Origin of the sequence: Roseomonas haemaphysalidis, assembly GCF_017355405.1 — a bacterium.
Classification (GTDB): domain Bacteria; phylum Pseudomonadota; class Alphaproteobacteria; order Acetobacterales; family Acetobacteraceae; genus Pseudoroseomonas; species Pseudoroseomonas haemaphysalidis.
Genome location: NZ_CP061179.1, coordinates 340,032 through 421,392, shown reverse-complemented (window position 1 = coordinate 421,392; position 81,361 = coordinate 340,032). Strand labels below are relative to the sequence as shown.

Sequence of the window (81,361 nt, the reverse complement as noted above, 5' to 3'; positions counted from 1 at the left end):
CATGCAACATACTCGCAGATGCGGATGAGGAGGCCTTTGGCGGTAGGTATCGCATTTCTGCCGTCCTTCCCGCAACCGTGCTGGCGGAGGACCGCTGGTTGACGGCCGTCAACCAGCCCCCATGGGCACTTCCTGCCGCGTCCCTGAGCCCGTGGATGCTGCGGTCCAGGTTCAACTCGCCCCGCGAAGCCCGGCGCAGCATGCCGCGTAGATATCCGCCCGGGCCCGCGGTATGAAAATGGCTGTCTGGCTTGGTCGAGATCACCGCGATGGCGATGGCCGCCGGCCGGCGGCCAAGCAGCCCACATGCCTCGCCATAAAGCGAGGAAGAAATGCCCAGTTGCCGTGCCACAATTGTTGCAGCTTGGCCAATTTCGGGCCATGCCGGCCGCCCTGGCGGCATGCAGGCGCGAAGCCGTGGAGCCAAATGCATCAGCTCTCCTGGCGAGATCCTGGCTTCGCCTTCAGCCATCGCCTCGTTTCCCGAAGGAGAAGGGGGTTCAGACGGCGCCTCCTCCCGAGCCGCTACAAGTTCCTTTCTCATTTCAGAACGTTCGTTCGTAGGTAAATTGGACCTGACAGGTGAGTCGGGCGAGCCTGACATATCCGCGTCATTCACAGCCTGTTCCAATGCTGTCCGGGCGTCTGCCGCCATCGCCTGCAGCGTGTCGGTCAAGGCCTGCAGCTTCGGCTGGTCATCCATGCGGCGTAGCGTTGCGCATATCTGACGGGCCTCGGTGCCATAAGTTTCCAGCGTTTCGACCACCAGGCCACGGCTGGCGGCAAGGGCCTGGAGCTGCGCGATGAATTGGCGGGCCGCCGAGGCACGGCGGCGCAGTTCATGGCAGTGCCGCCGGTGCTCCGCGCCCGCGTCTGCGACCTGAACGAAGTCAGCATGGCGCGCCGCCATGGGGCGCAAGCTGATTCCCCAGGCCCAAACGATCCTGCCATCCCGCCGCATGCCGCGACGCCTGCGGTCGCTGCTGTCGCGCATGACGACGAGCCCCGCCTCGATCGCCGAGGAAAGCAGGCGGCTGACATGCCGCTCACTGCAAGCCAGGGTATGCGCCAGCTCTTCGTTGCTCGGCCAAACGACGGGGTCGCACTCGGCCGCCCAGTCTTGCGGTTGGGTCCAGCGGAACAGCGCTTCCATCAGGGGCAGCAGCCGGGTCTGGCCGAGATAGGGAGCGGCGCGGCGCATGGCGGCGAGCAGCTGGTTGGGATGCCGGATACCGTCCGGCAGCGCCGGCGCTTGGTCCGCGAGTCGCGCCGCAGCCAGATGGCCAGTGGTCAGCTTGCGCAGCCCACACCCCGTCCGCCGCGGAAAACCTTGAGTTTCCACGTTGCCCATTCCTTTGGCGAAGATGGACCGGAGTGGGCAAGCACCAGCATCAGCGGCGAAATGGCTTTCGCGCTTGACCTAGCCCGCGATCGGATCCTAGGAATGAGTGTTCAGGGCATTCCAAAGGCCAATCGCGGCCATTCCGGTATGTTCAGCAAGCCCCGCTTTGCAGAGCGGGGTTTTGCGTATTCAGGCTTCCGGATCCGTGCGCGCCTCCTCTCGGTGATCAGGGGACTGATCCGTCGCCGGATGTACCAGGCGGCGGGGCAGGGGGGGGCTGGACCGGGCGGTGAAGGTCACGATCGTGCCCTCGTAGCCTGGGCGCCCGCGCCGCAGCACTTCGGCGGCGGGGCGATGCAGCCCGATGTCAAACTCGATCAAGCGGCGGTTCTGCTCCAGTTCCGTCAGGAACTGGCCGAAGTGCCGCATCAGCCCGCGCGTGCCGACACGCGCATGCAGGTCCTCGATCCCGATGGACCAGCCCGCCTCGTCCACGTCCTCGGATTTGGCGATCTCGTAAAGGCGGCGTTCCAGCGGGGCGAGGTCGAAATACTCGTCCGCGAAGGTCAGCAGCCGGGTATCGTTCAGGATGCCGCGGTACAGCCAGGAGCACAGCGTGACCGACACGCTGACCAGCTCCTTCTCCTTGCGGGCATTGCGGCGGTAGCGGGTGTTCACCGCGTCGATCCAGGAGAAGACGCCGTCCGTACCTTCGCCGGCCATCTCGATGTTGGTACGGACCTGGGTGCCCTGCAGGCGCTGCAGCATCTGCAGCAGCCGGTCATAGGCCTTGCCCGCGGTATCCCGCCCGGCGACGCGGAAGAAGTCGTGCGCCGTGAACGTGAATTCGCGATCGGGCTTGGGATCGTCGGGGCGCAGCTCGCCGCGTCGGAGCTTCTCCGCCATCAGCGAGGCGATGTAGAGGATGAGGTCCTTGTCATAGATGGTGGCGATACCGGACGGGCCTGGCGCCACCTCGATCCGCACCTGGCCATCGTCGTAACGCAGCACCTCGCGCGTCGCAGCGGTCTTGCCCAGATGAAAGAATGGGTAGGCCATGACGCTGCGCTGGCCCCGCACGCGGCCATGCAGCGGACTGTCAAACAGGTCCGGGGTCGCGTCCCGGCCACGGCGCGCGCGCGCAGGAGGAGCGACCTTGCCACGTGGCTGCGGTGGTGGGGTGGGGCCATCCTGGAGCGGCGTGTCGCCGTCCGGCTGGGGGTGAGAGGGGCGTCGCATGGCGCGCAAGGATGTGTCTGACCTGTTTCAACGCCCAGCATGCACACCCTGGCCCAGGCTGCGAGGGACTTGGTTCGGGGTTTCGCCTCCGAAAGTGGCCTGGAGTTGCGGATTTAGTGCTCCGCAGCGACCTGAACCGCATTTGAGCGGAGGAGCGCACGTGGCCCCGTTCGGGGTATCGCCTCCGAAAGTCCCGTCGGAAAGCGAGTCGCTCCGACTCGCAGGCGGGGTACCCATCGCGCTTTAGCTCGGTAAGTGCGATTTCCCTGCCGCGGCCGGCCTGGCAGCGTTGCTGGCCTGGGATGGGCTCGCCCGACCATGGCACCGGCGTCATCGCCGCCACGGCGGCGCAGGACCAAGCCGCCTTCAGCAGCGGGGTTCGGGGTTTCGCCTCCGATAATCCAACGCGGCGTGGAAAGCGACGGAGCGAGGCAAACCATCTCAGTTGAAAGCAGGAATATATTCCTATGAATGGATTTTGGTGCCGATTGGCCTCAGTCGGCCTGCGCGCCGGAAGCCTTGACCACCGGCGCCCAGCGCTTGGCTTCCTCGCCCACGAACCGGGTATAGTCCGCAGGCCCCATGTCGCCCGGCTCGCTGCCCAGCTCCGCCAGCCGTGCCCGCAGGGCTGGCGCGGCGAGCACCTTGCTGATGGCGCTGGCCAGGCGATCGCGGATGCCCGGCTCCAGCCCCGCCGGGGCGGACAGGCCGTACCAGGGCAGGTTGATCAGGTCGATGCCGGCTTCGCGGAAGGTCGGTACCTCCGGCACCAGGGGCGAGCGCTCCGGCCCACTGACCGCCAGGGCGCGCACGGCGCCGCCGCGCAGATGCGGCAGGGCGGAGGGCAGGGTGTCCGACATCATGGGCACCGTGCCGGCGATCACGTCGGTCATGGCCGGCCCGCCGCCACGATAGGGCACGTGGTTCAGCTTGGCGCCGGTCAGTTCCGCGAAGCGTACCAGCAGCAGGTGGTTGGAGGAGCCGGTCCCGGATGACGCCATGTCCAGCCCGCCCGGGGCCTGCTGCGACAGTCGCACCACGTCTGCCAGGCTGTGGGCAGGGAAGGCCGGGTTGACGACCAGGATGGTGGGCGTGGTGACCAGCAGCGCGACGTGGGTGAAGTCGCGCACCGGGTCGTAAGGCAGGTTGCGGAACAGCGTGGCGGCGATGGCGTGGCTGGCGATGTTGGACAGCAGCAGCGTGTAGCCGTCCGGCCGTGACTGCGACACCATGAGGCTGCCGATGGTGGCCGTGGCGCCGCCGCGATTCTCGATCACCACGGGCTGGCCAAGTTCCTGCCCCAGTGCATTGCCGACCAGGCGGCCGATGACGTCGGTGGAGCCGCCGGGCGGGTAGGGTATCACGAAGCGGACCGGGCGGTCCGGCCAGGGGGCCTGGGCTCGCGCCACACGTGGCGCGGCGAGGCCCGCTAGCAGCAGCGCGGGCAGGGCCCGGCGGGGCGGGTGGAAGGGCATGGGCACGTCCTCCTGTTCCGGCTTTCTTGGCGCCGGTTGTGCGGGTGGGCGGGTGTTATCTGGGCGGCATGACCCAAGGTCGGCGCTCGCTGTCGGCTTGCGCGAAGCTGTCGATCGTGGCGGCGTGGCTCAGCGTCAGGTCAATGTCGCTCCATCCGTTCAGCAGCTTGGTGCGCCACACCGGGTCCACCGCGAAGCCGAAGGTCTGGCCGCCGGCTTCGAGCTGACAGGCTTCCAGGTTCACGGTCATGCTGTCGCCGCCCTGGTCCAGCCAGCTCAGCAGCGCCTCGGCTTCGTCCTCACCGATCCGCGCGGGCAGCAGGCCGTTGTTCACGGCGTTGGACGAGAAGATGTCGCCGAAGGAAGGTGCCAGCACGCAGCGGATGCCGTGGTCCACTAGGGCGTAGACCGCCGCCTCGCGCGAGGAGCCGCTGCCGAAGTTGCGCCGCGCCACCAGAATGCGGCTGCCCTGGCGTTCGGGGCGGTTGAGTGGGAAGTCGGCGCGCGGCGTATCGCCGTCGAAGCGCAGATCGCGCAAAAGAAAGTCGCCGTAGCCGGCCGAGCGCGGCCGTTTCATGAAGCGCGCCGGAATGAGCTGGTCGGTATCCACATTGGCCAGCGGCAGTGGGCAGGCGCGGGCGGACAGGATGCGCAGCGGTTCCATCACAGGCGCCCTTCCAGAAGCGGCCGTACGTCGGTCAGGTGGCCGCACACGGCGGCGGCGGCCGTCATGGCCGGCGACATCAGGTGGGTGCGCGAGCCCGGCCCCTGCCGCCCGCGGAAGTTGCGGTTGGTGGTGGACGCGCAGCGCTCGCCCGGCGGCACCAGGTCGCCGTTCATGCCGACGCACATGGAGCAGCCGGACTCCACCCATTCCAGCCCGGCGTCGCGGAAGATGCGGTCCAGTCCTTCCTGTTCCGCCTGATGCTTCACGAGCGTGGAGCCGGGCGACACCATGCCCGGCACCAGCGAACGGCGCCCGGCCAGCACGGCAGCGGCGGCGCGCAGATCCTCGATCCGGCTGTTGGTGCAGGAGCCGATGAACACGCGGTCGATGCGGATGTCGGAAATCTTCTGCCCCGCTTGCAGACCCATGTAGTCCAGCCCGTCCCGGATCTGCGCGGCATGGGATTCGTCGCGCGCCGCCGCCGGGTCGGGCAGGGTGGCGGTGACGGGCAAGGCGTCCTCAGGGCTGACGCCCCAGGTGACGACCGGCGCGATGGCGGCGGCGTCCAGCCGCACCTCACGGTCGAAGGCGGCGTCCGGGTCGCTGGCCAGGCTCAGCCAATGCGCGGCGGCGCGGTCGAACTCCGCGCCGGCGGGAGCGAAGGGGCGGCCGCGGAGGTAGCGCAGGGTGGTCTCGTCCGGTGCCACCATGCCGCAGCGCGCGCCGCTCTCGATGGCCAGGTTGCACAGCGTCAGCCGGCCTTCCATGGACAGCGCCCGCACGGCGCTGCCGGCGTATTCCACCGCGTGGCCCTGCGCGCCGTCCGCGCCGATGGCGGCGATGATGGACAGCGCGATATCCTTGGCGCCGATGCCCGGCGCCAGCGTGCCATCCATCACGATCTGCATGCGCTTCGGCCGGCGCTGCCACAGCGTCTGCGTCATCAGCACATGCGCCACCTCGGAGGCGCCGATGCCGAAGGCCAGCGCGCCGAAGGCGCCGTGGGTGGAGGTGTGGCTGTCGCCGCAGACGATGGTCAGCCCCGGCAGGGTCAGCCCCTGTTCCGGCCCCACCACGTGCACGATGCCCTGGCCCGGGCTGTCCAGCCCGAACAGCCGCAGCCCGTGCTTGGCGGCGTTGTCGGACAGCTGGTCCACCATCAGGCGGATGCCGGGGTCCGCGATGGGGCCGCCCCGGCCGTGCGTCGGCACGTAGTGGTCCGCCACGCCGATGTTCAGCGCCGGACGCGCCACCCTGGCATCCCGCGCGCGGAGCTGCGCGAAGGCATGATGCGAGCCCTCATGAAAGAAGTGGCGGTCGATCCAGAGCAGGCTTTGCCCGTCTTCCCGCGTCAGGATGACGTGCTCGTCCCACACCTTGTCGAACAGCGTGCGCGGCGCGGCGGTGCCCGGCATGCGCGTTTCCCCTTCACGTTGCTGAAGCCTTGTTGCGCTGACGATAGACCCGCAAAAAGCGTTGACGCAATCCTGCTGTCCCGTAGTCTAGACAGCAAGTGGTCTTAGAAACCAGACAGCCCAGTCGCCGTCACGAAGGGAACAGGAAGCGCGTGGACGCCGCCGTAGAGCCGTTCAAGGCCCGCCGCATCTATCTGCTGCTGCGCGACCGCATCGGCAGCGGTGCGCTGCCGGCGGGCGACCGCCTGCCGGGCGAGCCGGACCTCGCCGCCGCCTATGGCGTGTCGCGCGTCACGGTGCGCCGCGCCCTCGAGCAGCTGGTGGCCGAGCAACTGGTGGAGCGCCGCCCCGGTGTCGGCACCTTCGTGCGCGCGGGCCTGCCGGCGCTGGGCACCACGGTGCTCGACTTCTCGGATGTCTTCTCGCACCTCAAGGAAATGGGCCGGCGCACCGAAGTACGGCTCCTGTCCTTCGACTACCTGGTGCCAGCCGCCGCCGTGGCGGCGGCGCTGGGCCTCGCGCCGGGGGAGCGGGCGCAGCGCGCTGTGCGCGTGCGCATGCTGGGCGACGCGCCCTTTTCCTTTCTCACCACCCATGTGCCAGAGCGGCTGGGCCACACCTATTCGGAAGCCGAGCTCGCCAGCCAGCCGCTTTTGGCGCTTCTGGAACGCTCGGGCGCCGTGGTGGGCCGCGCGCGGCAAAGCATCGGCGCCACGCTGGCCGGGCCGGAGGTTGCGGGGCTGCTGCAGCTGGAGATCGGCGCGCCACTGCTGTCGCTGACCCGGCTGGTGGAAGACGAGGCGGGGCGCGCGGTGGAGCACCTGCACGCGCTGTATCGCCCGGACCGCTTTTCCTTCGAAATGCAGCTCCAGCGCACCGGCGCGCTCGGCGAACGCCGCTGGAGCCCGCTGCCGCCCCCCGGCACCGGGGACGCGGCCAACAACCAAAACGCCAAGCCCGCGCGGCCCCCCCGCAGCAAGAGGACCACGTCATGATGCTTCCGCTTTCCCGCCGCGCCGTGCTGGCCGGCACCGCCGGGCTGGCCACCACGCTCGCCATGCCGCGCATCCTGCGGGCGCAGCCCGCAGCGGTGAAGCTTGGCATCCTGCAGCCGCTGACCGGCGCCCTGGCGCAGGACGGTGAATTGGGGCGGATCGGCGCGGAAGCGGCGGCGGCGGCGATCAACAAGGCCGGTGGCATCAACGGCGCCAAGCTGGAGCTGGTGGTGGCCGACGCGCGCTCCAACCCCGAGGCTGCGGCGCAGGAGGTCGAGAAGCTGCAGGCCGGAGGCGTGGCTGCCATCGTCGGCGGCTTCGCCAGCCCGATCTGCCTGGCGGCCTCGCAGGCGGCTGCGCGCTACGACCTGCCCTACATCGTCGATGTGGGCGTGTCGGACGCGATCCTGCAGCGCGGCCTGACCAATACCTTCCGCTTCGCCCCCGGCTTCGGCATGGTGACCGCGACGGCGCTGGACAACCTGTCCAAGCTGAACGATGCCGCCGGCAAGCCCTGCAAGACGGTGGTGCTGGTGCATGAGGACGGGCTGTTCGGCTCCGGCCTCGCCAAGCTGATGCAGACCGAGCTTCCCAAGCGCGGCTTCGAGATCCTGGAAACCATCGCCCACCCGACGCCGGCGCGCGACATGTCCAACGTCGCGCTGCGTATCCGCTCGCTGCGCCCGGACCTAGTGATCCCCTCCAGCTATTATGGTGAGTTCGTCTTGCTGGCCCGCACCATGCGGCAGCAGCGCATCCGGCCCAAGGGCATCTACGCCGTGCTGAACGGTGCTGCTTCCAACTTTCGCTTCGTCAAGGAATTTCCGGACGCGGCGCTCAACGTCATGGACTGCAACCACTGGCACGATCCCAAGAACGCTGAGGCGCTGGCGCTCAAGAAGCAGGTGGAGGACAGCGGCAAGTTCTGGGCCTACAACATTCCGCTGAACTATTCCTGCGTGAAGCTGGCAGCGGACGCCATCGCGCGCGCCGGCGGTACGGACCGCGCCAAGGTGACGCAGGCGCTGGCTGCCAGCGAATTCGCTGGCCACATCATGCCTTATGGCCCCACCAAGTTCGCCCAGGGCCAGAACCAGGGCGCCCGCCCGGTCAACACCCAGGTGCAGGGCGAGGACATCAAGGTCATCTTCCCCGAGGAAGTGGCCGACGCCAAGCCGGTCTTCCCGGTGCAGGGCTGAACGGGACACTGAATGTATTCGCCTGAAATCATCGCCGAGGCCGTGGTGAACGGCCTGTTGACCGGCGGCACTTACGCGCTGATCGCGCTGGGGCTGACGCTGGTCTACGGCGTGCTGCATATCGTGAACTTCGCGCATGGCGCGCTGCTGACCTGTGCCATGTTCGCGGTGCTGGGCATGCACCTGTGGCTGGGGGTGGACCCGTACTGGTCCATCCTGCCGCTGGCCGCCGTCTTCTTCGCCTTTGGCTACGGGCTGCAGCGCTTCGTCATCGGCCCATCCAGCCATGGCGAGGACCGCAACACCCTGCTGGTGACGCTGGGGCTGTCCATCATCCTGGAGAACCTCTTGCTGGCGGCCTTCAAGTCGGACACCCGCACGCTGGGTGCCGACACGGCCTTCGATGTCATCGAGCTGGGGCCCATGCTGCTGTCCCGCCCGCGGCTGATCGGCTTCGCCGTCGCGTTGGTCACCGCCGGGCTGTTGTGGCTGCTGTTGTCGGCGACCGACACCGGCCGCGCCATCCGCGCCGTGGCCAAGGAGAAGCTGGGCGCGCAGCTGTCCGGCATCGACCCGCGGCACATCTTCGCGGTCACCTTCGGCATCGGCTGCTCCTGCCTGGCGGTGGCCGCCTGCCTCCTGCTGCCGACCTTCTACGTCAATCCGCGCGTCGGCAATGCCTTCGTGCTGGTCGCCTTCACCATCGTGGTGCTGGGCGGCATGGGCTCCATCACCGGTGCGCTGGTGGGCGGGCTGCTGGTGGGCGTGGTGGAAAGCCTGGGCGGGCTGCTGCTGGGCGAAAGCCTTGGCCAGCTCGGCATCTTCCTGATCTTCATCCTGATGCTGCTGGTGCGCCCCACCGGGTTGTTTGGAGCCCGGGCATGAGCGCGCGCGATATCGCGGCCCCCGTGCTGCTGGTGGCGGTGCTGGCGGTGCTGCCGTTCTTCGCCTCCGGCACCATGCTGAATTTCCTGGTCTCGGCGCTGATCGTCGCGCTGGGGGCGCAGGGCTGGAACCTGCTGGCCGGCTTCGGCGGCCAACTTTCCTTCGGCCACGCCGCCTTCTTCGGCATGGGCGCCTATGTCACAGCCCTTCTGCAGATCCGATTCGGCATCAACGCCTGGGCCGGCATGGCGGCGGGCATCGCGCTGGGCGCGGTGGTGGGCTGGGTCATCGGCTTTCTGTCGTTTCGCGCGCGGCTGCGCGGCTCCTACTTCGCGCTGGTGACGCTGGCCTTCGCCGAGGTGCTGCGCATCCTGGCCAATGCGGCGGACTTCACCGGCGGTGCGGCGGGGCTGCTGATCCGCCTGCAGCCCGGCTTCGGCAACCTGCAGTTCCCTGACCGCGGGGTGTTTCTGTGGCTGGTCCTGGGCTGCATCCTGTTCGTGCTGCTGCTGACCGCCTCCATCGAACGCAGCCGCTTCGGCGCGCAACTCGTCGCGGTGCGGGAAAATGAGGATGCGGCCCGCGCGCTGGGCGTGGACGTGCTGGCCACCAAGCTCAAGGCCATCTCGCTGTCGGCTGCCATCACGGCGGCGGCGGGCTGCCTTTACATGCAGAACTTTCTCTACCTGGACGCCAACATCGCCTATGGCACCTGGATCTCGGTGGAGGTGCTGATCGCCTCCATCATCGGTGGGTTGGGCACGGTGCTCGGCCCCGTGGTCGGCGCGCTGGCGCTGCACGGGTTGGGTGAGGCCACCAAGCTGGTGTCTGGTCAGATCACCGGCATCGACCTCGCCATTTTCGGTGCCGTGCTGATCCTGTCCGTGGCTTTCGCACCCAATGGGGTGATGGGCCTGCGCCGGCTGTTCAAGGGGCGCGCGGGATGAGCCTTCTTTCGGTCAACGGATTGTCCCGTCGCTTCGGCGGCCTTCTGGCGGTGGATGGCGCTTCCCTGCAGGTGCCCGCCGGCGCCATCACCGGCCTGATCGGGCCGAATGGCGCGGGCAAGACCACACTTTTCGCGCTGATCTCCGGCTTTCTGGAACCCAGCGCCGGCAGCGTCGAGTTTGACGGCCAGGACGTGACGCGGGAAGCGCCGCACCTGCGTGCCCGCCGGGGCATCGCCCGCACCTTTCAGATCGTGCAGCCTTTCGCGGGGCTGTCGGTGCGCGACAACATCGCGGTCGGCGCGTATCTGCGCCACCCCGGCCGTGCCGAGGCGCTTGTGCGGGCTGAGGCCGTGGCGCGCGAAGTGGGCCTCGGTTCCATGCTGGACGGCCCGGCCTCCGCCCTCACCGTCGCCGGGCGCAAGCGGCTGGAGCTGGCCCGCGCCCTGGCCACCGAACCGCGCCTCCTGCTGCTTGACGAGGTGTTGGCCGGTCTCAACCCCTCGGAAGTGCGCGACATCCTGCCGGTCATCCGCACCATCCGCGACCGCGGCGTGACCATCCTGATGATCGAGCACGTGATGCAGGCCGTGATGAACCTGTGCGACCATGTCCATGTGCTGGCGCAGGGCCGCATGATCGCGGAAGGCGCGCCACGCGCCGTCTGCGCCGACCCCGTGGTGATCGAGGCTTATCTCGGCCACGGTGCCGCCGATCGCATCAAGGCGGAGGCACCGCATGCTTGAGGTGTCCGGATTGCGGGCCGGCTATGGCCCGGTGGAAGTGTTGCGCGGGCTGGACATGGCTGTCAGCGGCGGTGAGATCGTTGCCGTGCTGGGGGCCAACGGCGTTGGCAAGACCACGTTGAACAAGGTGTTGTCCGGCGTTCTGCCGGCCACTGCGGGTGCTATCCGCTTCGATGGCTCCGCCATTACGGGCGCCAGCCCGGACGCCATCGTCTCGGCGGGACTGATCCACGTGCCGGAGGGGCGCAAGATCTTTCCAAATATGAGCGTGCGCGAGAATTTGGAGCTCGGCAGCTATCGGCGCGGCAAGCCCCGCCGCCGCGCCAATTTGGAGCGGGTGTTCGAGACCTTCCCCCGCTTGCGGGAGCGTATCCGTCAATTCGCCGGCACGCTGTCGGGCGGTGAGCAGCAGATGCTGGCGATCGGCCGTGGCATGATGGCCGAGCCGCGCCTGCTGATCCTGGACGAGCCCTCCCTTGGCCTGTCGCCGCTGCTGGTGGAGGAGATGTTCGCGCTGATCCGTCGCCTGAATGCCGATGGCCTGCCGATCCTGTTGGTGGAGCAGAACGTCGTGCAGTCGCTGGAGATCGCCTCCCGCGCCTTTATTCTGGAAAACGGCATCTTCGCCATGCACGGCGCCGCCGCCGACATGCGCGACGATCCCGAATTGCGCCGGGTGTATCTCGGCCTGTGAGGCTTGCATGAGCATCGTCACCCCCGGCGTCCAGCCTGCTTCCGTGCTGTTGCAACAGGGCACGCCACCCTGGTTGGAACAATGGTCGCGCTTCGCCGCCGATTTCCGCCCGGCACATCTGCCGGCGGAAGCCATGGACCGCGCCAAGCTGGTGCTGCTGGACAGCATCGGCGTCATCGCCTCGGGCATGCAGGAGCCGGAGTTGCGGGTGCTGCTGCCGCGCCTGGCCGCGACGCAGTCTGGCAGCCTGCCGGTGATCGGCGGGGGCGTATCGCTGGCACCCGGCGCCAATGCCTTTGCGCACGGCACCGCCGGCACGATGCTGGAGCTGGACGAAGGCAACCAGTATGCGCGCGGCCACCCCGGCATCCATGTCGTGCCGGCGGTGCTGGCGGCACGGCCCGATGCGACCGGCGCCGCCGTGCTGGGTGCCCTGGCGCTGGGCTACGAGATCGGCGCGCGCATCGGCATCAGCAGCAAGCTGCGGGTGACGATGCACCCGCATGGCACCTGGGGCACCGTTGGCGCCGCGCTGGCGGTGGCCGCGCTGCACGGAGGGGATGCGGACCGGATGCGCGAGGTGCTGAACATCGCTTCCTCCTTCGGCCTGTCCACCAGCCGGCGCACCATGCTGGAAGGTGCGACGGTGCGGAACAGCTATGCCGGCCTGTCCAACCAGCTTGGCCTCCTGGCCTGGGACCTGGCGCAGTCCGGGTTCATCGGTGAAACGGATGGTGTCGGCGCCGTCTATGGCGGCATCATCGCCGAGGACTTCCGGCCGGAAGACATGGTCGAGGATCTCGGCACGCGCTGGGAGATCGCCCGCAACTACTTCAAGCGCCACGCTGCCTGCCGCTACACCCACGGCGCGCTGGATGCTTTGGCGGCACTTCAGGCCGAGGCGCCGCTGGACGCCGCCGCGATCGAGCGGATCGAGGTGGATACCTATGTCTGGGCCGCGCAGCTGGACCTGCCGCAGCCGCGCAACATGCTGTCCGCCAAGTTCTCGCTGCCCTTCGCGCTGGCCACCAGCATCGTGCACGGCGCGGCGACCGTGCCCGCCTTCCGCGAGCCGGCGCTGCACCAGGCCGAAACGCTGGCGCTCGCCGCCCGCGTGGTGGTGCGGGAGGACCCGGCGCTGACGGCGCGCCTGCCCGGGCTCCGCCCCGCCCGCCTGCGCGTGCTGTTGCGCGATGGCACCGTCCGCGAGGCTGCCGTCGAAACCAACCGCGGCGATACCGAGGACCCCTTCGCGGCCTCGGACATCGTCGCGAAGTTCCATGAGCTGGCCGACCCCGTCTGGGGCCACGCCCATGCCGCCCGCGTGGCGGAGGCGGTGATGGCGCTGGGCACGGCCACCACCCTGGCACCGCTGCATGCGCTGCTGGCAGGAGAATCCCTATGAGCTTCCGGCAAAGGCTGGCAGGGCCGCGCCCCGTCGTGGCACCCGGCATCTACGACGCGCTGACCGCGAGCATCGCGGCCGGTGCGGGGTTCGAGGCGCTCTACGTCTCTGGTGCCGCCGTCGCCTATACCCGCCTCGGCCGCCCCGACATCGGGCTGGTGTCCATGGCCGAGATGGCCGAGACCGTGGCGTTGATCCGAGACCGTGTGGCATTGCCGCTGGTGGTGGATGCGGACAACGGCCACGGCAACGCGCTCAACACCCAGCGCACCGTGCGGATGTTCGAGCGGGCGGGCGCGACCGCGCTTCAATTGGAAGACCAGACGCTGCCCAAGCGCTGCGGCCACCTGCAAGGCAAGGCATTGATCCCGGCAGACGAGATGGCCGGCAAGGTCAAGGCTGCCGTCGATGCCCGCGCCAGCGAGGAGACGCTGATCATCGCCCGCACCGACGCAGTCGCGGTGGAGGGGCTGTCCGCCGCGCTGGACCGTGCGCATCTCTATGCCGAGGCGGGCGCCGACGTCTTGTTCGTGGAGGCCCCGCGCGACCGCGCGCAGATGGCCAAGGTGGTGGAAAGCCTCGGGGGCAAGCGTCCCTTGCTCGCCAACATGGTGGAGGGCGGCGACACGCCGATCTCATCCGCCGACGACCTCGGTGCCATGGGCTTCCGGCTGGTGATCTTTCCCGGCGGCATCGTGCGCGCCCTGGCCCGCGCGGCGCAGGATTACTATCGCTCGCTGGCCGCCAATGGCAGCAACGCGCCCTTCGCGGAGCGCATGTTCGACTTCACACAGCTCAACGCATTGATCGGCACGCCGGAGATGCTGGCTCTGGGCCAGAGCTACGATTCCTTCAAGGGCGCCGCTGAATGATCGATCCCGTCACGCTGGCCATCCTGAAGGGCCGGCTGGAGCAGATCGCGGACGAGATGGACGCGACGTTGTTCCGCTCCGCCTTCAATCCGATCATCGCCGAGGCCAAGGACGCCTGCCACGGCCTCTACCACGCGGAAACCGGCGAGACCCTGGTGCAGGGCACCAGCGGGCTGCCGATCTTCGTCGGCGCCATGGCTTTTGCCGTGAAGGCGGTGATCAGCAAGGTGGCGCGCGAGGGCGACCTGCGGGAGGGCGATACCTTCCTGTTCAACGACCCCTACGAGGGCGGCACGCATCTCAACGACATGCGGCTGGTGCGGCCGGTGTTCCGCCAGGGGCGGTTGTTTTGCTGGATGGCCTCGGCCGGGCACTGGCTGGATGTCGGCGGCAACGTGCCAGGCAGCTACAATCCCAAGGCCACCGAAAGCTTCCAGGAAGGCTTCCGCATCCCGCCCGTGCGGCTGATCCGCGACGGCGTGGTCAGCCAGGACATCCTGGACATCCTGGCCGCCAACTCCCGCGTGCCCACCTCCAACTGGGGCGACCTGAACGGCCAGCTCAACGCGCTGGACCTCGGCGAGAAGCGCGTGGCCGCGCTGATCGACGAGCATGGTGAGGCGCTGGTGGCCGAGGCCTTCACCGCCTTCTCGGCCCGCGCCGAGGCGCTGATGCGCGCCGCCATCGCCAGCCTGCCGGACGGCACCTATTCGTTCGAGGACGTGCTGGACAACGACGGCATCACTGACGACCCGCTGACCATCGCGCTGGACCTGACCATCGCGGGCGACGGCATGGTGCTGGACTTTTCCCGTTCCTCGCCGCCGGCACAGGGGCCGATCAACATCGCCCGCTCCACCACCATCGCCGGCTGCTACGTGGCGCTGAAGCACGTCTTCACGGAGGTGCCGGCCAATGCCGGGTGCCTCCGCCCCATCACCTTCGTGGTGCCGGACGGCATGCTGCTCAGCGCCACGGCGCCCAAGCCCGTGGCCGGCTATACCGAGACGGTGCTGCGGCTGATCGGCGTGATCTTCGGTGCACTCGCCAAGGCGGATCCGGCGCGCGCCACGGCGGCGCCCTTCGGCACCATCAATGCGTTGTCGCTGGCCGGCCACCGCGCCGATGGCTCACGCTGGGTGATGTTTTCGTTCTTTGGTGGCGGACTCGGTGGCAATCCGGAAACGGACGGTCTCAACCACGCCAACAACCCGATCTCGACCGCCACCATCCCGCCGGTGGAGATCCTGGAGGCCGCTTACCCGGTGATGTTCACGCAATGGGCGCTGCGCCCGGATTCCGGCGGCATGGGCCAGCATCGCGGCGGCCTCGGCGCCGTCTACGAGATCGAGGCGCTGACGGATGCCAGCGTGTCATTGCTGGGCGAGCGGGGCAAGGTTGCGCCCTTCGGCGTGCATGGCGGCGGCAGCGCCGCGCTGAACCGCTTCTCCTGGCAAAGCGACGAGGGCGAGCAGTCCCCGCCCATGGTCAGCAAGATCACCGACATCCGCCTGAAGGCCGGGCAGCGCGTGCGGCTGGAAACGCCGGGCGGCGGCGGCTGGGGCGAGCCCGCCGCGCGTGACACGGCGGCCGCCGAGCGCGACCGCCGCATGGGCTATGTCTCGAAGGGAGACGTGGCATGAGCGGTACGATCGTTGGGGTCGATGTCGGCGGTACCTTCACCGACCTGTTCTGCTTCGATGAGGCGCAAGGGCGCTTCCGTACCGCCAAGGTGCCGTCCAACCGCGGCGACGAGGCAGTGGGCTTCCTGGACGGGTTGCGGACCTTCGGCCCGGTGTCGCAGCTCGCCTCCGTCGTGCACGGCACGACCGTCGGCACCAACGCGCTGCTGGAGCGCAAGGGTGCCAGGGTCGGGCTGATCACCACGCGCGGCTTCCGCGACGTGTTGGAGATGCGCCGCCGCGACCGGCTCCGCACCTGGGGTTTGTGGGGCGACTTCGTGCCCGTGGTGGACCGCGACATGCGCCTGGAAGTGGGCGAGCGCGTGCTGGCCGACGGCACGATCCGCGAGCCGGTGGATGCGGAGGAGGTGCGCGCCGCCGCGCGACAGCTGATCGCACAGGGCGCCGAGGCGCTGGCCATCGTCTTCATCAACGCCTATGCCAACCCGGCCAACGAGCAGGCGGCCCTGGCGGCGGCGGCCGAGGTCTGGACCGGCGACACCATCGCCTGTTCCAGCCAGATCCTGCCTGAGATCCGCGAGTTCGAGCGCACCTCCACCACCGCGCTGAATGCCTACCTGCAACCGGTGGTGGGCTCCTACCTCGGCAAGCTGGACGCCGCGCTGCAAAGCGACGGCTTCACCGGCCGCTTCCACATCGTTCAGTCCAACGGCGGCGTGATGTCCACGGCCTCCGCGCGTCGGCTGCCGGTGCGCACCGCGCTGTCGGGCCCGGCGGCCGGCGTCATCGCGGCGGCGGCCATCGCCCGCGCGGCGGGCTTCCCGGACGTCATCACCGGTGATCTGGGCGGCACGTCCTTCGATGTTTCACTGGTGGTGGGCGGGGAAACCGCGCTGGCGGCGCAGACCACCATCGACTTCGGCCTGGTGATCCGCACGCCGATGATCGAGATCACTACCATCGGCGCCGGCGGCGGCTCCATCGCCCGCGTCGATGCCGGCGGGCTGCTGCAGGTGGGACCGGAAAGTGCCGGCTCCCGCCCCGGCCCCGTCTGCTACGCGCAGGGCAACACTCGTCCGACGCTGACGGATGCCAACGTGGTGCTCGGCCGCATCAACGCGGAGCGCCCCATCGGCGGCAAGCTGGCACGGCTAGATGTGGAGGCCGCCAAGGCCGCCATCCTGGAGCATGTGGGCAAGCCACTGGGGCTCGACGCCATGGCGGCGGCGGAGGCGATCCTGCGGGTCGCCAACGGCCACATGGCAGGTGCCATCCGGCTGGTGTCGATCGAGCGCGGGCACGACCCGTCGCGCTTCGCGGCTGTGCCCTTCGGCGGCGGCGGCGCGCTGCATGCCGGTGCGCTGATCCGCGACGTGGGCCTCAAGGCGGCGCTGGTGCCGCGCTATCCCGGCGTCACTTCCGCCCTTGGCTGCGTGATCGCGGATATCCGCCACGATCAGGTGCAGACGCTGAACCTGATGCTGGAAGGGCTGGACGCCGCCGCGCTGGACCGGCGCATGGTGGCCGAGGCTGCGGCGGTGCGCGCCGTGGTGGCCGAGGCCGGACTGCCGGTGGAGCGGATCGACATCCTCTTCGCGCTGGACATGCACTACGCCGGCCAGACGCACACCGTGTCCGTGCCGCTGCCCGTCGCAGTGTCGGGCGGTACCACGGGCGTGACGGAAGCGGTGGTGCGCGGGGCCTTCGAGGAGAGCTACCGCACCTCCTTCAGCCGGCTGCTGCCAGGTGTCGCCGCGCGCATCGTCAACCTGCGCACCGCCGCCGTCGGCCGCCGGCCGCATTTCGACCTGCGCGCCCTGGCGCCGGAAGCCGGCGCCTCTGTCCAAGGGGCGGCGCGGGGCACGCGTCCCGTCTGGTTCTCTGGCGCCTGGCATGAGGCCGCGATCTTCGCGCGGCTGGAGTTGCCGGTGGGCGCCGTGATTCCGGGTCCTGCCATCCTGGAGCAACCGGACGCCACAACAGTGGTGGACCCCGGGCTGTCCGCGCGGGTGGATGAGCTCGGCAACGTCATCGTGGAGGCCGCGGCATGAGCCAGGAGACCATCCCCCCGCAGGACACGGCGCTGCTGATCGTCGACCTGCAGAACGACTTCGTGCACCCGGACGGCGCCTATGCCCGTGGCGGGCAGGGGGCGCCGGCCATCGCTGCGCTGCCGGCGCGCCTCGCGCCGCTGGCCCGCGGGCTGCAGGCCAGCGGCGGCTGGGTGGTTTCCACACAGTTCACCCTGGTGCCGGGCAAGGGTGGCGAGCCCATCGTTTCGCCACACCTGCTTTCGCTGCGGCCTTTTCTGCGGAAGGGCGATTTCCAGCCCGGTGCCTGGGGGCACCAGTTGGTGGACGAGTTGCAGCCGGCCGACCTGTTGGTCGAGAAGGTCGCCTACTCGGCCTTCTACATGACCCGGCTGGAATGGGTGCTGCGCAAGAGCGGCATCCGCCGGCTGATCGTCGGCGGCATCGTGACCAATGGCGGCGTCGCCTCCACGGTCCGGGAAGCGCATGTCCGGGACATCGACGTGACCGTGCTGTCCGACGGCTGCGCCGCTTTTTCCGCCGAGGTGCACGACACGGCCATTGCCGCGCTTCGCCCGGTCTGCCGCGTGGCCACCATCGCCGAGGCGATGGCGGAGCTCGGCGCCGCATGAGCATCCTGCCCGCCGGCGGTGCGGCCTTTGAGTTCACCGTGCCCGTGCTGGTGGTCGGCGCCGGTGCCGCCGGGCTGACAGCCGCGCTGGCGGCGGGCGAGGCGGGCGCCGAGGTGCTGGTCCTGGAGCGCGACGCCGTGCCGCGCGGCTCCACCGCCCTGTCCGCCGGCCTGATCCCGGCCCCGGGCACCCGCTGGCAGCGGGCGGCAGGGGAAGAGGACAGCCCCGCCCTCTTCGCCGCCGACATCATGCGCAAGGCGGATGGCGAGCCGGACCCGGTGCTGGTCGGTGCCGCGACGGAAGGCATCGCCCCCACGCTGGAATGGCTGGCGGACAGTCACGGGCTGGATTTCTCCGTGATCACCGACTTCCGCTACCCCGGCCATTCGGCTTGCCGCATGCACGGCCTGCCCAGCCGGTCCGGCGAGGAACTGGTGGACCGGCTGCGCAACGCGGTGGAGCAGGCGGGGATCGACATCCTGTGCGATGCGCAGGTGACAGATTTGTTCGCCGATGACGGCGGTTGCATCCGCGGCGTGGCGCTGCGCCGGCCGGATGGCAGCATGGAGCAGGTGGGTTGCGACGCGCTGGTGCTGGCCTGCAATGGCTATGGCGGCAATCCGGATCTGGTGGCGCGGCACGTACCCTCGCTGGCCGGCGCGCTGTACTTCGGCCACCCCGGCAACCAAGGCGAGGCATTGCTCTGGGGCGAGGCGCTGGGCGCCGGCACGCGGCACCTGTCCGGCCATCAGGGACACGGCTCCGTCGCGCACCCGATCGGCATCCTGATCACCTGGGCCACCATTATGGAAGGCGGCATCCAGGTGAACGCGGAAGGCCGGCGCTTTTCCGACGAAAGCCACGGTTATTCCGAACAGGCCGCCAGCGTGCTGCGCCAGCCCGGCGCCATAGCGTGGTCGGTGTTCGACGAGCGCATCGCCAGCATTGCCCGGCAATTCGAGGACTTCCGCCAGGCCGAGGCCGCGGGCGCTATCATCTCGGCCCCCAGCATCGAAGCGCTGGCCGAGGCCACCGGTCTGCCCCCCGCCGCGCTGCGTGACACGCTGGAGCGGGTGGAGGGCTGTAAGGCGGGGCAGGGGAAGGACCGCTACGGCCGTGCTTTCGAGGGCGTGGCGCCATTGCAGCCGCCCTTTCGCGCCGTGCGTGTCACAGGTGCGCTGTTCCACACGCAGGGCGGCTTGACCACGGATGGGGAAGCCCGCGTGTTGCGCCCGGACGGCACGGCGCTGCCCAACCTCTTCGCGGCCGGGGGCGCAGCCTGCGGCGTGTCAGGTAGCCGGGCGGAGGGCTACCTGTCGGGCAACGGGCTGCTGACAGCGGTGGCCATGGGCCGCATCGCGGGCGCCATGGCTGGGGGTGGCCCCCGTCATCGCAATGAATGATGCTTCAGTGGCGAAAGGTGCCTGACCTTCCACCTGCTAGTGGCCACCTTGCCCGGCTTCGAAAATGAAAGATGGCCTGCACCAGCCAGACCAGCATCGCAGTGCTGGAGATGTACCATCCCGCCACCTCTGCCGGCACCGGCTCAAGTTTGAGAGCGACCTGGTGTTGACCTGCCGGAATATCGATTTGCACCAATCCTAGATCTGGGGACGGCCTGACGGGCAGCCTCTGCTCGCCTGTTTTCGCGACCCAGCCACTGAAAAAGAGCTGTGCGACGTCGATCGTGAAGGGCACGGGGGACATCGTTTGGAATACGATATCTCGTGCGGTCCAGGAAACGACGGCAGCGCTAGCCAGCTGCTCCAAAACCTCCAATCGAGCCCCGGAAAACGGGCGATCCGGCTCGTGGTCAAAAGGCAGCCTGCGAAGGCTGTGGACAGGCCGGAACGTCTCATAAGTTGTGCGTATAGCGCGGACAATGGGCCAAGGAGTGCGAGCGGCATCGAAATTGCCATATTGCAGTGCAGGTATGGCCTGGGAGGCGCCAAACAGGATGGAAAGTGCCACCCCCATCGGGATCGCGATCCTGGTCCAGCGGGCACCTATGGAGCCCATGAGCACGGCTATCGAGATGGCTGTACCCAGATCGGCTAGTGCGAGCATGCGCGACGGGAACTGGACATTCTGAAGGATGGGAAGCAGCCGCCAGACCGGTGCCATCCAGACCGACATCATGACCAGCATGCCGACGGTCAAAACGCTCCAGATCCGGCCAAACCGCGGTGACAATCGGTAGCGTAGGAATACGGCTAGCATGGCAAGATTGAGCGCAAGCTGCGCGAGCCAGATAAGGTCAAGGGCCAAACCGATCGCACGTGATCCCTGACCCAGGCCGCCGGTAAACGAATTGCCGAGGAATACGCCATTCGGCAAGATATCGACCGGTACGTTGACCTCCGAGCGGAGCGTGACAGCTGGTACCAGATATACCGCTGACAGAAGGATGCCGAGCAGGGCAGCCCAACTGATGCGCCACAGTGCGGCAACAGCGAGTCGGCAGGCCAGGAGATAAAAAGCCAGAATTCCGGACGTTAGCAGTGCTGTGATGATGTGCGTAGCAATAAGTAGAGCAAAGCTTATGGGCAGAAGCAGCATGCCCCACCATTTGCGGCGCGCGACGCCATCCGCAGCCAAGAACACTAGGGGAAGGCAAAGATAGGCCGTGAACTCGGCAAATGCCGCACGAGTCCAGAGATCCATCAGCAGATGATAAGGGAGTGCCCCATAAGTGAGTGCTCCAAGTGCTGCTGGCCATGGCGGCACGACCTGCCTCGCCCAAGCAAAAAAGGCGAGGCCCGACGCCACCATGACCAGTGTTCCCGCCAGCGCCAAGAGGACCAGCCCGTCATGGGACCAAGCGATCACGGCTGTCAGACTACTCAGCAGATAAGGAACGGGACCGTAATAAAAGAAGGTGGGTGCGCCTAGGCCATTGTTCAGTCCTGGCAGCCATCTTGGGAAGAGAACACCCTGACCGATCTCCTGGAGCACTTCCTCGGCATACAGCACATGGAACCGGACGTCCCAGGCGCCAGCAGGGAAGCCGAACACGAGAAGTGGCCAGACACAGATGAGTGTGCCGATCACGACCACCAACAGCGGCCAAAAATACTGAGATTTTTCGCCGCCGATAGCGAACGGTCGGTTGGAAAGCCTAAGCCTGCTCATGCGACAGTATCGGAATGAGGCTTCGAGGGAATGGTAGCAGTTTCTGTCGGCGTGGGATGACGCGGTGTATGCGGTACGAGCAAATCCAACGATCTCTCATTGACCGGCGGGGATAGGCCAGGGTTTTCTGTGGCATCATACCGGCTGGGGAGGAAGCGTTCGGCCAAGTACAAGGGCCGGGCCTTCACCTCATTGAATACACGGCCCAAGTATTCGCCGATAATCCCAAGCGTTACTAGTTGAATTCCGCCCAAGATCAGCACGACGACCATGACGCTTGGGTAGCCGGCTACCGGGTTACCCCACACCACGGTGCGGAAGATGATGATTGCTCCGTAGCAGGCGGCCAAAAAAGCGGTGATGAGGCCAAGGTAGGTCGCAACCTTGAGCGGTGCGACTGTGAAAGACGTCAAGCCCTCCAGGCTGAAGTTCCAGAGATGCCAGTAGTTCCACTTGGTGGTTCCAGCTGCACGTGGGGCCCGGTCGTACAGTACGCCAGTGGTTGGAAATCCAATCCAGGCGAACAAGCCCTTCATAAAGCGATGTCGCTCGCGCAACGCCAGGAGAGCTTCCAAGGCGCGTCTACTCATCAAACGAAAATCCCCAGTATCAGCTGGGATCTCCACCTTGTCACTGACGCGCCGCATGACACGATAGAAGGCCGCAGCAGTGGCTTTCTTCAGCCACGTCTCACCCTGTCGCATCCGGCGTCGGGCATATACGACATCGAATCCCCTCCGCCATTCGGCGATCAGCAATGGGATCACTTCCGGTGGATCCTGCAGGTCCACGTCGATGACAACGATGGCCTCTGTTCCACGTGCATGGTCAAGGCCAGCGGTGAGAGCAATTTCTTTTCCGAAGTTCCGGCTTAGGTTGACGAGCGCGACACGAGGATCTGTGGTGCAAAGCACCTCTAATGCCGCGAGTGTTCCGTCGGTCGACCCGTCGTTGACGTAGACGACCTCCCAGCTCAGGGAGGTTCGACCCATCACATCTGACAGTCGCCTGTGAAATGCGGGTAGTACCTCGATTTCATTGAAGGCTGGAACCACAATGGATACGGAGGGAGCGGAAAGGATTGGTGTAATATCTGTCATTTCCACTCGAAGATCTCTTGCCAGCTTCGCATCGCTGCGAAGCAAGCATTCCATGCAGCCTCCACCTTAGACCAATCGAAGTATGACAATTTGTAACATTATCGCTATCTTGTAAGATAAGCGAAACCGTTGCGGCCAGCATTCTTCGCCGATAAGCTCCCGCTTGTTGCCAGATGGTCCTTCAGAATGGTCGCACCTCTACAGCCAGCACTTCCTCATCGGCGCGTGCTTGGTAGGTCAAACGCGCCTGCCCGGCATTGACCGAGCGCAGCAGGCCGACGCCGGTGATGAGGTTCTCCTCCACCGTTCGCCGCATCAGCGCGCGTAGCTGCTCGGCGCGTTGCGTGTCGTCCAGCGTCGCCCGTGCGCGCTGAATCATCGCATCGGTTTCCGGCGTGCCGAGACCGGTGAAGTTCAGCGTGCCGAGGCCAGGTACCGTACCGACTGAGTGCAGCTGAGAGCCCAGCAGGTAGGAGGTCTCGCCCGTCAGGGAGCCGAAGGCGGTGACGAAAGCGCCGTAGTCGCGCTTGTTGCGGCGGGTCAGGAAGGTAGCCTGCGGCACCACCTCCACCGTGGTGCGGATGCCGATGCGCGTCCAGACGGCGGCCATCGCCTGGCAGATGCGTGGTGTGCGGTTGGGCGAGCAGAACAGGTTCAGCCCGAAGCCCTGTGGGAAGCCCGCCTCCGCCAACAGCGCGCGGGCGGCGGCAAGGTCCTGCGCCGGCACCGCGCGGTCCGGCAGCGCGCCGAAGATGAAGGGCGGCGCGGGCTGGTCCGTCGGGTCGGCATAGCCTTCCATCACCTGCCGCGCGATGCCCTCGCGGTTCAGCGCCAGCGACATGGCGCGGCGCACCCGCCCGTCGCGCATGGGGTTGCGGCCATCGGCTTCCACGCCCGGCGGATTGGCGCGCTCCACATCCATGTACAGGTTGACGGCGTAGACGGAAGGACCATCGAACAGCGCGAGCCGGCGGTCATCGCGGATGCGAGGCGCGTCCTGCAACGGCACGTTGTTGATGAAGTCCACATCGCCCGCGATCAGCGCCGCGACGCGCGCGCTATCCACCGGGATCGGCACCAGCGAGGCGCCCTCCCATGGCACGGCGCCGCCCCACCAGTCGTCGTTGCGGCGCATCACCAGGGGCGCGCTGGTGGACCAGCTTGATACCCGGAAAGGCCCGGTGCCGATGGCGGCGGTGCCGGCGTTAAATTCGGCATTACCCTTCTCAGCTACCGAGCGCGGCACGATGAAGACCTGCGTCAGGTTGGTGGGCAGGATCGGCAGCGGGCCGTTGGTGCGGATGCGCAGGGTCAGGTCGTCCACCACATCCACCCCCGCGACGCCCGCGAGGTAGATGGTGTAGGGGTTGGGATTGCCCGCCACGTTGGGCACGCGCTGGAAGGAGGCCGCGACATCGGCCGCCGTGAAGGGCGAGCCATCATGGAAGCGCACGCCGGGGCGCAGTCGGAACTCCCACGTCGTCTCGTCCACCGGCTGCCAGGATAGTGCGAGGCCGGGCTTCAACTGCATTTGCGCGTCGCGCGCCACCAGCGTCTCGTAGATGTTGCGCAGCGCGCCGGTGTTGGACAGGTTCAGCAGCCAGTGGGGGTCCAGCGTGCTCGGCGGCGACTGGATGCCGATGCGCAGCGTCTGCGCCATGGCGGGGCCGGCCAGCAGCAGGGACAGGCCAAGGGCCAGCCGGGGCAGCAGCGTCATCGCTTAATTTCCTCTGAGGGGCGGTCAGTAGAGCTGGCCGGGTTCCAGGATGTTGCGCATCGCCTGGGGCCGGCCGTCCAGCCAGCAGCGTAGGTTGTCGATGAAGATGGCGGTGATGCGCGCATTCTCGCGCGATACGGTGCTGGCTGAATGTGGGCTGATCAGCACGTTCGGCATGGACCACAGCGGGTCTTCCGGCGGCAGCGGCTCCGGCTCCGTCACGTCCAGCGCGGCGAAGCCAACCTGCCCGCGCTGCAAGGCTGCGCACAGCGCCGGTTGGTCCACCACCGCGCCGCGGCCGATATTCACGAAGGCCGCGCCAGGCCGCATGGCGGCGAAGGCCGCGGCATTGAACATCCCTTCCGTTTCGGGCGTCTGCGGCACCGTGACCACCACGGCATCCGCCTGCCGCAACTCATCCAGAAGGTCGGACACGGGGGCGACGCGGTCGAACAGCGCGGCGTGACCACGCTCGCGTTCCGGCCGGCGGGCCAGCGCCACCACCTCCATATCCATGGCCTTGCCGATGCGGGCGCAGCCGCGCGCCAGGTCACCGGCGCCGATCAGCAGCAGCCGGCGCCCGGCCAAGTCCTCGCCGCAATAGCGTGTCCAACGATGCGCAGCCTGCTCCCGCCGCAGGTGGTCCAGGCCACGCACGTGCTGCAGCAGCGCCATGAACACCCATTCCGCCAGCGGCCCGGCATGTACGCCGCGCGCGGTGGTCACGGTGATGCCATGCTCGGCCAGGCGCAGCTTGGCGGCGGTGGGGCCGACGCCGGTGCTGGTGGCCTGGATCCAGCGCAGGCGGGGCATGATGTCCAGCAAATCGGCGGGCGGGAAGTCCCACAGGATGTCGGCCCGCGCCAGCAGCGCCTGCCACGCCTGCTGCTGCGCGGCGTCACGTGTGAAGGGCGCACCCTTGTGGTCCGCGACGTAGCGCACGGGCGGCAGCAGCGACGGTTCAAACAGCACGTCCAGCCGGTCGGGCGCCAGGGCGCGCAGCCTGTCCACGTGCCCGGCCTCCAGCGGCGAGGCAATGACCACCGTTTGCCGCTGGCTCACGCCCCTTGCTCCACCGGACATCGTGGGACTACGGCGGCGAACTCGACCATGAACGGCTCCTGTGCTTGGCGGAGCCTGAGCGCCGCCATTGCATGGTCCGCTGATTCGCGCGGCGGGGGAAGGGGCCGGGCGGACGAATCTTGCGCTTGCGCACAGATCACCCGGCCCGGGTGTCAGCCCTCCAGCTTCACGCCTGCGGCGCGCGCCACCTCGCCCCATTTGCGGATCTCGCTGGCCACGAAGGCATTGGCGGCCTCGATGCTTTGCGGCGCGGCGGTGCCGCCCAGCTCCTGCATGCGCGCCACGATGCGCGGCTCCCGCAGCAGGGCGGTGACATCCGTGTTGACACGCTCCACCACCGCGCGCGGCGTGGCGGACGGCACGCACAGCCCGCCCCAGCCGATGGCCTCGTAACCTGACAGCGTTTCGCCGATCGCCGGCACCGCCGGGAGCTGCGGCGCCCGCGCGGCGGAGGTGACGCCGATCGGCTTGATGCGCCCGCCCTGGATATGCGGCAGCGCGCTGGCCACGCTGTCGAACATGATAGGGATGTTGCCCGCGATCAGGTCCGTCATCGCGGGGCCCGAGCCCTTGTAGGGAACGTGCGTAAGCGTCACACCCGCCTGGCTGCAGAACATTTCGGCCGACAGGTGCTGCGAGGTGCCCGGACCGCCGCTGCCGTAGTTGATGCCGCCCGGGTCTGCCTTGGCTGCAGCCAGCAGTTCGGCAACGCTGTTGGGCGCGAAGGACGGATGCGCCACGATCATCAGCGGCACGGTGAACACCGTGGTGACGTAGGTGAAATCCTTCACCGCGTCATAGGGCAGGCTGGGGATGATGCTGGGGTTGATGCCATTGGTGCCGCTGGTGGAAGCCACCAGCGTGTAGCCATCGGGCACCGAGCGCGCGCCAGCCTCCATGCCCACCACGCCCGCGCCGCCCGCCCGGTTGTCTACCACGATGCGTTGCGGCCAACGGCGCGACAGCTCGTCCGCCAGGTAGCGCAGGATGGTGTCCGTGGCCTGTCCGGGCGGAAACGGGATCAGCAGCCGCACGGGGCGGTTGGGCCAGGCTCCGCTGGCGCGGGCGGTGCGGGGCAGGGCGGCCGCACCGGCCAGGGCGAGGCCGGCGCCCAGCCAATCGCGGCGGGCCATGGAACGCGACATGGGCAGACTCCAGAAGTGCGGCCGCGCTCTTCCGCCGTTCCGGCGGCCCGATCAAGTCAGGCCGGCTGTCCTATCGCCCTCCATCTGCCACCTGTTAACCGGCCGGGAGCCGCATGCGGAATACCGCATAGGGCGGCTGCTGCCGGTCGATCCCGCCATTGAAGCTGCCCCGCCGGTTGACCTGCGCCGAATTGACGTAGAGCCAGCCATCGCGGATCTGGAAGGTATCCGGCCAGATCAGCCGTGGGTCGCTTCCCAGCTGTTCGAAGCGCCCGTCCGGATGCCGGACGCCGATGGCGTTGAATTCCTGCCACGTCAGGTAGACCCGCCCCGCCGCATCGGCGGTCAGCCCGCCAGTCAGGCCCTTTTCGCCCAGGTCCTCCACCGCCGCCGCGACGGCGGCGTCATCCGCCTGAGGGTCCAGCAGCGTGGCGGTGGGCACGGCATAAAGCCGGCGGCCCATCAGCGGGGCGTAGAACAGCGTTTCACCATCCGCCGACAGCGCGATGCCATTAGCGCCGCCCTGCACCTCGCTGCTGCCGCCATCCGGCCGCCGTTGCCGCACCGGCTGGCCTTCCACCAACTTCAGCACGCCCTTGACGGAGGCGGTACTGGAATGCCGCGCCAGCCGCCGCGTCACGCGCCCGCTGGCCAGGTCAACCGCGATCACCGCACCCTGGCCGTCCTGCCCCTGGTCGGTGATGAAGGCGCCCCGCGCATCCACCCGCAGGTCGTTGAGCGAGGAAGTGGGTTCCACGGCGGGGCCGAGCAAGATGGTGCGCATCACCCGCCCGCTGCCGAGGTCGAAGCACATCAGCTTGGGCGCCCCGGGCACCGGCGGGCCGGAAGAGGCCATCAGGCCGGCATCCAGCACCCACAGCCGGTCCTCGGCGTCGAACACGCCGTTCGGGATGTGGAAGAAGGTGTCCTGCGGGCGCTTCGGGTCGGGGCGGTTGGTGGCCTCGTCCGGCCAGGGGCGGACGCTGCCATCCTCGGCCACCTCACCCACCGAATACACCGTCTTGTCGTCAAACCGGGGCATGAACAGGAACATGCGCCCGTCGCGGGACAAGGCGAGGCCGGTGGGCGTGGTCGGCGCCGCGGCCATGCGGAACAGTTCCAGCGGCCCCCCCTGTGCCGGGGCCGCCTGGGCCCCCGCGGGGGCGGGGGGCAGGGCCGCGATGGCCGTGCCCCCGCCCGCCGCCGCCAGCAGCCCGCGCCGCGCGATGCCCTTGCGTGTCATGCCCATGATGCTCCCCTGGTCAGCAGCGTGATGCGATGGATATGCGTGCCGTTGCACAGAAACAGCCAGCGACCGTCCGCGCCGCCGAAGGCAAGGTTGGCGCAGGGGGCGGGCGTCGGGATAAGCCCGGCGGGCGTGCCGTCCGGGTTCCAGATCATGGCGCCCCCGTCGGTGGCTGCGAAGAGCCGCCCCTCCGCGTCCATCGCCAGCCCGTCCGGCACGCCAGCGGCGACGCGGGCGAACGGGCGCTCATTCGTCAGCCGTAGGCCGTCGCGCACATCGAAGACCCGGATCTCGCGCTTGCCTTCACGGCCCTGTGCGGCGCTGGTGTCGCTGACGTAGAGGCGGCTGCCGTCAGGCGAAAAGACAATGCCGTTGGGCTGCTCGAAGCTATCGGCCACCTTGTCCAGGCGGCCGCCCGGATCCAGGCGGAACACAAAGCGGCCCGGCTGCTCCGGCCGCGCCATGCGCCCTTCTTCCGGCTGCTCCAGCCCGAAGGTCGGGTCGGTGAACCAGATGGCTCCATCCGCCGCGACGGCGAGGTCGTTGGGCGAATTCAGCGGGCGGCCATCGAACCGGTCGGCGAGCACGGACAGGCTGCCGTCGGCTTCCTCAAGCACCAGGCGCCGGCCACGGTGCTCGCAGCTTACCAGGCGGCCTTGCCGGTCGAAGGCATTGCCGTTGGCATTGTTGGAAGGGCTGCGCCGGATGCGGGCGGGCTCGCCGGCGGCCAGCTGCATCAGCCGGTCGGCGCGCACGTCGCTGAACACTAGCCGCCCGTTGCGGCTGTCCCAGGCTGGCCCCTCGCACCAGCGGCCGTCGTCGTAGACCGGCAGCAGCACCGCACCGGGCGCGACGATGCCGGGCAACGGCGCCGCGCGCAGCGCCCTCGCGGCGCCGCCCACCAACAAGCTGGAGGCGACGCCGCGCAGCAGCAGCCGGCGCGCAAGGGAGTGCGGCACGGCGCGGCTCAGTAAGGCGTCATGCCGCCGGTCGCGCCGATCACCTCGCCCGTCATGTAGCTGGCTTCCTGCGAGGCCAGAAGCACGTAGGCGGCGGCGAGCTCGGCCGGCTGGCCAGGGCGGCCCAGCAGCGTTTCGCTGCCGAATTCCTCGATCTTCTCCTGCGGCTGGCCGCCGGAAGGCTGCAGCGGTGTCCAGAACGGGCCGGGCGCCACGGCATTCACGCGAATGCCCTTCTCGGCGACCTGCTTGGCCAGCGCCTTGGTGAAGTTCATGATCGCCGCCTTGGTGGGCGCGTAGTCCAGCAGCGTCGGCGAGGGCTGCATCGCCTGGATCGACGTGGTGTTGATGATCGCGGCGCCGGCCGGCATATGCGGCAACGCTGCCTTGGTGATCCAGAACATCGCATAGACATTGGTCTTGAAGGTGGCGTCGAACTGCTCGGTCGTCAGCTCGGCAATGTCCTTCACGGCCGTCTGCTTGCCGGCGTTGTTGACCAGAATGTCCAGCCCGCCAAGCTGTTGCACCGCGTCTGCCACCATCCGCTGGCAGAAGGCTTCATCCTTCATGTCGCCCGGCAGGAGCACGGCCTTTCGCCCCGCAGCCTCGATCAGGCGGGCGACCTCGCGCGCGTCCTGTTCCTCGGACGGCAGGAACACCAGTGCCACGTCGGCGCCTTCCCGCGCGAAGGCGATGGCGGCGGCGCGGCCGATGCCGGAATCGGCGCCGGTCACCAGAGCCTTGCGGCCGGGCAGGCGGCCAGCGCCGCGGTAGCTCTGCTCGCCGTGGTCGGGCGCGGGGTCCATGCGGTGCACGTCGCCGGGTGCGCCCTGCGGCTGGCGGGGGAAGGGCGGCTGGGGATACTGCTTGCGCGGGTCGCGCATGCGGTAGGGATCGGTGTTGCTGCTGCTGCCGCTCATGGCGAAGGCTCCTGGCTTCGGGCCCACGCCACCATGCCGCGCACCCGTGGAGCAGGAACGCGGCGATCGGCGAGTTTGTTGCTCGCAGGCGGAAGATGTCGCGATCGCGTAGCGAATGCGCCCCGCCTGATGCCGGCGGGGCGCGCAATAGGCTCAGCCGTTGGTGCCGCCTGGCTCGTGCATGGGGCAACGGTTGAAGCCGGCCCGGAAGTCGGCGGAATGCTGGTAGGTATCCTTGCGCGCGCGGTTGATGTTGCCGAGGGGCCTGTGCGCCGCGAGCCCTGTCCAGACCATGAAATGCATGCGCTCGTCCACCTCCTGCACGCGCGCGCTGTCCCAGCTGTCCTGGCGCGGCACGGTGATGGTGGCGACCGTCTGGAACGGGGCTTCCGCCTCGTCCCATTGCACGGTGGGGTCCTCGATCGGCTGTTTCTCCAGGTCGCGGCACAGCTGCACGCGGAATTCCCAGACGCCGTCGATGTCCCGCATCTCATCGCGCAGCGTTTCGCGAATGGCATCCGGGCGGTCCTTGGCGTCGATTTCCTGGTCCTTGCGCGCCAGCAGGGCGGGTGCGACGGGAGCGAGGCTGAACTTCGCGATGTAGTCGCCGTAGCGGAACGGCGTGACGCTGTAATAGGTCTCGCCCAGCGGGTCGACATTCGGCGCGCCGCCGAGCGAGGCTATCTTGGTGCTCTCGATGCCCACCGCCTGCAGCGCCGTGTTGACACCGCGCATCACGCTGGACACCACGGTCTTGGTGCCCTCCATGCGGTCCGTGGTGGAGGCCAGCATCTTCAGGTTGCCGAGGAACTTGTCGGCGGTCTTGGCCTGGAACACCGGTCCGTTGACCATGATGAAGTCCTGCGTGGTGCCCTTGGCACCCGGCAGCCGTTCGCCTTCCACGTCCAGCACCTTGAGCGCCACGCCGCGTGGCAGGGAAATGGCGTCCGGCAGGATGTCGCCGGCATTGGTCGAGATCCGCAGCAGGACCTTGTGCTCGCCCGGCTTGCTGAACAGCCCCTGCGCCAGTTCAGGCGGCAGGCCCTCGGCGATGCGCATCCGGCCTTCCAGAATGCCATGCGCCTTGGCGTGCACGGAGCGGACGGCGTGGCCGTAATCCTTGGCGGTGGTATTGAGGATCTTGTCGAAGGTCTGGTTCAGGCCCTCGATGGTTTCCCGCTCGTCGGGTCGCACGTCCTCGACATCGGCGGAAAAGCGCACTGGCTGGGCAGGGGTCATTGTCTTCTCCAGGTTGGCGGCCTTCACGCCACCACCGGAGGCCATGCTCGGCCCCGGCACCGCGCCGCTGGGCATTTAAATCCCGAACAGGCCTTCTCGTTTCCACCCTCCGGCGCGGCGCGATCACGAAGCGCCCGGCAGCCCCGCAGGCGGGCGCGCCGGTCACGCGCCGAGGCTGCGATGCCAGCGGGTCCAGGGTGCCAGCATGTCAGGCCGGATCTCGATCCCCAGTCCGGGACCGTCGGGCACGGCCACCGTGCCGTCGGCGCCCAGCGCCGGCCGCCCGGCGAGGTCGAGCAGCGGATTGGGTCCGGCATCGAATTCCAGCAGCGGAAAGGCCACCGCGCCGCCGCGCTGCGCGGGCAAGGTCGCGGTCAGGTGCAGGGCGGCGTGGAAATTCACCGTGCCGCCCCAGACATGCGGCACCACCGGGCGCTCGAACAGCTCGGCTAGCGCTGCCACGCGGCCGGTGCCGGTCAGCCCGCCGCAGATGGCGATGTCGGGCTGCAGCACGTCCATGCAGCCGGCTTCCAGAAAAGGCAGGAACTGGGAGGCGCTGCCATAGGTCTCGCCCCCCGCCAGCGCCGGCAGCAGCCGCGAGGACAACATGCGGTACCCGGCGAGGTCCTCCGGCACGGCTGGCTCCTCGATCCACAGCAGCTCCGCCTCGGCCATCCGCGCGGCGGCGGCCAGGGCGGCGCGCGGGGTATAGGACTGGTTGAAGTCCAGCATCAGCGTGCCGTCCGGGCCCATCAGCCGGCGGATGGCAATGGCGGTCGCGGCATCATCGGCGGGGCGGAAGCCTGACCGCAGCTTGATGGCGCGGAAGCCGGCACGCAGATAGCCTTCCGCGTCCCGCTCGAAGTCGCGGTAGGGATGGCCGTGCGGCTTAAAGAACGGCCCGCTGGCATAGGCCGGCACGCGGTCGCGCAAAGCGCCGCCGAGCAGGGTGGACAAGGGCACCCCGCGCAGCCGCGCCGCCAGGTCGTGCAGCGCCATGTCCAGCGCCGCCACGGCGGTGATGGCGGTGCCCTGCGTGTCGGCGCCGGCGGCGTCGCGCATGCTGTGCCACAGCCGCCCCGTGTGGGCCGGGTCCTGGCCCAGAACCAGCGGCGCCAGCTGTGTCTCGATCACGGCCGCCGCCGCCGCCGGCGTTGCCCAGGTTTCCCCCCAGCCGGACAGGCCGGAGGAATCCACCACCTCCACCATCAGCGTGTCGCGGCGGTCAAAGAAGACCAGCGCGTTGCCGATGGTTTCCGGCAACTGCGCCGACAGGTGGAACAGGCGGATTGCGGTCACGCTCACGGGCGGGCCTCCAGGGAATTCGGGCCGGCGGGGCGGCGCATCATCTCGCGCATGGTGCCGCCGAGGATCAGGATGGCGCAGGCGGTGGCTGCCATGACCGCCGCCAGCACGAGCTGTGCGCCAGCGAAGCCGCCAGTGGCATCGCGCATCCAGCCGATGATGCTGGGGCCGAAGAAGCCGCCGGTGCTGCCCACGGAATTGATCAGCGCGATGCCGGCCGCCGCCGCGGCGCCGGTGAGCAGGGTGGTCGGAAAGATCCAGATGTTGGGCGAGGCGCCGCCGATGCCCGCCGCCCCGATCGTCAGCCCGACCAGCGCCAGGGTCGGGCTGCTGCTCATGGCCGCCAGCACGAAGCCTGCCGCGCTCACCAGAAAGGGGCCGGCGGCGTGCCACACACGCTCGCCCGTCTTGTCCGCGTGACGGCCCACCACGATCATCGCCAGCGCCATGAAGGCCGAGGGAATGGCGGTCACGAAACCGGTCTGCACGGTGGAAAGGCCGAAGCTGCGCACGAACTGCGGCATCCAGATCGCGATGCCGGTGGTGCCCATCACCAGCCCGACGGCGATCATGCACATCAGCAGCACGCGCGGGTCGAACAGCGCGCGGCGGATGGTGAAGCGTTCCCGGGTTTCCCGGGTGGCCCGCTCGGCATCCAGCCGGCCAGCCAGCCAAGCGCGCTCGTCCGGTGCGAGAAAAGCCGCGGTGCGCGGGCTTTCCGGCAGCGCCAGCAGCACCACGATGCCCATCACCACCGCCGGCAGGGCTTCCAGCACGAACATCCACTGCCAGCCGGCCAGCCCGTGCAGCCCGTTCATGTGCTCGATGATCAGCCCCGACACCGGGGCACCGATCATGGAAGACAGCGGCACCGCGATGTTGAAGGTGGCGAACATGCGGGCGCGGTATTCGCGCGGAAACCACAGCGTCATGTAGAAGATCATGCCGGGAAAGAAGCCGGCCTCGGCGGCGCCCAGCAGCACGCGCACCGCGTAGAAGCTCAGCGGGCTCCACACAAAGGCGGTGGCCGCCGACAGGATGCCCCAGGTGATCAGGATGCGCGCGATCCAGATGCGCGCGCCGAAGCGCACCAGCAGCAGGTTGCTCGGCAGCTCGCACAGGATGTAGCCCAGAAAGAAGATGCCGGCGCCGAACCCGAAGACGGAGGCGGAGAAGCCGAGGTCCTGGTTCATGGTCAAGGCCGCGAAGCCGATGTTCACGCGGTCCAGGAATGCCGCGAAGTAGCAGATCATCAGGATCGGCAGGATGCGCCATGCCGCCTTGCTGATGATGTCGGGTCGGTTGTCCAAGGTGTTTCCTCCGGTCACGCGAACTGCGCCGCGCCTGGCCGATCTATTCGGGAATTGACTCCCGCAATCAAATGGGATGTTTCAATCTCGCATTATTGGAATTTCTGAAGATGCGCGTGACCCTGGCGCAGCTGGAAGCCTTCTACTGGACCGCGCAGCTCGGCTCCGCCCACCGTGCGGCGCAGCATTTGAATCTGGCGCAGCCGACGCTGTCGCTGCGCCTGCGGGACCTGCGCGCGGCCCTGGGCAGCGACGTGCTGGAGCGCCGCGCCCGCGGCCTGCGGCTGACGGCGGAAGGCCGCGCGCTTTTGCCGCGTGTGGCTTCCATCATGGCGGAGCTGCGCGGCATCGCGGGTGACGATCCGGCGCGGGACGTGGCGGGGCCGGTGCGCGTGGGGCTGGCGGAGGGCTTCGCGGTGTCCTGCCTGCCGCCGCTCCTGGCCGGGTTGCAGCAGGACCACCCGGCGCTGCGGCCGGAATGGGTGGTATCCACCAGCACCACGCTGGAACAGGCATTGCTGCGCGACACGCTGGACCTCGCGGTGCTGCTGAACCCGGTGGGCGACGAGCGGCTGCACCTTGGCCCGCTTGGGGCGCAGCCCACCTCCTGGGTGGTGCCGGCGGGCTGGGGACTGGCGGGGCCGGTCACGCCGCGCGACCTGTGGTCGCTGCCCGTCATCTCCAACCCGCCGCCTTCCGCCATGCACCGGCAGATCGCCCATTGGTTCGGCACCGCGGCGCTGGCGCCTGCCCGGCTCAGCATCTGCAGCAGCGTGGCGGTGATCGCGGAATTGGTGGCGGGCGGCATCGGCGCCGGGTTGCTGCCGGTGCCCATGGCGCGGCGCTACGTGGTGGAAGGTACCATGCGGCTGGTGGCGGCGGAGCCGGCGGTGGAAAACGGCCTGCTGTTCACCAGCTTCCGCGAGGGTGTGGACGACCCCAAGGTCCTGGCGGTGGCCCGCACCATCGGGCGGGTGATGCGGGACATCCACTACGTGCAGGCGTGAGGCCGGCGGTTCAGCCGCCGGACCAGTCCACCCTGCGGGTGACCAGCATCACCACCGACAGCGCCGCGAACAAGGCCACGGCGCCGGCCAGCAGGGCGAAGGCTTCCAGGCTGAGCACGATGTAGAGAAAGCCGAACAGCCCGCCCAGCACCGCCGCGAACAGCCCCGCCAGCCCGACGCGCCGCGTCACCGCCGCGGTATAGGCCGAGGCCTGGACGACCACGGCGGCCGTACTGATGGCATAGGCGGCGGCAAAGCCCAGCGGCTCGCCAAAGGCCAGCAGCAACAGCGGGAACAGCACCACGGACAGGCCCAGCAGCGCGTATTGCATCAAGTGGATGCGCACGCCCGCCAGGAGCTCGAACAGCACGTAGGTCAGAAAGGCGAGGGCCAGGAACATGGCGGCGTATTTCGAGGCCCGCGTGACCATGCGGTAGGTCGGCACCGCTTCCAGCAGGTCCACGCCCACCTGTGCCGCGGGCTGCACCAGCGCCTCGCACCAACCGGCGGGCAGGTGGCGCACCAGCGCCTGCCCGGTGCCTTCGCGCCATTGCGCCGCGAAGCCCCCGGCGGTGACGTCGGCCCGCACCGGCAGCCCGGCGCCGGTGAAGCTCGGCGTCGGCCAGGGCGCGCTGACCGCCAGCCCGGCGCGGCGCGCCAGCGGCAGCAGCCCGAAGCTGCCGGTGCCGCGCAGGGCCAGCGCGCCGTCCACCGCCAGCACCTGTCCCGGCTCGGGCGGGCCATCCAGCGACAGGTTCCAGCGGATCAGCTCTGTGCCGTAGCAGCCGGCGCCGGCGGCATCGGCGGCCACCAGTGGGCGGCCGTCCACCGCCAGGCGGGCACCGCCGGCGGCCGAGCGCAGGTCGCTGGCGCCGGTGGCCAGAAAAGCCTCCCGCCACAGCAGTTCCGTGCCCTCCGCGACGTTGATGGGCGGCACCGCCAGGCGGGCGGTCAGCCCCACCTCGGCCTCGAACACCATGGCCTCGAACAAGCCGCGGCGGCGGCGCTCGGGTGCCAGCGTCGCCTTGGCGTCCAGCTCCGTGGGCAGCACCGCCACGGCGCCACGCTCCCAGCGCAGCGGGTCGCCGGCATTGCGCGACGCCGGCACGCGGGTCGGCACCACCAGCACGGGGCCCAGCACGGCCTGCGCCTGTCCCCAGCTCTGCGCGATGCCCGCGCGCACCTCGTCCTGATAGGATTGCCGCTCGTCGATCACCACCTCGATCATCATATGCGGCACCAAAAGCACCAGCAGCAGCCCGGCCACCAGGCCGAGCTTGCCGGCACGGCCCAGGCGGATCGGCATGCGCGCCGGCGGGGGTGGGGGTGGCGGAACGGGATCGGTCATGCCTGAAGGCTCCTCGGGGGGTGTGGCCGCATCCTCGTCCTTCGCGGTGCCGCCCGGATGGCGCGGGCGGGGAAAGCCCTTGCCAAAGCCGTGCAAATCCGGTGCAGAAGGCGGCAGAAAGGACCCCCCATGCCGCGTATCCTGATCGTGGACGACGACCCGGCCATCCGCGACGTGGTGCGCTTCGCGCTGGACCGCGCCGGCTTCGGCACGGAGGAAGCCTCGGACGGCGCCGCCGGCCTCGCCATGGCCCGCGCCAGCCCCCCCGACCTGATGGTGCTGGACGTGATGCTGCCGGAAATGGACGGCACGGAGCTGTGCCGCGCCTTGCGCAGCTCCGGCGGGGCGGCCGCGCGGGTGCCGGTGCTGTTTCTGTCTGCCCGTGACGACGAGATCGACCGCGTGGTGGGGCTGGAGATCGGCGGCGACGACTACCTGACCAAGCCCTTCAGCCCGCGTGAGCTGGTGGCGCGCGTCAAGGCGGTGCTGCGCCGCGGGGCCGTGCCGGCGCCGCCTCCCCCGGCGCCCACGCCGGAGGTGCTGCGCCACGGCCGCCTGTCGCTGGACAACGGCACCGCGCGCGTGTGCTGGGACGGGCGGGAGGTGGTGCTGACGGCCACCGAGTTCGGCCTGTTGCGCACCCTGCTGCGCCGCCCCGGCCGCGTTCTGGACCGCGACGCGCTGATGGACGGCGCTTACGCGGTGGAGCGCATCGTGTCCGACCGCACCATCGACAGCCACATCCGCCGGCTGCGCGGCAAGTTCGCGCTGCTGGGCGCGGCGCCGGTGGAAACGCTGCCGGGCTTCGGCTACCGCCTCGGCCCATGCGACTGACCTGGCCGCTGGGGCGCCCCCGGCTGCGCACGCTGCTGTTGTTCAGCAATCTGGTGATCCTGGCCCTGCCGCTGTCCGGGCTGTGGGCGCTGCGGCTGTATGAAAGCGCCCTGGTGCGGCAAACCGAAAGCGAGCTGCGCGCGCAGGCGGCGGTGCTGGCGGGCGCCTGGCGCGCCACGCGCGGCCTGCGCGGTGACAGCTTGGCGGAAGGGCTGACGCCGCGCGCGCTGGAAACCGCGCGCCGCCGTGGCCTGGATCTGGCGCACGACCCCGTGCTACCGCTGGCGCCCGACCCGCGCCCCGCGCCGCCGCCCGACCCCGTGGCGGCCGAGGCCGGCGCGCGCCTGCTGCCGGTGCTGCGCGACACCCAGGCCGTGACGCTCGCCGCCCTGCGGCTGCTGGATGCCGCCGGCACCGTGGTCGCCTCAACAGGCAACGACACCGGCCTGTCGCTGGCGGGGCTGGAGGAGGTGGAGGCGGCGCGCGCGGGCCAGCCCATGGCGGTGCTGCGGCGGCGGGAAAAGATCGCGACCGACGTGCCGGACGGCATCAGCCGCACCGCCGGGCTGCGCGTGCACCTGGCCATGCCGGTGATGGATGGCGAGCGGGTGGAAGCCGTCGTGCTGCTGTCGCGCACCCCCGCCACGGTGCGGCAAACCATCCTGAACAAGCTGCCCGAGATCGCCGCCATGGGCCTGCTGCTGTTGCTGCTGGGGGCGGCGCTGGCGGTGCTGGCCTCATGGCTGATCACCCGGCCGCTGGAGGCGGTGGTACGGGCCGCGCGGCAGGTGGCCGCCGGCGGCCGCGCGCCCTTGCCCGCGCTGCCCGCCACGGCGCTGCGCGAAGCGGCGGAGCTGTCGGATGCCATCGCCCGCATGACGCAGACGTTGGAAGGCCGCGCCAGCTATGTGCGCGGGCTGGCCGCCCATGTGAGCCACGAGTTCAAGACACCGCTGGCCGCCATGCGCGGTGCCGCCGAGCTGCTGGCCGAGCACGGTGAAGCGATGAGTCCCGCCGAGCGTGCCCGCTTCGCGGAAACCATCGAGCAGGGCGTGGCGCGGCTGGACCGGCTGGTGCGCGGTTTGCTGGACCTGGCACGGGCGGATATGGCTGCCGCCGGTGGCCAGGCGGCGCTGCGCCCGCTGGCCGAGGCGGCAGCGGCCCGCTTTCCGGCGTTGCGCATCGCCGTCACGGGCGATGCCCTGGCCGCCATCGGGCCGCAAGCCGTGGCGACGGTGCTGGACAGCCTGCTGGGCAACACCCTGGCACATGCCGGGCCGGGCAGCGCCGTGACCATCGGCATCGCCAGCACGGGGGGCACAGCTGTCGTGCTGCTGGCCGACGACGGCCCCGGCATCTCCCCCGCCAACGCGGTACGGGCCTTCGACCCGTTCTTCACAACGGCGCGGGGGCAGGGCGGCACGGGGCTGGGGCTGGCCATCGCGCGGTCGCTTCTGGAAGGCGCCGGCGGCGGCATCGCGCTGGTCGCCGCCGCGCGCGGTGCCGCCTTCCGCGTCACGCTGCCGGCGGCGCGGCCGGGCCCGCCGTCATAGCGGCAGCGTCACCGTGGCGCGCAGGCCGCCTTCCGGCCGCGGCGCCAGCCGGATGGTCCCGCCATGCGCCAGCACGATGAGCCGTACGATGGACAGCCCCAGTCCGACGCCGCCGGTGCGCCGGCTGCGCGAGCGTTCCGCCCGGACAAAGGGCTCGAAGACCCGTTCCAGCTCTGCGGGGGCCAGGCCCGGTCCGTCGTCATCCACCTCGATTACCGCCTCGCCAAGTCGCGCCATGACCCGCACCCGGGCGCGGATGCCATAGCGGCAGGCATTGGACACCAGATTGGTCACCACGCGGCGCAGCCCCAGCGGGTCGGCATCCAGCACCACGGGGGCGCCGTCCTCGAAGCTGGCGTTCGCGCCCGTCTCGGCCAGGTCGGCGCACACCCGCTCGGCCAGCGAACCCAGCTCCAGGCGTTCCCGCTGCGCCGGCTCCGTCGCGTCGTGCACGAAGGACAGCAGGGCACTGATCATCGCCTCCATTTCCGCGATGTCGCCGGAGGCCTTGCAGCGCAACTCCTCCGGCCCGCCTTCCAGGCGGAAGGCAAGCCGGGTCAATGGCGTGCGCAGGTCGTGGGCGATGGCGCCGACCATGGCGGTGCGATCCTCCACGTAGCGGCGCAGCCGGTCCTGCATGGCGTTGAACGCCCGCGCGGCGGCACCCAGCTCCGCCGGTCCCTCCGGCACCGGGGCGGCGGCGCGGGGGTCCCGCCCCAGCCGCTCGGCCGCCTCGGCGAAGGACTGGATGGGGGCGGTCAGCCGCCGGGCGAACAGGTAGCCCAGCAGCCCGGCCACCAGCACGCTGCCGCCGAGCCACAGCACCGCACGCTTTTCCCACGGGCTGAGCAGGCCCTGGCGCTCGGACAATACCAGCCAGCGGCCGTCCGGCTGGCGCAGCGCGGCGGAAAAGGTGGCGACCGGGACGTCGGAGCTGCCGGCCTGGGTGCGGAACAGCCAGGGGGGCGTGCCCTGGCCACCGATCTCCGGGCGCGGCTTGGCGCGGGGGGAACCGGCGCGCAGCACGGTGCGCACCAGCGCCGGCTCCACCTCCAGCCGCCGGGCCAGGGCGTCGCGGTATTCCCGCTCGATCGCGTCCTCCATGTCGTCGTAGGGCGCGCGCTCGTCCAGGGTGAGGCTGAACCATTCCGCAGCGTCACCGGTCAGGCCTTCGCGAAGCAAAGCCGCGGCCTTTTCCACGCGGACGGGTGCGGCGGCGGGAACCGGGGCGTTGAACAACACGATGGCGGAGGCCACCTGCGCCGCCGTGATGCTGCCCAGCAGCAGCAGGAAGATCTGCACCCGCAGCGGTGCCGACCGGCGCGGCCGGCTCATTTCCAGGTGACCTCCGGCTCGAACAGATAGCCCTCGTTGCGCACGGTGCGGATGAAGTTGCCCCCGGCGCCCAGCGCCAGCTTGCGCCGCAGGCGGGAGATCTGCACGTCCACCGCGCGGTCGAAGGCCTCGGACTCCGGGCCGCGGGCGTAGTCCAGCAGCTGGTCCCGCGTCAGCACGCGGCCCGGCCGCTCCAGAAAGGCCACCAGCAGGGAGAATTCGCCGTCCGACAGGTCCACCAGCACGCCGCCGGGGCTGTGCAGCTCCCGCCGCAGGCGGTCCAGCGTCCAGCGCTCGAATTCCGCCACGCTGCGCACGCCCTCGCCCGGCGCCGCCGTGGCCTCGCTGCGCCGGCGCAGCACGGCCCGCACGCGGGCCAGCAGCTCGCGCGGGTTGCAGGGCTTGCTGAGGTAGTCGTCCGCGCCAAGCTCAAGCCCGACGATGCGGTCCGTGTCGTCGCCCACCGCGCTGAGGATGATCACCGGCGTGCGCGGCCCGGCCGTGATGCGGCGGAGCAGGGATAGCCCGTCCTCGCCCGGCATCATCAGGTCCAGCACGATCAGGTCGGCGGCGCGGCGCTCCAGCGCCTGTTCCATCGCCACGGCATCCGCGGCGCTGTCCGCGCTGAAGCCATGACGTTCGAGAAAGCCTGCGATCAGCTCCCGGATGTCCGGATCGTCATCCACGACGAGGATGTGCGCGGTGCTCGGCATGTCAGGCGGTGCTGTCCGAGCGGAGCCGGTGGACCGTCAAGCGGAATCGGATTTCCGGGCTGACACAAACGCGCGCGAACGGTACCGGCCCAGCCGCTGCCCCGCCTGCGCGCTGCCCCGCCGGGCCCTGGTGCCGCTGGCAAGGCGCCTCACGCCCGCGCGAGATTTCAGGGCGGAAGCACAGCAGCAATCGCCGCGACACCTTGGCATGGCATGTGGCTGCCGGGCCCGCGATCCTGCGGCCCGAACCAGGGGAGAAGGCACGGCAACGCCGTGACCCGCGCCGGACGGCGTGGGCATCCGCGATGCCGGGATTGCATCCGACGCAACGCAAAGGGGCCGCCCGCCCAGGGCTGGTGTGTCCCGCGACCAAAGGAATACGCTGAATGACCACCCTGACCGTAGGCACAGGCCTGCAGTTCGAGACGATCCACGCCGCCGTGGCGGCGAGCCAGGACGGCGACGTCGTGCAGGTCCAGGCCGGGACCTATGTAAACGACTTCGCCGCCATCAACACGAACATCACGCTGGAAGGCGTGGGCGGCATGGTCCACCTACTGGCTACCGAGGCGCCCAGCGACGGCAAGGCCATCCTGACCACCAGCGCCGACGTCACCATCAAGAACTTCGAGTTCTCCGGGGCCGCCGTGGCGGATGGCAACGGCGCGGGCATCCGCCACCAGGCGGGCGATCTGGTTGTCGAGAACGCCTACTTCCACGACAACCAGGAAGGGCTGCTGGCCAACGATTCGGACGGCACCATCACCATCCGCAACTCCGAGTTCGCTTCCAACGGCACCGGGGACGGCTACACGCACAACCTCTATGTCGGCCACATCGCCGCCCTGACCGTGGAAGACAGCTACTTCCACGACGCCATCATCGGGCACGAGATCAAGAGCCGCGCCAGCGAAACCACCATCACCGGCAGCCGCATCGCGGATGGCGACGGTACGGCCAGCTATTCCATCGACCTGCCGAACGGCGGCGTCGCGACGCTGACCGGCAACACCATCGAGCAGGGCGCGCATTCCGACAACCCGGCGATCATCCACTTCGGCGGCGAGGGCAACGACTACGCGGGGTCCAGCCTGACCGTCGCCGACAACATGGTGGTGAACAACCTCGATTCCGACAGCGCCCGCCTGTTGGTGAACGATACCGGCGTCACTGCCGAGGTGCACGGCAACTCGGTGTTCGGGCTGTCCGTGGCGCAGATCGCATCCGGCCTGGCCGAGGTGTCCGGCAGCGTGGCGCTCGCGTTGCAGCCTTTGCTGGACCTGTCGCATCCCTGGTCCGCCAGCAGCGGGTCTGACAGCAGCGGCAGCGCGCCGCTGGCAGATGAACCGGTCTCGGCCACCCCGGCGGACACGGTTCCCGCGGACACCAGCTCCACCGGCACGGCGCCCGCGGAAACGGTCGCCAACGATACGGCGGGCACCGGCACGACGCCGGCGCATGCCGCGCCGGCCGACCCCGTGGCTGTCGTTCCGGAACCGGCCGATACGGTGCCGGCCGAGGCCGCAGCCACGCCGCACTGGACCCCGGCGTCCGACGGGGGCTGGAACTTCCGGTTCGGGCACGGCGGGGACGCCGGGTCGTGGCCGGCCGAGGTGCCCGCGCCGTCCAGCGACACCTCCGGCCCCGACGGCCCGCAGCCGGATGCCGCGCCGACGCATGCGGTGTGGAGCTTCGACGGGCTGGCCGACGGCCTGCACCAGCCGTCGCACCACGCCGATATCTGGCACTAGCACGGAAAGAACGGGGCCGCCGGCATTCGCCGGCGGCCCGCCCGCCGGTCAGCGCCGCATGGTGCGCGAGCCCACCGTCTCGTCCCAGCGCCGGAAAGCCAGCACCATCTGATCGGGCTTGAGCGGCAGCTCGATCGGGTGGTCGGCGATCATGGCGGCGTATTCCGGCCGCCCGAATTCCTCGATCACCTTGCGGCTTTCCGGCGGCGCCAGGTCCAGCCCCACGTCCTTCACCGCGGGGCCGGGGTACAGGTAGCCTTCGTCGTAGGCATAGGCCTGCATCTTCGGCTGCAGCACGAAGGCCATCATGTCCAGCACCACCGCCAGACGTTCCGGCGGCAGCCCCTTGGGCACCACCATGTAGTTGGCATCGGATACCCAGTGGTGCCCCTTCAGGATGGAAACCCTGGCTTCCTTGGGCACGATGCCGAGCGCGCGCGGATTGATGTCCCAGCCGGTGGTGGAAACGATCATGTCCCGCGTGCCGTCCCCCAGCTCCCGCATGGTCACGCCCGTGCCGCTGGGATAGGTCTCGATGTACTGGCCCAGCTCCTGCAGGTAGGCCCAGGTCTTGTCCCAGCCGTTGATCGGGTCCTTGGGGTCGCGGTCGCCCAGCAGATAGGGCAGGCCCATCATGAAGGTGCGGCCAGGGCCGGAGTTGGTCGGCCGCGCATACATGAACTTGCCGGGGCGGGACTTGGCCCAGGCCAGAAGCTCTTCCGCCGTTTGCGGCACTTCCGGCACGCGGGCGGGCATGTATTCCAGCAGCGGGCCGGACGGATAGTAGGAGCACACCACGCCGAAGCCCGCACCCTGCTCGCGGTGCAGTTTCAGCGCCGCCGGCTGGTAGTTCGCTTCCAAGTCCGGGAACTTCTCGGCGTAGTCGGGCAGGATGCGCTGCCACAGGTTCAGCGCCAGGCCGCTGGCCAGCCCGTCGCTGCCGGTCAGCACGAGGTCGAGGTCCGAACGCCCGGCATCCTGCTGCGCCTTGATCTTGGCGGCCAGTTCCGGCGCCGGTGCCTTGACGAAGGTGATGCGCGACACCGCGTCCCGCTTGGCGGCGCGGTAGTCGTCAAAGGCGCGCTGGTGCAGCGCCAGGGCACCGGACACGTCCATCACGCTGATGGCAACGGGCGAGCGCGGCATGGGCGGCAGGGCCGCCGCCTGGGCGGGCCGCCGCGCCGTGGCCAGCACCGTGGCGGCCGCCAGCCCGCCGACGACGGCCCGGCGCGGCAGGGAAAGGTCACGCATCTTGGCAGAACTCCCGTTGGTGGTCGGTGGGGCAGGGAAAGCGCCGCTCGGCGGTGCCGACGCGGACGCGCCGGACATGGAGCGCGGGCGACCATTCGGCCTCGGCCGGCGGCAGGGCGATGTTGCGCGCGGCCAGCACGGGGGCCAGCAGCGCGGCGGGCGCCTCGCCGGCCAGCCGCAGCGCCTCTTCGGGCGTGGCGGCGCCCCAGGCCACGAGGTTGCGCATCGCGGCATCCAGGCATAGCGAGGAGCCGGCGAGCGTGGTGCCGCCGTCCTGGCGCACCGTGCCATCCGCGCCGCGCTGCACCACCATGCCGGCGAAGGGGTAGCGGCCGGGCGGGGCCGCGGCGGCGGCCGTGGCATCGGTCACCAGAAAGGCGCGGCCCGCACCCTTGGCGCGCAGCATCACCCGCAGGGCCGGCGGCGGCAGGTGGATGCCGTCGGCAATGAAGCCGGCGCTCAGCCGGTCCTCCGCGAGCTGCGCGAACAAGGGGTTGGCCAGCTTGGGCAGGCTTTGCGGCAGGCCGTTGCCCAGGTGGGTGGACAGCGTGGCCCCGGCTTCCGCCGCCGCCGAAACCTCCGCGAAGTCAGCCGCGCTGTGGCCGATCGCCACCAGCCGGGCTTCGGCGCGCGCGGCGCGGATGGCCGCCGCCGCCCCCGGCAGCTCCGCCGCCAGGGTCAGCAAAAGAATGGGGCGGCGCAGCCCGGCTTCCAGCCGAGTGGGCAACGCCGGGTCGGGCGGGCCCATCGCTTCGGGCGGGTGGCAGCCGGCATAGCCGGGGGCGGGGTTCAGGAAAGGGCCTTCCAGGTGGAAGCCCGGGCACATCAGCGGCCCCAGCCGGCTGCCGGCCACGGCGGCGTCCAGCGCCCGCAGCCGCGCGCGCAGCACCGGCTCCGGCGCCGTGATGATGGTGGGCAGGCAACAGGTGACGCCGGTGCCCAGCATCGCCTCCAGCGCCCGGTCCAGCGCCGCAGCGGTCAGCGCCACGTCGTTGAAGTCCACCCCGGCGAAACCGTTGACCTGCAGGTCCACCAGCCCCGGGGAAATCATCCCGGCTGATCCAGCAGCGACGCGGCCGGGGGGTCGACGAACAGCAGCGCCTGGGGGTGCCGTTGCAGAATGGAGCCGGGGTGCAGCGGCGTGACGGGGCCCTGCACGGCGTCGCGCACCGCCTGCGCCTTGCGCGCATCGGGCACCGACAGCACCACCAGAGACGACCGCAGGATGCGCGGAATGCTCATGCTGATGGCGCGGCGCGGCACCGCCGCCAGGCTTGGGAACCAGCCCTCGCCCAACTGCTGGCGGCGGCAGGCCTCGTCCAGCTCCACCACGATGAAGCCGGCTGCCGCCTCGAAGTCGGCGGGCGGGTCGTTGAAGGCGAGGTGGCAGTTCTCCCCCAGCCCGGCGAAGCAGACATCCACCGCGCGGTCGCCGATCAGGGCGGACAGGCGCGCGGCTTCCGCCCCTGGGTCGGGCGCCTCGCCATTCACCTCCTCCAGTTTCGGGCGGCCATCGAGCGGCGCCAGAAAGCGCTCCCGCAGGTAGCCGCGGAAGCTGGCGGGGTGGCTGGCCGGCAGTCCGACATATTCGTCGAGGTGAAAGGCGGTCACCCGCGCCCAGTCGATGCCGGGCATGGCGCACAACGCTTCCAGCATCTCGAACTGGCTGGCGCCGGTGGCCACCACGATGGTCGCCTCGCCACGGTGCCGCAGCGCGGCGCGGATGGCCTCGGCACCCGCCTCGGCGGCCGCCTGGCCCAGCGCGCCCTTGTCAGGACAAACCCTCAGACTGATCATATCCGGCCGTTTCCTCGCATGCCTAGAAGCAGAACAGACGCGATTTCGGCTGGCAACTTATTTTTGAATAGCGTGGTTCAGAAACATGACCGTGCAGACGCCCATGCTGATCCAGCTTGACCCACGGCAGCCCGCCTCCGGCGGCGGGGCGGATCGCGCCCAGGTGCTGCAGGCCGTGATGCGCGACGGCCTCTGGTCCCGCCCGCAGCTGGTGGAGCGACTGGGGCTGCGCTCCACCACCGTGTCCAGGGTGGTGGGGGAGCTGGTGCAGCGGCGGCTGCTGCTGGAAGCCTCGGGCAAGAAGCAGGGGCGCGGGCGGCCGGCGGCGACGCTGCGGGCCAACCCGGCGGTGCTGGGTGCTTCCGTGCTGCATGTGGCGAGCCGCGACGTGGTGGGGGTGCTGGTGGACCTGTCCGGCCGCGTTCTGCACCGGGACGCGCGGACCGTGGGGCCGGACGCGGACAACGAGGCGATGTCCGGCGTTCTGGCGGGCATCGCCTCGCGGCTGCGGGCCGCGACACCCCCCGGCATGGAACACGCCGGCACCGCTGCCGCCGTGTCCGGCGTGGTGGACCTGCAGGGCGGGCGGTGGCTCGCCTCCTCCCGCTGGCCAAGGCTGTGCGGGCTGGACCTCGGCGCCGCGCTGTCGCCGGCGGCGGCGCCCGTCCGGGTGGCGCGGCAGCTGGAAGCCGAGCTGCAGGCCCGCCTGCTGGCGGAGCCGGCGTTGCGCTCCGGCGGCACGCTCCTGCTGCACTGGGGCTGGGGCATCGGGCTGGCCTATGCGGTGGACGGCACGGTGTTCAACGCCGCCGGCGGCCCCTTCGGCGAGATCGGCCACTGGCGCTTCCGCGCCCTGGCCGGGCGGCGCTGCGGCTGTGGCCAGGAGGGATGCCTGGAAACCGGCGCCGCGCTGTGGGCGCTGCTGCCCCAGCTGCGTGACGCCTGGCCGGAATTGGCGGAGGACGAGGCCGAACTGGCCGGGCAGCTCCGCGAGCGGGACCTGACCACGGCACCGGCGTTGCGGCAGGCAGCCACGCTGGTGGCGCAGGCGCTGGCCAACCTGTGCCGGCTGCTGTTTCCCGGGCGCGTGCTGGTATCCGGGCCCTTCAGCGCGCAGCCGGGCTTCTGGACGCAGTTCGAGACGGCATTCCGGCAGGAGGGCTCGATCGGTGGCCTCGGCCTGCCGCCCCTTGTGCCGGTGAGCAGCAGCGTGGCGCTGGCTATCGAGGGCGCCGCCGCGCCGCTGCTGACCGAAGCGGTGCAGGCCCGGCTGCGCGACGTGCCGCCCGGCGGCTGAGCCGCCCCGTCACGCCCGCAGGGCCATGCCGTCGCGCTGCGGGTCGGCGCCGCCGGTGCATGCTCCGTCCCGGATCAGCAGCCCGTGCGGCGCGCCAAAGGCGAAGCTCTGGTACGACCGCGCGACCGGATAGCCCATCTCTCCCAGGGCGTCGGCCGTGCGGTGCGGAATGCGGTTGCTGATGTCGATGGTATCGCTCAGCGCCACGATGCGCGGCGCCGCCACGGCTTCTGACATCGACATGCCGAAATCCACCACGTTGCTGATCGCCTGCGCCAGGGCCGGCACGATGAAGGTACCGCCCGGCGCGCCGATCACCATTTCCACCGACCCGTCACGGAACAGCAGCGTCGGCGCCATGGCGCTGCCGCGGCTTTTGCCCGGCGCGATGGAGGCGGCGCGGCCCGGGCGCGGGTCGAAGCCGCTCATGCAGCCGTTGTACATGAAGCCCAGTCCCGGCGTGATGGCGCCCGACGGAATGCCCAGCGTGTGCGTCAGGGAAACCGCGTTGCCTTCGCCATCCACCACGCACACCACGGTGGTATCCGGTGGGTCGCGCGGTTCCTCGGCGCGCGGCACGCTGGCCTTCTCGCCGGCGCGGATGCGCGCGGCCAGCGCCTCCGCATGCGCCGCCGACAGCAACCGGTCCAGCGGCACGTCGACGAAGTCGGGGTCGCCCATGTGGGCGTCCTTGCTGATGGTCATCCACTTCATGGCTTCGGCCAGGATGCGAAGATGCTCCGTGCCATTGTGCTCCAGCGCCGCCAGGTCGAAGCATTGCAGGATATGCAGCAGCTCGATCAGCGAGCCCCCGCCGGCGGGCGGCGGGTTGGAAGCGACGCGCAGCCCGCGATACGCCCCCCAGCAAGGCGACTTCTCCTTGACCCGATAGGCCGCCAGGTCCGCCAGCGTCACGCCGCCGCCGCGCGCCGCCATGTCGGCGGCGATCTCGCGCGCGATGTCGCCGTGGTAGAAAGCCTCGGCGCCACCTTCGGCGATGCGTTCCAAGGTTTGCGCCATCTCCGGGTTGCGCAGCGTGTCGCCGGGGCGCTTCATCGTGCCGTCGGCGCAGAAATACACCTGCCGCCCGGTTTCGCTGAAGCGCAGCTTGTCGGCCACGTTCACCTGGCCGTCGCCGCCATGGTCCATCGCCCAGTAATAATGCATGTAGGGCCGCACCATGACGCCACGATGCGCCTGCGCGATGGCCGGCCGCATCACCTCCCGCAGCGGCATGCTGCCGAAGCGCTGCAATGCTTCCGTGTAGCCCGCCACGTTGCCCGGCGTGCCGACGGCGCCGTAGCCGATGTCGTTGCGCTGGTCGTCGAGCAGGAACACGAAGCCGTCGCGCGACTGGCCGATGAAACGGTCCGCCCACATCTCCGGCGTCGCCGACAGCGGCGCGCGGGCGAAGAACTCCAGCACCGTGTGCACCCCCCGCCTGGGCATGCAGACCTGCATCGCGCCGAAGCCGCCGATGCCGCACATCTGCGGGTCCACCACGCCCTGGCTGAAGGCGCAGGCGATGGCCGCGTCCACCGCGTTGCCGCCCGCGCGCAACACCTCCACGCCCGCCTCCGCCGCTTCCGGCTGTGCCGCCACCACCATGCCGCGCATCGATTGTTTCCTTAGTGTTTCTCAGGGCTCCTCAGGGAAGGCCGTCCCCCTGGTGGAGAAAGTTGGCCGGGGACGGCACTCCTTTCAAAGCGCAACGCGATCAGTCAGCTACAATCCTCCGGGCTATGCTGCCCAGGAGCAAGGTGGGGACCGCGGGCTTTGCAGCGTTGCGGACCGGCACGGGGGCACAGGGGCTGATCCGCCCGGCCTGCGCCAGGCGCGGGTGCCGGGCCGAGCTCAGCCCGCCATCCGCGCGTCGACCGCCAGCGTCCGCTCGTCCGAGCGCGGCGAGAAGTCGATGCCCTTGCGCACGGCCCACAGGTTCTGCAGCATCAGCATCGGGATCACCGGCACGGCGGCGGCGGCTTTCTCCGTTGCCTCGATCAGCAGCGCCTCACGCGCGGCCTCATCCACCGTCGAGGTGGCCCGCAGGATCATCGCGTCCAGTTCTGGGTCGCTGAAGCGGCCGTAGTTGTACAGGCCGAGGCTGCGGTCCTTGTTGTGGGACGCGAAGCACTGGCTCAGCATGTAGCCACCCTCGAAGGTGGCGCTGCCCCAGCCCCACAGGCCCATGGAGAACTCCTGCCGCCCGCCACGCGCCACGTAGGTGGACCACGGCATCGCCTCCACCGTGGTCTGCACGCCGATGCGCGTCCACATCTGCGCGACCGCCTGCGCCAGCCGCGCGTCATTGGGGTAGCGGTCGTTCGGCGTGTGCAACACCAGGCGGAAGCCGTCCGGCAGCCCGGCCTCGGCCAGCAGCTTGCGGGCGCGGTCGGCGTCGAGCTGTGGCGGTGCGACCTTGGGGGCGTAGGAATAGGCGCCCGGCGGCATCCACTGGCCGGTGGGCGTGGCGGTGCCCAGCATCACGCGGTCGGCCAGGGCGTCCCGCTGCAGGGCGATGGACAGGGCTTGGCGCACCCGCAGGTCACGGAACGGATTGCGCGGCAACGGCGTGCCGCCGGCATCGGTCACGAAGGGGCTTTCACCCTCGCGCGACAGGTCGGGCACCAGGTAGATCAGGCGAATGCCGGGAATGGCCTCCACCTGCACGCGCGCGTCGCCGCGCAGGCGCGGCAGATCGCTGACGGAGGGGGTGTCGATCAGGTCCACGTCGCCGGACAACAGCGCGGCGGTGCGGCCGGCGGGGTTGCTGAGCAGCCGCAGCGCGACCGTCTCCCACCCCTGCTTCGGACCCCACCAGAGATCGTTGCGCGCCAGCTCCACGCGGTTGCCGGGGGTGTAGGAGGCGAACTTGTAGGGACCGGTGCCGACCGCCGCCTTGCCGGAATTGTAGTCCGCCGTGGTGGCGCCCTCGCCCACGCGGCGGGACACGATCCCGACATAGGTGAGGTTGGGGCCGAGGTCAGGCGCCGGCACGGGCGTGTGCAGCCGGATGGTCAGCGGGTCCATCACCTCCACCCGCTCCACCGCGCGCAGAAAGCCGCCGAAGCCACCGGGGCTGTTGGGCACGTCACGCGCGCGCTGGAAGGTGAAGACCACGTCGTCCGCGGTGAAGTCGCCGCCGTCGTGGAACTTCACGCCGGGGCGCAGCTTGAATTCCCAGAGCGTGTCGGACAGCGGCTTCCACTCGGTGGCCAGGCCCGGGATCAGACGCCCGTCCGGCGCGCGGTTGATCAGCCGCTCGTAGATGTGCATCGCGACCGTGTGGTTGGGCACCGCGTGGTAGAAATGCGGGTCCATGGTCGTGAAGGCGCCGCCCAGGCCGATCTGCAGGGCAGTGCCGGCGGCCCGCGCCGGGCGCGGCGCAAGCGCCCCCCAGCCGGTGGTGGCCAGGGCGCCGGCGGCGGCGAGGAGGTGGCGGCGGCGCATGGGCGTCTCCTGAAGGGTCGGGGTCATGAAAGGGCCCGCAGCGGCAGCTCCAGGGCCGAGGCCCGGTCGCCGCCACGCAACAGGCGCAGGCGGGGCGGGCGGCCATGCGGCACCTGCGCCGCGTGGTCGGCATCCGCGCCGGAAAGGGACAGGCGGATGCGGCTGGCCTGGCGGAACACCCAGGCGGTGGGCAGCAGCGGGATGCGCAGGCGCGTGGCCTCGCCCGGTACCAGCGGCGTGGCGTCCCGGCGGCTGAAGGTGCGGAATGGCCAGGTGGTGCGGTATTCGGCGGGTGCCGGGCTTTCGGCGCGGTGCAGCGCGCGCAGCAGCCCCTCGGTCACGTAGCGCACGCTGCCATCAGCCTCGACTTCGGAAAGATAGGCGAAGATCGCGGCGTCCGGCTCGCTCGATTCCAGCCACAGGTCGGCGAGGCCGTGGCCCGCCAGCTCCATGTCCCGCTCCAGCGGCGCCGAGGACCAGCCGGGGAGCGCGGCCTGCCGCGCCGCCCAGTCGGCATAATAGGTGGTGCTATTGATGCCGGCGATGCGCTCGTAACGCGTGCCGTCGCCGCTGCCCCAGCTGAAATCGGCTCGCGCCTCGTCGGCGCCCGCGGGGCCGGGGGCCTCGGCCAGGGCGTTGCCCTCGGCCAGGTGCAGGCGCAGCGTGTCGTCCAGTGGCGGCCAGGATGTAGCGGCGCGCCAGCACTCGTCGTGCAGGCTGAAGTAGTGCACCGGCGCCTCGGCCTGCAGGCCGGTGTCGCGGCCGAGCAGGTAGTGGTCGAAGAAGCGCAGCACCGCGCCCAGCAGGTCGAATTCCGGCGCCTGCTCCCGCCGCCAGGGCGAGACGTTGCAGCGCGCCCCATGGTCCCACGGCCCGAGAATCAGGTGCACCGGGTTGTTCCGCAACGTCAGGAAGCGGACAATGGCGCCATTGGCGTAGCCCGCGCCATCCATCCAGCCGGACACCGCCAGCACCGCCACGTCCGGCCGGATGCCGGCGCCGACGGAATAAGGGCTGAAGGAAGCGGAGGAGAAGTCCGGGTCGTAGGGTAGCGGCTCCTCGCGAAAGCGGAACTCGGCCATGAAGTCGGGCTGGCGGAAGTTGCCGGCATGCTCGCGCAGCGCCTGGGCCAGCAGGGCGCCGTCGGCGTCCTCGTCCACCGGGTGCGGGCCGGCGAGGTCGGGGTTGGCGTAGTAGACGTAGTTGCGCAACAGGTCGCGCCGGTCGTGGTCCATGGCGACCATCAGGTCGTCGTAGCTCTTCGCCAGCGCCTTCAGCGCGATGCCGCCGGGGAAGTAGTTGTCGGCGTAGGTGTCCCACACCGCGAACAGCGGCGCGATCGCCTTAACCGCCGGGTGCCCGGTGCTGGCCAGGAAGTCGGACGCCGCGCCGGGATAGGAGATGCCGGTGGCCCCGACCTGCCCGTCCGACCAGGGCTGCGCCACCACCCAATCGGTGATCTCGCGCGAATCCTCGCGCTCGCGCGGCGAGCGGAAGCTGTCGCGCGTGCCGAAGGAGGCGCCGGTGCCGCGTACGTCCACCACCACCACCGCGAAGCCGCGCGGCACCAGGTGGCGGACGAACTTGCCCGCATTGGGGATGGCATCGCCCGTGCCGCCGTCCCGCAGCCGGAAGCGACGGTAATAGGGCGTCAGGATCAGGATGGCCGGTACCGGGCCGGTGGCCCCGTCCGGCAGCCACACGTCCGCCGCGATGCGGCAGCCGTCGCGCATAGGGAGGTAGCGGGACACGGGCGCGGGCGGCAGCGCGAATTCGGGCGGGCGGCTGGCCGCGTAGCTGGAAGGCGCCTGCCGCCAGGCAGCGCCGTCTTGGTCGCGGTCGGACATGCTCAGGGCCTTGCTCGCGCCGGGAACGGCGGCTGTGTCGTCATGGCGCCGTCATGCTCGACGCGACGAGGCTGCGTCAAATGCATTATATGGCCTATCTTATGCGCTTTCCGCACAAGGAGGACGGGTGTCGTGCACAATCTGAGGTCGCTGGACGCCCTGCGGGCCTTCGTGGAAGCAGGCTCCGTATCGCAGGCCGCGCTGCGGCTCGGCCGCACGCAGCCCCAGGTGGGGCGGTTGCTGGCGGCGCTGGAAGCGGACCTCGGCTTCGCCTTGTTCAACCGGGAAAACCGCCGCCTCAGCCTCACCGCCGAAGGGGCGCGTTTCTATGCCCAGGCGGAGCGGGTGCTGGCCGGGCACGACGGGCTGCAGCGGCTGGCCGCCGGCATTCGCGCCGGGCAGAACGACCGCCACCTGCGGGTTCTGACGGCGCCGCAGGTGGCCAGCATCATCCTGGGCCCGGCGCTGCGTGTCATGGCGGCGCGCGTGCCTGAATTCACCGCCCTGGTGGACACCCGCATCCGCCTGGATGCCGAGGCGGTGGTGGAGCAGGAGCATTTCGACCTCGGCGTCACCGTGCTGCCGATCGAGCATCCGCGCCTGAAGGTGGAGCCGGTCTGCACGGTGGAAGCCGTGGTGGTGATGCGCCGCGACCACCCGCTGGCCCTGCTGCCGGAAGTGGGGCTGGCGGAGCTGGTGGCGCACGACCTGGTGGTGACGCATCCGCGCTCGATGCTGCGGCAGGGGCTGGAGCATCATTGCCGCGAGGCCGGGCTGACGCCGCGCCCGCGGTTCGAGGCATCCAATGGCGCGGTGGTGTGCCAGATGGCGGCACTGGGCCTGGGGGCCGCGCTGTCGGACCCCTTTGTCGCCCTGTCCACCCCGGCGCCGGAGCTGACCATGCGGCCCTTCGCGGCCTCCATTCCCCTGCCCTACGGGTTGTTCTTTCCCGCCTGGCAGCCCCGCCCCGCCGTGGTGGACCAGTTCGCCGCCCTGGTGGTGGAAACCGCGCTGCGGGAAGCCGCGGCGCTGCGGCGAGCCCCCTGACCTTGCCCCGGCGGCCGCGCCGCACAACCTGAGCAACACCGCCGCACATGGACCGGCCGGGGGTTCCGCCACCCGGCCGCGCGCGAACCGTTCCGCGCCGCATCACGCCCACAATCCGGGACCCCCCGCATGACCCTGCGCATTCCGTTCAGCAACAGCTACATCACTCTGCCGGAGCGCTTCTTCGCGCCATGTGACCCGACGCCGGTGGCCGCGCCAACGCTGGTCCGGGTGAATGCCGCGCTGGCCACGCTGCTGGGCATCGACCCTGCGGCCCTGGCGGATGCGGAAGGCGTGGCGGTGCTGGCCGGCAACCGCGTGGCCGAAGGCGCACAGCCCATCGCCACGGCCTATGCCGGGCACCAGTTCGGCGGCTTCACGCCGCAGCTCGGCGACGGCCGCGCCATTCTGCTGGGCGAGGTGGTGGGCCTCGATGGCGTGCGGCGCGACATCCAGCTCAAGGGCGCGGGCCCGACGCCGTTTTCCCGCCGGGGCGATGGCCGTGCCGCGCTGGGCCCGGTGCTGCGCGAATACCTGGTCAGCGAGGCGATGGCGGCAATGGGCGTGCCCACCACCCGGGCCCTGGCCGCCGTGACCACCGGCGAGGAGGTGATGCGCGAAACCGCCTTGCCCGGGGCGGTGCTGGCCCGCGTGGCGACCAGCCACATCCGCGTGGGCACGTTCCAGTTCTTTGCCGCGCGGCGGGACACGGAGGCGCTGCGCCTGCTGGCCGATCACGTGATCGCACGCCACTACCCGGAGGCGGCAACGGAGGAGGAACCGTACCGCGCGCTGCTGCAGGGCGTGGTGGCGCGGCAGGCGCGGCTGATCGCGCACTGGCTGCTGCTCGGCTTCATCCACGGCGTGATGAACACGGACAACTGTTCCATCGCCGGCGAAACCATCGACTACGGTCCCTGCGCCTTCATGGACGGCTACGACCCGGGAGCGGTGTTCAGCTCCATCGACCATGCGGGGCGCTATGCCTACGGCAACCAGCCCGCCATCGCGCACTGGAACCTGGCGCGGCTGGCCGAGGCCATGCTGCCCCTGCTGGCGGAGGACGAGGACACCGCCCTGGCCACGGCGCACGGGGCGCTGGCGGGTTTCCGCCCCGCCTTTGAGGCCGCGTATCTGGACGGGCTGCGTCGCAAGATCGGCCTGTCCACCGGGCAGGACGGGGATGCCGCGTTGATCCAGGAACTGCTCACCGCCATGGCTGCCGGCAAGGCCGACTTCACGCTGGTGTTTCGCCGCCTGGCGGACGCGGCCGCGGGTCAGGACGCGGCGGTTCGTGCCCTGTTCACCGATCCGGCGGCCTTTGATGCCTGGATGGATCGCTGGCGCGCGCGCCTGGAGGCGGAACCACAGGATGCCGAACAGCGCGCTGCCGCCATGCGTGCCGTGAACCCGGCCGTGATCCCGCGCAATCATCAGGTGGAGGCGGCGCTGGAAGCTGCCGTCACCCGGCGGGACTTCGCGCCCTTCGAAGCTTTGCTGGACGCCCTGTCCCGCCCGTTCGATGAGCGCCCTGGGCTGGAGCGCTTCGTTGAGCCGCCCGCGCCCGGCGGCGGCCCCTACATGACCTTTTGCGGCACCTGAGCCTTCAGGCGCCGCGCAGGCCGCGCGCCACTTCCTTCTGTTGCAGGAACTCCTCGCGCAGGCGGGCCACCTCGGCGGGGGGAATGCGGTCGATGTTGGCGTAATCCGCCTTCCAGTCCGGGTGGCCGGGCCACCGCAGTGGCGACTGCACGGTGGTGCGCGCGGCCGGCGCCGCTTCCAGCACGCGCAGCGCCAGCTCCAGCGTGGCGTCCTGGCTGGCGACGTCATGCGGCAGGCCGGCGGCGTTGCCCAGCGGCAGGTCGCTGAACAACAGGCGGGGCACGCCGCAATGCTCCACGATGTCCCTGGCGCAACCCATCACCACGGTCGCGATGCCATGCGCCTCCAAGTGGCGGGCCATCAGCGCGCAGGTCTGGTGGCAGACGGGGCAGTTCGGCACCAGCAGGGCGGCATCCGCGCCATCCTGCCGCAGCCGCCGCAGCAATTCCGGCGCGTCCACCTCCACCGTATGGCGCTGGCTGCGATTGGTGGGCACGCCGTGGAAGCGCGGCGCCAGCGTGCCGATGCGGCCGGCAGCAGCCGCGCGGCGCAGCGCCGGCAGCGGGAACCAGCTGTTCTGGTCCGTCGCCGGGCTGTGCTGGCGGTCGTAGGCGATGTGCGAGATGCGCAGGTCGTGTTCCGCCGCGCTGTCGCCGGAATACACCTCGAAGAACTTGGCCCGGGCGTTGTAGGGCGCGCCCGGCCCCTGGTCGCCCCGCGCCGGGTCGAAGCGCGCGGCGGTGGTCACCAGCGCCACGCGGCTTTCGGCCAGCGGCCGGGGCAGCGGGTGGAACGGCACCTCGGCGTGGTGCGCCCAGCGGTAGGGCGCGTGGCCCAGCGCCGCGTAGTAATCCCGCGTCCGCCGCATGTAGCCCACGGGGCCGCAGGGCGGCGGGTCTGCCGGCGCGTTCATCGGCCCGGGCCCGGTGCCCGGGGCGCGCGGGGCTGCGCCGTGGCGGAATGCTGCGTCATGGCGCGATCATGCGCGCCTGGCGCCGCCGCGCAACCCGGCGGCTGACAGAAAGGGCCCGGCGGCTATGATGGCCGCCGCGTGGCGATGGTGCCGGGCGGGCACCTTCAGGAGAAGACGGCATGGCAGCCCCCGGGGCGACCCCACCCGGCCGGGCCGGCCTGCCGGCATGAACCGCAGCCTGCGGCACCCGGCGCGGCTGCTGCCGCTGGCCTTTCTGCTGGCCATCCTGTTCGGCACCGGGCTGCTGATGCTGCCCGCCGCGCATGCTGGCGGGCAGGGGGCCACGCTGCTGGCGGCGGCCTTCACCGCCACCTCCGCCGTCACGGTCACGGGGCTGGCGGTGCAGGACACCGGCACCTACTGGTCCGGCTTCGGGCAGGGGGTGATCCTGGTGCTGGCGCAGCTCGGCGGCCTTGGCATCATGAGCGGGGCGACACTGCTGGGCCTGCTGGTCACCCGCCGCCTCAGCCTCGGCACGCGGCTGCTGGCGCAGGCGGAGGTGCGCGTGCTGGCGCTGGGCGATGTGCTGGCCGTGCTGCGGCTGATCCTGGCCCTGGCGTTGTGCGTGGAGCTGGCCATCGCGGCCGTGCTGGCGCTTCGGCTGCGCCTGTCGCACGGCCTGAACTGGGGCGAGGCGTGGTGGAGCGGCGTCTTCCACGCCGTGGGCGCCTTCAACAATGCCGGCTTTTCGTTGTACCCGGACGGGCTGGCGCGCTTCGCTGCGGACCCGCTGGTGCTGGGGCCGCTGGCGCTGGCCGTGGTGGTGGGCAGCCTCGGCTTTCCCGTGATGGCGGAGGTGATGCGCCAGCCCCGGCGCCTGTCGCTGCACAGCCGCCTGACGCTGTGGGGCACGGCGGGGCTGCTGCTCGCGGGCACGGCGGGGGTGCTGCTGTTTGAATGGAACAACCCCCGCACGCTGGGCGCGATGGATGCCGGCAGCCGGCTGCTGAGCGCCGCCTTTCACGCCGTCATGACCCGCTCCGGCGGCTTCAACGCGGGCGACACCGGCGCGCTGACCCAGGGCAGCTTGGCGTTGAGCTGCCTGCTGATGCTGATCGGCGGCGGCAGCGCCGGCACCGGCGGCGGCATCCGCGTGTCCACCTTTCTGGTGCTGGGGCTGATCGTCTGGGCCGAGGTGCGCGGCGACCCGGACGTTTCCGCTTTCCGCCGCCGCATCCCGCCCGACCTCCAGCGCCAGGCGCTGACGGTGGCAACGCTGGCCATGCTGGTGGTGGTCGCCGGCACGCTGGCGATGCTGGCGATGACGGACCACCCGGCCGGCGTGCTGTTGTTCGAGGTGATCTCGGCCTTCGCCACGGTGGGCCTGTCCACGGGCATCACGGGCGACCTGCCGCCCGCCGCGCAATGGCTGCTGATGCTGCTGATGTTCGTCGGCCGCGTCGGCACCGTCACCGTGGTCACTGCCCTGGCGCTGCGCCGCACCCGCCGCCTGTACCGCTTTCCCGAGGAGCGACCGATCGTTGGCTAGAAGCTCTGGCATGACCGACGGCATCGCCGTGATAGGCCTCGGCCGCTTCGGCGGCGCCGTCGCGGAATCGCTGTTGCGCCTCGGGCACGACGTGCTCGGCATCGACGAAAGCGCCGAGCTGGTGCAGCAATGGGCCGACCGGCTGACCCACGTGGTGCAGGCGGACGCCACCAACGGGGACACGCTGCGCTCGCTCGGCGTGCATGACTTCCGCCACGCCATCGTCGGGATCGGCACGGATATCGAGGCCAGCGTGCTGACCGTACTGGCGCTGGACGAGCTTGGCGTGCCCGACATTTGGGCCAAGGCGCTGGGCAGCAAGCACGGCCGCATCCTGGAGCGCACCGGCGCGCACCACGTGATCTACCCCGAGGCCACCATGGGCGAGCGGGTGGCGCATCTGGTCACTGGCAAGATGATCGACTTCATCGAGCTGGAAGACGGCTATGCCATCGTCAAGACCTGCGCGCCGCGCGGCGCCGTGGGCCGCACCCTGGCGCAGTGCGGCTGGCGCAGCGAGCAGGGCGTCACGGTGGTGGGCATCAAGCGGCTGCGCGGCGGGTTCGAGCCCGGCCTGCCGGAAACCCTGATCCGCGAAGGCGACCTGCTGATCGTCGCCGGCCCCACCGCCAGGGTGGAGGCCTTCGCGGCCCGCACCTGACGGTCAGGCGCCGCCGCGCGGGGGCGGCAGGCTGCGCGCCGCCTCCGCCGCCACGAAGTTGCGGGCCAGGGCATGGTACACCCCCTCGCGGCACACCAGGCGCGAGGCGGCGAAGCCGATCAGCGAGGCGAGCATCAGCGGCACCACCAGGTGGTGGTCGCCGGTCATTTCCTCCACGATCACGAAGGCGGTGATGGGCGCCTGCACCACGCCGGAAAAATACGCCACCATGCCGAGCACGATCAGGGCCTGCGCCGGCGCGCCGGGCAACAGCGCCGCCATGTTGGACCCGAGCCCCGCGCCCACGGACAGCGACGGCGCGAAGATGCCGCCCGGGATGCCGCTGACGGAGGACAGCAGCGTGGCCAGCAGCTTCAGCACGCCGAAGCCGGCGGACACCTCGCCGTCGCCCTGCACCAGGGCCTGCGCCTGGGCATAGCCCGTGCCGAACACCGCCCCGCCGGACGCCAGCCCGCACAGCGCCACCAGCAGCCCGCACACCGTGGCGACCACCAGCGGGTGCCGCTTCAGCGCCGCTCCCGCCCGGCCCGGCAGCCCGCCGGCGAAGAGCACCAGCAGCCGGCTGAAGCCGCCGCCCAGCAGCCCGCCCGCGATGCCCAGCAGCGGCACGGCGAGCCACCCCTGCCACGACCCGCCCAGCGCCGCGCCGGTGGTGCCGAAATAGGTGTAGTCCCCCTGGATGGCGAGCGAGGTCAGGCCCGCCGCGATCACGGTGCTGATGACGATGCCGTTGGTGCGCTCGTCGAAGGAGCGCCCCATTTCCTCGATCGCGAAGACGATGCCGGCCAGCGGCGTGTTGAAGGCCGCCGCCACGCCCGCGCCCGCGCCGGCCATGATCAGCCCCGGCTGGCGGCGGGGCGACAGCCGCCCCACCGCGAACATGATGGAGGCGCCGACCTGCACCGTCGGCCCTTCGCGGCCGATGGAAGCGCCGCCCAGCAGCCCGACCGCCAGCAGCAGGGTCTTGCCCACCGCGATGCGCAGCGACACCAGCCGCTCCCGCGCCGCCAGCCCGTGCAGCCGCCGCGCCGCGATGGCCTGCGGGATGCCGCTGCCGCCCGAGTTGGGAAACCAGCGCCGGGCGATAAAGGCGGAGGCGAGAAAGGCCAGCGGCGTCAGCAGCAGGGCCAGCCAGGGGCGCCCCGCCGTGGTGGCGGCGAACAGCGCGCTGGCATGGTCCGCCAGCTGCGCGATGCCCACCGCCGCAGCACCCACCACCAGCCCCCCGGCGACAAACAGCGCGAGGCGCCCGCCCTTGCGGGACACGATGCGCAGGCGGCGGCGGCGTCGGGGGGTCAGGGCAGGCAGCATGGGCAATGCGGGGTCCGTGTCTGAAAGCGGCTTGCGGAAGCTGAGCCCTGCACGCGCCGGGCCGCGAAGTAAAGCCATGGCAGCCAGACGCCGCGCCAGCCGGTCCGCACCGGCGCCAAGCAAATCCGGCCCGCCACGAGCGTTGCAGCAGCAGCCAAAGCGAAAGGAACCACCATGGAAACACGCCCCTTCGAGGTCCGCTGGTCGGAGCCCGCCCTGGCCCGGCTGCGCGAGCGGCTGCAGGCCACCCCGCTGCCCCGCGCACCCGTCGGAGCCGGCTGGCGCTACGGTTGCGACCCGGACTTCCTGGCCATGCTGCGCGATCGCTGGATCGATGGCTACGACGCCGCGGCCGCTGCCGCGGAGCTGAACCGCCACCCGCAGCTCATGGCCCGGGTGGAGGACATGGAGATCCACGCCATCCACGTGGTGGGCGAGGCCGGCGGGCGGCGGCCGCTGTTGCTGACGCATGGCTGGCCGGGCTCGGTGCTGGAATTCCAGGACGTGATCGGGCCGCTGGCCTTTCCGTCGCGGCACGGCGGCCGGGCGGAGGATGCCTTCGATCTGGTGATCCCCTCGCTGCCGGGCTTCGGCTTTTCCGGCAAGCCGGCGGCGCCGATCGGCCCCCGCACCACCGCGCGGCTGTTCGCGGCGCTGATGCGCGGCCTGGGCTACCCGCGCTTCCGGGCGCAGGGCGGCGACTGGGGCGCGGGCGTGTCCGCTTGGCTGGCGCTGGACCATGCCGGGGCGGTGGAGGCGATCCACCTCAACTACCTGCTGACCCAGCCCGACACCACGCCGCAGATGCCGGAGGAACAGGCCTGGATGGCGGCCATCGAGGATTGCCAGCAGCGGCTCGGCGCCTATGCCCGGCTGCAGGGCACCAAGCCGCAGTCGCTGGCCTATGCGATGCAGGACAACCCCCTGGCCCAGGCGGCCTGGATCGTGGAGCGGTTCCACGACTGGGCCGACCTGCGGGGACGACCCGTGCAGGACGTGTTCGGCATGGACCGGCTGCTGACCAACATCATGATCTACGTGATGAACGATGCCTTCACCACCGCCGCCTGGTACTACGCCGGCGCGCAGGCGGAGGAGGTCCGCAAGGTGCCGCCCGGGCGCCGCGTGGAGGTGCCCACCGCCATCGCCCGCTATCCGGACCCGCGCAACCCCATGCCGCCGCGAAGCTGGGTGGAACGGGGCTACGCCGTCAGCCGCTGGACCGACATGCCCCGTGGCGGCCACTTCGCGGCGCTGGAGGAGCCGGAGCTGTTTGTGGAGGACCTGCGGGCCTGGGCGCGGGTGGGCTGATCGCCCCGGATTTGGCGCGGCGGGCGGAAGCGGCTAACCTTGGGGGTGTTGTTCCTGGGGTGCCTCCGCGCGGGGGGCTGAGACGGCAAGGCCGAACCCATCGAACCTGATCCGGGTCATGCCGGCGGAGGGATGGAAAACAACGGCCTGCCACCAGGCCCGCTCTCTTTCCCCCCGATTCCGCATGGCCCAGCGCAAGGGAGCCCTGGCCATGCCTGAGACAGCGGATACCGCCCCCCGGGTTCTGGTGATCGGCGCCGGCGTCGCCGGGCTGGCGGTGGCCACCGTGCTGGCCGAGCGCGGCGCGGCCGTCACGGTGCTGCACCGCCCGGAACCGGCCAGCCGGGCCTCCCACGTGGCGGGCGGCATGCTGGCGCCGTGGTGCGAGGCCGCCGATGCCCCGCCGGCGCTGGTGGCGCCGGGTGCCGCCGCCATCGGCTGGTGGGCGGCGCGGGTGCCGGGCACGCTGCGCCGCGGCAGCCTGCTGCTGGCCGCGCGGCGGGACCGGGGGGAGCTGGACCGCTTCGCGCGCCGCACCACAGGCCACCGCCGCTGCGACGCTGCCGCCATCGCCGCGCTGGAACCCGAGCTGGAAGGCCGCTTCGCCGACGGGCTGTTCTTTCCGGAAGAGGCGCACCTGGACCCGCGCGCGGCGCTGCTGTCGCTGGCCGGGGCGCTGGAAGGCCGTGGCGCGGTGTTCCGGGAAGGCGACTTCAGGGAAGCCGATGCCGCCGGCTTCGACCATGTGGTGGACTGCCGCGGCCATGCTGCGGCGGCGGCGCTGCCCGACCTGCGCGGCGTGCGTGGCGAGATGCTGCTGCTGCGCTGCACCGGCCTGTCGCTGTCGCGCCCCGTGCGGCTGCTGCACCCGCGCATCCCGCTCTACGTCGTACCGCGCGGCGAAGGGCTGTTCATGGTGGGCGCCACGATGATCGAGAGTGCCGGGCGCCACGCTATCACCGCGCGATCCGCCATGGAGCTGCTGAACGGCGCCTATGCGCTGCACCCCGCCTTCGGCGAGGCCGAGATCCTGGAAGCCGCCAGCAACATCCGCCCCGCCTTTCCCGACAACATGCCCGCGCTGCGCCGTGACGGCCGCGTGCTGCGCGTCAACGGCATGTTCAGGCACGGCTTCCTGCTTTCGCCTTCGCTCGCCGAACAGGTCGCCGCGGCGGTGTTCGGCATCTCAACCCCCGGCCTGCCAGGAGAAGCGGCATGAATATCATCGTCAACGGCAAGCCCCGCAGCGTGGCGGCGGCAACCCTGGCCGAGGTGCTGGAGGAGCTGGGCTACACCGGCCCGCGCGTGGCCACCGCGCTGCGCAGCGAGTTCGTGCCCGCCGCGCGCCGCGCCGAATGCCGGCTTGCCGAGGGCGACGTGGTCGAGATCCTCGGCCCCATGCAGGGGGGCTGAACCATGCGGGCATATGGGACCGACCTGTCCTCGCGGCTGTTGCTGGGCACCGCGCTGTATCCTTCGCCCGCGGTGATGGCGGAGGCCATCCGGGCGGCGGAGGCCGGCGTGGTCACCGTGTCGCTGCGCCGGGAAGGCGCGGCGGGCGAGGAGGGCGCGGGCGCCGGCCAGCGATTCTGGGATTTGGTCGGCGGCCTCGGGCCGCGCGTGCTGCCCAACACCGCCGGCTGCCATTCCGTGAAGGAGGCGGTGCTGACCGCGCAGATGGCGCGCGAGGTGTTCGGCACGCCCTGGATCAAGCTGGAGGTGATCGGCGAGGACGACACCCTGCAACCCGACGTCTTCGGGCTGGTGGAAGCCGCGCGCATCCTGTCGCGCGATGGCTTCCAGGTGTTTCCCTACACCACGGAGGACTTGGTGGTGGCCGGCCGGCTGCTGGATGCCGGCTGCGAGGTGCTGATGCCCTGGGGGGCGCCCATCGGCTCCGGCCGCGGCCTCAACAACCCCTACGGGCTGCGCAGCCTGCGCGCGCATTTTCCCGATGTGCCGCTGATCGTCGACGCCGGCATCGGCCTGCCGTCCCACGCGGCGGCGGCCATGGAACTGGGCTTCGATGGCGTGTTGCTGAACACCGCCGTGGCCCGCGCCGGCGACCCCGTGGCCATGGCCCGTGCCATGGCGCTGGCGGTGCGGTCCGGCCGCCTGGCCTTTGAGGCTGACCCGATGGAGGCGCGCGACATGGCCTCGCCTTCCACGCCCGTGGTGGGCGCGGCGGTGTTCGCATGATGCGCCTGCCGTCCCGCTTCTACCCCGTGGTGCCGGACCTCGGCTGGGTGCGGCGGCTCGTGCCCGGGGCGAAGCTGATCCAGCTCCGCCTGAAGGACGCGCCGGACGCCGAGCTGCGCCGCCAGGCGGCGGAAGCGGCGGCGCTGTGCCGCGCGCACGGCGCCCTGCTGGTGCTGAACGATTTCTGGCGCGTCGCCATCGACCTGAAGCTGGATGCCGTCCACCTGGGGCAGGAGGACCTGCGGGACGCCGACCTGGCGGCCATCCGCGCCGCCGGCCTCCGCCTCGGCCTCAGCACGCATTCCGAGGCGGAGCTGGACACCGCGCTGGCGGCCGGGCCCGATTACGTGGCGCTGGGGCCGGTGTATCCCACCACGCTGAAGGTGATGCCCTGGGCGCCGCAGGGGCTGGACCGGCTGCGGGCATGGAAGCGCCGCATCGGCGCGCTGCCGCTGGTGGCGATCGGCGGCATCACGCTGGAGCGTGCCCCCGGTTGCCTCGTGGCCGGGGCCGATTGCGTGGCCGTGGTATCGGACATCACGGGCCACGCGGCGCCGGAGCAGCGCGCCCTGGCATGGCGCGACGGGCTGGACCGGTGACGAGCGCAACAGGGCCGGTGGGTTTTGCTTGTTGCGAACGGCGGAAACTGCCTAGCCTTGGCGTCGTTACGCTGCTGCCTGCGCCGACATGTTATCGGCAGGCGCCGCGGGTGACAGATCAGGAGTGTGGCCATGCCCACCAAGACGACCTCTAAGACGTCTGAGCCGAAAGATTCCGACGCCGCCGCGAAGCCGGTGAAGGCGAAAAAGGCTGATGCCGCCGCCAAGCCGGCGAAGGCCAAGGATGGTGCCGCCGAAGCCAAGCCGGTAAAGGCCAAGAAGGTCGCGCAACCCGCCGAGGGTCGCAAGCCCAACGCCTTGCAGCAGCCCTTGCAGCCGTCCGAGGATCTGGCGGCGGTGGTCGGCTCCGACAAGCTCGCCCGGGGCGAGGCGGTCAGCAAGGTGTGGGCCTACATCAAGGAACACAAGCTGCAGAACCCCAAGGATGGCCGCGAGATCCTGGCGGATGACAAGCTGGGCAAGGTGTTCGGCAAGTCCAAGGTGACGATGTTCGAGATGAACAAGCATCTCGCCCAGCACCTGAAGTAACGCCGGCAGAAGGCAGTCGCCGGGGCCTCGCGCCCGGCCGCTGCCGGTCGCGAAGGCCCTGGGTCACCGTGACCGGTACAGGGTGGGCCAGTCGCCGGGCTGGCTGCCGCCACAGGCGTCCTGGAAGGCGGCACCCCTGAGCTGGAACTGGCGTCCGTCCCAGCTCCATTCCGCCGTGATGCCGCAATCCGCCAGTCCCCGGCCCTTGGCACTGAACACCAGGATGCCGGTGTCCGGATCGAAATACGGCTCTGTCAGGGAATTCTCCGGCGTATTGCCCCGGAACGGCAGGACCGGCCGGAAAGGCACGGGTGCCCCGTTCGCCGTGCGCGGCACGATGGAAACCAGCGACCACCCCTGATAAGCGCCCATGCCGCACGGCAGGATCACCAGTGCATTGCGTTCATCCAGCGCGAAGGCACCGGTGGCATCGGCCTCCTGCGCATCGTTCTCCTCGCATTCCTCGGCCTTGAAGCGCGCGGCGCTGGCCAGCTTGGCGCGGCGGATCAGGGCATTGCCCTGTGCCTCGCTCAACGCTGTGGCGGGCCTGAAGCGCGGAACCGCCGGCAGCGTCGGCGCGGCGGGCACCTGCGCGGCGGGCGCGGTGCCACGGCGCACCAGGGCGGTTACGCCATCCAGCCGCCCCTGGCGCTCATCCATCCGCAGCAGCGCGGCCATCATTCCGGCCAGCGGCACCACGCCTTCTTCCTCCGTGCCGACCTGCAGGGTGGCCGCATCGCGGATGCGCGACAGCATGTCCGCGACCGCCGCCGGCTGGTCGGCGGCAAAGGTGGTGAGGCCGTCTTCCTGCTTCACGGTCCAGGCCGGGGCGGCCAGGCTCAGCGGGCGCCCGTCCACGCGCACCGCGTCGCGCTCCGCCGTGAAGGGCACCGTCAGCGTCACGGTGGTGGCCGCGTCGGGGCCGGCGGCCCGCGACAGCCGCAGGTCCGGCCGTTCCGCCACGCCGTCCTCGAAGCCCTTGGCTTCGCAGGTCAGGCCATTGTCGCAGGCGATCAGCCAGGAGCCGTAGGTGTCGTAGGACGGCTCCGCCGCCGCCGCGGCTCCCGCCCAGCCCAGTGCCAGGGCGGCCGCCAGCGGCATTCCGCCCCGCCAAAGCTTCAACATCCCAGGGGTCATCCTTTCCGTGTCTGGCCGGCCCGGCGGTTCGCCGTGCCGGGCGGGCGGCCGGTGCCGCCCCAGCCGTTGCGCCGGATGTTCCGGCGCTCGATCTCCACGCGCAACCCGCGCGGGTCGCCAAGCTGCTGCAGCAGAGCGTCCAGCGTGCGGTTCAGGATGGCCACGCCGTTGCAGTCGGGCCCGTGCCGCCGGGTGCCATGCAGTAGGATGTCCCGCCCGCCATGGTCCGGCCGCAGGATCAGCGCCAGCGGCCCCAGTCCCCGGAGGATTGGCTCCGCCGCGCCGGACAGGTCGGCGGCGTCCAGCACCCGGTAGCGCCCGGCGGGCACGTCGCCGCCCGGCAGGGCAGGGTCGCGGGTGGCGTTGCCGCAGGCCATGGCGGTGCTGGCGGGCGCGTTCCACTGCGCCCGCACCGGGCCGAACAGCACGTCGCGACCGTGCCGCAACGTCAGCACCGGGTGGTTCTGACGCGGCGGCACGGCGATGCGCAGGCAAGTGGCCTCGTCACGCGCCAGCTTCCGCCGCCCCGCCCGCAGGGTGCGCAGCATGCCGTAGCCCAGCAGCAGCAGGCCCAGCACCAGGGCGAGCGCGGCGATCACGGCCGGCCTTTCGGCTGGCCGCCCTGCTGGTCCAGCATCCATTGTTGCTGCCACAGGCGCGCCGTGGCCGTGGCATCCTGTTGCGGCACCCAGACCCGCAGGGCGGGCGAGCCGGCGTGCTCCGCCCGCGCCGCGGCTTCCACATAGGCCCGGTCGGTGGCCGCCCGGTCCCAGGCGGACAAGGCGAACAGCAGGCCTGCGGCAAACAGCAGCAGGGCGCCGGACAGCATCCACAGCACGGCGCCGTCCAGGTCCTGCCGCCTCATGACCGCCCCCGCCCACGCCGGGCCGGAACGGCCAGCAGCTTGTCGAGCTGCGCCGACAGGTCGGGTTCCTCCACCCGGCTGCGCAGCGCGGCCTGCAACAGCGCGCAGGCGCTGGTCACGTCGCGGTCCTTGCGCCCGGCGGCCTGGACGATGGGTGGCAGGGCGGTCACCAGGAGGGTGATCTCGCGCGCAGGCGGCACGGGCTGGCGCATGATGTCGCGCGCCATGGCCAGCAGCGGTTCCACCGTGGCCGGCGCGCCGCCGCTGCGTCCGGCTTCCTGCAGCTGGCTCAGCAGCATCGGCACCGCGGCGCGTTCCAGCGCTTCGCGCGCGGAGGGCTCCATGGCCGCCGGGTGGGACGGCGCCCAGGCCGGCGCGGGTGGGCCGAAGCGGCCCAGCAACATGCGGTCCAGCCGCTGCCCGGCCGCGGCGCCGCCGAGCCACCAGCCGAATACCAGCCCGGCGGCGGCACCCCCCAGCAGCGCCGCCCAGAAGGCTGCCCCGGCAGGCGGCACCGCCCAGCCCACCAACCCCATCGCGGCGGCGCCACCCAGCAAGGCCAGCAAAAGCCGCCGCTGCGCCGCGGACATCCAGGTGGCCGCCCCGGCCTCGTGCATCATGCCTCAGCCTCCGGAGGAATAAGACCGGCCCGTCGCGCCGAAGCCGGCGCGGGACACGGTTTCGGTGCGGCTGGACAGCGCGCCGCCATCGCCCGCGATGCTGGCCAGGCTGCGCGCCGGCGCCAGCCGCCGCGCGCCGCTGTCCCAGGCCTGCGCAACGCCGCCGCCGGCGGGACGATAGGTTGCGGCGGGCGCGCGGTCCGCGGTCCAGCCCCAGCCCTGCCAGCGCGGCGCGTAGCCGGTGTGGCTGAACCACACCTGGTTGTAATGGCCGGACCAGCCGTGGCCGCCGACGACGCCGCCCGACCCGCCGCCGCTGGCGATGCGGGTGCCGGGCAGCGACAGTTCCTGGCAGCGGGTCCACACGGCCTCGCAGCCCTGTTGTTCCGTGAACCGGCTGGGCAGGACGGTGGGCTCGCAGCGGTCCCAGCCGGCTTCGCAGTCCGCGCGGTCGTCATAGCCGGGCGCCCGGCGGTCGAAGCTGGTGCCGCCAAGATCCTGGCCGACGCTTTTGGGCGGCAGGAGCCCGTCCGTGACCGGTTGCGGCTGCTGCCCCGGGGGGCCGAGTGCCCAGACGCCGCCTTGCCGGTCCCGCACGGCCGGCAGCCGGTCGCCGCTTCGCGGGTCGGCGAACCAGCCGGCCAGCACGGGCCGCCACAGATTGCCGGCCGAGGGTTCGCCGCCCTCGCAGGCCCCCGCGCCGAAGCTGGCCTCGCAATCCGCCCGAAGGGTGAAGCGGGGGCGCGTGGCCGCCTGTTCGCTTTGCGCCACGCGTTCCAGCGTCTGGCACCGCGCCGGGTCGGCGGACAGGCGCCGATGCGCCGCCTCGCAGGCTTCCAGGCGCTGGGCGGCGTCCAGAGGCGTGTCGGGGAGCGGCGCTTCGTCGCAGGCTGTCGCGGCAAGGCCCACCGTCACCAGCGCCGCCGCCCGCACGGTGCGGGAACGGCCAAGGCGCGGGGGCGGCGCGTGCGTCACCGCTCAGCCCGCCATGCAGGCATTGTTGAGAATGCCGGCGCCCACCTGCATGAAGGCGATGAACACCGCGCCGCCGCCCACCTCGTCCGCCTCGATCTCCGCCCGCAGGCGTCCCTGCAGCAGGGCGGACAACAACAGGTGCGCCAGCAACTGCACCAGCACCGCCACGGCGCACCAGATGGCCTGGTCCAGCGGTCCGGCGGCGCTGCCCGCCACGGCGGCGATGGGCAACACCATGCCCACCGCCTTGCCGCCAAAGGCGATGGCGGTGGGCAGGTTGCCGGCGCGCAGCAGCGCCAGTTCCTTTTGCGGCGTCACCGCGGACACCAGCATCAGGCCGAGCGCCCAGAACGCCGCGCCCAGCGTGAAAGCCACCAGAAAGCCCAGCAGCGTGGCGGGAAAGATGTCGAGGATATCGACGGCGTGCATGCGCGGTCTGCGGCTCCGGCTCAGGGGGCGAGGATGTGGGGCACGAAGCGCGCATCGATGCGCGTGACGGGCATGGGGGATTCGCGGAACGACAGCCCGGCGGCGGCGCCATCGATCATCCACACGCTGGGCGCGGCATGCACGCCGTCCAGCAGCGGCAGGGGGCAATGGGCCTGCCACAGCAAGGGGCCATGCTCCGTGGCGGCGGGCTGGCCAGGCAACGACACGCCTTCGCCATCCCAGCCCCTGCGGGGTTTGCTCACCACCGGCCCGTCCAGCACGCCGGGCTCCAGCGCCGCGGGCAGCAGAAAGGGGCAATCGGGAAACATCGTCCACAACACCGCCAGCAGCGCCTTGTCCGCCAGCAGGCGTGTCCAGGGCTGCGGCAGGATGCGTGTGCGGCTGGCGGGCAGGGCATCGACGTTCTGTTCCCGCTCCATCCAACGCCAGGGATAAAGCTTGACCAGCAGTTCCAGCACCGCGTCCCCGACGTCGGTGAAGCGCAGCGCCTCTGTGTCCCATCCCACCTGGGCAATGCCGCAGCGGTGCAGGTCCAGCCCCACCTCGCCCGCCGTGTCGGCCAGCCAGTCGGCGGTGAAGCGCTCGGCGGTGTCCAGCGGTGCGCCATCGCCGTCGGCATCGCCGCCGCTGGCAATGGCCAGGCGACCGCCCAGGCGCAGCTTGCGCCACATGTCGAGCAGCTTCTCGTAGATCAGGTTTTCCTGGTCCTCGCCGCCGGCGCCATGCGCGGCCTTCCAGCTTTCAAACCATTCCCACTGCAGATAGGACGCCTCCGGCATGCACACCGGGCCATCGGCCTCGTAGTCCAGCAGCCGGGGTACGCCGTTTCCGTCCAGGGTGAAGTCCATGCGGCCCACAAAGGCGGTTTCGCGCGCCCGCCAGCTTTGCTCGATGGCCGAAACCATGTTGGCGCTCTGGATGCCGAAGGGGGCGTAGTCGCCGGCCGCGATCACCGCGTCGATCGCCCGCAGGCACAGGGCATGCACGGTGTCGGCGGCCTGCAGCCAGCGGGCGGCTTCGTCGGCGGTCAAGGCGTAGGCAGCCTCCGTGTTCCAATAAGGTGCGCCGCCGGCGGCGCCGGGCTCCAGCAGGCCCAGCGCGCGCAGCCGGTCGCGAAACGGGCCGGGGGTGGGGGCGCGCAGCCGGCGAAGCGAAAGCATGGTGGTCCTCACAGCAGGATATGCGGCACGAAGCGGTCTTCCAGCGTGGTCACCAGCCCGTCTCCTTCGCGGATGCCCAGGCCGCAGGGCTGGCCGCCCACGGACCACACCCCCATCACCGGATAGGCGGCCATGCCGCCCGCGTCATGCGCCGGCAACGGCGCCCATTGCTGCCACACGGTGGGCGAGGGTGGCAGCCCCTCCGCCCGCTCGGTCGAGGCGCCGGCATCGGCGTCCACCAGCATGCCATGGCCTTCCAGCCCCAGCGCCGGCTTGCCGATGGCATCGCCCGCCACCCCGCCGCGCTCCAGCGCGGCCGGCAGCAGCAGGGGGTGGCCGGGGAACATCCGCCACAGCTCCGCCAGGATGGCCTTGTTGGCCTGCAGCATGCGCCGCGCCGGCTCGATCCACCGGGTGCCGCGCGCGGGCAGCAGCGGCCCGCCTTCCTCGGCATCCATCCAGTCCCAGGGATAGAGCTTGAAGCATGCTTCCAGCGGCCCGCCGTCCGGCAACACAAAGCGTCCGAGGCCCGCATGCCAGGAGATGTCGTCCACCGCGACGAATTCCGCGCCATGCCCGGCGGCGCGGGCGGTGGCCATCAGGTAGGCCACCTGGGCGATCTCGTCGTCCCGGTTCCGCTCGGCGGCGAAGTGGATGCGCGGCGGCAGCCGCAGGGCAGGCCAGCGGGCCACCAGCGCGTCGTCGATGGCACTCCACTGGTCGGCGCCGGGGGGCAGGTTCGGTGCCTGGCGTTCGAACCAGGCGAGCTGCACCACCGCAGCCTCGAACAGCGCGGCGGGGGTTTCGGCATTGAACTCGAACAGCTTGATGTCGCCATCCGGCGCCAGCCGGAAGTCAAAGCGCCCGTAGAGCGACGGCTCCGCCGCGCGGTGCGAGGCCTCCACCAGCCGCGCTAGACGATCGGAGAAGCCAAAGCCACGGTAGTCGCCGGCCCGCACCACCGCATCGGCGGCGGCGTCGATCATGGCTTCCAGCTCCCGGGCCGCCGCCGCCATGCGCTCCGCCACGCGGGCGTCCAGCACGTAGCAGGCATCGCGGCACCAGTACTCGCGCCCGTCCGGGGAATGAAAGCCGAAGCCCAGGGCCTCCGCCTCGGCGACAAAGCGGTCGTCGCGGGGCAGGCGAGCGCGGCGGATGGCCGCCATTGGCGCGGGTTCGGTGCTCAGCATGTCCTGCCCAGGGCACGGCGGGCGGTCCCGACGGCGTGGTTCGTTGCAGGGCAGAAGGCAATCTGGCGCGGGTGATGTCAACTTGCCGGAAGTGTCACTTCCCTATCAGTCTGCCGCAAAGCCGCGCCGCCGGCCCTGGCGGCATATCGGAAGGGTATGGATGGGATGGTAAAGGTCACGCTCGACCTGTCGCGGCTGCTGGAGGACGGCCAGATCACGCGGCAGGAGCACGACCGGCTGGCCCGCCTCGGCCGGCGCGACACCGGCTCGCTGCTGGTCAACGCCCTGATCGGCTTTGGCGTGCTGGCGGTGAGCGGCGGCGTGCTGGCCCTGCTGCCCAGCATCCTGACCGCGGTGCCGCTGGGGCTGGCGATGCTGGCCTGCGGCGCGTGGCTGGTGCTGTCCGGCCGCCGCCGCTGGGCCGTCCTGGCGACCATCCTGGTGCTGGTCGCGGCCCTGTTGCTGGGCGCCAGCATCCTGGTGCTAAGCGGCGGGCAACTGTCGCTGGACGGCACGGCGGAGGAGGTGCCGCTGCTGGATTCGCGCATTGCGTTTCTGCTGGTGGCGGCGCTGTTCGCGGGCTGCGCCGTGCTGGCCGGCAGCGGCCTGCTGGTGGCGCTGGCGGTGCTGCTGCTGGGCGGCATGCTGGGCAGCGGCACAGCCTATGGCCACGCCTTCTATGCCCTGGGGACGGAAGAACCGCTGCTCACCGTGCTGGCGTTCTCGGGCTTCGCGGCGGCGGCGCACGGGCTGGCCGAGCGGCTGCGCGCGGCGGGGGCGCGGCTGGCCGACATCGCGGCGCGCACGGCGCTGCTGCTGGTCAACCTGGGCTTCTGGGTCGGTTCGCTCTGGGGCGACAACGCGGCGTGGCTGCTCCGGCTGCTGTGGCGGCCAGTGCCGGCGGATGCCTTCAGCATCGCCTGGGCGCTGGCGCTGCTCGGCGCGGCGATCTGGGCCGGGCGCAGCAACCGGCGCTGGCTGCTCAACCTCGCCTGCGTGTTCGGCGGCATTCATTTCTACACCCAGTGGTTCGAACGGCTGGGTGCCACGCCGCTCAGCCTGCTGGGCGGCGGCGTGCTGATGCTGATCTTCGCCGTCGGGTTGTGGCGCCTCAACGAACGCTGGATGGTGGAAGACGCGGCGGCGCCTCACTCCACCGCGTCGTCGTAGCGGTCGAGCACGGCGCGGGCGGCCGCATGGCCGGCGAAGCGCTGCTTCAGCCGGGCCAGTGCCGCGTCGGTGCCTTCGCAGTTCGCCCGCAGCCCGCGCTGGATCTCGCGGATGCGGGCGGGATTCTCGGCGTCCTCGCCGCGGAAGTGGTCGCAGCGGTCGCGGCGGGCAACGAACTCCGCCACCTCGTGCGGCAGTTCCGCCGCCAGGGCCGGTGGAGCCACCAGCAGCAGGACCAGCATCAGGCCGCGCGTGGTCATTCGTCCGGTCCTCGGTACAAGATGGTCAGCCGCCAGCCGTCGCGCCCACGCTCGAACACCAGGTCGTCCACGCGCACCTGGCCCGGCACGGCGTTGCGCGGGTCGATGCGCGGTTGCGGCGTGTCGCGGATGCGGTCCAGCACGCTGCGCCCGGTGGCCGGGTCATCCACCCGCCGCAGCAGGCGGCGAAAGGCGGTCGGCAGGCTGCTGGCGGAAAGCGGCAGCACGGGTTCGTCGTCCAGCTCGCCATGGCTGGCCACCGGCAGCCGGCTCATCCGCGTGACCGCCGCCATGTCACCGGCCAGCACGGCCCGGCGGAAGTCTTGCCAGAATGCCTGCAACCCGGCGTTTTCAGGGGCAGCCCGACCGGCGGTCGGGGATGTGGCCAGCGCCAGCGCGGCGGCGGCCAGGACCCTGCGGCCGCCGCGTGGCGGGGCCGGCCTCAAAGATTCTTTTCCAGCAGCTGGGTCAGTGCCCCGGTGCGTGGCTGCGCGTCGTCCACCTTGGCGAAGGGGCGCCAGTTGATGTCCAGCACGCCGTCGCGGAACGCCAAGCCGTTGGGGTCGTTGGACGCCGGCTCCGCGAAGCCCGCCGCCGCCAGTGCGAGGGTCGTCGCCACTGCGAGGACGGAACGCCGGGCGATCATGAACCAACCTTTCGAAGAGGCGGGCCGTGGCGCCGCCGGCAGTGAGGCCGTGGATGCTGCCGCATTGACGACGTGGGGCAAGCCACCCCAGCGCGATTTTGCTGAAACGTGATGATCGCACCGCGCGAAAACGCCGGGCCGCCATGCCGCCGTGCCGGGTTCTCGCGCAGCCTTGATCCGCTGCTGGTCCGACGGCGGCGTTGCTGCACGGGTGGCCCTGGCCACCCGCACCCCTTGTTTGGAGCCAGCACCATGAACCCGACCGGCAACACCATCCTGATCACCGGCGGCGGCTCCGGTATCGGCGCGGCCCTGGCGCAGCGCTTCCACGATGCGGGCAACACCGTGATCGTCGCCGGACGGCGGCTGGCGGCGCTGGAGGACACCGTCGCCGGACGCGCCAACATGCACGCGATCGAACTGGACGTGGACAGCGCCGGGGGGGTGGCCGACTTCGCCCGGCGCCTGTTGGCCGAGCACCCGGCGGTCAACGTGCTGGTCAACAACGCCGGCATCATGCGCTTCGAGACGCTGGACCAGGCGCGGGACCTGTCGGATGCGGAGCAGACCATCGCCACCAACCTGCTCGGCCCCATCCGGCTGATCGACGGGCTGGTCGGGCATCTGTCCTCGCAGCCGGGTGCGGCGATCGTCAACGTCACTTCCGGCCTTGCCTTCGTGCCACTGGTGGCGACGCCCACCTACAACGCCACCAAAGCGGCCATGCATTCCTACACGGTGTCGCTGCGCGCCGCGCTGCGGGGACGGGTGGAGGTGATCGAGCTGGCGCCGCCGGCGGTGCAGACCGGTCTCACCCCCGGCCAGGAAAGCCGCCCCGGCTACCAGCCGCTGGATGCCTTCGCGGATGAGGTGATGGCGCTGTTCGCGCGGCAACCCACGCCGGCCGAGATCCTGGTGGAACGCGTGCGCGGCCTGCGCTTCGCCGAGGCGGAAGGGCGGTTCGACGCCACCATGGCCCAGCTCAACGACTTTGCCGCCAAGGCGCGCGGGGGCTGAGGGTCGGATTGCCGGGCGGGCGGTGCTACAACCCGGCTTCCCGAAGGAAGCACCGCCCTTGATCGAACAATACGGCTGGTCCGACGCGCTGCGGCAGGCCTTCGCGCCGCATGCCGGGGCCGGACTTGTGCCCGGGCGGATCATTGTGCACCGCCGCGAGCTGCCCCTGGTCGTGACCGAGGGCGGCACGCTGACCGCCCGCCTGTCGGGCCGGCTGCGCCACGAGGCGCGCGAGGCCGGCCACCCGGCGGCCGGCGACTGGGTGGCGCTGTCCGCCAATCCGGGCGAGGCCAAGGCCGTGATCCAGGCGGTGCTGCCGCGCCGCACCGCCTTTGTGCGCCGGGCGGCGGACAGCCTGCAGACGGTGCAGGTGATCGCCGCCAACGTGGACGTGGTGTTCGTGGTCAGCTCCCTGAACGCCGACCTCAACCCGCGGCGGCTGGAACGCTTTCTGGCCGCCGCCTGGCAAAGCGGCGCGCAGCCGGTGGTGGTGCTGACCAAGGCGGACCTGGGCGACCGGGTGGCGGAGCAGGCGGCGGCCGTGGCCGCCGTGGCGGCCGGCTGCCCGGTGTTGCCGGTGTCGTCACGCGAGGGCCTGGGACTGGGTGAGCTGAGGCGGCTCATCCGGCCGGGCGAGACCGCCGTGCTGATCGGCTCCTCCGGCGTCGGCAAGTCGACCCTGGTGAACACGCTGCTCGGCGAGGAACGCATGGCCACCCAGGGCATCCGGGAAGCGGATGGGCGCGGCAAGCACACCACCAGCTTCCGCGAACTGGTGCTGCTGCCGGGCGGCGGCATGATCCTGGACACGCCAGGCATTCGCGAGGTGGGTCTGGTGGAAGCCGACGAGGGCCTCGGCACCGTGTTCGACGACATCGAGCAGCTTTCGGCGCAGTGCCGCTTTCGCGACTGCCGGCACCAGGGCGAGCCGGGCTGCGCCGTGCAGGCGGCGCTGGAGGACGGGCGGCTGGACCCCGCGCGCTGGGCGCATTTCCGCAAGCTGAGCGAGGAACTCGCGGTGTCCACGCAAAGCAAGGACCGCGTGGCGCAGGACGCCGCCGGGCGCCGCCAGGCACGCATGCAGCGCGCTTATCTCAGCGGCAAGCGCGACCTCAAGCAGCCCTGACGGGTCGGCTATTCCGGGTAGCCCCCCGGGTCGCCCTGCCCAGCAAACCATTGTCTCAGCGCCTCGTCGAACACCGGCTCGCCGGACTTCAAGGCGGCGAACAGCGACATGCAGGAGCGGAACTTCATATCGTCCGGGCTGCCCAGCACATCCCGGATGGTGCGCCCGCGCACGGCGTTGACCAGCCCGGTGCATTCCACCAGCCGCGGCCCCAGCACCGGGTGCGCCAAGTAGGCCCGCGCCTCCGACAGCGAATGCAGGGCGTAGCGCCGCGCCATGTCGCTGTGCCCGAGGCCGGCGATCTGCGGAAACACGAACCACATCCAGTGCGAGCGTTTCTGCCCCGCCCGCAACTCGCGCCGCACATCTTCGATCACCGGCGCCTGGGCCGCCACGAACCGCTGCGCATCGAACATCTGTGTCGTCCTCCAACGGCTCCGCCCGGGATGAAACGGGGCGCCGCGCCGGTCGTTGCCGCGCGGCCGCTTGCCCCAGGGCGCCTGTCGGGCGCTTGATGCCGGTTATCCGACACCAGACCCGGAACACCCCCGCCTTGCTCCGAATCCTGCTGATCGCCCTGCTGGCCGCGCCGGGCGCGATGGCCGCCGAGGCTCCCGCCGCCGAACGGCTGCTGACGCTGGCCCCGCGCGGCGCCGATCCCGGCACGCAATGCACCGCGGACGCCACTTGGTGCGTGCAGCTAGGCGAGCCGGCGGGCGACAGTCCGCCGCCCGTGCTTCGCCCTGGCAGCCAGGCCCGGGCGGCCCGGGCGCCGGACGACACCTTCGCCATCTGGCCGGCGCTGGTGACGCTGCGCGACGGCGGCTTCCTGGCGGGGGTCGAGGTGCGAAGCAGCACCGGCTATTCCGGCGGCGGTGGCAGCGCCACGGAGCTGCAGTTGTTCCACCTGTCGCCGCGGGGGGAAGCAGATGCGAAGCCGGTGTTGACCGTGCCGATCGCCGGGTCGCTGATGATCCGTGCCTGCTTCAGCGAACGCGACATGCGGCGGCGCCGTGGCGCCTGCCACGACGAATACGGGTTCTCGGCCACACTGACGCTGGCCCCCGGCGGCACGGCGGCGCGGCCGGGGCTGGTGTACGCCACAAAGGCGTGGGCTTACCCGCGCGGTGCCTCGCGCATGCAGGACTCCAACGAGATGCCGCCGCTGCGGCAGGCCGACTTGGTGCGCCGGCGCGACACGACCTGCAGCTTCACCCGCCGCATGGTGTTCAGCGCTGCGGCCGGCGAATACCGGCCGGACCGGCCGCTGCCGGACTGCTCCGACTACACCGTGCCGTGACGCCCGCCCTGCCGCTCGCTCAATCGGCCCGCGCGCCGGTCAGCCGCACGGCATCCTGCCACATCGGCCGCTCCCGGCGGCCGCGCTCGGCGGCCTGTTCCGGCGTGGACCACAGCAGGCGCGTGCCGGCCTGCTGGGCGCGCTTCTGCACCGCTTCATTCTCCGTCACCTGACGCAGGGCGGCGTTCAGCTTGTCCAGGATCGGGCGCGGCGTGCCGGCGGGCGCCACCATCGCGGCCCAGGAGGTGACCACGAAGTCCGGCACGCCGGCCTCCGCCATGGTGGGGATGTCCGGCAGGCTGGGCCAGCGCGTCGCGTCCGTCACCGCGAAGGCGCGCATCCGGCCTTCCTGGATCAGCGGGATGTAGGAGGCGAGGTTGTCGATCGCGCAGGTCAGGTCGCCGGACAGCATGGCGGGAATGATCTGCGCCGCGCCGCGAAACGGCACGTGCTCGGCGCTCAGCTTCTGGCGCTGCGTGTACAGCGCGCCGGACAGGTGCGCCGTAGTGCCGACGCCCGGGCTGCCATAGGTGATGCCGCGCGGCCGCGCGCCCGCCCAGGCATTGAACTCCGCCAGCGTCGTCGCCGGACAATGCTGGGTGCTGGCGATCATGACATTGGGCAGCTCGTAGGTCAGCGCCACGGGCACGAAGTCGCGGTCGATGTCCCACGGCATGCGGGAATACAGAAACTGGTTGATGCAGAACTGGCCGATCGTCGCCATGCCCAGCGTGTAGCCATCGGGCGTGGATTTGGCGATGGCGTCCATGCCGATGTTGCCGCCGGCACCAGGGCGGTTTTCCACCACCAAGTTCTGCCCGATGTGCTGTTGCAGCTGCTCCGCATAAATGCGCGTCATCACGTCCGTGGAGCCGGCGGGCGGAAAGGGCACGACCACCCGCACCGGGCGGTCGGGCCAGCCGCCGCCCTGGGCGGCGGCGGGGCGGATGAAGGGCAGGGCGAGTGCTGCCCCGAACAGGGGCCGGCGCGCGATCATGGATATTCCCTCGGCTTTTTTGTTGCGCAGAGCCTAGGGCGCGGGGGCCATCCCCGCCAAGGCCCTCAGTGCCGCAGCCCCGCCAGGGCCTCCATGCGGCGCGTCACGGCGGCGAGGCGCGGGCCGATCTCGTGCAGGATGCGCTCGCGTCCCAGCATGAAGGCGGGCGCGCCGCTGTTGACCGCGACGGTCCCGCCGCCGTTGGGCAGCGCGAAGGCGGCGCCGGCGGCATGCACCGTGCGGTTCCAGTCGCCGACCGACACGGTGAAGCCCAGCGCCGCGTGCATCTCCACCGCTTCGCGCAGTCCGGCGCGGATCTCTGGCCAGCGGTCCGGCTCGGCCTCCGCCAGGCGGGCGTCCAGCGCCGCGCGCTCGGCCTCCCCCGCCACGGCATAGTGGGCGCGCCCCATGGCGGTCAGGCCCAGCGGCACGCGCGAGCCAATGCCAAGTTGCAGCGCCACGGCGGTGCGGGGCGAGAAGTGCTCGATGTAGAGCATGGACAGCCCCTCGCGGCTGCCCAGCGAGACGGAGGTGCCGGTTTCCTCGGCCAGCAGGCGCATCAGCGGCGCCGCCACCTGGCGGATGGACAGGTTGGCCAGCGCCAGCTGCCCCAGCGGCACCAGCCCGAGCCCGAGCTGGTACTTGGCGAAGCGGGGCAGGTAGCTGAGGTGGCCCAGTTCGGTCAGCGTGTGGGTCAGGCGTGACACGGTGGCCTTGGGCAGGCCTGTGCGCGCCGCCAACTCCTGGTTGCCCAGCACGCTGTCCTCCGCCGTGAAGGCGCGCAGCACGGCCATGGCGCGCGCCACCACCTGGATGAACTGGCGATCCCCGGACTCATCCGCGGCTTCCGGCGGTGGGGCCGCGCGCTTGCGCATGGGGGAATTCCTTTCGGCGTGGGGCTGCAGGCAGTGCTTGACCAGCCGCCCGGCGGGCGGATACGCCTTGCAGTAATCGGCAGAACTAAATTCCACGATGCGGAATTACAAGTGAAAAGCCGGAGAGGAAACGCTATGACGCAAGCCCGGCCCGTCGGCCTGCTGGTGGAGGATGCTGTCGCGGTGATCCGCATCGGCAGCCCGCCGGTGAATGCCCTGAGCGCCGCTGTGCGTTCCGGCCTGCTGGATGCCCTGGCGGCTGCGACGGCGGACCCGGCGGTGCGGGCCGTTGTGCTGGCGGCCGAGGGCCGCACCTTTATCGCCGGCGCCGACATCGGCGAGTTCGGCAAGCCCCCGGTGCCGCCCACCCTGTCGGACGTCGTGGACGCCTTTGAACGCTCTGCCAAGCCGGTGGTGGCCGCGATCGACGGTGCCGCGCTGGGCGGCGGGCTGGAACTGGCGCTGGCCTGCCACGGCCGCGTGGCCGGGCCCAAGGCGCGGCTGGGATTGCCGGAGGTGAAGCTGGGGCTGGTGCCGGGCGCGGGGGGCACGCAGCGCCTGCCGCGTCTGATCGGCGCAGCCGTGGCCCTGCCGTTGATCGCGCAGGGCACCACCCTCGGCCCGGCGGACGCGCTGCGCCTGGGGATGGTGGACGAGGTGACGGGGGACGATGCGCTGCCCGCCGCGCGCCGGCGCGCCCTGGCCCTGGCCGCGCCGCCCCCGCGCAGCCGCGACCGGGACGGGCTGGGATCCCACGAGGATTTCGAGGCCGCGGCCACCGCCCTCGGCAAGCAGGCGGCCGGCAACCCCGCCGTGCAGGGCTGCATCGATTGCGTCGCCGCGGCCTTCAGCAAACCGTTCGACGAAGCCCTGGCATTCGAACGGCAGACCTTTCGGCGGCTGATGGAGGATGCGCGCTCCAAGGCCTTGCGCCACGTGTTCTTTGCCGAGCGCGCGGCGGCGCAGGTTCCGGGTCTGCCCGCCGGCACCGCCGCCCGGCCGGTGGCCAGCGCGGCGGTGGTCGGGGCCGGCACCATGGGTGGGGGCATCGCCATGGTGTTCAGCAACGCCGGCATTCCCGTGACAGTGATCGAAACCTCGCAGGAGGCGCTGGACCGGGGGCTGGAACGCGTGCGGGCGAATTACGACACTTCTGTCCGGCGCGGCAGCCTGTCGGCGGAGGAACGCGACCGGCGCCTGGCCCGCATCCAGGGCCAGATTGGCCTGGACGCCGCCGTCGAAGCCGACGTGGTGGTGGAAGCCGCCTTCGAAGAACTGGGCCTGAAGCGCGAGATCTTCGGCACGCTGGACCGCGTGGCCAAGCCCGGCGCGCTGCTGGCCAGCAACACGTCTTACCTCGACATCGACAGCATGGCGGCGGCCACCGCGCGCCCGGGCGACGTGCTGGGCATGCACTTCTTCTCGCCTGCCAACGTCATGAAGCTTCTGGAAGTGGTGCGCGGCGCGCAGACCACGCCGGAAGCGCTGGCCACGGCGGTGGAGCTGGGGCGGCGGCTGGGCAAGCAGCCGGTGGTGGTGGGCGCCTGCCACGGCTTCGTCGGCAACCGGATGCTGGCCCGCCGCACCGCGCAGGCCGAGCGCCTGTTGCTGGAAGGCGCGGCGCCGGAGGAAGTGGATGCCGCGCTGGTCGAGTTCGGCTTCCGCATGGGGCAGTTTGCCATGATCGACCTCGCGGGGCTCGACATCGGCTGGCGTGTGCGGAAAGCCACCGGCAAGAAGGCGCCCGTCGCCGACGCGCTGTGCGAGGCCGGGCGCATTGGCCAGAAGGTCGGACGCGGCTACTACCGCTATTCCGACGGGGCGCGGCAGGGAGAGCCGGACCCGGAGGTGCACACGCTGATCGAGTGCATCGCGGGCGAGCAGGGCATTGCGCGGCGCGCGATCGGCCGGCAGGAGATCATCGAGCGGCTGATCTTCCCGATGATCGACGAGGGCGCACGCATCCTGGAGGAAGGCATCGCCGCGCGGCCGGGCGACATCGACGTGGTCTGGCTGCACGGCTACGGCTGGCCTGCTTGGCGCGGTGGCCCGATGTATCATGCGGGCGTGCTGGGTGCGGCCAGCGTCGCGCGGGCGCTGGAAGGCCATGCGGCGCGCTCGGGCGACAGCACGCTGCGCCCGTCCGACGCGCTGTCGCGCATGGCGGCAGCATGAGAGTGCCGCACCCGTGGGAGGGTGCCTATCCCGCGGCGTGCCGCTGGGATGCGCCGCTGCGCATCAGCACGCTGCCGGAGATGTTCGCGCGGCTGGTGCGGAACGGCGGCGCGCGCCCGGCGCTGCGCTATCGGGACCAGCGGCTGAGCTACACCGATCTCGGCACCCTGGTGGCCCGGGCGGCCGGTGCCTTCCGCGCCCTGGGGGTCGAAAAGGGGCAGGCCGTGGCGCTGTTCCTGCCCAACACGCCGTGGCACCCGGTGTGCTTCTTCGCGCTCACTGGCCTTGGCGCGCGGGTGGTGCACCTGTCCGCCCTGGATGCGCGGCGCGAGCTGGCGCACAAGCTGGCGGACAGCGGCGCCCGGCTGGTGGTGACCACCGACCTGCCCACCCTGCTGCCGCAGGCCGAGTGGCTGTGGGAAACCGGCGCTGCCGCGCGCGTGCTGGTGGGCGAGGACAGCCGCTGGGGCGGCGAGCCCGCCACCCTTCCGCCGGGGCTGGAACCGCTGTCGCCGCTGCTGGACGCTGCCACGCCCGTGCCGGACTGGCCCGAGGCCGCGCCGGGCGACGTGGCGCTGTTGCAATACACCGGCGGCACCACCGGCCTGCCCAAGGGGGCCATGCTGACGCATGGCAACCTGACAGCCGCCGTCAGCATCTATCAGCACTGGGACGACGGCGAGCGCATGGTACCGGGCGAGCAGCGCGTGATGGGCGTGCTGCCGCTGTTCCATATCTACGCGCTGACCACCGTGCTGCTGCGGCACCTGGCCGATGGCAACGAGGTGATCCTGCATCCGCGCTTCGATGCCGGCGCGGTGCTGCGCGACATCGCGCAGCACCGCGTGACGCTGATGACCGGCGTGCCGACCATGTGGATCGCGCTGCTGAACCACCCAGACGCGGCGCGGACGGATTTTTCCGCCCTGCACGCCTGCGTTTCCGGCGGCGCGCCGCTGCCCCACGAGGTGGGACAGAAGGTGGAGCGGCTGTTCGGCCAGCGGCTGCGCATCGGCTGGGGCATGACCGAGACCTCGCCGGCCGGCACGCGCGTGCCGGTGGGCGTGACCTCCCGCCCCGGCGTGATCGGCGTGCCCTTGCCGGGGATCGAGATGCGCATTGTTGCCATGGACGACCCCGGCCGCGCCCTGCCGCCGGGCGAGGCGGGGGAGATCGCCATCCGTGGCCCCAACGTCTTCGCCGGCTACTGGAACAAGCCGGCGGACACGGCGGCGGCCTTCCGCGACGGCTGGTTCCTGACCGGCGACCTCGGGCGTCTCGATGCCGACGGGCTGTTCTCGCTGCTGGACCGGCGCAAGAACATGATCATCTCCGGCGGCTTCAATGTCTATCCCGCCGCCGTGGAGAGCGCGCTCTACGAGCACCCGGACATCGTGGAGGCCATCGTCATCGGCATCCCCGACGCATACCGCGGCCAGTCCGCCAAGGCCTTCGTCACGCTGCGCCCCGGTGCGGCGGAGCTGACGCTGGAGGCACTGAAGGCCTTCCTGCACGACCGCTTGGGCCGGCATGAGATGCCCGCCGCGCTGGAGATCCGCGACAGCCTGCCGCGCTCGCCCGCCGGCAAGCTGCTGGCCAGCACCCTCATCGCCGAAGAGCGCGACCGCGCGCAGGAGCCGCAAGCATGACCGATGCCGTGATCGTTGCCACCGCCCGCACGCCGATCGGCCGCGCCTATCGCGGCAGCCTGAACGCCACGCACGGCGCCGACCTCGCCGCGCATGCCATCGGCGCCGCCATCTCGCGCGCGGGGGTGGAGCATGACGCGGTGGAGGAGGTGATCCTCGGCTGCGGCTATCCGGAGGGGGCCACGGGCGGCAACATCGCTCGCCACGCCGCGCTGCGCGCCGGGCTACCGGTCTCCTCCGCCGCGCTGACGGTCAGCCGCTTCTGTGCTTCGGGGCTGGAGGCGATCGCCGCCGCCGCCAAGCGCATCATCGTCGACAAGGTGCTGGTGGCCGTGGCGGGCGGCGTGGAATCGATCAGCCTGGTGCAGCCGCACGTCAATCGGAACCACTACCGCAACGCCTGGCTGGAAGCGCAGCAACCGCACATCTACGACACCATGATCGACACCGCCGACCTGGTGG

General features: G+C 70.9%; 75 protein-coding genes and 1 riboswitch (1 of these 76 running past the window's edge). Of the genes, 34 read left to right on the top strand and 41 right to left on the bottom strand.

The genetic code is table 11. The annotated features are described in order from the left end of the window. From repC to leuC, 5 genes are all read right to left on the bottom strand, one after another. A partial coding sequence (repC, locus tag IAI59_RS21575; protein WP_207443962.1) for a plasmid replication protein RepC occupies positions 1-1,342 on the bottom strand: 1,342 nt, incomplete at its 3' end. Positions 1,343-1,531: 189 nt separating this feature from the next. Beyond that, a complete protein-coding gene (locus tag IAI59_RS21570) occupies positions 1,532-2,401 on the bottom strand; it encodes a replication initiator protein A (RefSeq protein ID WP_207415218.1) in 870 nt (289 codons plus the stop codon). 674 nt (positions 2,402-3,075) lie between these two features. Next, positions 3,076-4,056: a Bug family tripartite tricarboxylate transporter substrate binding protein gene (locus IAI59_RS21565; protein ID WP_207415219.1), complete on the bottom strand. Its 981-nt coding sequence runs from the start codon at positions 4,054-4,056 to the stop codon at positions 3,076-3,078. A gap of 55 nt (positions 4,057-4,111) precedes the next feature. Further along, the gene (gene leuD / locus IAI59_RS21560; RefSeq protein ID WP_207415220.1) at positions 4,112-4,720 is read right to left on the bottom strand and encodes a 3-isopropylmalate dehydratase small subunit; all 609 of its coding nucleotides are present in this window, start codon (positions 4,718-4,720) and stop codon (positions 4,112-4,114) included. Next, positions 4,720-6,138 (bottom strand): 3-isopropylmalate dehydratase large subunit, encoded by a 1,419-nt coding sequence (gene leuC / locus IAI59_RS21555; RefSeq protein WP_207415221.1) that lies wholly within the window; start codon positions 6,136-6,138, stop codon positions 4,720-4,722. Before leuC ends, leuD begins: the two co-directional genes overlap by 1 nt. A gap of 152 nt (positions 6,139-6,290) precedes the next feature. Between leuC and IAI59_RS21550 the strand changes: the two genes are divergently transcribed. From IAI59_RS21550 to IAI59_RS21495, 12 genes are read left to right on the top strand one after another with little or no spacing between them, the layout of a single operon-like run. After that, positions 6,291-7,133, top strand: coding sequence for a GntR family transcriptional regulator (locus IAI59_RS21550; RefSeq protein ID WP_207415222.1), 843 nt, complete (start codon positions 6,291-6,293; stop codon positions 7,131-7,133). Continuing rightward, complete coding sequence (locus IAI59_RS21545) at positions 7,130-8,332, top strand: ABC transporter substrate-binding protein (RefSeq protein ID WP_207415223.1); 1,203 nt, start codon at positions 7,130-7,132, stop codon at positions 8,330-8,332. The genes IAI59_RS21550 and IAI59_RS21545 overlap by 4 nt, the downstream gene beginning before the upstream one ends. A 12-nt stretch (positions 8,333-8,344) precedes the next feature. After that, the gene (locus tag IAI59_RS21540) at positions 8,345-9,217 is read left to right on the top strand and encodes a branched-chain amino acid ABC transporter permease (protein ID WP_207415224.1); all 873 of its coding nucleotides are present in this window, start codon (positions 8,345-8,347) and stop codon (positions 9,215-9,217) included. Then, on the top strand, positions 9,214-10,164 hold the full coding sequence (locus IAI59_RS21535; protein WP_207415225.1) for a branched-chain amino acid ABC transporter permease: 951 nt from the start codon (positions 9,214-9,216) through the stop codon (positions 10,162-10,164). Before IAI59_RS21540 ends, IAI59_RS21535 begins: the two co-directional genes overlap by 4 nt. Further along, positions 10,161-10,910, top strand: a complete 750-nt coding sequence (locus tag IAI59_RS21530; RefSeq protein WP_207415226.1) for an ABC transporter ATP-binding protein — start codon at positions 10,161-10,163, stop codon at positions 10,908-10,910. The genes IAI59_RS21535 and IAI59_RS21530 overlap by 4 nt, the downstream gene beginning before the upstream one ends. Then, entirely contained in the window at positions 10,903-11,604 is a 702-nt protein-coding gene (locus IAI59_RS21525) for an ABC transporter ATP-binding protein (protein ID WP_207415227.1), read from the top strand. Before IAI59_RS21530 ends, IAI59_RS21525 begins: the two co-directional genes overlap by 8 nt. Positions 11,605-11,611: 7 nt before the next feature. After that, complete coding sequence (locus IAI59_RS21520) at positions 11,612-13,009, top strand: MmgE/PrpD family protein (protein WP_207415228.1); 1,398 nt, start codon at positions 11,612-11,614, stop codon at positions 13,007-13,009. Next, positions 13,006-13,881, top strand: a complete 876-nt coding sequence (locus IAI59_RS21515) for an isocitrate lyase/PEP mutase family protein (RefSeq protein ID WP_207415229.1) — start codon at positions 13,006-13,008, stop codon at positions 13,879-13,881. The genes IAI59_RS21520 and IAI59_RS21515 overlap by 4 nt, the downstream gene beginning before the upstream one ends. Beyond that, positions 13,878-15,524: a hydantoinase B/oxoprolinase family protein gene (locus IAI59_RS21510; protein WP_207415230.1), complete on the top strand. Its 1,647-nt coding sequence runs from the start codon at positions 13,878-13,880 to the stop codon at positions 15,522-15,524. The genes IAI59_RS21515 and IAI59_RS21510 overlap by 4 nt, the downstream gene beginning before the upstream one ends. After that, on the top strand, positions 15,521-17,575 hold the full coding sequence (locus IAI59_RS21505; protein ID WP_207415231.1) for a hydantoinase/oxoprolinase family protein: 2,055 nt from the start codon (positions 15,521-15,523) through the stop codon (positions 17,573-17,575). The genes IAI59_RS21510 and IAI59_RS21505 overlap by 4 nt, the downstream gene beginning before the upstream one ends. Continuing rightward, on the top strand, positions 17,572-18,186 hold the full coding sequence (locus IAI59_RS21500) for a cysteine hydrolase family protein (RefSeq protein ID WP_207415232.1): 615 nt from the start codon (positions 17,572-17,574) through the stop codon (positions 18,184-18,186). The genes IAI59_RS21505 and IAI59_RS21500 overlap by 4 nt, the downstream gene beginning before the upstream one ends. Further along, complete coding sequence (locus IAI59_RS21495; protein WP_207415233.1) at positions 18,183-19,589, top strand: FAD-dependent oxidoreductase; 1,407 nt, start codon at positions 18,183-18,185, stop codon at positions 19,587-19,589. Before IAI59_RS21500 ends, IAI59_RS21495 begins: the two co-directional genes overlap by 4 nt. A 4-nt stretch (positions 19,590-19,593) precedes the next feature. Here the strand turns inward: IAI59_RS21495 and IAI59_RS21490 are convergent, their stop codons facing one another. From IAI59_RS21490 to IAI59_RS21440, 11 genes are all read right to left on the bottom strand, one after another. Then, positions 19,594-21,318 carry a hypothetical protein gene (locus IAI59_RS21490; RefSeq protein ID WP_207415234.1) on the bottom strand — a complete coding sequence of 575 codons (1,725 nt, stop codon included), beginning with the start codon at positions 21,316-21,318 and terminating at the stop codon, positions 19,594-19,596. Further along, on the bottom strand, positions 21,315-22,418 hold the full coding sequence (locus IAI59_RS21485; protein WP_207415518.1) for a glycosyltransferase family 2 protein: 1,104 nt from the start codon (positions 22,416-22,418) through the stop codon (positions 21,315-21,317). The genes IAI59_RS21490 and IAI59_RS21485 overlap by 4 nt, the downstream gene beginning before the upstream one ends. A 181-nt stretch (positions 22,419-22,599) precedes the next feature. Beyond that, positions 22,600-24,135, bottom strand: a complete 1,536-nt coding sequence (locus IAI59_RS21480) for an ABC transporter substrate-binding protein (RefSeq protein ID WP_207415235.1) — start codon at positions 24,133-24,135, stop codon at positions 22,600-22,602. Positions 24,136-24,159: 24 nt separating this feature from the next. Continuing rightward, positions 24,160-25,197, bottom strand: coding sequence for a D-2-hydroxyacid dehydrogenase (locus IAI59_RS21475; RefSeq protein WP_207415236.1), 1,038 nt, complete (start codon positions 25,195-25,197; stop codon positions 24,160-24,162). A gap of 173 nt (positions 25,198-25,370) precedes the next feature. Next, positions 25,371-26,363, bottom strand: coding sequence for a Bug family tripartite tricarboxylate transporter substrate binding protein (locus IAI59_RS21470; RefSeq protein WP_237180373.1), 993 nt, complete (start codon positions 26,361-26,363; stop codon positions 25,371-25,373). 94 nt (positions 26,364-26,457) lie between these two features. Beyond that, positions 26,458-27,606, bottom strand: coding sequence for an L-dopachrome tautomerase-related protein (locus IAI59_RS21465; RefSeq protein ID WP_207415237.1), 1,149 nt, complete (start codon positions 27,604-27,606; stop codon positions 26,458-26,460). Beyond that, on the bottom strand, positions 27,603-28,568 hold the full coding sequence (locus IAI59_RS21460) for an SMP-30/gluconolactonase/LRE family protein (RefSeq protein ID WP_207415238.1): 966 nt from the start codon (positions 28,566-28,568) through the stop codon (positions 27,603-27,605). The genes IAI59_RS21465 and IAI59_RS21460 overlap by 4 nt, the downstream gene beginning before the upstream one ends. An 8-nt stretch (positions 28,569-28,576) precedes the next feature. Next, the gene (locus IAI59_RS21455) at positions 28,577-29,488 is read right to left on the bottom strand and encodes an SDR family oxidoreductase (protein ID WP_207415239.1); all 912 of its coding nucleotides are present in this window, start codon (positions 29,486-29,488) and stop codon (positions 28,577-28,579) included. A gap of 153 nt (positions 29,489-29,641) precedes the next feature. After that, positions 29,642-30,727, bottom strand: coding sequence for a catalase family protein (locus IAI59_RS21450; RefSeq protein WP_207415240.1), 1,086 nt, complete (start codon positions 30,725-30,727; stop codon positions 29,642-29,644). A 162-nt stretch (positions 30,728-30,889) separates the two neighbouring features. After that, a complete protein-coding gene (locus IAI59_RS21445) occupies positions 30,890-32,032 on the bottom strand; it encodes a mandelate racemase/muconate lactonizing enzyme family protein (protein ID WP_207415241.1) in 1,143 nt (380 codons plus the stop codon). Continuing rightward, positions 32,029-33,342, bottom strand: coding sequence for an MFS transporter (locus tag IAI59_RS21440; protein WP_237180374.1), 1,314 nt, complete (start codon positions 33,340-33,342; stop codon positions 32,029-32,031). Before IAI59_RS21440 ends, IAI59_RS21445 begins: the two co-directional genes overlap by 4 nt. 110 nt (positions 33,343-33,452) lie before the next feature. Between IAI59_RS21440 and IAI59_RS21435 the strand changes: the two genes are divergently transcribed. Beyond that, positions 33,453-34,349 (top strand): LysR family transcriptional regulator, encoded by an 897-nt coding sequence (locus IAI59_RS21435; protein WP_207415242.1) that lies wholly within the window; start codon positions 33,453-33,455, stop codon positions 34,347-34,349. Between the two features lie 10 nt (positions 34,350-34,359). On the opposite strand, the gene creD is transcribed toward IAI59_RS21435, so the two are convergent. After that, entirely contained in the window at positions 34,360-35,697 is a 1,338-nt protein-coding gene (creD, locus tag IAI59_RS21430) for a cell envelope integrity protein CreD (protein ID WP_207415243.1), read from the bottom strand. Between the two features lie 129 nt (positions 35,698-35,826). Between creD and IAI59_RS21425 the strand changes: the two genes are divergently transcribed. Together IAI59_RS21425 and IAI59_RS21420 are read left to right on the top strand one after the other, a co-directional pair. Continuing rightward, complete coding sequence (locus IAI59_RS21425; protein ID WP_207415244.1) at positions 35,827-36,531, top strand: response regulator transcription factor; 705 nt, start codon at positions 35,827-35,829, stop codon at positions 36,529-36,531. Next, entirely contained in the window at positions 36,522-38,084 is a 1,563-nt protein-coding gene (locus IAI59_RS21420) for a sensor histidine kinase (RefSeq protein WP_207415245.1), read from the top strand. Before IAI59_RS21425 ends, IAI59_RS21420 begins: the two co-directional genes overlap by 10 nt. Here IAI59_RS21420 and IAI59_RS21415 read toward each other — a convergent pair. Both IAI59_RS21415 and IAI59_RS21410 read right to left on the bottom strand, forming a co-directional pair. After that, positions 38,079-39,419, bottom strand: coding sequence for an ATP-binding protein (locus IAI59_RS21415; protein ID WP_207443960.1), 1,341 nt, complete (start codon positions 39,417-39,419; stop codon positions 38,079-38,081). The genes IAI59_RS21420 and IAI59_RS21415 overlap by 6 nt on opposite strands. Continuing rightward, positions 39,416-40,132: a response regulator gene (locus tag IAI59_RS21410; RefSeq protein WP_207415246.1), complete on the bottom strand. Its 717-nt coding sequence runs from the start codon at positions 40,130-40,132 to the stop codon at positions 39,416-39,418. Before IAI59_RS21410 ends, IAI59_RS21415 begins: the two co-directional genes overlap by 4 nt. Before the next feature lie 386 nt (positions 40,133-40,518). On the opposite strand from IAI59_RS21410, the gene IAI59_RS21405 reads away from it, so the two are divergent. Then, complete coding sequence (locus IAI59_RS21405) at positions 40,519-41,883, top strand: right-handed parallel beta-helix repeat-containing protein (protein WP_207415247.1); 1,365 nt, start codon at positions 40,519-40,521, stop codon at positions 41,881-41,883. 48 nt (positions 41,884-41,931) lie between these two features. Here IAI59_RS21405 and IAI59_RS21400 read toward each other — a convergent pair whose 3' ends face one another. From IAI59_RS21400 to IAI59_RS21390, 3 genes are read right to left on the bottom strand one after another with little or no spacing between them, the layout of a single operon-like run. Next, positions 41,932-43,134, bottom strand: coding sequence for an extracellular solute-binding protein (locus tag IAI59_RS21400; protein WP_207415248.1), 1,203 nt, complete (start codon positions 43,132-43,134; stop codon positions 41,932-41,934). Continuing rightward, positions 43,127-44,185, bottom strand: a complete 1,059-nt coding sequence (locus IAI59_RS21395) for an amidohydrolase family protein (RefSeq protein WP_207415249.1) — start codon at positions 44,183-44,185, stop codon at positions 43,127-43,129. Before IAI59_RS21395 ends, IAI59_RS21400 begins: the two co-directional genes overlap by 8 nt. Next, positions 44,182-44,931 (bottom strand): glucosamine-6-phosphate deaminase, encoded by a 750-nt coding sequence (locus IAI59_RS21390; protein ID WP_207415250.1) that lies wholly within the window; start codon positions 44,929-44,931, stop codon positions 44,182-44,184. Before IAI59_RS21390 ends, IAI59_RS21395 begins: the two co-directional genes overlap by 4 nt. Positions 44,932-45,016: 85 nt before the next feature. Between IAI59_RS21390 and IAI59_RS21385 the strand changes: the two genes are divergently transcribed. After that, positions 45,017-46,228: an ROK family transcriptional regulator gene (locus tag IAI59_RS21385; protein WP_207415251.1), complete on the top strand. Its 1,212-nt coding sequence runs from the start codon at positions 45,017-45,019 to the stop codon at positions 46,226-46,228. 9 nt (positions 46,229-46,237) lie between these two features. On the opposite strand, the gene ggt is transcribed toward IAI59_RS21385, so the two are convergent. From ggt to IAI59_RS21370, 3 genes are all read right to left on the bottom strand, one after another. Then, positions 46,238-47,845 (bottom strand): gamma-glutamyltransferase, encoded by a 1,608-nt coding sequence (gene ggt / locus IAI59_RS21380; protein ID WP_207415252.1) that lies wholly within the window; start codon positions 47,843-47,845, stop codon positions 46,238-46,240. 237 nt (positions 47,846-48,082) lie between these two features. Then, positions 48,083-49,678, bottom strand: coding sequence for an ABC transporter substrate-binding protein (locus IAI59_RS21375; protein ID WP_207415253.1), 1,596 nt, complete (start codon positions 49,676-49,678; stop codon positions 48,083-48,085). A 23-nt stretch (positions 49,679-49,701) separates the two neighbouring features. After that, positions 49,702-51,525 carry a CocE/NonD family hydrolase gene (locus IAI59_RS21370; protein WP_207415254.1) on the bottom strand — a complete coding sequence of 608 codons (1,824 nt, stop codon included), beginning with the start codon at positions 51,523-51,525 and terminating at the stop codon, positions 49,702-49,704. 132 nt (positions 51,526-51,657) lie between these two features. On the opposite strand from IAI59_RS21370, the gene IAI59_RS21365 reads away from it, so the two are divergent. Together IAI59_RS21365 and IAI59_RS21360 are read left to right on the top strand one after the other, a co-directional pair. Continuing rightward, on the top strand, positions 51,658-52,572 hold the full coding sequence (locus IAI59_RS21365) for a LysR family transcriptional regulator (RefSeq protein ID WP_207415255.1): 915 nt from the start codon (positions 51,658-51,660) through the stop codon (positions 52,570-52,572). A 129-nt stretch (positions 52,573-52,701) separates the two neighbouring features. Next, positions 52,702-54,174, top strand: coding sequence for a protein adenylyltransferase SelO (locus IAI59_RS21360; RefSeq protein WP_207415256.1), 1,473 nt, complete (start codon positions 52,702-52,704; stop codon positions 54,172-54,174). A 4-nt stretch (positions 54,175-54,178) separates the two neighbouring features. Here the strand turns inward: IAI59_RS21360 and IAI59_RS21355 are convergent, their stop codons facing one another. Then, on the bottom strand, positions 54,179-55,087 hold the full coding sequence (locus tag IAI59_RS21355; RefSeq protein WP_207415257.1) for a glycine/sarcosine/betaine reductase selenoprotein B family protein: 909 nt from the start codon (positions 55,085-55,087) through the stop codon (positions 54,179-54,181). A 226-nt stretch (positions 55,088-55,313) separates the two neighbouring features. On the opposite strand from IAI59_RS21355, the gene IAI59_RS21350 reads away from it, so the two are divergent. Both IAI59_RS21350 and IAI59_RS21345 read left to right on the top strand, forming a co-directional pair. Further along, entirely contained in the window at positions 55,314-56,636 is a 1,323-nt protein-coding gene (locus IAI59_RS21350; RefSeq protein ID WP_207415258.1) for a TrkH family potassium uptake protein, read from the top strand. A gap of 10 nt (positions 56,637-56,646) precedes the next feature. Continuing rightward, the gene (locus tag IAI59_RS21345) at positions 56,647-57,297 is read left to right on the top strand and encodes a potassium channel family protein (protein ID WP_207415259.1); all 651 of its coding nucleotides are present in this window, start codon (positions 56,647-56,649) and stop codon (positions 57,295-57,297) included. Positions 57,298-57,300: 3 nt separating this feature from the next. Here the strand turns inward: IAI59_RS21345 and IAI59_RS21340 are convergent, their stop codons facing one another. Further along, the gene (locus IAI59_RS21340; RefSeq protein ID WP_207415260.1) at positions 57,301-58,629 is read right to left on the bottom strand and encodes a chloride channel protein; all 1,329 of its coding nucleotides are present in this window, start codon (positions 58,627-58,629) and stop codon (positions 57,301-57,303) included. 174 nt (positions 58,630-58,803) lie between these two features. Here IAI59_RS21340 and IAI59_RS21335 point away from each other — a divergent pair, with 174 nt between their 5' ends. The 6 genes from IAI59_RS21335 to IAI59_RS21310 all read left to right on the top strand — a co-directional run bounded on the left by IAI59_RS21335 (position 58,804) and on the right by IAI59_RS21310 (position 63,287). Next, entirely contained in the window at positions 58,804-59,940 is a 1,137-nt protein-coding gene (locus tag IAI59_RS21335) for an epoxide hydrolase family protein (RefSeq protein ID WP_207415261.1), read from the top strand. A 45-nt stretch (positions 59,941-59,985) separates the two neighbouring features. Continuing rightward, positions 59,986-60,091: riboswitch (TPP riboswitch) on the top strand. Between the two features lie 60 nt (positions 60,092-60,151). Then, on the top strand, positions 60,152-61,159 hold the full coding sequence (locus tag IAI59_RS21330; RefSeq protein ID WP_207415262.1) for an FAD-dependent oxidoreductase: 1,008 nt from the start codon (positions 60,152-60,154) through the stop codon (positions 61,157-61,159). Beyond that, positions 61,156-61,353 (top strand): sulfur carrier protein ThiS, encoded by a 198-nt coding sequence (gene thiS, locus IAI59_RS21325; protein WP_207415263.1) that lies wholly within the window; start codon positions 61,156-61,158, stop codon positions 61,351-61,353. The genes IAI59_RS21330 and thiS overlap by 4 nt, the downstream gene beginning before the upstream one ends. A 3-nt stretch (positions 61,354-61,356) precedes the next feature. Continuing rightward, positions 61,357-62,139, top strand: a complete 783-nt coding sequence (locus IAI59_RS21320) for a thiazole synthase (protein WP_207415264.1) — start codon at positions 61,357-61,359, stop codon at positions 62,137-62,139. Next, positions 62,136-62,738, top strand: a complete 603-nt coding sequence (locus tag IAI59_RS21315) for a thiamine phosphate synthase (RefSeq protein ID WP_207415265.1) — start codon at positions 62,136-62,138, stop codon at positions 62,736-62,738. Before IAI59_RS21320 ends, IAI59_RS21315 begins: the two co-directional genes overlap by 4 nt. A gap of 195 nt (positions 62,739-62,933) precedes the next feature. Continuing rightward, on the top strand, positions 62,934-63,287 hold the full coding sequence (locus IAI59_RS21310; protein WP_419556678.1) for an SWIB/MDM2 domain-containing protein: 354 nt from the start codon (positions 62,934-62,936) through the stop codon (positions 63,285-63,287). A gap of 63 nt (positions 63,288-63,350) precedes the next feature. Here the strand turns inward: IAI59_RS21310 and IAI59_RS21305 are convergent, their stop codons facing one another. From IAI59_RS21305 to IAI59_RS21270, 8 genes are read right to left on the bottom strand one after another with little or no spacing between them, the layout of a single operon-like run. Next, positions 63,351-64,412: a DUF1176 domain-containing protein gene (locus tag IAI59_RS21305; protein ID WP_207415266.1), complete on the bottom strand. Its 1,062-nt coding sequence runs from the start codon at positions 64,410-64,412 to the stop codon at positions 63,351-63,353. An 8-nt stretch (positions 64,413-64,420) separates the two neighbouring features. Then, on the bottom strand, positions 64,421-65,023 hold the full coding sequence (locus IAI59_RS21300; RefSeq protein WP_207415267.1) for a hypothetical protein: 603 nt from the start codon (positions 65,021-65,023) through the stop codon (positions 64,421-64,423). Next, positions 65,020-65,289, bottom strand: a complete 270-nt coding sequence (locus IAI59_RS21295) for a hypothetical protein (RefSeq protein WP_207415268.1) — start codon at positions 65,287-65,289, stop codon at positions 65,020-65,022. The genes IAI59_RS21300 and IAI59_RS21295 overlap by 4 nt, the downstream gene beginning before the upstream one ends. Beyond that, positions 65,286-65,909: a hypothetical protein gene (locus tag IAI59_RS21290; RefSeq protein ID WP_207415269.1), complete on the bottom strand. Its 624-nt coding sequence runs from the start codon at positions 65,907-65,909 to the stop codon at positions 65,286-65,288. Before IAI59_RS21290 ends, IAI59_RS21295 begins: the two co-directional genes overlap by 4 nt. Before the next feature lie 3 nt (positions 65,910-65,912). After that, a complete protein-coding gene (locus IAI59_RS21285) occupies positions 65,913-66,884 on the bottom strand; it encodes a DUF1190 domain-containing protein (protein WP_207415270.1) in 972 nt (323 codons plus the stop codon). Positions 66,885-66,887: 3 nt separating this feature from the next. Further along, a complete protein-coding gene (locus IAI59_RS21280; RefSeq protein ID WP_207415271.1) occupies positions 66,888-67,313 on the bottom strand; it encodes a DUF350 domain-containing protein in 426 nt (141 codons plus the stop codon). Positions 67,314-67,333: 20 nt separating this feature from the next. Then, entirely contained in the window at positions 67,334-68,494 is a 1,161-nt protein-coding gene (locus IAI59_RS21275) for a glutathionylspermidine synthase family protein (protein WP_207415272.1), read from the bottom strand. An 8-nt stretch (positions 68,495-68,502) separates the two neighbouring features. Next, on the bottom strand, positions 68,503-69,684 hold the full coding sequence (locus IAI59_RS21270; protein WP_207415273.1) for a glutathionylspermidine synthase family protein: 1,182 nt from the start codon (positions 69,682-69,684) through the stop codon (positions 68,503-68,505). A 165-nt stretch (positions 69,685-69,849) separates the two neighbouring features. On the opposite strand from IAI59_RS21270, the gene IAI59_RS21265 reads away from it, so the two are divergent. Continuing rightward, complete coding sequence (locus tag IAI59_RS21265; protein WP_207415274.1) at positions 69,850-70,854, top strand: hypothetical protein; 1,005 nt, start codon at positions 69,850-69,852, stop codon at positions 70,852-70,854. Here the strand turns inward: IAI59_RS21265 and IAI59_RS21260 are convergent. The 3 genes from IAI59_RS21260 to IAI59_RS21250 all read right to left on the bottom strand — a co-directional run bounded on the left by IAI59_RS21260 (position 70,833) and on the right by IAI59_RS21250 (position 71,760). Continuing rightward, entirely contained in the window at positions 70,833-71,114 is a 282-nt protein-coding gene (locus IAI59_RS21260; protein WP_207415275.1) for a hypothetical protein, read from the bottom strand. The genes IAI59_RS21265 and IAI59_RS21260 overlap by 22 nt on opposite strands. Next, positions 71,111-71,455 (bottom strand): hypothetical protein, encoded by a 345-nt coding sequence (locus IAI59_RS21255; protein WP_207415276.1) that lies wholly within the window; start codon positions 71,453-71,455, stop codon positions 71,111-71,113. Before IAI59_RS21255 ends, IAI59_RS21260 begins: the two co-directional genes overlap by 4 nt. 101 nt (positions 71,456-71,556) lie before the next feature. Next, positions 71,557-71,760 (bottom strand): hypothetical protein, encoded by a 204-nt coding sequence (locus IAI59_RS21250; RefSeq protein ID WP_207415277.1) that lies wholly within the window; start codon positions 71,758-71,760, stop codon positions 71,557-71,559. A 252-nt stretch (positions 71,761-72,012) separates the two neighbouring features. On the opposite strand from IAI59_RS21250, the gene IAI59_RS21245 reads away from it, so the two are divergent. Both IAI59_RS21245 and rsgA read left to right on the top strand, forming a co-directional pair. Then, on the top strand, positions 72,013-72,777 hold the full coding sequence (locus IAI59_RS21245) for an SDR family oxidoreductase (RefSeq protein ID WP_207415278.1): 765 nt from the start codon (positions 72,013-72,015) through the stop codon (positions 72,775-72,777). A gap of 58 nt (positions 72,778-72,835) precedes the next feature. Beyond that, positions 72,836-73,903: a ribosome small subunit-dependent GTPase A gene (rsgA, locus tag IAI59_RS21240; protein ID WP_207415279.1), complete on the top strand. Its 1,068-nt coding sequence runs from the start codon at positions 72,836-72,838 to the stop codon at positions 73,901-73,903. Positions 73,904-73,911: 8 nt separating this feature from the next. Here rsgA and IAI59_RS21235 read toward each other — a convergent pair whose 3' ends face one another. Then, positions 73,912-74,319, bottom strand: coding sequence for a DUF1810 domain-containing protein (locus tag IAI59_RS21235; protein ID WP_207415280.1), 408 nt, complete (start codon positions 74,317-74,319; stop codon positions 73,912-73,914). A gap of 137 nt (positions 74,320-74,456) precedes the next feature. Here IAI59_RS21235 and IAI59_RS21230 point away from each other — a divergent pair, with 137 nt between their 5' ends. Continuing rightward, positions 74,457-75,203: a hypothetical protein gene (locus IAI59_RS21230; RefSeq protein ID WP_207415281.1), complete on the top strand. Its 747-nt coding sequence runs from the start codon at positions 74,457-74,459 to the stop codon at positions 75,201-75,203. 19 nt (positions 75,204-75,222) lie between these two features. Here the strand turns inward: IAI59_RS21230 and IAI59_RS21225 are convergent, their stop codons facing one another. Beyond that, the gene (locus IAI59_RS21225; protein WP_207415282.1) at positions 75,223-76,200 is read right to left on the bottom strand and encodes a Bug family tripartite tricarboxylate transporter substrate binding protein; all 978 of its coding nucleotides are present in this window, start codon (positions 76,198-76,200) and stop codon (positions 75,223-75,225) included. A gap of 65 nt (positions 76,201-76,265) precedes the next feature. Further along, the gene (locus IAI59_RS21220; RefSeq protein ID WP_207415283.1) at positions 76,266-77,075 is read right to left on the bottom strand and encodes an IclR family transcriptional regulator; all 810 of its coding nucleotides are present in this window, start codon (positions 77,073-77,075) and stop codon (positions 76,266-76,268) included. Positions 77,076-77,210: 135 nt separating this feature from the next. Here IAI59_RS21220 and IAI59_RS21215 point away from each other — a divergent pair, with 135 nt between their 5' ends. The 3 genes in view from IAI59_RS21215 to IAI59_RS21205 are tightly spaced (each overlapping or abutting the next) and all read left to right on the top strand, a layout consistent with a single transcriptional unit that may run on beyond the window. Continuing rightward, on the top strand, positions 77,211-79,250 hold the full coding sequence (locus tag IAI59_RS21215; protein WP_207415284.1) for a 3-hydroxyacyl-CoA dehydrogenase NAD-binding domain-containing protein: 2,040 nt from the start codon (positions 77,211-77,213) through the stop codon (positions 79,248-79,250). Continuing rightward, on the top strand, positions 79,247-80,899 hold the full coding sequence (locus tag IAI59_RS21210; protein WP_207415285.1) for an AMP-binding protein: 1,653 nt from the start codon (positions 79,247-79,249) through the stop codon (positions 80,897-80,899). The genes IAI59_RS21215 and IAI59_RS21210 overlap by 4 nt, the downstream gene beginning before the upstream one ends. Further along, positions 80,896-81,361, top strand: partial view of an acetyl-CoA C-acyltransferase gene (locus tag IAI59_RS21205; protein WP_207415286.1) — the 5' end (the start) only. 713 nt of this gene lie beyond the right edge of the window; 466 of the gene's 1,179 nt are visible here — the first part of the coding sequence; the start codon lies at positions 80,896-80,898; its stop codon lies beyond the right edge, outside the window. The genes IAI59_RS21210 and IAI59_RS21205 overlap by 4 nt, the downstream gene beginning before the upstream one ends.

Bases quoted from the DNA above. Each gene is read 5' to 3' on its own strand.
- IAI59_RS21570 (WP_207415218.1), bottom strand. From the start codon at position 2,401: ATGGCCTACCCATTCTTTCATCTGGGCAAGACCGCTGCGACGCGCGAG.
- IAI59_RS21565 (WP_207415219.1), bottom strand. From the start codon at position 4,056: ATGCCCTTCCACCCGCCCCGCCGGGCCCTGCCCGCGCTGCTGCTAGCG.
- leuD (WP_207415220.1), bottom strand. From the start codon at position 4,720: ATGGAACCGCTGCGCATCCTGTCCGCCCGCGCCTGCCCACTGCCGCTG.
- leuC (WP_207415221.1), bottom strand. From the start codon at position 6,138: ATGCCGGGCACCGCCGCGCCGCGCACGCTGTTCGACAAGGTGTGGGAC.
- IAI59_RS21545 (WP_207415223.1), top strand. From the start codon at position 7,130: ATGATGCTTCCGCTTTCCCGCCGCGCCGTGCTGGCCGGCACCGCCGGG.
- IAI59_RS21540 (WP_207415224.1), top strand. From the start codon at position 8,345: ATGTATTCGCCTGAAATCATCGCCGAGGCCGTGGTGAACGGCCTGTTG.
- IAI59_RS21535 (WP_207415225.1), top strand. From the start codon at position 9,214: ATGAGCGCGCGCGATATCGCGGCCCCCGTGCTGCTGGTGGCGGTGCTG.
- IAI59_RS21530 (WP_207415226.1), top strand. From the start codon at position 10,161: ATGAGCCTTCTTTCGGTCAACGGATTGTCCCGTCGCTTCGGCGGCCTT.
- IAI59_RS21525 (WP_207415227.1), top strand. From the start codon at position 10,903: ATGCTTGAGGTGTCCGGATTGCGGGCCGGCTATGGCCCGGTGGAAGTG.
- IAI59_RS21520 (WP_207415228.1), top strand. From the start codon at position 11,612: ATGAGCATCGTCACCCCCGGCGTCCAGCCTGCTTCCGTGCTGTTGCAA.
- IAI59_RS21515 (WP_207415229.1), top strand. From the start codon at position 13,006: ATGAGCTTCCGGCAAAGGCTGGCAGGGCCGCGCCCCGTCGTGGCACCC.
- IAI59_RS21510 (WP_207415230.1), top strand. From the start codon at position 13,878: ATGATCGATCCCGTCACGCTGGCCATCCTGAAGGGCCGGCTGGAGCAG.
- IAI59_RS21505 (WP_207415231.1), top strand. From the start codon at position 15,521: ATGAGCGGTACGATCGTTGGGGTCGATGTCGGCGGTACCTTCACCGAC.
- IAI59_RS21500 (WP_207415232.1), top strand. From the start codon at position 17,572: ATGAGCCAGGAGACCATCCCCCCGCAGGACACGGCGCTGCTGATCGTC.
- IAI59_RS21495 (WP_207415233.1), top strand. From the start codon at position 18,183: ATGAGCATCCTGCCCGCCGGCGGTGCGGCCTTTGAGTTCACCGTGCCC.
- IAI59_RS21490 (WP_207415234.1), bottom strand. From the start codon at position 21,318: ATGAGCAGGCTTAGGCTTTCCAACCGACCGTTCGCTATCGGCGGCGAA.
- IAI59_RS21485 (WP_207415518.1), bottom strand. From the start codon at position 22,418: ATGACAGATATTACACCAATCCTTTCCGCTCCCTCCGTATCCATTGTG.
- IAI59_RS21480 (WP_207415235.1), bottom strand. From the start codon at position 24,135: ATGACGCTGCTGCCCCGGCTGGCCCTTGGCCTGTCCCTGCTGCTGGCC.
- IAI59_RS21470 (WP_237180373.1), bottom strand. From the start codon at position 26,363: ATGTCGCGTTCCATGGCCCGCCGCGATTGGCTGGGCGCCGGCCTCGCC.
- IAI59_RS21465 (WP_207415237.1), bottom strand. From the start codon at position 27,606: ATGACACGCAAGGGCATCGCGCGGCGCGGGCTGCTGGCGGCGGCGGGC.
- IAI59_RS21455 (WP_207415239.1), bottom strand. From the start codon at position 29,488: ATGAGCGGCAGCAGCAGCAACACCGATCCCTACCGCATGCGCGACCCG.
- IAI59_RS21450 (WP_207415240.1), bottom strand. From the start codon at position 30,727: ATGACCCCTGCCCAGCCAGTGCGCTTTTCCGCCGATGTCGAGGACGTG.
- IAI59_RS21435 (WP_207415242.1), top strand. From the start codon at position 33,453: ATGCGCGTGACCCTGGCGCAGCTGGAAGCCTTCTACTGGACCGCGCAG.
- creD (WP_207415243.1), bottom strand. From the start codon at position 35,697: ATGACCGATCCCGTTCCGCCACCCCCACCCCCGCCGGCGCGCATGCCG.
- IAI59_RS21425 (WP_207415244.1), top strand. From the start codon at position 35,827: ATGCCGCGTATCCTGATCGTGGACGACGACCCGGCCATCCGCGACGTG.
- IAI59_RS21420 (WP_207415245.1), top strand. From the start codon at position 36,522: ATGCGACTGACCTGGCCGCTGGGGCGCCCCCGGCTGCGCACGCTGCTG.
- IAI59_RS21415 (WP_207443960.1), bottom strand. From the start codon at position 39,419: ATGAGCCGGCCGCGCCGGTCGGCACCGCTGCGGGTGCAGATCTTCCTG.
- IAI59_RS21410 (WP_207415246.1), bottom strand. From the start codon at position 40,132: ATGCCGAGCACCGCGCACATCCTCGTCGTGGATGACGATCCGGACATC.
- IAI59_RS21405 (WP_207415247.1), top strand. From the start codon at position 40,519: ATGACCACCCTGACCGTAGGCACAGGCCTGCAGTTCGAGACGATCCAC.
- IAI59_RS21400 (WP_207415248.1), bottom strand. From the start codon at position 43,134: ATGCGTGACCTTTCCCTGCCGCGCCGGGCCGTCGTCGGCGGGCTGGCG.
- IAI59_RS21395 (WP_207415249.1), bottom strand. From the start codon at position 44,185: ATGATTTCCCCGGGGCTGGTGGACCTGCAGGTCAACGGTTTCGCCGGG.
- IAI59_RS21390 (WP_207415250.1), bottom strand. From the start codon at position 44,931: ATGATCAGTCTGAGGGTTTGTCCTGACAAGGGCGCGCTGGGCCAGGCG.
- IAI59_RS21385 (WP_207415251.1), top strand. From the start codon at position 45,017: ATGACCGTGCAGACGCCCATGCTGATCCAGCTTGACCCACGGCAGCCC.
- ggt (WP_207415252.1), bottom strand. From the start codon at position 47,845: ATGCGCGGCATGGTGGTGGCGGCACAGCCGGAAGCGGCGGAGGCGGGC.
- IAI59_RS21375 (WP_207415253.1), bottom strand. From the start codon at position 49,678: ATGCGCCGCCGCCACCTCCTCGCCGCCGCCGGCGCCCTGGCCACCACC.
- IAI59_RS21370 (WP_207415254.1), bottom strand. From the start codon at position 51,525: ATGTCCGACCGCGACCAAGACGGCGCTGCCTGGCGGCAGGCGCCTTCC.
- IAI59_RS21360 (WP_207415256.1), top strand. From the start codon at position 52,702: ATGACCCTGCGCATTCCGTTCAGCAACAGCTACATCACTCTGCCGGAG.
- IAI59_RS21355 (WP_207415257.1), bottom strand. From the start codon at position 55,087: ATGAACGCGCCGGCAGACCCGCCGCCCTGCGGCCCCGTGGGCTACATG.
- IAI59_RS21350 (WP_207415258.1), top strand. From the start codon at position 55,314: ATGAACCGCAGCCTGCGGCACCCGGCGCGGCTGCTGCCGCTGGCCTTT.
- IAI59_RS21345 (WP_207415259.1), top strand. From the start codon at position 56,647: ATGACCGACGGCATCGCCGTGATAGGCCTCGGCCGCTTCGGCGGCGCC.
- IAI59_RS21340 (WP_207415260.1), bottom strand. From the start codon at position 58,629: ATGCTGCCTGCCCTGACCCCCCGACGCCGCCGCCGCCTGCGCATCGTG.
- IAI59_RS21335 (WP_207415261.1), top strand. From the start codon at position 58,804: ATGGAAACACGCCCCTTCGAGGTCCGCTGGTCGGAGCCCGCCCTGGCC.
- IAI59_RS21330 (WP_207415262.1), top strand. From the start codon at position 60,152: ATGCCTGAGACAGCGGATACCGCCCCCCGGGTTCTGGTGATCGGCGCC.
- thiS (WP_207415263.1), top strand. From the start codon at position 61,156: ATGAATATCATCGTCAACGGCAAGCCCCGCAGCGTGGCGGCGGCAACC.
- IAI59_RS21320 (WP_207415264.1), top strand. From the start codon at position 61,357: ATGCGGGCATATGGGACCGACCTGTCCTCGCGGCTGTTGCTGGGCACC.
- IAI59_RS21315 (WP_207415265.1), top strand. From the start codon at position 62,136: ATGATGCGCCTGCCGTCCCGCTTCTACCCCGTGGTGCCGGACCTCGGC.
- IAI59_RS21305 (WP_207415266.1), bottom strand. From the start codon at position 64,412: ATGTTGAAGCTTTGGCGGGGCGGAATGCCGCTGGCGGCCGCCCTGGCA.
- IAI59_RS21295 (WP_207415268.1), bottom strand. From the start codon at position 65,289: ATGAGGCGGCAGGACCTGGACGGCGCCGTGCTGTGGATGCTGTCCGGC.
- IAI59_RS21290 (WP_207415269.1), bottom strand. From the start codon at position 65,909: ATGATGCACGAGGCCGGGGCGGCCACCTGGATGTCCGCGGCGCAGCGG.
- IAI59_RS21280 (WP_207415271.1), bottom strand. From the start codon at position 67,313: ATGCACGCCGTCGATATCCTCGACATCTTTCCCGCCACGCTGCTGGGC.
- IAI59_RS21275 (WP_207415272.1), bottom strand. From the start codon at position 68,494: ATGCTTTCGCTTCGCCGGCTGCGCGCCCCCACCCCCGGCCCGTTTCGC.
- IAI59_RS21270 (WP_207415273.1), bottom strand. From the start codon at position 69,684: ATGCTGAGCACCGAACCCGCGCCAATGGCGGCCATCCGCCGCGCTCGC.
- IAI59_RS21265 (WP_207415274.1), top strand. From the start codon at position 69,850: ATGGTAAAGGTCACGCTCGACCTGTCGCGGCTGCTGGAGGACGGCCAG.
- IAI59_RS21260 (WP_207415275.1), bottom strand. From the start codon at position 71,114: ATGACCACGCGCGGCCTGATGCTGGTCCTGCTGCTGGTGGCTCCACCG.
- IAI59_RS21250 (WP_207415277.1), bottom strand. From the start codon at position 71,760: ATGATCGCCCGGCGTTCCGTCCTCGCAGTGGCGACGACCCTCGCACTG.
- IAI59_RS21245 (WP_207415278.1), top strand. From the start codon at position 72,013: ATGAACCCGACCGGCAACACCATCCTGATCACCGGCGGCGGCTCCGGT.
- IAI59_RS21235 (WP_207415280.1), bottom strand. From the start codon at position 74,319: ATGTTCGATGCGCAGCGGTTCGTGGCGGCCCAGGCGCCGGTGATCGAA.
- IAI59_RS21225 (WP_207415282.1), bottom strand. From the start codon at position 76,200: ATGATCGCGCGCCGGCCCCTGTTCGGGGCAGCACTCGCCCTGCCCTTC.
- IAI59_RS21220 (WP_207415283.1), bottom strand. From the start codon at position 77,075: ATGCGCAAGCGCGCGGCCCCACCGCCGGAAGCCGCGGATGAGTCCGGG.
- IAI59_RS21215 (WP_207415284.1), top strand. From the start codon at position 77,211: ATGACGCAAGCCCGGCCCGTCGGCCTGCTGGTGGAGGATGCTGTCGCG.
- IAI59_RS21210 (WP_207415285.1), top strand. From the start codon at position 79,247: ATGAGAGTGCCGCACCCGTGGGAGGGTGCCTATCCCGCGGCGTGCCGC.